Origin of the sequence: Extibacter sp. GGCC_0201 (assembly GCF_017566055.1) — a bacterium.
Lineage (GTDB): Bacteria > Bacillota > Clostridia > Lachnospirales > Lachnospiraceae > Extibacter.
Genome location: NZ_JABFCH010000017.1, coordinates 1 through 92,282, shown reverse-complemented (window position 1 = coordinate 92,282; position 92,282 = coordinate 1). Strand labels below are relative to the sequence as shown.

Below are 92,282 nucleotides of genomic sequence, written 5' to 3'. Positions count from 1 at the left end.
ATCTTCCCTTTCTTGTCGGGCCGCTCGGACTCACAGATGTGGACCGGCTGGCAGCCGGACTTCGCATACATGAGTATCTGAGGCAGCGTGTCGATGGGCACGAGGCTGCTCTCTCCGTAGCATGCAAAGGCTTCTTTTAACGTGTCAAATCTTAATCTGCCTATGATGATTCCCTTCTTTCTTCTGTTGGTTTCCCTTATTATAAGGACGAACGATGCGTTTCAAAATAAAGTGGACAAACTTTCCCATGTAAAAAAAAGGGCAGAAAATACCCGTATTGTATTTTCTGCCCTTATAAGGATGCCGCAGGAGACGAGTGGTCTCCTGCGGACGGTCTCACGCTGCGCTGCGGCGGTGAGGCCTAACTACAATACTGATAAAACTGGAATTATGCTTCTTCCTCTACGATCAGGTCGAGGATGTTGTTGTCCTTGTCTGCCAGAAGGTCGCAGGTGATTGTGACAGCGCCCGGATCTCCGTTGTTGGCAAATGCAAGTGACATCGTAGACTGAGGTACGCATTTGTAGGCAATCATCCTTGCCGGAAGGATGTCGTCGTCCTCTGTCTTCATGTATGTCTCGCCTTCCACGATAAATGCTTTCGGGAAGCTGGTAGACTTGATGTTGATTCTTTCTACTTTATCTGTGACTTCTTTCACATAGTAGGCAACTACAGATGTGATACCGTCTGCATCTGCCAGAGTGGCAATCGCACCGGCCATCGTAGCGCTGAGCTCTTTGCCGCAGTCATCGTCTTCTGCATAGAAGTCAGGAGCGAAGCCTTCAGCCGGAGCCTCAGGAAGCGTCACCTTGCCTTCTGCTACCGGAAGGACAACCCGCTTCGTGTATTTTGCTGATTTGGATACGTCGCCGCCGGTGATGAGCTCCCACAGCTTGACAGACTGCATCTGTGTCTCGATAGTGAGCGTGCCGCCCTTTTCACCTGCGAAGGACACTCTCTTCGGATGTCCCTGTCCGCCGTAAGCGAACATCGTCTCGCCTGTAAGCTCTGTTGTAGATGTGTTTGCGAAGTCGAGGTTCAGGAAAGGCTTCTTTGTCGTGTAATCCTTGAAAATCAGTTTCTGAACTTCTCTGTTCGCCATTTTTGAATTTAATCCCATAATATAATCCTCCTGTTTTTCTGCCGGTCCTTCAAGGGGCCGGGTCAGTTTGTAGTTGTAATGTTCTTGAACCATAAGTTGTAGTCGAACTTATTCTCCTTGTCTCCCCATACGGAGACAGAAGTTCTGCCGGATGCGTAGATCTCATTGTTGCGCAGCCGGGCAAATGTATCCCAGAGTTGGTAGACGGTCATATCCCACACGTTTGTATAATTAATGCTGTTGTGCATGGCACAGACGGCAGAGATGATGTTGGCAAGCTCAAGGTCGGCATTGGCCTTGGGCCTGATATGGTTCTTTTTCTTGCGCTTCTGCATTTCCTGATACCGGGCCAGACCCTTTTTGTTTTTTACCCTGGCAGGGTCTACGGTATCTTTCGTATCTATGTGTCCGAACTGCAGGATGATATCACAGACCTCCAGGTAGTTCCCCTTGTGGATGGTTCCTGTGATATGGATGCTGTCTCTGCCCTCCTCATCTTTGACGGGGCGGAAGACGACGAAGGCATCCTTCGACGTGTCATAAAGGACACGCTCCTCGAAGAAGAAGTCGAAGATGGCGGAAAAGGACTGCTGCAATGCAGTGCTGCTGGCGGCGATATCGTACATGGTCAGGCACGACAGCTGTTCTTCGTCCAGGTGGTCGTACCAGGGTTTCAGGCTTTCATTCACTTCTGTACAGTATTTTTCCGGGGATATGTTAAGAAGTGCGAGATAAGTGGAGTAGACGCGCCCGGTCACTTTGGAGACGTCTCTGAGCGTGAGCGGCCGGATGCTGCCCACGCCTTGTATGGCAAATGGCGCGGGGCTGATCAGGTCATAATAATCGAGCTTCATCGCGCCACCTGACCCTTCGGCCTGATTGGCATCTGACAGATGGTGTAGCTCAGAGACTTTCCATAGAAGCGCTCGTCCTGCCACAGCGAAGTGACCGGCTTCTCTTCCGCGAGCTGCATCATACCGGTGCCGAACGTGCGCAGAAGTGTCTCATCTGCGGTGACGGCGCGGTGGATGGCCGCCAGAGCCATGTCGATCCGGTTGCCGGACAGTCCGTAGGCCGATGCGTATTCCTGCTTCATGGCCTCTGTCATGCGAAGCATGCTGCCGCGGGCGTATGCATGTATGGTGATACGCACCTGCAGGGCAGCGCCGGCAGTGAGCGGGGCCTCTGTCTCAAGGCAGAGGAATGCCTGGTCTTCCTTAACAGAAGCAGGCGGCACTGCGGTGTCGAAGCAGTGGCAGGACGTCCAGTTCTCTTTTGGCGAGAGCTGGCTGTCGTCAGGTACAGGCATGATCAGCTTCTGTACGAGTTCGTCTTCAAAGAACAGGTCCGAAAGGGTGTCCTTTATCTTTCCGAGCGTTTCCAGCGGGTTCTTGCTTCTTTCCATTCTTTCACCTCCTTATAGTGTGTGCAGGTTTCATGGCTGTTCTTTCTGCTTTGGCTGATCATAAGTCAGGGCTTTCTGGCTGTCCGAGACGCCTTCTGTCGTCGGGTCCGTGACGATGCCGAGCAATACGAGCAGATTGATGACCATTCCTGCGGTCTCTACCAACTGGGATTCAGAGACGGGGGGAACGATACTGGCCATACCGAGAAGCTGGTAGACGAGTGAGAGGAACGCCATGATGATGGCAGTCAGCGTCACCTTGTTGCCAAGACGCAGTTTCCAGTTGATGTGCATAGACATCCACCTCCTTTTATAATTGTCCAGATGCATCTGTATTCTTGACAGAAGGAAAGAGAGCCGGCTTCTGATAAGCCGGCCCTCCTTCCGGAGAAAAGAATAGGAAAAGAAGTGTGCGGGTATGTTCCCTTGTAGGCGAATTGGAAAAATATGGCTCCCACCCTCGCCGCTCCGGCGGTTCCGGCATGTCAGAATAAGAACGTACGTTCTGCTGCGGTTGAAGAAAGCCAGATTTTACAAGGGGTCTGGGCATTATGAAACGGAACTTGCTGCCTGCTGATTCTGCCTGCGCCTCTCATAGGCCCGCCGGTTCTGCTCCTGCCGGAGCTTCTTCTGGTGCTCCTTTTTATGGAGGGGGCAGCGGCACGTCTTCGTATCTTTCGCGTCCACTTCCACCGGGCAGCCGCAGTCGATGCACGCTATCGTCTTCGTCCCTGCCGGGCGGTATGTGCCGCAGCCGGTACAGTACTTCTGGTTCGGCGACGTGGGGACGAAGCGGGTGCCGCAGCGCTCGCACTGGATGCTGCCCTCCGGCAGATTGTGCTTAAGGTTGCCGACGATGGCAGAGCCGAAGCACTGCCAGAGCAGCTCCTTGTGGGGCGTCTTCTTCCGGTACAGGTGCTTGACGAGCATGTCGCAGATTTCTGCCTCGCTGTAGCTGAAGGCGAGCAGCTCCTTGCGGACCGCCCCGATGACGTAATCCACGTTGTCTGCGCTGCCCGGGTTCAGCCGGAAGTGGTACCTCCGGTTCAGCCGGTCATACGCCTCGATAACCTGGTCGTCAATCTCGATGCGGGGGCGGGACATCAGCTTCGTATAAGAGAATTTACCAAAGTTCTTACCTGCGAGCCGGATAGGGCGGTAGCGGATCTGTCCTTCCAGCCGGTCTACAAAGCCTGTGCCGGCCGGCTCTACCTGGCCTTCCGCCTTATCCTTCGCATACAGGAAGAAGTGGGGCAGTCTGCCCTTCGTATAGGTGCGGATGAGGGCGTCGGTTTCCTTGGGGCGGTCCGGCATGTACTGGGTCTTGGCCATATCGATGCAGAAATTGTTCTCCATGCAGAGCAGCTTGATGACCAGGAGCGCCTCCTCCTTCTTCTCCTCTGTCACATGGGCCCAGTCCACGCTGTTGAATATCTTGGAGATGCTGTTGCTGTAGCGCCCGATATTGCCTCCTCTATAGGCGGCGCTGATGCCTTCATACAGGACTTCCCGGGACAGGGGCACAGGCCGTGCCTTCTTCATCTCATAATAGAGGGGGACGATGTCGTCCTTAGCCATATTGCGCTCCGCAATCTCCACGAATACGGGGTCGCCTACCACGAGGGAACGGTCGCCGTCCACGTCGAACTGGAGGATCTTCGATATCGGGTCATGGGTGCTCGTGTAGAGGGCGTTGGTCGTAAACCAGCGGGCGGTGGCTTCATCTTTTATATTCCTGCGGACCGCGTGCTCCCGGTACAGGTGGGGGCTTCGCAGGCAGTCCACCTTTTTGCCGGCGTAATACAGGCGGCAGCTCACTTCCCCGTCCGCCAGCAGCCCTTCCGGTTTGGGGATGCCGAGGAACAGGCGCTCGCAGAAGGCGTACAGGTCCGGTACGATAAACGTATACTTGCCCGAGATCTCCAGCTTGCCGGAGCGGTATTCTTTTACAAGGCTTTTCTTGATCTCCCTGAGCCTTGCCCGGATATACTCGTCGGCAATCATCTCCGGATAGAGGAGGAGCGCCTGCTGGAGCCATGTCTTGTCCGGGTTGCCGGGGACCGCTCCGAAGACGCGCAGTATCGTCCTCTTGTCGGAAGAGAGCTTCTCCAGCGTGTAAAGAGAAGGCCGGATGAGATAGGCAGCCTCTTCTTCCGTAATGTCGGTGAGCGTCTGCAGCATCTGGTAGTTGAGGGTGGCATCGGGCACATAATCTTCTTCCATGTTGCAGATGCCGGCCTGGCATCCATAGTCCTCGAAGTACGTCTGGTACTGTTCCCAAGAGGTGTAGAAGCGGCTCATCTTGAACTGGCTCTCGGTGAAGATAATCTGGATGCGGTCGGCGAGGATATCCCACCGCTTCCCGTAGATATCCGTGACGACAGGGGATGCGCCGTGTTCGCGGATGAATCTGACGAAGTCGAAGGAGGCGAGCAGCCCCTTCACCCAGGGGAGGCGGACCATGAAGTTCTTCCGGGACAGCCGGGGAAGTATCATGCCGCAGCCGTCCGTGTGGGGGATGGGGACATCCGTCTCCTTTCGCTCGATCGTGTAAGTGTCGTCATGGATGAAGTCCACCCTGCATCGAACGGAAGTCTCGAAGTCGGGCACGACGATGCATCTTCTGATATCGAAGTCGGTCCACGGCTCTGTGGCAGAGTTGGACAGGGCGAGATAGGCAAGGAACTTATTGGCGTTCATGCCTCCCCGCTCGTTGATTGCCGGAACGGTGAGTCCGCACATGAGCGGCTTCTCTATCTTCTTCCAGAGGCTTTCTTTTATGAAGACGGTCTTCTTCGTCCGGATCTGCCCGGCCGATGAGGTAAAGTAGATATATTTTTCCCGCTTATAATAGAAGCCGTTGACGATAAGCTGACGGATGACGTCGTAGAAATAAGTCTGCACGACGATGATACCGGTCGTGAGCTCGTCGGCTTTCATCCCGGCTGTCCGTGTGAGAGCGGATTCAAAGACAGAGATGATCCTCGTATCTGTCAGCCTATCTTCCGGGAGCGTGCGTACGATGCCGGGGTCGGAGACGAGCTCCTCTGCCAGCAGTGCTTTATAGCTCTTGATTTTACGGTTTACATGGGTGCGCAGTGCCTCATACTTCTGCATCGTATGATCGTCATAGCCGTCTGTGGATGCAGACTTAAGCGCAGCCTTATGCTTCATGTAACGCGCCATTACGCGATGCAGCCGCTCTTCCTTCTCTGTATAGAAACAGCCGGTCTCTAACGAATAGATATGTATCTGTCCAGACAGCGCGCGGTTTCGTTTCTTTTTCATCACTATTCCTCCCTTACCTTTATGATTGACGGGGCCTGTCCTCCAGCCAGAGGACCCACATACGGTCCTGGGGACAGTAGCGGGAGCAGAGCCTGTCGTGCTCGTACGACAGCAGGTCCCGGATCTGGTACGTGAACCAGGCATATGCCGTCTCCTGGGCCCGAAGCTGCGAGAGCGTGTCGTTGATATACATGGCGTATGTCTGCCAGTTCGTGGCTCCGTCATAAGTGCCGCACAGGCTGCCGCCGTAAGCGGGCCCGGACGTATAGCTGCCGGACATGCGCTTCTGTCCGGAAGGGCGCACCGTCTGCTTCATGAGCCGGAACTTCTGCTGCCACTGTGCGTCTGTCATATGGACGGACGGGGCGGCAGAGCCGGGGCTTGTGTATACGTACATCGTGTCTTTCAATTCCTGGATTGTCACAGGTATCACCTCCTTCGTAAAAAAAATATGTAAAATGCGAAATTCCAATCATACAGTCAATTCTGTTTGGACTAATATAACACCGAACATAAGTTCGTGTCAAGCGATAAAAACATGATAGAAAATGAAAGCAGTTAAATGTGAAAAAGTATTGACAAATAGAACATATGTTTGTAAAATGAATTCAAACACATGTTCTCTATGCTTTTGGGGAAGATAAGGATGATACGGAGGCGCATTATGAGAATTCAGGAAACGATGTCCATGTATGACAAGCTGAATATCCTGTCCGACGCGGCCAAATACGACGTGGCCTGCACGTCAAGCGGAACTTCGAGAAGCGGTGACGGGACCGGAATGGGGAGCTGTGAGCAGACGGGCATCTGCCACAGCTTCGGGGCGGACGGCAGATGTATCTCGCTGCTGAAGATACTTTTTACGAATGAATGCATCTATGACTGCAAATACTGCATCAACCGGAGGAACAACGACGTGCCGCGGACCTCCTTCACCCCGGAGGAGGTCTGTACGCTGACGATGGAATTCTACAGGCGCAATTACATCGAAGGGCTGTTCTTGAGCTCGGGCATCCTGAAGAGCCCGGACTATACGATGGAGCTGATCTATGCCACGCTGTTCAAGCTCCGGAAGGAATGCAACTTCCAGGGCTACATCCATGTCAAGGCGATTCCGGGAGCGAGCCAGGAGCTTGTAAGGAGGGTCGGCTTTCTGGCGGACAGGATGAGCGTGAACCTGGAGCTTCCGACGGCAGAGAGCCTTAAGCTGCTCGCACCCCATAAGACGAGGAAGAACATACTGGCTCCGATGCGGCTCGTGCAGAACGGCATGGCGGAGAACAAGTATGAGATACAGGCGTACCGGAATGCGCCGCGGTTCGTCCCTGCGGGGCAGAGCACGCAGATGATCATTGGCGCCACGCCGGAGAGCGATTACCAGATTATGCAGGTGGCGGAGTCGCTGTATCAGAAGTTCGGTCTGAAACGGGTATTTTATTCCGCGTTTATCCATGTCAATGAGGACGCCACCCTTCCGGCCCGGACAGATGAGGGCCCTCCGCTGCTTAGGGAGCACAGGCTCTATCAGGCGGACTGGCTGCTGCGGTATTACCAGTTTGAAGCGGCAGAGCTTCTGTCGGAGGAGAATCCGAACTTCAACGTGCTGCTGGATCCGAAGTGCAACTGGGCGCTGAAGCATCTGGAACAGTTCCCGGTGGAAGTCAACCGGGCGGATTATAAGATGCTGCTCCGCGTGCCGGGCATCGGCTACAAGTCTGCCGTGCGCATCGTGAAGGCGAGGCGGCTCGGGACGCTGGGCTTCCAGGATCTGAAGAAGATAGGGGTCGTCCTGAAGCGGGCGCTCTATTTCATCACATGCAGCGGCAGGATGATGTATCCGACGAAGATAGAGGAAGATTATATCACGCGGAACCTTCTGGATACGAAGGAAAAGCTTCCGGACGGGGTCACGGGGATGACATACCGCCAGCTTTCCCTTTTCGACGATATGAGGTTCGGCTCTGCAGGCGCGGTGAGCCTGCGCTGAGACAGGTTAGAATGAAGATACGGGGAGAGAGGACATGAAGACAATCTATATCTGCACCGATACGATAACCGGCATATTTTCCGGCATATACGACGCGTGGAAGGCGGAAGGGGAAGAGGACACGTGCGGGATAGCGCTGCGGGGGGCACTGGAACAGCAGCTCTTCTGCGACTATGTGGAGACGGTGGAGACGGAGCATAAGGCGGTGGTCGTGGAGGCGATGATCAAGAAGAACCTGGGGCGCCCTGCCTACTGGGATATCTACCATGCAGCGCTTGCGGCGGATGGGGGCAAGGGGGACGCCATACTCGGCACGATGCTGGCGGCCAGAAGGATCAGGGACAGCAGGAAGATCATGGAGCATCTGAGCCACCCGGCAGTGGAGAAGGTGTTCGAGCTGAGCCGGACGGTGGGCGGCGAGGCGCATGCGTTCAAGGGGTTCCTGCGTTTCCGGGAACTGGTGAACGGGGTGCTCTTTGCAGAGATTACGCCGAAGAACCAGGTGCTCACCTGCCTTGCGCCTCATTTTGCAGACCGGCTGCCACAGGAGAACTGGATGATATACGACAATGCGCACAAGACCTTCGTCGTCCATGAGGCGGGCAAGAAATGGGTGCTCGGGCTGAACGAGCAGCTTGACATAGACGCGGTCCGTAACATCTCGGACAGGGAACGGGAATATGCCCGCCTCTGGAAAGGCTTCTTCCATACGATTTCCATAGAGTCAAGAGAGAGCCGCAGCAGGCAGTTACAGCATTTGCCATTGCGGTTTCAGAAAAATATGGTAGAATTTAATCATTGACTATGTTCAGGAAAGAAGAGATCGTATGGAACAGCCATTGATTCGAATATCCGTACGCAGGCTTGTGGAGTTCATCCTGCAAAGCGGCGATATAGACAACCGGACGGCCGGGGCGGACAAAGACGCCATGCTGCTCGGCGGGAAGATACACCGGAAGATACAGCGCCAGATGGGAGCGGATTACCATGCGGAAGTGGCACTTAAGCATGTCATCGGCTGCCGGGGGTTCGACCTGCAGATCGAAGGCAGGGCGGACGGCATCATCGATACGCCGGAGGGGACTGTCGTAGATGAGATCAAGGGGGTGTTTAAGGAGCTGCACCTTCTGGCAGAGCCGGTGGAAGTGCATCTTGCCCAGGCGAAGTGTTATGCATTTATGTATGCAGAGCAGAACGGACTGGACAGGATTGGCGTCCAGATGACGTACTGCAACATGGAGACAGAAGAGATCAAGCGGTTCCAGTCCGTCTATGGGGCGGAAGAGCTTAAGGACTGGTTCTTTGAAGTGGCAGGCAGGTATGAGAAATGGGCCAGATATGAGATTACATGGAAGGAAAAGCGCAACACTTCGATCAAAGGAGTGGAATTTCCCTTTGCATACAGGGACGGACAGAAGGATCTCGTCTCCTCCGTCTACCGGACGATTCTGAGGAAGAAGAAGCTGTTCATACAGGCGCCCACCGGCGTCGGCAAGACGATGGCATCCGTGTTTCCCGCTGTGAAGGCGGTAGGGGAGGGGCTTGGGGAGAAGATTTTCTACCTCACGGCCAAGACGATTACAAGGACCGTGGCGCAGCAGGCATTTGAGACGCTGAAGGAGCAGGCGCTCCGGTTCAAGGTGATTACGCTCACTGCGAAGGAGAAGATCTGCTTCTGCGAGGAGGCCAACTGCAACCCGGATTACTGCCCGTATGCAAAAGGGCACTATGACAGGGTGAACGACGCGGTGTATGAGCTTATCACCACCTCCGATGACATGAGCAGGGAAGTGATCGAGGAGCAGGCGCGCAGATGGAACGTCTGCCCGTTCGAGATGGGGCTTGACGTGTCGCTCTGGGTAGACGGCGTCATCTGCGACTACAACTATGTATTTGACCCGAATGCACATCTGAAGCGCTTCTTCGGCGACGGCATGAGCGGCGAGTACCTCTTCCTTATCGACGAGGCCCACAACCTTGTGGAGCGGGGACGGGAGATGTACAGCGCCGCCCTGTACAAGGAGGATTTCCTGGAGATAAGAAGGCTCGTGAAGCAGGAGGATCCGAAGCTCGCCGGACGGCTGGACGAGTGCAACAAGCAGATGCTCGCCCTGAAGCGGGAATGTGAGACGTATCAGGTGCTGGACAGCGTATCCCACATCTACCTGAAGCTGATGAACCTCATGGCAGAGCTGGAGCGGTATCTGGAGGAATGCACGGAGGAGGAGAAGCGCAAGAAAGTGCTGGACCTATACTTCGACGTGCGCATGTTCCTCGGCATCTATGACAGGCTGGATGAGAATTATCTCATCTACTCGGAGCTTGAGGATTCCGGAAGGTTCAAAGTCCGCCTTTTCTGCGTGAACCCGGCGGAGAACCTAAAAGAATTCCTAGAGAAAGGGAACAGTGCCATATTCTTCTCTGCCACGCTTCTGCCGATGCACTATTATAAGGAGCTTTTAAGCACCGAGAAGGACGACTACGCCATCTATGCATTATCACCTTTCGAGGAAGAGCACCGGCTGCTTCTGCTCGGGACGGACGTGAGCACCAAGTATACGAGGCGGAGCGAGGACATGTACCGGCGTTATGCAGAGTATCTGAAGCAGGTGTCGGAGACGAAGAAGGGGAACTACATCGCCTTCTTTCCGTCCTATCAGTTTATGGAGCAGGTATATGCACAGTTCCTCTCTTTGACGGAAGACCGTGACGATATCGAGTATGTCATGCAGTCGCAATATATGTCAGAGGAGGCAAGGGAGATATTTCTCGAGAATTTTGAGGAGGAGCGGGAGAAGAGCCTCATGGGGTTCTGCGTCATGGGCGGCATCTTCTCCGAGGGCATCGACCTGGTAGAGGACAAGCTGATCGGCGCGGCCATCATCGGAACCGGGCTTCCACAGGTGTGCCGTGAGCGGGAGCTTCTGAAGACGTATTTTGACGGGAAAGGATACCGAGGCTTTGATTACGCCTATCTGTACCCGGGTATGAACAAGGTGCTGCAGTCGGCGGGACGCGTCATAAGGACGGATGAGGACCGGGGCGTCATCCTCCTGCTGGACGAACGGTTTGGCGACGTAAGGTACCGGGAGATATTTCCCCGGGAGTGGAAGACGGCGTGGTACTGCAGCCTCAGGAATGTAAAGGAGCAGATGCACCGTTTCTGGGAACCGGAAGGATGATGCAGCCTCACTTGCGTGCGCCGTCCGTCCCGGTCAGGCAGTGCAGGAATTCTCCCACGGCTTTTGACACCGGCATATGCTCGTTGTATGCCACGGCAAGCTCCCGCTGCGGCAGCTGTTCTTTCGTCTCTACGGTGAACAGGCCTGTGGACTTGTGGGGGATGCAGTAGTCCGGGATGAAGGCGATTCCAAGGCCGATGCTTGCCAGGTCGATGAGCAGGTCGTTGCTGCTCAGCTCGATCTCCGGGACGAGGTCGAGCTGGTGCTGCTGGAACAGGGCGTGGAGGAATTCGCTCGTCGTGCTCTTCTTATCGAGCATGAGGATCGGATACTCGAGCAGCTCCCGGAAGGACAGGACCCGGCCCTTCAGGGAAGAGAAGGCTTCATTCGCTATGAAGACGTCCCGGAACGTCTTGATCGTCTTTACCGAGGCCACGTTGCCGAGATAAGAGTTCGGGTAGTTGACGACAATCAGATCTACCTGGCCGCTCTCCAAAAGCTCCGCACAGCGGATGGAAGTGGCGTTCGTCACCTTGATATGTGCGCCCGGGAAGGACTTGTGGAACTGTTCGAGATAGGGGACGAGAAAGTAGCGGCATATCGTGTCGCTGGCGCCGATGCGGATCTGGCCGCCGTGGGAGGCGGCGTCCATGATCTGGGTCTCTCCCCGCCTGATTAGGTTGATGGCAGGTTCAATGTGGCGCAGCAATATCTCCCCCTCCGGCGTGAGCCGGACTTTTTTTGTGCTCCTTATGAACAACGTCTCATCCAGCTTCTTCTCCAGAGCCTTGATGGACTGGCTCACCGCGGACTGGGAGATGTAGAGCTGTTTGGAAGCTTCGGAGAAGCTTAAGCTCACTGCCACATGATAGAACACTTTGTACAGTTCATAATTGATATCCATTATAAGTCCTCCTTATAAATCTGTCCTTTATTATAAGTCAAAAAAGGATGAATTACAATATGCAGTATGGTAAGATGGAGACGGAGGAGATACGACATGAAGAAATCACACACTATTATAGCGGTAGCGGCAATGCTGTTCCTCATCACGGCCATCCTGATTACGAGCTTCCAGCTTGCGGCATACGGGGACCCGGAGTATAAGTTCTATGAGAAGGAGTATGCCAAATATAACGTGACAGAAGACCTGGGCATGGAGATGCCGGAAGTCATGGATGTGACGGAGCACATGATGGCTTATCTGATCGGGGAAGAGGAGGAGCTGTCCGTCATCACGGTTGTGGACGGCAAGAACCAGGACTTTTTCAATGAGCAGGACCGGGCGCATATGGCGGACGTGAAGAACCTCTTTCTCGGAGGGCTTGACGTGCGGACAGCCTGTCTCGTCATATTCCTGATTCTGATGGCGCTGCTTGCGTTCAGGAAGGCGGATCTGAGAAGGCTCATCCCGAAGGCTTATTCGGCGGGGCTGGGGCTGTTCCTCGTAATCGTCGTCCTGCTCGGACTTCTGTTCGCGTCCGACTTTACGAAATACTTTACCATATTCCATGAGATATTCTTTACTAACGACCTCTGGCTCTTCGACCCGGCCACGGATTATATGATACGGATGCTGCCGGAAGGATTCTTCTATGACATGACCATGCGGATCGGGGCGGTGTTTATCGGAAGCCTGGCCGCCATCTGGATCGTCTTAAGAGTCTGGCGGACCGTCATGGCAAAGAAGGATGGGAAGAAGGATAAAGATGATAAGTGACACTTATAAGAGAGTTAAGTTATATTAATTTCACTAATAATATCAAGTATGTTATGATGGAACAAGATAATCATACAATTCATGAACGGAGGAAGATCAATGAGCAGTGTAAAACGAGTATATGTAGAGAAGAAGCCGGGCTTTGCCGTACAGGCCAAGGACCTGAAGCATGAGGTGAAGAGCTATCTCGGCATCGGCGGCATAGAGGATGTGCGCGTGCTGATCCGCTATGACGTAGAGAACATATCGGAAGATATATTTGAGAAGGCTCTAAGCGGAATCTTCTCTGAACCGCCGGTAGATATGCTGTACAGGGAAGAGTTCCCGGTGAAGGAAGGCAGCAGGATCTTTTCCGTCGAGTTCCTGCCCGGCCAGTTCGACCAGCGTGCAGACTCGGCCGTGCAATGCGTACAATTTATCAAGGCGGACGAGCAGCCGGTCATCCGGACAGCCACGACCTATGTCATAGAGGGAACGATAACAGAGGAGGAGTTCGAGGCGGTCAAGGCGCACTGCATCAATCCGGTCGATTCGAGAGAGACGGGGATGGACAAGCCGCAGACGCTCGTGACGGAATTTGAAGAGCCTGAAGATGTCATCGTATTTGACGGGTTCAAAGAGATGGACGAGGAGAAGCTTGAGGAGTTGTACGGCTCCCTCGGCCTTGCCATGACGTTGAAAGACTTCCGGCATATCCAGAATTATTTTAAGGCGCAAGAGAGCCGGGACCCGTCCATGACGGAGATCCGCGTGCTTGACACGTACTGGTCCGACCACTGCCGCCACACGACCTTTTCCACCGAGCTTAAGGACGTGACGTTCGGAGACGGCGATTACAGGGAGCCGATTGAGAAGACGTACCGACAGTACATCGCGGACCACAGCGAGATATTCAAAGGCCGGGAGGACAAGTTCGTCTGCCTGATGGACCTGGCGCTCATGGCCATGAGGAAGCTGAAGAAGGAAGGGAAGCTTGAGGACCAGGAAGAGTCGGACGAGATCAACGCATGCAGCATCGTCGTACCGGTGACGGTAGACGGGGCGGAGGAAGAGTGGCTCGTCAACTTCAAGAATGAGACGCACAACCATCCGACCGAGATAGAGCCTTTCGGCGGCGCGGCTACCTGCCTCGGCGGTGCAATCCGAGATCCATTGTCCGGGCGTACTTATGTATATCAGGCGATGCGCGTGACAGGGGCGGCAGACCCGACCGTGTCCGTGAAAGATACGATGAAAGGGAAGCTGCCCCAGAAGAAGCTCGTGCGGGAGGCGGCCCACGGCTACAGCTCTTACGGCAACCAGATCGGGCTTGCCACGGGAGCGGTCAAGGAGATATACCATCCGAATTACGTGGCGAAGCGTATGGAGATTGGGGCGGTGCTCGGCGCTGCGCCGAGGCGCGCGGTGATCCGTGAGACATCCGACCCCGGCGACATCATCATCCTGCTTGGAGGCCGCACGGGCCGGGACGGCTGCGGCGGTGCCACCGGTTCGTCCAAGGTGCACACGGAAGAGTCGATAGAGACATGCGGCGCGGAAGTACAGAAAGGGAACCCGCCGACGGAACGGAAGATTCAGCGGCTGTTTCGCAGGGAAGAGGTGAGCAGGCTCATCAAGAAGTGCAACGACTTTGGTGCAGGCGGCGTGTCTGTCGCAATCGGAGAGCTTGCGGACGGCCTGCGGGTAGACCTTGACAAGGTGCCGAAGAAATATGCCGGCCTGGACGGCACGGAGATCGCCATATCGGAGTCACAGGAGCGTATGGCGGTCGTCGTGGACCCGAAGGATGTGGATGCCTTCCTGGCATATGCAAAGGAAGAGAACCTGGAGGCCACGAAGGTGGCGGTCGTAACCGAAGAGCCGAGGCTTGTGCTCTCCTGGAGAGGCAGGGAGATCGTGAACCTGTCCCGTGCGTTCCTTGACACGAACGGCGCCCATCAGGAGACGTCGGTGAGGGTCGATATCCCGAACCGTGCAGATACGATTCTGAGCCGCGAGGAAGTGGCGGATGTGAGGGCAAAATGGATTGATACGCTCAAAGACCTGAACGTCTGCTCCCAGAAAGGGCTTGTGGAGATGTTCGACGGCTCCATCGGCGCGGCCTCCGTATTCATGCCTCACGGCGGCAAGTACCAGATGACGGAGACGCAGGCGATGGCTGCCAGGCTTCCGGTGCTTACAGGTGACTGCGATACGGTGACGATGATGAGCTATGGGTTCGACCCGTATCTGTCCACATGGAGCCCGTACCATGGAGCCATCTATGCGGTGACGGAATCGGTGGCCAAAATCGTGGCAGCAGGCGGGGACTACAGTAAGATCCGCTTCACGTTCCAGGAGTATTTCCGTCGAATGACAGAAGACCCGGGAAGATGGAGCCAGCCGTTTGCAGCCCTTCTCGGAGCATACAATGCACAGCTTGGATTCGGCCTTCCGTCCATCGGGGGCAAGGACAGCATGTCCGGCACCTTTGAGGACATCGACGTGCCGCCGACTCTCGTGTCCTTTGCGGTCGACATCGCCACAGAGAAGGATATCATCACGCCGGAGCTTAAAAAGGCGGGCAATAAGCTCGTATGGCTCCGCATAGAGACGGATGCGTATGACGTGCCGGTCTACAGCCAGGTGATGGAGCAGTACGGCAAGTTTACAGACGACATCCGCAGTGGCAGGATCGTATCCGCCTATGCGCTGGACCGTCATGGCATCGCGGCCGCGGTGAGCAAGATGGCATTCGGCAACGGAATGGGTGTGAAGATAGAGCACAACGTAGATGCAAGAGACCTGTTCGCCCCTGCGTTTGGAGATATCGTCGCAGAAGTTCCGGCGGATAAAGTCGGGGAGCTTGGCATCACCTATACCGTCATCGGTGAGGTGACGGACGATGCCGCGCTTTCCTACGGAGATATGAGCATCGGCCTGTGCGAGGCAGAAGCCGCCTGGACAGAGACGCTGGAGAAGGTGTTCCCGACCAGATCTGAGGCAGAAGGAGGACCGACAGCATTCTTCGTGGCCGGCGAAGAGACGGAGGCCGGCCGGCTCGGGGAAGACGGGTGCTTCCATGCCACCGGCGTCCACGTGTGCACGCACAAGATTGCACAGCCTACGGTATTTATCCCGGTATTCCCGGGAACGAACTGCGAGTACGACAGCGCGAAGGCGTTCGAGCGCGCGGGAGCGAAAGTCATCACGAAGGTATTCCGTAATATGGACGCCGCGGACATCACCGATTCCGTGAGCGTGTTCGAGAAGGCCATCGGACAGTCCCAGATCATCATGTTCCCGGGCGGATTCAGCGCGGGTGACGAACCGGACGGTTCTGCCAAGTTCTTCGCCACCGCATTCCAGAACGAGAAGATGAAGGAGGCGGTGCAGAAGCTTTTGAATGAGCGGGACGGCCTCGTGCTCGGCGTCTGTAACGGATTCCAGACGCTTATCAAGCTCGGCCTCGTGCCGGAAGGTGATATCGTCGGACAGAACGCGGATTCTCCGACGCTCACGTACAATACGATCGGACGCCACATATCCAAGATGGTCTACACGAAGGTCGTGACAGATAAGTCGCCGTGGCTTGCCAAAGCTGCCCTCGGCGGAGTATACACGAATCCGGCGTCCCATGGCGAGGGCCGCTTCGTGGCGGATGATGAGACGATTGCCCGTCTGTTTGCAAACGGACAGGTGGCAACCCGGTATTGTGACCCGGACGGCAATATAGGCATGGACGAGGAGTGGAACGTAAACGGCTCCTACTATGCCATCGAAGGTATCACAAGCCCTGACGGACGGGTGCTCGGCAAGATGGCCCACTCCGAGAGGCGGGGCCGCTCTGTGGCGGTGAATATCTACGGAGAGCAGGATCTGAAGATCTTTGAATCTGGTGTGGAATATTTCAAATAACTGTGATAAGCTGACTGCAAGACAGGAAATGTATCAAACAGGAATAGCTAGCTGCTGCCCGGCGTTGTGCCGGGCAGTTTTTTGTACCATAGGATGCTTTGTTCTGGAATAGGAAGGATAGGCGTAAAGTATGAATATACACAGATAAACGGGCCGCGGCCTGCTATAATGGGGCAAACGGGCGGAGACGTTCAATAAAAGAAAGGAAGGTGATTCCAGGATGTATACCTATGAAGATAAGAAAAGGCCGCGTACAAAGGTGAAAACGTTTCCGAGCCATCCTCCCGTAATTCAGGGGAAGCTGGCAGGCGGACTGATGCAATTAGTGCGTGGGGAGATATTAGCAAAGCTGGAGGAAGATTATACGTATCCTCCGGGAAAGAGAGAATTATACTTAAGTATTATCGAGGCATGCATTAACGCGCCGGACAAAGAATACGCCGAGTTGAATCAGATTGCGGATGTGCTGCATCTGACTCCTGTTTGCAATTCTGAGGAGCTGGAAAGCATCATCGAGCCCTTATATGAGAACGAACGGCTGCCAGGGCGCACGGACATTGTCGGCGCAATCCTGGAACATTATTCTAAGCGCTTCAGCTTGAGAAGCATAGACAGATTAATGGCTCTTTCTGAATTCTCCACAAGACTGCAGAATATTATACATGACAATCTATTCCAGTATTATGAGCGGACGACTGGACGGATGAAAGACAATCTGGCCGGGGCACAGGCTGCTTATAGACAAGCAGAGGAGGAGTACCTTAAGCATACTGCGGAACAAGTAATGACAAAGGAACCTTCTTCCACCTCGCCGGTTTCTTCCCTTGCTCCGCCACCTCCGCCTCTGATGGGGGATTCTAGGCTCGTTGAATTGGGCAATGTAAAGAATAGAGCACGCCTGCAAATAAGAACTTTGGAAAAAAGTATCCAGGATATCACGGCTGAGAATCAACTGCTGAGACGTATATTTGCTTTCAGACAATTCCGGCAGAATACGGAGATTCCTCCGGCTCTGGGCATCGGGGCCTTTACCGTGCGACATTACACAACCGTTGAAGAGCCGACCTTCACCTCTATCCGGTCTGCGCTTTCTCTGGGAGTGGCGGAGGCCGGGAGCATGAAAAAATCTTCCGGACATACGACGGACAGGGACTGGAATACCTTCGGTAATATCGGCAATACATTTTTTCTCTTATTTGTTGGTGGCCATCCCGTATGCAGGCAGCCTTTCTTAAACGGTACGAAGCATTATGTTGAGTTCCCTCTCGGACATTTTGACAGGATATGGGTCTCCAGCGACTGGCTGGACACGCGGGCGGTAAAGGGCGATTCCTTCTTTGGCACGGGGCAGCAGATTCATAGGCAGCTCCTGGCGGTGGTGAAGGATTACCTTGACCAGTGGAAGGCGGCTTCTCCTTCGGCTCCTGACTTCTTACGGCTTACCCCTGCCGCATTTGCGGAAATCCTCGGTAGCTTATATAATAACTTTGAGGTAAAGGTGCCGGGCTGCGTTCCGATAGGGCAAAACAAGTGGATCCCTTCAGACTTCAGGCGATAGCTATAGCGCACGGTCCACGGGAATGTAGCATACGGCTGCGGGGGGACAGGGAGAAAACAAGTGCAATATGAAAATGAAAAAGCGGTAAAATGCAAATTATTAGCAAACACCCGTAAAAATTGTATAAAAAAGCGGTGATTTGCAAGAACCAAATGGAAAAGTTGCAAAAAAGTGGAAAAACCTGAAAAAAATTCTTGTCATTTCCATAGGAATACTTTAAGATGGTAAATGGACAGAGACGTCAGAGGGATAGTCCGATACACGATCTGCCCGCCTGATTAATATAAAAACCAAGGAGGAGTTAATATGTCTTATGTTGATGAAGTGCTGGAAAAAGTAGTTGCCAAGAACCCGGCGGAACCGGAGTTCCACCAGGCGGTGAAGGAAGTGCTGGAATCTCTCAGAGTAGTGGTGGAAGCAAATGAGGAAAAGTACAGAAGAGACGCGCTGTTAGAGAGGCTTGTGGAGCCGGAGCGGCAGTTCAAGTTCCGTGTGCCGTGGGTAGATGACAAAGGCCAGGTCCAGGTGAATACAGGATACCGTGTACAGTTCAACAGTGCAATCGGTCCTTACAAAGGAGGCCTTCGCCTTCATCCGTCTGTCAATCTTGGGATTATCAAGTTCCTTGGGTTTGAGCAGATTTTCAAAAATTCTCTGACCGGCCTGCCGATTGGCGGCGGAAAAGGAGGATCGGACTTCGATCCAAAGGGAAAATCAGACAGGGAAGTCATGGCATTCTGCCAGAGCTTCATGACAGAGCTGTGCAAATACATCGGAGCAGACACGGATGTACCGGCCGGGGACATAGGAACCGGGGCAAGAGAGATTGGTTATATGTTCGGACAGTATAAGAGGATCCGCGGCGTATACGAAGGGGTACTTACCGGCAAGGGCCTGAGCTACGGAGGCTCCCTCGCCAGAACGGAAGCGACAGGCTACGGCCTGCTCTACCTTACGGAGGAGATGCTGAAGATTAACGGCCATGACATCGCTGGCAAGACGGTGGCGGTATCCGGATCCGGAAATGTCGCAATCTACGCGACACAGAAGGCGCAGCAGCTCGGAGCGAAAGTCGTGACGGTGAGCGACTCCAACGGATGGGTATATGACCCGGACGGAATCGATGTATCCGCGCTCAAGGAAATCAAAGAAATAAACCGCGCAAGGCTGACAGAATATAAGAACTACCGTCCGAACTCCGAATATCATGAAGGGCGCGGCGTATGGTCCGTAAAAGCAGATATCGCGCTGCCATGCGCGACGCAGAACGAACTACTGATCGATGACGCGAAGCTGCTGGTTGAAAATGGCTGTATCGCGGTGGCGGAAGGAGCCAACATGCCTGCCACGCTGGAGGCGACGGAATATCTGCAGAGCCATGGCGTGCTCTTTGCCCCGGGCAAGGCAGCCAATGCGGGCGGAGTTGCCACGTCTGCTCTTGAGATGTCACAGAACAGCGAACGGCTGAGCTGGTCATTCGACGAAGTAGATTCCAAGCTCCAGGGCATCATGATAAATATCTGCCACAACATGGCGGATGCGGCAAAACGCTACGAAGCCGAAGGCAATTATGTCGTTGGTGCCAACATAGCAGGATTTGAGAAAGTAGTAGAGGCGATGACCGCACAGGGCATCGTGTAGAGGAAGCATGGGGTCAGGCCCCTATGGAATAAACTTACACATGTTATGATTCCATAGGGGCCTGACCCCTTCCCGGACCCATCAAAAAAATCCATCGTCACCGATGGATTTTCAAGTAGCGGGAACTGGATTTGAACCAGCGACACTACGGGTATGAACCGTATGCTCTAGCCAACTGAGCTATCCCGCCATATGTGTAATTGTTACAGGAAAAGACAAATCTTTTCTTGCAAATGGGACCAATAGGGCTCGAACCTATGACCCTCTGCTTGTAAGGCAGATGCTCTCCCAGCTGAGCTATGATCCCATCTTATAGGTTGTGTTCCCGCAACCCGCTTTGCTATTATACTATTGAAATCAGGAATATGTCAACACTTTTTTTGATGAAATTTGTAATTTTTTTCCGACGTGCATTTTCCGCCGTTATTGCATTCAATATGAGATTATGATATAGTTTTTTTAATCGGTCAAAGCGAGGATAAATGTAGAAAATACAGGAGGTTACAGATAAATATGACAAAAGGACGTTTCGTATTCCGGCTTATTACGGGAGGCTATCTTGCGTATCTTGGTATCGGGCTCATAAAAGATGCCCTGACAGAGATGCCGGAAAATTATGTATGGTATACGGTGGCCGGAGCGGTGTTCGCCGTGATTGGGCTTGGGTGGCTCTTGACAGGTGTCAGGATATTTCTGAAAGAAGGGTTTCAGGAGCCGGACGCAGATCCAGAGGAAGAGGAAGTGGAAGAGCTTCCGGAGGAAGGACATGACGATGCCCTGCCCGGGAATAAGGAAGAAAATATGGTAGAAACTGTGGAAGATGTCAATCATATAGATAAGGCTGGCGAAGAGGAAGAGGAGTAATGATATGCGGGTAGGAATGGGCTATGATGTTCATAAGCTTGTGGAAGGTAGAGAGCTGGTAATCGGCGGGGTCACGATTCCTTATGAAAAAGGTCTGCTCGGCCACTCAGATGCGGACGTGCTCCTGCACGCTATTATGGATGCGCTGCTTGGAGCCGCGGCTCTTGGGGATATTGGGAAGCATTTTCCCGATACGGCCCCTGAATATGAAGGGGTGTCAAGTCTGAAGCTGCTGGAGCGTGTCGGAGAGCTTATTGAAGAGGAACTGTACGTCATCGGCAACATCGATGCGACGATAATCGCACAGCGTCCGAAGATGGCTCCCTATATAGAGGACATGCGGCAACATGTCGCTGCGGCGCTGCATCTGGAGACGGGACAGGTGAATATAAAGGCTACGACAGAAGAAGGTCTTGGTTTTACAGGAAGCGGGGAAGGAATATCAGCACAGGCGATAGCAGGACTTGAGACGATAGCGAACGCAAGTTATGCAGTAGGACCGGCAGAAAGCGGCTGCGGAGGGTGTTCCGGCTGCCCGCGCAACAGAATGTGACGACAGGGAAGATAGATTGCGCAGCGCGCAGTCTATTTTCGTTACACAGGCCCCCACAGGATGGGGGAGTCTGGTTCTGTGACAGGATAACGTGCCGGCGCAGGCCGGAATCTGAGAAAGGAGGGGACATACATGAATATGAGAAAACTGCCCGCAGAAGAGCATATACGGACAAGGCGCCTATATGAAGAGGTGTTTCCCGATGACAGTCGGGAATTCGTAGATTACTATTATGCCGAGAAGATAAAAGAGAATGAGATATATGTGATAGAAGAAGATGAGGATATCCAGGCGATGCTCCATCTCAATCCATATAAGATGTATGTAAATGGCCGGGAACAGACGGCCCACTATATCGTGGCAGTCGCCACGAGGGCGGCCTACCGGAAGAAGGGGTATATGAGGGAGCTGCTGACCGTCGCCCTCCGGGACATGTACCGGTCCGGCGAGACATTCACCTACCTGATGCCCGCCGCGGAATCCATATATCTGCCCTATGATTTCCGCACCGTATATGAGCAGGAGAGACGCTTCTATACAGAGGCAGACGAGGGGCAGAAAGATACGGTCATCCGCGCGCTCCAGGACGAAGAATGCAAAGAGCTTGCGGATACGGCGAACAAGCATCTGGCGCAGCATTATGATGTGTTCGCCTTACGAAGCGCCACTTATTATGAGAGGCTGAAAAGAGAATACGCAGCGGACGGCGGAACGCTTATGCTGTACCGGAAGGAAGGCATGATAACAGACTGCCGCCCTTATGTTCCGGAGCAGGACACGGACAGACCGGTAATCATGATACGCATTGTGGATGCAGAGCGGATGCTCATGAGCCTGAGCCTTAAGAGACTGGCGGCGGTATGCTTTCGCATCACGGATCCGGTCATCGAAGCGAACAACCGGTGCGTCGTCCTCACAGGGACAGAGCATTCCGGCGTAATGCTGATGGAAGGGAAGGAAGAGAACAGCGAAGGGACGGTTGATATCTCTGCGCTTGGCGAGATTGTCTTTGGCGCGTGTACGGCAGAGGAAGCGTGCTGTCAAGAAGGCGTCAGGATGACGGAGCGCATGAAAGAGGAGCTTGATAAGATCATACCTCTGTCACATATATATATCAATGAAGTCGTATAGAAGGGAAAGGAGAACAAGATGAGACCGGTAACCGTCAGAAATATCAAGATCGGCGAAGGGCGTCCGAAGATATGCGTCCCTATCGTGGAGAAAGAAAAGGAGGGAATCTTGGCGCAGGCGTCGGCTATCGCCGGACTTCCGCTGGATATGGCAGAGTGGAGGGCTGACTGGTACGAGGATGTAAAGGACAGCGGCAAGGTGCTGGATACGGTCCGGGAACTCAGGAAGGTGCTCGGAGAGATTCCCCTTCTTTTTACGTTCCGTACGGCAGCGGAAGGCGGGGCTGCCGATGTGGCCGCAGGGGCGTACGCAGAGCTATGCGCGGCTGCTGCGAGGTCAGGATATGCGGACCTTATCGATGTGGAAGTGTTCACGGCCGGGGAGTCGGCACAAGACATTGTGAGGGAAGTACATCGTGCAGGCGTCAAGGTGGTGGCGTCCAACCATGACTTCCATAAGACGCCTCCGAAAGAAGAGCTGCTCAGAAGATTCCGGCATATGAAGGCATTGGGAGCAGACATATGGAAGATAGCAGTCATGCCGCAGTCCGGCCGGGACGTCCTGACGCTTCTTGACGCCACGCTCACCGTGACGGAAGCAGAGGACAGCAGTCCGGTCATATCGATGTCCATGGCGGCACTTGGTGCGGTGAGCCGGCTGTCGGGAGAAGTGTTCGGTTCTTGCGTTACATTCGCGGCAGCAGGCAAGGCATCGGCACCGGGACAGATCAGCGTAGATAAGATGTCTGAAATGTTGGATATCCTGCGTCTATGATGCCGGCGTCGCCGACAGGCCGGCCGGTGCAGGCAACTTTAGAAATTCTTTCGTTTTTTATAAAGCCTCCCTTTAGAATCCGGTCGTAAAGTAATATTACGGGGATCAAAGGGAGGTGTTATTTATGAATATCAATCTGGCTTGGGCCATGCAGAACATATGAGATGAGGAGTGGACGACGATGGAGATGAATCATGTATTGATAGTGGAAGATGACAAGGAAATCAGGGAAGGTGTCGAGATATACCTGAAAAGCCAGGGATATGAGGTATTCCAGGCGGCTGACGGCAAAGAAGGGCTGGAAGTCATCGAAAGGGAAGACATACACCTGGCGATCGTGGATGTGATGATGCCCAGGATGGACGGCATCACCATGGTAGTAAGGCTGAGGGAAAAGCATGACTTTCCCGTCATCATGCTGTCAGCCAAATCAGAAGAGGTGGATAAGATCATGGGGCTTAATATCGGGGCGGACGACTACGTCACAAAACCATTTACTCCGATGGAGCTGCTGGCACGGGTGAATTCCCAGCTCAGAAGATACCGGAAATTTGCAGAAAAGCTGAACGCAAAAGAGGACTCCTCTAACATCCACGTAATCGGGGGGCTGGAAATAAATGAAGATACGGTAGAAGCAGCGGTGGACGGGGAGCCGGTAAAGCTTACGCCGATCGAGTATAAGATACTGCTGCTGCTCATGAAAAGCCCCGGAAGAGTATTCTCAGCAGAAGAGATCTATGAACGCGTGTGGAACGAACGGGCCATAACGACGGATACGATCATGGTCCATATCCGTAATATCCGTGAGAAGATAGAGATCAATCCGAAAGAACCGAAATATTTGAAGGTGGTGTGGGGCGTTGGATACAAAATTGAAAAACAGGCATAAACTTGCCGTAGCTTTAATTATCATCATAATATTACTCTCATCGTGCATCATGATCGGCCAGTACGGCCAGTCATATGATGACAGCCGTAAGACGGAGGAGAGGGTCAAGGACGGGTATCTCCAGTCCGAGGATTTCCTGAACCTGTTCTTGAAGAGCAGCTATGTCCTCTACAACATAGAGGAGGCGGGGAACTTCCAGGACAGCAGCCTGGATGAAGAATACCCATCGCTGACGCAGTATTTTAAAGAGATATATCCGTATATGGAATATCAGGTCCAGGATGGCGGCGGGGAGGTAATCGGCAAGAGCCTGACCGGCACCTCCGACGAGCTGAAGGAGACAGACCTGGATAAATACGAGATTGGAATCGTAATCTCATATGACAAGAATGGCACGGCTACTGTAAAAACGGTGACAGGCGACTACAGGGACGGCCAGATGACGGAGCTGAAAAGGCTCATCAGCAGCTCTGACAGCGATAACATGTATTCCGACTATGCAATGGAATATAATGTCGAAGAGCTGAGCAGACCTGCAGACAGAACCTATACTTATGTGATGACGAAGCAGAATGTCAACGACTATCTGGAAGAATCGCTCAGCTATTACGGCTTTGCGCCTGATGCAATCGTATATGGCGTATCTGTGCTCATCCTGCTTATGTGCCTGGCTGCCGTGTATCTTCCAAGCCGCCCGTCCTTCCACACCGGGGAGGAGATGATATTTCACGCGCCGCTCGAGGCGGCAGTCGGAGTACCGCTCGTGGCGTTCTGTGCAATCATGGGCAATGTAGACGTGATTCTGGGCAGAAGGAAGGGAGTACCGGATATGTTGGACTTCATACTTTGGACGATGTTCTTTGCATCGGTCTACTGGGGCGCATGCTGCCTGCGGCAGATCAAGAAGATGGGCATCCGGGAGTATGTGAAGGAGAAAGTCCTCGTGCTGCAGCTCTGGCATGGGGCCAAAGGGATTCTGGAACGCGCGTGGGACTGGTGCAAAGAGAAGATCAACATGCTGTACCGTTCCATGGATGAGATTGACTTCAACGACAGGAACAACAAGATTATCATCAAGATCGTGCTTGCCAACTTTATCATCCTGCTCGTGCTCTGTTCGCTCTGGCTGTTTGGCATCATCGGCCTTATCGTATATTCGGTTCTTCTATTTGTCGTACTCAGGAAGTATTTTAATGATCTGAAGGATAAGTATGCACTTCTTCTGGAGGCCACGAATAAGATTGCGGAGGGGAATCTGGATACAAAGATTGAAGGAGACCTTGGAGTGTTCAGCCCGTTCCGGACAGAGATCGAGAAGATACAGAACGGTTTTAAGATGGCAGTGAACGAGGAGGTCAAGAGCCAGAAGATGAAGACGGAGCTTATCACGAACGTCTCGCATGATCTCAAGACGCCGCTGACTGCGATCATCACCTATGTGAACCTTCTGAAGGACGAGGAGGACGAAGATAAGCGCAAGTCCTATATCCAGGTGCTGGAGCAGAAGTCGAACCGGCTGAAGGTGCTCATTGAAGACCTGTTCGAGATAAGCAAGGCGAGCAGCGAGAATGTGACGCTGGATCTGGTCAATGTAGATATCGTCAACCTGTTCAAACAGGTCAAGCTCGAACTGGAAGATAAGATTGAAGAGGCGGGCCTGGAATTCCGCTGCAGCTATCCGGAAGAGAAGCTCGTTCTGAGGCTGGACAGTCAGAAGACCTACCGGATATTTGAGAATCTTCTTGTGAATATCGTCAAGTACGCCATGCCTCAAACGAGAGTGTATATCGAGCTCGTACAGGAGGGAGGGGATGCGGTAGTACGGATGAAAAACATATCGGCCGCAGAGCTTGATTTCAACCCGGAAGAGATTACCGACCGTTTCGTGCGGGGTGACGCGTCCAGGAACACGGAAGGTTCCGGCCTGGGGCTTGCCATCGCGAAGAGCTTTACGGAACTGCAGGGCGGCAGGCTCAGGATAGAGACGGAGGCAGACCTTTATAAAGCAGAGATACGCTGGAAGATGTAAGCTGTCAGATGATAAGAACATCTTATGAAAAAATAAAATATTATAATTTTTACTAATCGTTATCTGGTGCTATACTATATACGAAAGCGAGGTAAGAATTATGTATGACATATGTATCATAGGTGCGGGACCTGCGGGAATCAGCAGTGCGGTCTACGCGGCGAGCCGGGGGCTTGATACGGTGGTCCTGGAAGAAAAGGAAGTAGGAGGGCTGCTCGGGGGCGTGTCGACCGTAACCCACTACTCAGGAATCATAGAAGGAGAGACAGGCACGTCGTTTGCAGAGCGGCTGAAGAAGCAGGCGGAATCCTATGGAATCGAGATACGCAAAGAGAAAGTGGTATCCGCCGAACTGGCTGGAGATGTGAAGAAGATTACGACAGACAGCGGAAGCTATGAGGCGAAGGCAGTAATCATAGCCGCAGGTACTACGCCGAAGAAGCTCGGGATACCTGGAGAAGCGGAACTGGAAGGGCATGGAGTCGGAATGAATGCGGCGAAGGCGGCAAAGGAGTACGAAGGCAGGGACATCTTTGTCGTCGGCGGTGCCGACGGCGCGGTGAAGGAAGCGCTGTTCCTGGCCGGGTATGCGAAGAAGCTCACGATAATCCATTTTGAAGATCAGCTCGGAGCAATCCCGGAATTTACAGAGAAGGTAATGAGAACCGGTAACATCGAGCTGCGCCTGCATACGAGGCTTGCAGAGCTTCAGGGCGACGGCCGGGTAGAGGTCCTGAAGCTGAGAGATGAACATACCAAAGAGACGGAAACGATTCGTTGTGACGGCTGTGGAGTATTTATCTATGCCGGATCGACGCCGAACACCGGCCTGTATCCTGAACTCGACCAGACAGACGGCTATCTCGTGACAGATGACAGGCAGATGACGAGTATTCCCGGCGTATTTGCGGCAGGAGACATCTGCGCGAAACAGGTGCGGCAGGCGGCGACGGCCGTTGCGGACGGTGCGGTGGCCGCAATCAATGCGGCAGCCTGGTGCAGAAGCAATGAATAAGGATATGAGAAAAAGCAGTGTTGACAAATACTGCTTTTTCTCATATTATATGATATATATGGTAAAGACAGGGAACGAAAAGAGTAACATGTCGCGGAACTAACAGAGAGAGGCTGTCACTGGCTGAAAGCAGCTTTGAGGGAAGGGCGTGTGAAGTGCATTCGGGAGTCTGTCCGGCGAACAGGTGAAACGGGTAGCCGGACACGGGTAACGCACGTTACGTGTTTCGAGTGGAAGCGTACGCTTCTATAAGAGTGGAACCGCGGGCATACCCCGTCTCTTAATCTATGTTAAGAGACGAGGTATTTTTTATTTCAGAGGTGTTTAGTATGGGTATACTGTCTTATGTAAGAGAAGAAGTGAAAGTAATCAGGGAGAGAGACCCCGCCATCAAATCGAATATGGAAGTGTTCCTGTATCCGAGCTTCAAGGTTATATTGAGATATCGGATCGCCCATAAGCTGTACCGGAAAAAGCACTTTTTCCTGGCCCGGTGGATCTCTCAGCGTGCGGCAAGGAAGACCGGGATAGAGATCCATCCGGGAGCCAGGATCGGCAAGGGGCTTTTCATCGACCACGGCAGCGGCGTAATCATCGGTGAGACGACGGAAATCGGCAACAATGTCACCTTGTACCAGGGAGTGACCCTGGGCGGTACCGGCAAGGAACAGGGCAAGCGGCATCCGACGCTGCGTGACAATGTGATGGTGAGCGCGGGTGCCAAGATACTCGGTTCCTTTACGATTGGAGAGAACTCTAAGATCGGTGCCGGTTCAGTCGTGCTTGAGGAAGTGCCGCCCAACTGTACGGTGGTGGGAGTGCCCGGCAGGGTAGTCAAGATGGGTGACCAGAGGATACCGCGTGTAGATATGGATCAGGTACATCTGCCGGATCCTATCAGCAACGATATCCGGGAACTGCAAAAGGACAATATCCGTATGCACCGGCAGATCCAGGAGATGGAGAAGCGCATGAGGTGCATGCGGGAAGACAATATAGAAGTGTTGGATGAGGAGGAAAAGGAATAATATGAAACTGTTTAATACGCTCACAAGAAAAAAAGAAGAATTCGTACCAGTGGAGGAAGGAAAGGTCAAGATGTACGTGTGCGGCCCCACGGTCTATAATTTCATCCATATCGGCAATGCAAGGCCGATGATCGTATTCGATACGGTAAGAAGATATTTTGAATATAAAGGCTATGATGTGAACTATGTGTCCAACTTTACTGACGTGGACGATAAGATCATCAAGAAGGCGATTGAAGAGAGGGTGTCCGCGGACGAGATATCCAAACGCTATATCGCGGAGTGCAAGAAGGATATGGAAGGCATGAATGTAAAGCCGGCCACGAAGCATCCGCTGGCTACGGAAGAGATATGCGGCATGGTGGAGATGATTGGCGACCTTATCGAGAAAGGCCATGCGTATGAGAAGAACGGTACCGTGTACTTCCGCACGAGAAGCTTCAAGGATTACGGGAAGCTCTCCCACAAGAATCTGGATGATCTGCGTACGGGGGAACGTTCTCTGCTGGTCACAGGAGAAGATGAGAAGGAAGACCCGCTTGACTTTGTCCTCTGGAAGCCGAAGAAGGAAGGGGAGCCGGCATGGGATTCGCCGTGGAGCGACGGACGTCCCGGATGGCATATCGAGTGTTCCGTCATGTCCAGGAAGTATCTCGGAGAGCAGATTGATATCCATGCAGGCGGTGAGGATCTTGTATTTCCCCACCATGAAAATGAGATTGCCCAGAGTGAGGCGGCAAACGGCAAGGAATTTGCGAAATACTGGATGCACAATGCATTCCTCAACATCGACAACCATAAGATGAGCAAATCTCTCGGCAATTTCCGCACGGTCAGGGAGATCAGCGAACAGTATGATCTGCAGGTGCTGCGGTTCTTCATGCTGAGCGCCCATTACAGGAGTCCGCTCAATTTCAGCGCCGACCTGATGGAAGCATCCAGGAACGGACTGGAGCGTATCGTCAATGCGGCGGATAACCTGAAGTTCCTCATGGGCAATGCGAAGGACGAAGAGATGTCCGCAGAGGAACAAGAGGCGTATGCAAAGTCAGAAGCGTTCGTTGAAGGCTTCGAAGCCGCGATGGAGGATGACTTCAATACGGCTGACGCAGTGGCAGCAGTGTTCGATCTGGTCAAATATATCAACACGACGGCAGACGGGGCAAGCTCCAGAGCCTATCTGCAGGCGCTGCTCGAACGGCTTGTCAAATTAACAGACGTATTGGGGTTGATTGTTGACAAAAAAGAGGATATGCTGGAAGAAGACATAGAAAAGCTAATTGCCAAGCGTCAGGCCGCACGTAAGGAAAGGAACTTTGCACTTGCGGATGAGATACGCGATGAGCTGCTTGGTAAAGGCATCATATTAGAAGACACACGTGAAGGAGTAAAATGGAAAAAGGCATAGAATGGAAGTTTGATTCATATATGCGCGAGACGTTTCAGATGAAAGAGGTGGATATGAACGAGTATTCACCTCTTGCTTTGGCGTATATAGGTGACAGTATTTATGATCTGATAATCAAGAGCCTTGTAGTGAATGAAGGCAACCGGCAGGTGAAGAAGCTGCATAAGGAGACGAGCTCTTATGTGCAGGCATCCGCCCAGTCCCGGATGATGCGGACGATTCAGGACCGGCTGACGGAAGAAGAGCATACGGTCTATAGAAGGGGCAGGAACACCAAGAGCGTATCGCCGGCCAAGAACCAGACGCTGGCAGACTACAGGCGTGCAACCGGCTTCGAGGCCCTGATGGGGTATCTGTATCTGAAGCAGGATTACAGGCGGATGATGGAACTCGTCAAGCTGGGGCTTGACAGTATAAAGGAGAGAACAAATGAGTGAACGTCAGGTAAATGAATTGATGATCGAGGGGCGCAATGCGGTGCTGGAGGCATTCCGCTCAGGTAAGCCGGTGGATAAGGTGTTCATCCTCGATGGATGCCAGGACGGCCCTGTCCGCACTATCGTAAGGGAGGCGAAGAAGCACGATACGGTGCTGAATTTCGTGACAAAGGAACGGCTTACACAGATGTCGGAGACGGGAAAGCACCAGGGAGTCATCGCTTATGGTGCGGCCTATGAGTATGCGGAAGTAGAGGACATGCTCGCCCTTGCCCGGGAGCGGGGGGAAGATCCGTTCCTCTTCGTGCTCGACAACATCGAAGATCCGCACAATCTCGGCGCAATCATCCGTACGGCCAATCTGGCCGGTGCCCACGGGGTCATCATTCCAAAGCGCCGGGCGGCAGGGCTTACGGCGACTGTGGCAAAGACATCGGCGGGAGCCTTGAACTACACGCCGGTGGCGAAGGTGACGAACCTGTCCAAGACGATGGAAGAACTGAAAGAAAAGGGGCTCTGGTTCGTCTGTGCAGATATGGGCGGGGAATCTATGTACTGCCTGAACCTGACCGGACCAATCGGCCTTGTGATAGGCAGCGAAGGGGAAGGGGTCGGACGCCTTGTCAAGGAGAAGTGCGATTTCACAGCAGGCATCCCGATGAAGGGTGACATCGATTCCCTCAACGCATCGGTGGCGGCAGGAGTGCTCGCCTATGAAATCGTAAGGCAGCGCTTGCAGAAGTAGAGGTGTGGTTATGTCCGATTATGAGAAGATGACAGACGAACAGCTGATACGGAACCTGAGGGGCGGGGAAAAGGCGATTGTCGATTATATTATGGACAAGTATAAGAATCTCGTCCGGAAAGAGGCGAACGCCATGTACCTTCTCGGCGGCGAAAACGACGACCTGATCCAGGAGGGGATGATCGGCCTGTTCAAAGCGGTGGAAGATTATGACGTGGAACAGGAGGCATCTTTCTTCAGCTTCGCAAGGCTGTGCATCACCCGCCAGATGTATTCTGCCATCGAGGCGTCCCGCCGGAAAAAGCATAGTCCGCTGAACTCATATATATCGCTCTACGACCAGGAGGGTGAAAAGGGCTCCCTGCTGGAGACGATGGAAGCAGGGGGGCAGAGCAACCCGGAGGAGCTGTTTTTGAGCAAGGAGTATGTTGCGCTTTTGGAGAGCGAGCTGGAAGAACAGCTGAGCGATCTGGAGAGCAGGGTGCTCTATCTGCATCTGATGGGGACGGATTACCGCACGATTGCCAAGCTGATTGACAAAAGCCCGAAGACGGTCGATAATGCCCTGCAGCGCATCAAGAATAAGACGGAGAAGATTCTGGCCAGGGAAGAGACGAAGTAAGAAAATAGTTAAAAGATATTGACAAACAGTCATGTAATATTGTATATTATTAACGTTGCATATTACATGTATGCTGTCTTGGCGCAGTCGGTAGCGCGTCGCCTTGGTAAGGCGGAGGCCGGGGGTTCAAGTCCCCTAGACAGCTTGATTACTCCCTTTCAGGGAGTATTTTTTTCGTTATTATGAGAGAGGGCGAAGGATAATGAGAAAATCAACAGTTATGACAGAGGGAGTTATATGGAAGGAGATGCTGTTCTTCTCTATTCCGCTTATTCTGGGCAACCTGTTCCAGCAGCTGTATAATACGGTCGATTCCATCATCGTGGGTAATTATATCGGCAGCGAGGCGCTGGCAGCAGTCGGTTCCAGCTCTTCTATCATCAATCTGCTCATAGGGTTCTGCATCGGGGCTTCGGCGGGCGCAGGGGTAGTCATCTCTCAGTTCTTCGGGGCAAGAGATGAAAAGGGCTTGAAAAAGGCAGTGCACACGACCGTTGCCATATCCATAGCGGCAGGCGTCATATTGACCGTGGCGGGCATCTTGCTGGCCCCCGTCATCCTGAGGGCGATGGGGACGCCGGCGGAAGTGTTCAGGGAGGCGGTCATCTATCTGCAGGTGTATTTCGGTGGAATCGTGTTTTCCGTCATCTACAATATGTCCGCAGGAATCCTGAACGCGGTCGGCAATTCCAAGCGGTCCCTCGTATACCTGATGATAGCCGCGTTATCGAATATCATACTTGATATCCTGTTCGTCATTGTGCTTAAGATGGGGATCGTGGGTGCCGCGCTTGCCACAGATATCAGCCAGCTTCTGTCCTGTATCTTCATTATATTATACCTTGTCAGGAGCAAGGAAGTATACCATGTGGACATCAGGGAAATCCGCTTTTATGACAATCTGCTGTCCAAGATCATAAGGATCGGGCTTCCGACCGGAATCCAGAATATCGTCATCTCATTTTCCAACGTTATCGTCCAGTCCAGCGTCAACAGCTTCGGGGCGGTGGCGATGGCAGGATTTGCCGCCTACATCAAGATAGACGGATTCAATATCCTTCCGGTGCTTAGCTTTGGCATGGCGGCAGCCACATTTGCAGGGCAGAACGTAGGTGCCGGCAGATACGACAGGGTGAAGAAGGGGATGTTCGTCTCGGTCGGGATGGGAGTCGCCTATACAATCCTGACAGGGATACTGCTGCTTACCTTTGCGCCTCAGGTCATAGGCGTATTTACGAAGAACCCGGACGTAGTTGGATACGGAGTATATATCATGCGGTTTTTCTGTCCGTTCTACTGGCTGCTCGGAATACTGCAGGTACTGTCCGGCACGATACGTGGGACGGGAAAGACGATGGAGACGATGCTCGTATTCCTCTTCTCGCTTTGTATCTTCCGGGTCGCCTGGATATGGGGGGCGCTTGCCATCGAACACAAGATTGACTGGGTCATGACCGCTTATCCGCTGTCCTGGCTTATAGGGGCCGTCCTCATCCTGTTGTATGCATGGAAAGGGAACTGGATGCCCATCCAAAAACGTGAATGAACGACCTTGTTCTGCCCGCTGTTTTATGATAAGATAAGGAACACAAATGCTACTGTATCCATAAGGAGGATTATTAATGGGAGAAGAGATGATTTCCAAGAATTTTATTGAACAGGAGATAGATAGAGACCTGGCGGAGGGAGTATATTCGGAGGTATGTACGAGATTCCCGCCGGAACCGAACGGGTATCTCCATATCGGACATGCCAAATCCATTCTGCTTAACTATGGACTGTCTCGGAAATATGACGGCACGTTCCATCTCAGGTTCGACGATACGAACCCGACGAAAGAGGACACGGAATTCGTGGAGTCTATCAAGGAAGATGTGAAGTGGCTCGGGGCAGACTGGAAGGAGCACCTGTATTTTGCATCGGATTACTTCGATGTCATGTATGAATGCGCGCTCACGCTGATTAAGAAGGGGAAGGCATACGTGTGTGACCTGAGCGCCGAAGAGATCAGGGAATACCGTGGTACGCTGACGGAGCCGGGGAAGAACAGCCCTTACCGGGAGCGCACGGTGGAAGAGAACCTTGCCCTGTTCGAGGCCATGAAGAACGGAGAGTACAAAGACGGGGAAAAGGTGCTCAGGGCGAAGATCGATATGGCTTCTCCGAACATCAACATGCGCGATCCGGTCATCTACCGTGTCGCACGTATGGCACATCACAATACGGGGGATAAATGGTGCATCTATCCGATGTATGACTTCGCGCATCCAATCGAGGATGCGGTAGAGAAGATAACCCATTCCATCTGTACGCTCGAATTTGAGGACCACAGGCCCTTGTACGACTGGGTGGTGAAGGAGTGCGGATTCGATCCGGCACCGCGCCAGATCGAGTTTGCCAAGCTCTACCTGACTAATGTGGTGACAGGAAAGCGTTATATCAAGAAGCTCGTGCAGGACGGAATCGTAGACGGGTGGGACGATCCAAGACTCGTCTCTATTGCGGCGCTCAGAAGAAGGGGCTTTACTCCGGAATCTATTAAGATGTTCGTGGAGATGTGCGGCGTGTCCAAGAGTCAGAGCTCTGTCGACTATGCGATGCTGGAATACTGTATCCGTGAAGATCTGAAGCTCAAAAGGCCGCGCATGATGGCGGTGCTGGATCCAATCCGGCTTGTGATCGACAATTATCCGGAAGGTGAAGTGGAATACCTGGACGTAGATAACAATATGGAGAATCCGGAGCTTGGGACGCGCAAGGTACCGTTCTGCCGGGAACTATATATTGAACGGAATGACTTTATGATTGAACCTCCAAAGAAATATTTCCGTCTCTTTCCCGGCAACGAGGTAAGGCTTATGCATGCCTATTTTGTCACGTGCCAGAGCTATGAGACAGACGAAGCCGGCAATGTTATGGTCGTGCACTGCACATATGACCCGGAGACGAAATGTGGAACCGGATTTACCGGGCGCAAGGTAAAAGGGACAATCCACTGGGTTGCGGCGCCATATGCAAAGCCGGCGGAAGTACGGCTGTACGAGAACCTCGTAGATGAAGAAAAAGGGGTATACAACAAGGAGGACGGGTCGCTGAACCTGAATCCGAATTCTCTGGAAGTGCTTCAGAACTGCTATGTGGAAGACAGCTTCGGCAGTGCGAAGGGATGTGAAAGCTTCCAGTTCGTGCGGAACGGATACTTCTGTATCGACGCGAGAGATTCTTCGCCGGAGCATCTGGTATTTAACAGGATAGTATCCCTTAAGAGCTCCTTCAAGCTGCCAAAATAGACGAAGATAGACGATATGAATGAACTGACGATAAATCTGAAGAGCGATTCCAGAACCCCGCTCTATGAACAGATATATGATTATATCAAAAATGACATCCAGACAGGACGTATCGCTTACGAGGAGAAGCTGCCTTCCACCAGGTCGCTGTCCAGGCATCTGGAAGTGAGCAGGAGCACGGTAGAGCTGGCATACGAGCAGCTCCTGTCGGAAGGCTATATAGAATCAAGGCCGTGCAAAGGATTCTTCGTCTCCGAGATTGAAGAGCTGTATTCCATCAGGAGAGTGAAGCCGCAGGCAGAGCGGCAGGAGGAGGAACCGAGGAGATACCGGTATGATTTTACGCCCAACGGGGTAGACTTGAAGAGCTTTCCGTACAATGTGTGGAGAAAGCTTTCAAGAGAGATTCTCACCGACGACAGGACGGAGCTGTTCCGTTCCGGCAATTCCCAGGGGGAATACAGCTTCCGTTGTGCCATATGCAGCTATCTGTACCAGGCGCGCGGGGTGAACTGCACACCGGAGCAGATAGTCGTAGGGGCGGGGAATGACTATATCCTCATGCTGCTCAGTACGGTGCTCGGCCCCGGACATAAGATTGCCTTCGAGGATCCTGCCTACATGCAGGCATACCGCCTCTTTAGAAGCATGTCCTATGAGACGGTCTCTGTTGGGATGGACAAAAACGGCATGGACATCCCGGAACTGGCGCAGTCGGGGGCGGATGTGGCGTATGTGACTCCATCGCACCAGTATCCGACCGGGACGGTGATGCCTATCCGACGGAGGCTCGAGCTCCTCAGATGGGCACAGGAAAGAGTGGAGCGCTATATCATCGAAGATGATTATGACAGTGAATTCCGTTATAAGGGGAAGCCGATTCCAGCGCTGCAGGGGTATGATGCAGACGGCAAAGTCATCTATCTTGGTACATTCTCCAAATCGATAGCACCTGCCATCCGTCTGAGCTATATGGTACTGCCTGAGCCGCTTCTGGACGTGTACGACAAGAAGAGCAGGTTCGTCAATTCGACCGTTTCCAAAGTGGATCAGCTGATCGTGCAGAAGTTTATCGAAGAAGGATATTATGAACGTCATCTCAACAAGACGAGAGCGCTGTATAAGAGCCGTCATGATGTCCTGATCGAAGAGCTGAAGCCGCTTCTTGATATATGTACGATATCAGGAGAACATGCGGGAGTGCATCTGCTCCTTACATTTGCCAACGGACTCACGGAGAAGGAACTGATCCGGAGGGCGCAGGAGAAGGACATCCGCGTATATGGGCTTTCCGATTATATGATACGATACCCGAAGGAGTCGAGCCATACGGTTCTGCTTGGCTACGCGAACCTGACGGAAGAACAAATCAGAGAAGCAGTCCGCATCCTTACCGGATGCTGGAGATAAAAAAAGTACGATTCTTGACAAATGTCAGGGGTCGTCATATAATATTAGTTGTATTTTACAACAATTGTATAATACAACCGTTTTGAATCTGAATGTAGAGCCCCGTCAGTGTGTGTCCGATGTAGAAGGAGAACATATGAAGAATTATTATGTCAGCATAATCAGAAGAGGTGAGATGTCATATATACGCAGCGAACTGGAACAGTTCGGGCTGATACCGATGGAGGGCAGGCTGATCCGGCTGTTGAAGGACCACTGCTTCAGCCAGGAGGAGCTGGGGGAATCTCTCGATATCGATAAAGGCAGGATAGCCAAGACCGTGTATATGCTTGAGCAGAAGGGAATCGTCAGCAGGAATACGAATAGCAATAACCGGCGTCAGAAGCTGGTATCCCTGACTGAGGAAGGCGAGAGGATATATGATGCGATACTGGACATCTATGAGGCATGGGATGACATCTGCTACAGAGGATTTACAGAAGAAGAAAGAAACATGAACCACGAATTTATCAAACGTATCTCCCATAATGTAGTGGAGTACAAGAAAAAGATTGGGGGAAGAAAGAATGGTTAAGAATCTGACGAACGGCAGGCCACTTAAGCTGCTGTTTTTCTTTGCGATGCCGATGGTGCTCGGCAACCTGTTCCAGCAGCTCTATAATATGGTAGACTCGATGGTGGTAGGAAAGTTTGTCGGGGAGGATGCACTGGCAGCAGTCGGTTCCTCGTTTCCGGTCGTATTCCTGTCTGTAGCGATAGCGGCGGGCCTCTCCATGGGATGCACGGTTGTCATATCACAGCTTTTCGGGGCGGGGCAGATCGAGGAGATGAAGACGACGGTATTTACGGCGCTGATTGCCCTTGGCGCAATCGGCCTTGCAATCATGGCATTGGGAGAGCTCACGTCGCTGCCGCTTTTGCGGCTGCTTGGAACGAATGAGGAGATTATGGGGGATTCCCTTGTCTATCTGAGAATATACTTTGGCGGCGCAGTATTTCTGTTCTTATATAATACGTTGAACGGTATCTATAATGCGCTCGGTGACAGCAATACGCCTCTTAAGTTCCTCATGGTCTCGGCACTTACGAATATCGGCCTGGATCTTCTGTTTGTCATCAGATTCCATATGGGGGTCGCAGGCGTTGCGTGGGCGACGCTGATCGCGCAGGGGATGTGTGCGGTATTCTCTTTTTACATACTCATGAAACGTCTGGCAAAAATGGAGAATGAAGAGCGGTACGAGGAGGAGAAGCCGGCATTGTTTGAACTGTCTGCCGCGAAGAGGATTGCCAGAATCGGCGTGCCTTCTATGATCCAGCAGTCTATCGTCTCCCTGAGCATGATGTTTATGCAGGGACTGGTCAATTCCTATGGGAAGGTGTTTGTCGCGGGCTATACGGCGGCTACGAAGATTGACACGCTGGCCATGATGCCGAATATGAATTTCTCCAATGCCATGTCGAGCTACACGGCCCAGAATATCGGTGCCGGTAAGGACGAACGGGTAGAGGAAGGATACAAGGCGAGCCTTCTGATGGTACTGATCTTTTCTGCAATTATTACCGGAATCATCTTCTTGTTCGGCCCACATCTTCTGGGACTTTTCCTGAACGCAGGGTCTGCGGGCAGCGCGATGGATTATGGCCTGAAGTATATGAAGACCGTATCGGTATTCTATATCGTGATGGGCTTTATGTTTGTCGGAAATGGGCTGCTCAGGGGTGCAGGAGATATGGGGGCATTCATGCTCAGCTCCATGTCCAACCTGTTCATGCGTGTCATCATCGCATATCTGCTGGCATATTTTATAGGCTCAAGCGCAATCTGGTGGTCCATACCGATCGGATGGGGGATAGGAGCGATATTTTCATTTGTGCGTATCAGAAGCGGGAAATGGAAGAGCAGGAAGCTGCTTGAGGAGAAGGAAGACGTAACGTAAAAAGAGCCGCCGGCATACGGCCGGCAGCTCCCTACCCCATCCGTCCTGCCTGCTGGCAGAATGGGCCGGGATTGATTTTGCATATTACTTCTCTTCGGTGTCAGAAGAAGCGTCTTCTTCATTCTTTCCTGCTGAATTTAAAGGTACGTATTCCCGATCTGCGGTTGATTTCAAATCATTGTCAAGGTCGAAGTCTTCGTCCTCGAAATCATCTTCGAACTCATCTTCCTCGTCACAGATATTTTTCTTCTTAAAATAATAGACAAGTCCTGCGATTACACTGCCTACCGCAGCCAGTCCCAGTATTCTCTTACCCCATTTAGACATAATCGTAACTCCTTCCTGAATTTTACATTCATATACTATCCCTTATTGTAATACTTTTTGCTGAAAAAGGAAAGGGAAAAGGTCTCTTTTTTGGTAAAAAGGGTACCTTTATCTGTATTGTAGACAGAAAAAAAGTATGTTAAACTGTACAGATAGCGAGATAAGAAAGGAAGTAACGGATTTATGCAGATTGAAGCACCGGGCACGGCCAAAAAGGGCCTGTTCAGGATTATATTCAGCAGGATGGGCATTATCTTTCTGCTGCTTCTGCTTCAGATAGGTGTATTTATAGGAACCACGATATATCTGACAGAATATATGGCTTATATATACGGGGCATTTACCATATTAGGCGTCATCGTACTCATATATATCATCAATTCAGAGGGGAATCCGGCGTTCAAGATGACGTGGATGCTCTGCGTGCTGGCGCTGCCTGTCATCGGCACCTTGTTCTACCTGTACGTTAAGACCCAGTTTGGTACACGGTACATGAAGCACCGGCTTGCCGGCCTGAGGCTTGAGACGGCTCCGTATATGGAACAGGACCAGGATATCGTGGATGCTATCTGGGCGAGCCGGTCTGCCAATGCGCAGCTTGCCTATTACCTGTCGAATCAGCTGGGATTTCCGACTTACCGGAATACGCAGGTGAAGTATTTTCCACTGGGCGAGGACAAGTTCCGCGCGATGGCTGAGGAGCTGAAGAAAGCGAGGAAGTTCATATTCCTGGAGTATTTTATCGTGGAAGAAGGGCACATGTGGAATACGATCCTTGAGATATTGAAGGATAAGGCAAGGGAGGGGGTCGAGGTGCGGTTCATGTACGACGGCATGTGCGCCATATCGATGCTTCCGTACAATTATCCGGAGCAGATACGCAGATATGGGATCAAGTGCAAGATGGTGAGCCCTGTGAAGCCGTTCCTCTCTACGGTACAGAATAACCGAGACCACAGGAAGATCTGTGTCATAGACGGGATGGTGGGTTTTACCGGAGGGGTGAACCTGGCGGATGAGTATATCAATGAAAAGGTCCGGTTCGGCCACTGGAAGGACACCGCTGTCATGCTGAAAGGCGATGCGGTGCAGAGCCTTACGATGATGTTCCTGCAGATGTGGAACGTGGATGAGCGGCGCGCGGAAGGCTACAGCAAGTACCTGACGGAGAAGACGCCGGGGCTCAGGCGGGAGCTCGGCTATGTCATCCCTTATGGGGACAGCCCGTTTGATGATGAAAATGTAGGGGAGGAGGTTTATTTCCACATATTGAACCATGCCAAGAAGTATGTGCATATCATGACCCCCTACCTCATCCTCGACAATGAGATGATTACGACCCTTACCCGTGCCGCGAAAAGCGGAATCGAGGTTGTCATCATCATGCCGCATATACCCGACAAGTGGTATGCGTTTGCCGTCGCCAAGACTTATTATAAAGAGCTTATCGAGGGCGGCGTGCAGATATATGAGTATACGCCGGGATTCGTACATGCCAAGGTATTCGTATCGGATGATGACACCGCGACCGTCGGTACGATTAATCTGGATTATAGAAGCCTGTATCTTCATTTTGAATGCGGCGTATTCATCTATAACAATTCAGAAGTGGACAAGATTGAACGGGATTTCCAGAGGACGCTGGTAAAATGCCACAAGGTGACGCTGATGGAAGTGAAGAAGCGGACGATGCTGACCAAGATTATGGGACAGGTGCTGCGGCTGTTCGCACCGCTTATGTAGAACAGGCAGCCAGAAGATACGGCCCGGGGCAATATGCTCCGGGCCGTCATTTTATTGCAGGGCAAGCGTAAAGACTGCTTTCTCTTCTTTCAGCTTACTGTCTGTCTGGGTGACCGTTATCGTGATGGACGAACTCTCTGTTTTGAGTCCGTATGCCGCCTGTACGCCTGTACACTTGGCTCCGACAGGCGTCTCCTGCGGATAGTTGGAGATGGACAGCGGATAGGTGGACGCCACCTCGCCGCCTTCGTCTATGACGGTAAACTCGTTATCGCTGAAATATAAGTCCATGAATCCTTCAAAGCCGATGTTTTCATAGTCATATGTAAGCAGCACCACCTGGGCCGGCGTGGATTCTTCAAACTGGTTTCTGTCGTCGGTCAAAGCGGCGGATGTAAACGTGAAGCTGAACTTGCCGTCTACCGTCCACGTATCGCCGACACCATATTCTTTGGGTGTTTCTTTTTCCTTCTCTTTTGAAGTATCCTCTTCGTTTTTATCTGCTTTGGAATCCTCCGGGCCGGAAGAAGAACTTCCACATGCGGACAGTCCGAGACACATCGTAAGGATGAGCAGTGCGGCCAGTATTCTCTTTTTCATATCTAGTACCTCTCTTTATTTGTCATTTTTTTTGTCTTTACCGCGGCAGCTGCATATACGATGCCGAACGCGCAGGCGATGAAGCCCCAGACAGGCAGGTCGCCAAAGGAACTGCCTGTCCCGATAGTCAGAGCCGCGCCGATAAAGTAGAACACGCTGCAGACGGCAGGTCCTGCGGCGCCGGCAGAGCCTCTCGTCGCAACGCCGATGATGCCTGCGATCAGATAAACGAATGCCAGCAGCAGCCCTGCGGTTCCGCTCGTCGCATTATTCTGCTCCAGAGCATTGCTCAGTCCCGCGGCACAGGACTGAAACGATATCAGTGCAAAGAGCACGATGGAAATGATGCCTGTGACCAGCCGTCCGGTAGCAAGTGCCCCTTTTTGCTGCTTCTTTTTTTTGTCTGGATTCACAATCTCCCCTCCTCTTTCTAGTATGATAGTTTAGCTTGTGTGGCCTGCTGAACTTTGCCGGTTCAGCAAGTATATATTTTATCAATTGTAATAATGCTATGAGCATACTGATATAATGCGATTGGCATATTACAACTGTAAAATAATCGATGTAAAATTGCAGTAATAGGATGTGAGGGTTGTCATATGGATTACGTAGCACTTGGGAGAAGAATAAAAGAAGAACGTTTGAAACTGAATATGACCCAAGAACGGCTGGCGGAAGAAGTGAACCTCTCCACCTCGTATGTCGGGCAGATTGAGAGAGGGGAGCGGAAACTGACGCTGGACAGCCTTATCAATATCACGAATTGTCTTGGTGTTACTGTCGATTATCTTCTTCAGGAATCCATAAGCCAGGAACAGTCATCCTACAGGGATATCTGGACGAACCTTTTGTCAGACGCAACACCTAAGGAAAAAGAGATGGTGGTGAATCTGACAAAACTGCTATTGAATTATATGGATGAATAACCAAAAAGAACTTCTGCCATTACTATACAGAAGTTCTTTTTCATTTTGGTATGCACAGAGCATACACGGTTCTTTTTATGGGAAAAATAAGAGCTGCAGCATCAAGAAGAAGATACAGGCGGAGAAGGACAGGAATAGAAGGCCTGCTTTCGCCGCTGTTATTTTTGCACGCGTCATGCTGCTGAATACCGAAAAGTGTTTCGTGTAATAGCCCCAGTCGGTCACGATTGCCCATGGCACGTACAAAAACCAGATGGAATACAGCCACATGTCAAACCTTGTATTGCCGCTGCTCAAAGGGGCGGTGGCAGTGCGGTAGCCAGCGTAGGCCAGTAGCATATATCCAAAGACGCCCACGACCATCTTCCACGGCTTCCGTGTCCGGAATCCGGGAAAGAAACGAATCCAGCCGATGGACGCGACCGCTTCTTTTGACAGAAACGGCACTTCGCCCGGCGGGATGCGCCTGTCCAGTACAGCGGCCAGTGCTCTGACGGTCTGGTACCGGGCGTCCGGATCGATAGCCGTACACCGTTCCACGATGCTCCGGTAGAAGAGTTCCTGGGGCAGCTTCTGCGAAGGGAGGGTTCCTGTCAGCAGAACGTTCAGCAGCACGCCTGCCGCATAGATGTCCGTGCGTTCATCCGTCTGGCCGAAACCGAACTGTTCCGGAGCAGCGAAGCCCGCGGTGCCCAGTATCGTCGTGTCCTGGTTCCGGTCTTCTTTCTTCGTCCTTGATATGTCGAAGTCGATGAGCTTCAGGACGGCATCTGTGGAGATGATGATATTGCCTGGCGTGATGTCCCTGTGGATGATTTTATGGGAATGCAGATAAGTCAGCACGCTGCACAGCTGTGACATATAGCCGAGTATCTGTCGTTCCTCCATATATTCTGCACGCTCCAGCTTCTGTGCCAGCGTCTCGCCGCTTATGTATTCCTCGATGACGTAGAATCTGCCGTCTACTGTGTAGAGGTCAAGGACCTGGGCGAGATTCGGATGGTCCAGAATGGTCAGCTTCTGATAGATGGGAAACTGTGCCCCGGACACCTGCTTTCTGACGGCAAGCGTTCCTCCGGAAGCATTTTTTACGAGGTGAGTAGTGCATGGCTCCTTATCCTGAAGAGGAGCGAGCACGGTATAATTGTAATCCAGATAGCTGTTTTTTAAGTTTTCCATGAGATTCGTATCCTTTGTCCTTGATTTTTCCTGATATTCATTTTATCATATCTCAATGAACATTAGTAGTTGAATTCGCAGGAGCGTTCCTTATGACGGGAGGATAAGATGGTGGAGAAGAATACATCAACAGAAGAATTATTAGAGCTGTTAAAGAAGAAGCGAAGCTTTGACGAATATCTGAAAGAAACGCCGGAATTTATAACAGGTGACCTGTCCGCCTATCTGGAGCAGATGCTTGTCGAAAAGGGCAGGAAGAAGGCTGATGTTATCCGCGGCTCACAGCTTGACCGCAATTATGCATACCAGATATTTTCGGGAACCCGCAAGCCGACCAGGGATAAGCTGCTGGCGCTCGGATTCGGAATGGGGCTTACTATCGAAGAGATGCAGAAGGTGCTTAAGACATCGGAATATCCTGTCTTATATGTGAAGAATAAGAGGGACAGCATCATACTGTTCGGCCTTGACAAGCAGATTTCTGTCGGAGAGATGAACGAACTGCTGTACGAGATGGAGGAAGATATCATCGAGTAGTTTTGGAAAATAGCATTTTACACGGCAGATAAAATATAGTATAATGCTATAGGCAAAGTTAGTTGATAACACAGGAGGAATTCAAATGGTTAAAGCAGTAGTGGGTGCTAACTGGGGAGACGAAGGAAAAGGCAAGATTACCGACATGCTCGCCGAGAAGGCAGACATCATAGTAAGGTTCCAGGGCGGGGCCAACGCGGGGCATACGATTATTAACAATTATGGAAAATTTGCGCTTCATACGTTGCCGTCGGGGGTGTTCTATCATCATACGACGAGCGTAATCGGCAATGGCGTCGCTCTTGATATACCGGTCCTGTTCAACGAGATACAGTCTGTCATAGAACAGGGTGTTCCGGCGCCGAAGATTCTCGTATCCGACCGGGCGCAGATTGTCATGTCTTACCACAAGGACTTCGATGCATATGAAGAAGAACGGCTCGGAGGCAAATCATTCGGATCGACGAAGTCCGGTATCGCCCCTTTCTACTCTGATAAATATGCCAAAGTGGGATTCCAGGTGAGCGAGCTGTTCGATGATGAACTGCTGAGGGAGAAGGTAGTGCGCGTCGCGGAGCTTAAGAATGTGCTGCTTAAGCATCTCTATCATAAGCCTGCAATTGATCCTGATGAATTATATGATGAATTACAAGAGTATAAGAAGATGGTGGAGCCATATGTATGTGACGTATCGCTCTTCCTTGACAAAGCAATCGGCGAAGGCAGGGAGATCCTGCTGGAGGGGCAGCTCGGTTCCCTGAAGGATCCGGACCACGGAATCTATCCTATGGTGACGTCATCGTCTACGCTTGCCGCTTACGGAGCCATCGGGGCAGGCATCCCGCCGTATGAGATCAAGAAGATTATCACCGTATGCAAGGCCTATTCAAGCGCGGTAGGAGCAGGTGCATTTGTCAGCGAGATCTTTGGTGAGGAGGCGGACGAGCTGAGACGCCGCGGCGGAGACGGCGGAGAGTTCGGCGCCACGACAGGACGGCCACGGAGAATGGGATGGTTCGACTGCGTGGCATCCAAATACGGGTGCAGGATGCAGGGAACGACAGATGTCGCGTTTACCGTGCTGGACGTGCTCGGCTATCTGGACGAGATTCCGGTATGCGTCGGGTATGAGATCAACGGGGAAGTGACGACAGACTTTCCATCGACCCATCTGCTTGAGAAGGCAAAGCCTGTGCTGGAGACGCTGCCAGGCTGGAAATGCGATATACGCGGCATAAAGGAATATGGCAAGCTGCCGGAAAACTGCCGCAGATATATAGAATTTATAGAAAGACAGATCGGTTATCCGATTACGATGGTCTCCAACGGGCCAGGCAGAGAGGATATCATATATAAGTAATAGAGCAGGACGGATGCCATCAGGCATCCGTTTCTTGTCATCTGGGTACACCATTAAATGCAATTTGGGACGTAACCTTTTTTAAAAAGATCACGTCCCTTTTTGCTTCAGCAAATTTTAAGAAACGTGCCACAATGTAGACACATTTTATGCTTATAATGAATTTGTGCTTACAAAACAGGCATATTGCGAGGGGAGCAACAATATAATAATAAAGCCGGGAGTCGGGGCTTCACGGCTGACGAGTATGAATAATGGAAATGGAGGTATCTACTATGCAGCAGAGAAATGAGTCGAATTACCCAGAAGTGATATCAATGGAAGAATACCTTACAAAGAGACAAAAAATAAGGGAAAAAGAACAGAAGAGGCAGGGAAAGGGCGCAGAAAAGAAACGCTCTGCGTGGATGCTGGCGGAGCTTTATGTGTGATATTAAGCTGAATCGCCCCTCCCGCTGTCGTCACCTTTCGTAATCTTATATACGAGGGTGTAGGCGTACAGAAGTACGGGAAGTATGACTGTGCACACGATGGATGCCTTAAGAAGACCCATCGTTTCGGACCGGTCCAGCAGGGCAAAGACAAATGTGCTGATATACATGCCGGCAAGCAGAACCGCGCCGGACAGAGCTAGAATACGTTTTATCTTTTTCATCGGAATCATCCTTTACATCTAATCGAGTCTTTAGTATATTATATAAAGAGCAAGATAAAATTGCAAATGAATACAGAAGGAGTATGTAATATGAGTCGTACGTTATTAGAACAGTGGAGAGATACAGCCTATAATGAACAGGCAGACAAAGGTGAGCTGCAGAAGTTCTGGTCCACATATTTTCAGATTGAGAAGGAGATATATGAGCAGCTTCTGGAACAGCCGGATGAAGAAGTAAAAGGGACGGTAAAAGAGCTTGCCGAAAAGTATGGGCAGGAAGTATTCACGATGGCCGGTTTCCTCGATGGAATCAACGACAGCCTGAAGGAGCCGAATCCAATCGAGACGATGGAAGAGGATACGGTAGTCAGCCTTGCCTTTGATAAAGAAACGCTGTATAAGAATATGGTTGCGGCCAAAGCCGACTGGCTGTATGAACTGCCGCAGTGGAAGAATATATATACGGAGGAAGAACTCAAGACTCTGTACAAGGAACAGAAACAGTCCGGCACAATCCGGAAAGAGAAGGAACCGGGACGTAATGACCCATGTCCGTGCGGTTCCGGCAAGAAGTATAAGAAATGCTGTGGAAGGTAGCACTGCCTGCGGCAGGCGCCGCCTGCCTCCTGTACTATGGGGCGGTCAGCTTACGTCTGCACAGATGGAATTCAACTTTTGCGAGATTCTGGCTGGCGGCCGGGGCACTGTGTGCCGCGCTGCTGGTGTTGTTTCGGATGCGACCGGAACTGGCGGAAAGTCCGCTGTGGAAACTGCTCTGGATTCCGGCTGCCGTATTTGCCGTCGTAGAGATGCTCATAGCCGGTGGAATGGTTTCTACCGAGGAGAAGGGCATACCGTATCTTATCGTCCTTGGCGCGCAGGTAAAAGGGACGAAGATTACAGATTCCCTTAGGAGAAGGCTCAGGCGTTCCGCGGCATATCTGTCTGAGAATCCGGAGACGATGGTGATAGTATCCGGAGGACAGGGGCCGGGAGAAGCTATCTCCGAGGCGGAGGCGATGGCGGCATATCTTATCGGCTGCGGCATTAAGAGAAGCAGAATCCTTCTGGAAGATCAATCAAAGTCGACAGAGGAGAACCTTACATTCTCCGCGCGATATCTGCCTGATAAGAACGTGAAGGTGGGAATCGTATCAAATAATTTTCACATGTACCGGGCCTGCTTGTATGCCAGAAGGATTGGCTATAAGGATGTGTGCCGTATACCGGCGGGGTGCAGCCCGCTGCTCTTCGTCAATTATATGGTCAGGGAGTTTTTCGCAGTGTGCAGATTATGGCTGCCTTAGCAGGTATGGAAGGCCGATAAAAGTATTTATTGTACTTTTGCAGTTCAATTCTACATAATCTTTTGATTTAAGAATAGTAATATGCTATATTATAAGGGATAGCATATTGCTATTTTTTTCTATTTTCCTTTTACGAAAAAGTGTGGACAGGGAGGCCAGAAATGAAAAAAAGAATTGTATGTGCATGCATCATAGCTCTGGTTACGGGCATGACGGCAGGATGTGCGGGAAAGGCCGGTAATGGGGCAGATGCCGATAATCCTACCGTGATAGAGATAGAGACATATTACAACGGGGCAGCCAAAATAGCGCTCGATGAACTGGTTGAAGAATTCAACGATACCGTTGGAGATGAAAAAGGGATTTTCGTAAAGGCAAGCAGCAGCGGGGATATGGGCGAACTCTTCCAGAACCTGGAAAATGAGCTGGAGAAAGAGGAAGAGGACAGAGACCTTCCTGACATATTCAGCTGCTATGGTTCCAACGCCATGGAATTTGAGGAAGAGGGCCTGCTGGCTGATCTGGACGATTACTTTACGAAGGATGAGCTGGATGAGTATGTAGACGAGTATATCGAGGAAGGCAGAATAGGAAAGGATAAGCCGCTCGTCGTGTTCCCGATAGCGAAGTCGACGGAAGTGATGACGATTAATAAAACCGACTGGGATAAGTTCGCGCTGGAGACCGGTTCCGATCTGAGGCAGCTTTCTACATGGGAAGGCCTGGCCGACACGGCGGAAGCTTTTTATGAATGGTCCGGTGGCAAAGCCCTGTTCGGACGTGACGCATATGCCAATTATATGCTTGCAGGCGCACATCAGCTCGGAGAAGATATGTTTGAGGTTAAAGATGGAAAGGTAGCCATCCAGATGGACCGGGATGTCATGAAAAAGCTGTGGGATAACTATTATGTCCCTTATGTAAATGGGTACTATACGAGCATTGGAAGGTTCCGTTCTGATGATATGAAGACAGGAGACCTCATCGTGGCAATCGGCTCCTCTTCCGGAGGTTCCTACTATGCCCAGGAGGTGACCGTAGGCGACAATGATCCATATCCGATTGAGACGATGGTAATGCCGGTGCCTAACTTTGAGGGTGCAGAGGCTGTAGTGACACAGCAGGGAGCTGGTATGGCGGTCGTAAAATCAGAGAAAGAGAAAGAGGAGGCAGCAGCCACCTTTTTGAAATGGTTTACAGATGTGGATGCCAACAGCAGGTTCAGCATGGCATCTTCCTATCTGCCGGTCAAGAAAAGTGCCAATGATATGGAATTATTAGAAAAGATTGTCAAGGAAAATAATATTGAGTGGAACGATATCGTTCGGGATACGATAGAAGTTGCATTTGAAGAATGTAATACATATGATCTGTATACGATGACTCCGTTTAAAGGAAGCGACAGCTGCCGTTATATAATCGAAGATTCTCTTCAGAAAAAGGCCGCTGCGGACAGAGAGACGGTGGTAGAGCAGCTGGGGGCAGGAAAGTCTCAGGAGGAGGCCGTCTCCGGGCTATTGACAGAGGAGAACTTTGAAATATGGTATAATGAGCTGAGCACACAGCTGAAGGAAGCTGTTCAAAGCTAGGAAGTCGTAAATGATGAATATGAAAAGAATTTCGATTCGAAAAAAGCTGCTGGTGGTTATGCTGTCCGTAGTCATGCTCCAGGGGATACTCTGTTTTTCAGCGCTTACGTTTAACGACGGTTTCGATTATCTGAAGAAGAGTGCATGCACAAGCTTTTCCAATACGACGCTTGCCAGGAAGAATGCGGTTGAGAACTTCATGCTCAACAAATGGTCTAACCTGGGGGAGTATCAGGAAAAGGTACAGGCTGCAGTCAGCGCTAAGCTGGGAGAGGAAGGCAGAGACCTTTCGGATCTTGCATCGGATAAAGAATTGAATAATAGGCTGCTGCTGGATATTACGGAGGATATGGTGGATATGCTCCGGTATAATTCCACGACAGAGGCATACATCGTTCTGAGCGGATACGGCGGACAGGATGCAAGGGAGCATTGCGGTCTGCTGATCCGGAATCTGGATCAGGGCACGAATGCAGATTCCAATGGCTTTCTGCTGGAGAGAGGCTCCTCCGAGATATCGAAAGCTTACGGCATCCCTATGGATTCGTACTGGTCTTCGCGCTTTGTCCTACATGACGCGATGGATCTTGGATGGTATGAGAAGCCTGTTGCAGCGGCGGAGAAGTATGAAGACAAATCGGGCTCGGCGCTCGGGTACTGGTCCGCCTTCTTCCGCTGGTCGCCTGAGGATATCAAAGTGATGTCCTATTCTGTTCCGCTCGTACAGGATGGAACCGTCTATGGAGTCATGGGCATCACGGTGTCCGAGGATTATCTCGAATCGATGATGTCGCCGCAGGAGCTGGATGCGGATAATGCGGGATCCTTTGTGCTTGCCAGGACGACAGACGGGATAGAATATGAATCCATATTTTCCACAGGCATCATCGCAAAGAATCTGGCAGAAGATAATCAAATAATCAAATTTAAAAATGAACCGGCGAATGGCCGTGTGAGCAAGATAGATGACGGGGCAGGCAATTACGGCAATGTTCAGAACATCGATTTGTACAGGCGCACTTCACCATACAGCAGGGAAAAGTGGGCAATCATAGGCGTGCTCCCGGAGAGCACGCTGTTCCGGTCGTCAGACCGGCTTCAGATGACGGTGATGATAGCCTTCGCAACGTCTATCGTGCTCGGCATAGCAGGAGCGGTGGTCGGCAGCTACTTCTTCACCCGTCCAATCAGGAAGATGGTCGATGAAATCCGCAGCAAGGACGTCAACGACGAGCTGAAGTTCCAACCGTCCGACGTACAGGAGATAGACGCGCTGGAGAATGCGATCGTCTCGCTCAATGTCAATGTGAGGCAGAATGCGTCTAAAGTATCCCAAATCATCGAGCTGGTGAACCTGCCTCTCGGCGTTGTGGAATATCAAAGAGGCACGGAAAAAGTGTTCTGTACAAAGAAAGTCATCAAGATGTTTATGATGAACAAAAAGTATTACAGCCGTGGCTACCTTGACCGGAAATACTTTGAAGATTATATGAAAGAGGCAGGGCTTGAAGAGCTGCTTGAGAAATCCGGGGAGAAAGACTACCAGATTGCCCATACGATTCAGCAGAGATGGGTACATCTGAAGTCGCTGTCCGACGAAGATAAGACGCTGATTACTGTTCTGGATATCACGAAAGACATCTATGAGAGGCAGAAGATAGAATATGAGAGGGATTACGATATCCTGACCCATCTTCTGAACCGGCGGGCCTTTAACAGGAGAATGAATCAGCTGCTGCAGGAAGGCAGCAGCCTGACGCTTGGGGCGATGATTATGTGGGATTTGGATAATCTGAAATATGTCAATGACACATACGGACATGATTATGGCGACCAGTATATACAGAGAGCCGCAGTTGTATTCAGCGGCCTGACGAGAGACGGCGGCATCGTCGGCCGCATCTCCGGGGATGAATTCCTGGCTTTTATTCCGGATTGTGGAAGTAAGGAATGGCTTCTGGAAAAAGTAGAGGAAGTCAAAAGACAGCTGAATAATACAAGGGTCGTCATGCCGGACGGAGAGTCGATAGCAGTTCGTGCCTCCGGTGGTATCGCCTGGTATCCGGATGACGGCAGAAATCTGGATGAGCTTAGGAAGTATGCGGACTTTGCCATGTATGACACGAAAAACAGCTATAAAGGCGCATTTAAAGAGTTTGACAGGAAAGCCTATGAAAAAGACGCTTTTCTGCTGCAGGGCAGGGAACAGCTGAACAAGCTCATAGAGGATGAACTGGTCAATTATGCGTTCCAGCCGATTGTAAGTACGAAGGATGGACGTGTGGCCGCCTTTGAAGCATTAATGCGTCCCATCATGGAAGACCTGGCATCCCCCGCCGATGTCATGAGGCTGGCAATCTCACAGTCAAGGCTTCCGGACATTGAAAAGCTTACGTTTCGCAAGACATTTGAGGAGTACGCGTCACAGCGGGACGCGTTTGGCGACAGGAAGCTGTTTGTCAATTCCATACCGAACCAGATACTTTCAGAAGAGCTGCTGTATAGCCTGTTTGAGCGGTACCAGATAGGAAAGGATACGCTCGTCGTAGAAATGATTGAAAGCGAACAAACGGATATCGGGATTATGGAAGATAAGATTCAGATGCTGAAAGCATTCCACGCACAGCTTGCGGTCGATGATTTCGGTGCCGGGTACAGCTCAGAATCGACACTGCTCTATATGCAGCCGGATTATGTCAAGATTGATATGAGCATCGTAAGAGATATTCACAGGGACAAGGACCGTCAGGCACTTGCGGTGAGCACGGTCAACTATGCGAGGCCGAGAGGAATTAAAGTCATCGCAGAAGGAGTGGAGACCGCAGAAGAGATGGAGACGCTCATCTCACTCGGTGTTGACTATCTGCAAGGCTTCTATGTCGGCAGGCCGGATACGGTAGTGAAGGATGTGGATGAAAAGATACAAAGGGAGATTAAAGAGCTGAACGAAAAAGCCGGCAGAAGGACAGGAAAGGAGCAGTATGAACAACATATATGATTGTTATAGATTGAATAACGGTGTCATGAACCCATGTCTTGGTTTTGGGACGTACAGAGCATCGGACGGTGACGATTGTGAAGTAGTGAAGACGGCCATAGAAGCGGGATATCGGTACTTTGACACGGCGTCTTTCTATGGAAATGAAAGACAGATTGGCAGAGCATTGGCAGAGTCCGGAATCGCCCGCGAAGAGTATTTCCTCACATCGAAGGCTTGGAGGACAGAGATGGGATATAGTAATATCAGGAAGGCATTCATGGAATCGCTGGAAAGGCTTCAGACAGACTATATGGACTTGTATCTCATCCACTGGCCGCTTCCGGAAGACGGCTTTACACAGTGGCGGCGGCTTGATATAGAATCGTGGCAGGCGCTTGAGGAGCTGTACCATGAAGGGAAGGCCAGGGCTGTAGGAGTGAGCAATTTTCTGCCTTACCACATAGAGAATCTTCTGGAGAACTGTGATGTGAAGCCTGCAGTCAACCAGATAGAATTCCATCCGGGCTACACGCAGGAGGTTACGGTACGCTACTGTCAGGAACAGGATATCCTCGTACAGGCATGGAGCCCTATGGGGAGAAGCAAGGTGCTTAAGGAGCCGGTTATCCTTGAGATGGCGGAACGATACGGAGTGACGGCAGCCCAGATATGCCTTCGCTACGCGCTTCAGAGAGGAGTCGTGCCGCTTCCCAAATCGTCCTCCATGGAGCGGATGAAGCAGAATCAGGATATCTTCGGGTTTGCACTGAACGAAGAGGATATGTATATCCTTGGGACGATGCCGCAGACAGGCTGGTCGGGCCAGCATCCGGAGAAGTTCGGAAGGTAGCGGACGGCAGGAGAATCATCAGATAAAAGACAGAGGGTGAAGAGATGAGCAGGATAGAACCATATAAGCATAAAGTACAGTATTATGAGACGGATCGGATGGGAATCGTTCACCATTCCAACTACATCCGCTGGTTTGAAGAAGCCAGGACAGACCTGATGGAACAGATGGGCATGGGATATGAGGAGATGGAAAAGAGAGGGATCATGAGTCCGGTCCTTTCTGTGGAGGCGGATTATCTCCGCATGGTACATTTTGGCAGTGTCGTGACGGTCAATGCATATATAAAGGAATATAACGGCATCAAGATGACAATCGTGTATGAGGTCGTGGATAGCAAGACAGAGATGGTCCATTGCAGAGGACTTACGAAGCACTGTTTCATCAATGAGGCAGGAAAGCCTGTCTCTCTGAAGCAGAGCTGCCTGGAGTTCCATGATATGTTCGCAAAAGGGTTGTGTGACTATAAAAATCAACAATAAATTGAAAAAAGAATATTATATTCTTAATATGCAGATACTACTTCTGATATCAAACTAAGGAGGTAGGATCATGCCAGAATTAAAATGTACCGTACAGACCTGTACACACAATAAGAACTTTTACTGCGACCTTGATAAGATCCAGGTAGGAGGGAACTCAGCAAAGCGTGCAGAGGAGACGTGCTGCGACAGCTTTGAAGAGCGCAAAGGCGATTCATACAGCAACGTAAGCCAGAACAATGCTACGGCCTGCAGCCGTATCGACTGTAAGGCGACAGAATGTATGTATAACGAAGAGTGCAAATGCCATGCAGGAAAAATCAGCGTGGAAGGCAGCGAGGCCTGTAGGTGTGAACAGACGGAATGTGCCACATTCCACTGTGGATGTTAAGAAAAAGGGAAGCGTAATGCTTCCCTTTTTCTTGTAACACGGAAAATATTGTCAGCTCGAAAGCTCCACGATATAAAGCGCGGTCAGCTTGCATCTGGAGAACAATGATTCAACAAGTATGTATTCCTCGTCCGTATGTTCCAGGCTCCCGATGGGACCGAGAGAATCGATGGTTGGTATTCCCTGTGCGGAAGTATAGTTGCCATCGCTGCCGCCGCCGCAGTATGTTTCGTTGACCGGGATGCCAAGCTTTCTGGCGGCTGTAACAAGTGTCTGGTAGAGTGCCTGATTACCCGGTGTCTTTTCTATCGGAGGGCGGTACATTACTTTCGTCAGTGTGCTTTCTGTCCCGGGTACATAAGAAGTATCAACAATCTCCTGCATCTTTTCCATCAGTGCAATCCCGTCATGGTGGAATCTGGCACGCAGGTCTATTTCCATAAAGACGTGTTCCGGTATGATATTGCTTCTTGTACCGCCCTCTATGACACCGACGCTGACGGATCTGCCGAGACTCAAGTCGGTCAGACCATGGAGCGCAAGAATCTTGTGTGCGGCTTCATCGATTGCATGGATTCCATCGAGCGGACATGCACCTGCGTGTGCCGGCTTCCCCTGTATATCAAGGTTGAAGATGCCGCCACCTTGCCGTTCGATTACGACATAATCCCCCGGCATGCCCGGTTCCATGACAAGTACCATGTCGCTTTTGCCGCATTCTTCGATAATATATTGCTCAGAAGTCTCGCTGCCCCGCTCTTCGTCGCTGTTGAACAATATCTTCAATTCTTCGTAGCCGGTGTAGCCGGCTTCTTCCAGAGCCAGCAATGCATAGAGCAGGCAGACGATTCCGGCCTGCATGTCGCACACGCCCGGACCGTAGGCTTTGCCTCCCTCTATGCAAAAGGGCCGCCGCTTCGCCGTACCTTCGTCGAAGACCGTATCCATGTGTCCGAGAAACATCAGCTTTTTAGATCCGCTGCCTCTCCTGCGGGCCAGCAGATGTGGGGCGTATTTGGAACTTGGCAGCATCTGTACGTCAAAGCCGAGGGGAAGCAGGACATCTGAAATAAATCCGGCAACCTTTAATACGCCGTCCGTCGTGTAGGAACCGCTGTCCGTGTTGACCATCTTTTCTAGTAATGAAAGCATCGCGCCGCGTTGGCTGTCAATATACTGGGTGATAATATCCTGAACCATCAGTCGCCCTCCCTGCCTGCCAGCCGCAGCATCGCGCCGGCATAGATTTTAGCGGATAAGATGAGATCGTCTATCGAGATATATTCATCGGGACAGTGGGCCAGTTCCTCCTTGCCGGGGAACACCGGACCGAAGGCGACGGAATTGGGGATGCTTCTCGCGTAAGTGCCTCCCCCGACCGCGAGGGGGACTGAGCCGTCCGGACAGTAGCTGTGGTAGACGGATAACAGCGTCTGGACAATACGGCTGTCCTTTTCCTTATACAAAGGTTCGCTGTTCAAGTCGATGTGCATCGTAAGTCCTGCATCGGCCACGGCGCCTGCGAGAAGCTTTTGAATCTGCACGCCGGAACAGGTGACCGGATAGCGGATATTCAGCTTCAGGCTCGCATGCTGTGTATCCATATTCAGAAGGCCGGCATTCAGCACGAGCTTTCCGGAAGGCTCGTCGCAGATATCGCCGAATAAGCCTGAACCATCGGTTTCAGCGCCGATGTGTGAACGATAGAATCTTATAAAACTGCTCTGGAAGGAATCACCTTCCATAAAGGGTTCCAGAAGCAGCATCATGTTCGACACAGCGTTCACCCCGTTCTCCGGCGTACTTGCGTGAGCGGTCTGCCCGGTGGTACGGACCTTGACGACAGGTCCGCCGGCAGAGATATGGGTGCCGGGGATAAGCTGGGCCCTCATTTTAAGTCCCTGTACGACAGAGCTGCTAGGCTCTGGAACGACGAGTTCGGCGTGGCATTCATCCGGCACCATATTCGCCCTGCGGCCCCCGGTCAGGTTCCGTATATGGGGTTTATCTTCCTCTACGGCTCCTTCCTTATCCAAGGTGGCAAACAGGATTCCCTTCTCTGCGTATATGACCGGGAATTCGGCGTCCGGAGAGAAGCCGGTACAGGGAATCTCTTCCAGCTCCTTATAGTAGTCCATGCATGCCCAGTCGTTTTCCTCATCTGTGCCGAAGATAATCCGTATCCTTCTGGAAAGAGGAAGCCTGCTGTCGGCAACCGCCTTCAGGGCAAAGATGGAAGCGATGGCAGGACCTTTGTCATCTACCGTACCGCGTCCGTAGATCTTGCCATCCTCCATAATCCCGCCGAAGGGCGGGTGCTCCCACCCATCTCCAGCGGGGACGACATCCAGATGTACGAGGACGCCGCACAGTTCTTCCCCACTGCCGATTTCTGCCCATCCGGCATAGCCTCCGCAGTTTTTGGTGCGCATTCCAAGAGAGCTGCACAGTGCCAGCATCTCATCGAGGCACTGCCCGATAGAAAGGCCGAAAGGCATGTGCGGCCGGGGAGTATCCTTGATGCTTGGAATGCGGACGAGGTTCCGGGTATTGCGGATAATGTCTTCCCGGTATCCATCAATCAATGTGTCTAAGACAGAGTCCATCATGATCCCTTTCTATGTATATCAGTTCAACTCGGTTACAGGGATATAGCCGTCCTTATATCCAAAGTAGTCATATGCCGTCTGGAACACGGAAACAGAGTCCCCTTCCAGCCATTTCGGGTTGCACGGCACGCCCACGAAGGCCACTTCCATGCCAGGCTCCAAATCAGCATTCGTCAGAGGCGTTCCGTCGGACTGGAAGACGCAGAGTGCATCCGGTGTGACGCAGCGCACCTTGCCGTCCTGGTCAAAGGCAAGTATATTTTCATTTTCTATCATGATTTTTATGCTTTTTCCGGTATATGCTCCCGTACCTTCAATGATCTCATATCCCCAGTCATGGCTGTTCTCTGTCTCCATGCGGAGCTCCGACAGCTTCCCTTCGATGATCTCGATGCCTCCGGTGGCTCTTGCGATGCATTCGACAGGGCGCTCGCCTGCGGCAATGCCTCTGCGCACGGCTTCCCCGATCGAGCGGGCCAGCTCGTAGGAACCTGCCACAAGCGCTTTTTTAGCGGTTGCGCCGTCCATGATATAGTTGGCGACTCCGGCGGATCCTCCGAATACGTTGACGATGGGGCGGCCGATCAGCTCGCAGTCGCTGCTGTCCTCATAATAGAGCACGGCGCTTAAGTCCTCCTCATTCGCCATTGCGAAAGGTGCAGAACGCACGTTGTGGATTTCCGGCATGATCATGAATGATTCAGGAACCGCACGCCCCACGCCATCGGCATTGATGACTTTGATTCCCGTATGGCATGCCGTGTATATGGGAGGCATGAAATTACCTCCGCCCACCTCGAAAGCAGCGACATAGTCGATCTTTTTACCGGTTACGGCTTCCAGCCGCTTCAGCGCGTGGACGCAGGCGATACAGTCAAAGCCCCGTTCCTTTGTGGCGGCAGGGGAGCCCATGCCGGATATGATGGCTACATTTGCGTCATCCGGCACCTCTTCAAGCCCCGCAAATTCTACCTCCCCCGTGATTGCAAGGATATCTTCCAGCAGACGGTAGCTCGTCTTGACATCGCCGCCGCCACCGCTGCCGAGGATAATTGCCCCGCGTGTCATGTCATACAGCTGCTCTTTGTTCATTTTTACTGACATATCAAGTCCTCCTTAACATACGGATGATGAACAATCTTTTCCGTGATTTCTGTTGAATAGTTTTACACAGGCTATCTGCATGATGAAGGCTGCCACGAAGGAGTCGATTGCGGGGATCGTGGTAATCTGGAACCATGCGAATCCCGGAGAAGTCTGTGTCGTCATAAATCCTACCGCGGCTGCGATGAGATAGGCGGCCATACTTTCAAGGCGCACCTTTTTAAGCTTATCCAGCCGATCAAAGCTGTAGAACTTCTTGCATAGATAGAAGTCGGCCAGATAACATCCTCCGAGGGGAGGCGTGAAGATTCCGAGTACGGAGAAAAACGGGATCATCATATTGGACAGGCCGATGACGGCGAATATGGTGCCCGAGACACCGGTAAATATTGCCAGCTTGTACTTCGGCATCTTCTCAAACACGACGGAGAGGCCGAGGGAACCGCTGTATACGTTGTTGTCATTGGAGGTCCACTGCGCCAGGACCAGGACGACCATGGCAAGCACGCCCCATCCAAGGCCTATCATGACGGTGACGATGTTGGCATCCCCCACTGCTTTGGCACAGGCCGCGGCAATTACGATCGTAATGCCGTAACCGATGACAAGGCCGATGACCATGGCTTTCACGGTGTCTTTGAAATTCTTCGCATACCGGAGGATATCCGGGCTCCCTACCGCACCTGCCGCAAAGGAGCCGATGACAAGCGAGATGCCGGTACCAAGCGACATTGGATTTGTGATAAAGGATGTGTTCAATTCACTGTACGTATGCCCCTTGAGTACCATGACAAGCGATGCTATCATAAGGATGGCGATGGCCGGTATAGCTATCCAGCTCAGCTTTTCTATAGATTTGAAGCCAAAGATTGCGGAAGTTGTCATCAGAAGTCCGCCAATCACTATGATTACTTTTACACCCGCTGGAGACAGGGCATTGCCGGTCATGAGCCGGAACATCTGTCCAATCGTGTCACCGAACAGGCCGGCCTGTACGCCGAACCAGCCCCAGGCGCATCCGGCATAGAGGAGGCCGACGAGAGCGGCGCCCTTAAGCCCGAACGTAAACTTTCCAATCATGCTCGTCGACAGACCTGTGTACATGGCCGGTTCCGCACAGAGACAGGCCATGGCGGCCAGAATGAGGGCGCCTGCCAGAACGGCGATGATAGATTCATTCAGTGTCAGGCCGGTGGCAAGGCTTCCGCCGAGCGTAAAGGCCGATATGCTGATGGCACAGCCGATATACACGACGGCGCTGCTGGCCCATCCGCGCTTCTTATCTTCAGGGACCGGTTTGCGCGCAAAATCGTCGTCACCGCCTGCGTATGCTTTCTCTTCAAGAAATTTCCATAATGATGCCATATCATTTCCTCCTTATTCATTTGTATTCTCATTCCTGCTTCGTTCCTATCTGATTCGTTGATTCATCTCATTATGGACGAGATGGGCCGTACTGTTGTTCAGCTGGAGCGTGACAAAGGTTTCCAGCATCTTAAGTCCCGTTGACAGCGGCTCCACCACCGTAATGCCGCATCCGCGCAGGGCAAGCTCCGCCCTCAAGTCATCTGCGATATAGGCCATGGCGGTACATCCCAGTATGAGACAGTCGCAGCCGTGTACACGGCCCGATTGTTCGGCAAAGTCCGCCAGCCTATCGAGCAGCGCTTCCCGGTCATGCAGTTCGAGTACATCGAGGTTGGTAAAATCCTGACAGACGATGCTGTCTCTGCATTCAGGATTGTTCTCGATTACTTTGGCAAGCAGCAGGGTGCCTGCGGGATCCTCCCTGCCCGGAATTATGACAGAAAAGTGTCTGCCGCATCCGAGAGCCGCCATCATGGAAGGCCGGAAACCGCCGAATACAGGTACATGCACCAGTTCCCGCACCATATCCACCGCAGGATCGGCAAAGCAGTTGATAAAGATGCCGTCTGCCCCTTCTGCTTCCGCAAGCATAGCTTCCTCTGCAATCTCAGGGCTGTTATATCCGACACGTGTAATCGTGTTCAGAGCCTCGAACCCCCTTCTGAGGAAGCCTACCGATACCTCGGTGCCGGGATTCAAGACACGCAGCGCATGGGGGATGCCATTGTTCGCCTTGCGTGTGGCAGGAGTATCTGCCACAGGAATAATCAATTTTAATTTCATCATTTCACCTCCTAAATTATTATTATCTGTTTATTTGCCCAAGCTTTGATATATTGTCAGTATTCTATCACCTGTCTTTCTGTGAAAAAGTAGCCTGTGCTACAAAATGGAGGAAAAATTTTCGGATTGGCATATATAAGCATGGGTGGTATAATAGAGATGGTTTTTCAATGGAGGTGGTTAAAATATCAACACTAAAACAAACCATGGCTGATTTTGACATCCTTTTGCCGGAGTATGAATCGCCATGGTTATTTTTTTCAAAGAAAATGCCATCTTTACTGGAGGATGTCCAGGCAAAGATGGAACTATGTACATATAAAAGAAATACGATATTATTTACCCAGGGTGAAGAACATCCATACGTGTATATCGTGGGAACCGGTGTCGTCAGGATTCTGACCGGTGATGAGAACGGGAGTGAAAAGCATCTGATGATCGCCGGACCGGGAAGCCTTCTCGGGAACCTGTCCAGCCTCGATGGATACCCGTCCCTGTTCACTGCGGCTACGGCGGAAGAGAACTGCCGCCTTTACCGCACGACGGGGCCGATATTTACGAGGATGACGGCAGAGATACCCGGCTTCAAAGACTTTCTCATACAGGACCTCTGTGCCAAGATGAGGATACTTGCAGGGAATATATCGTCCCTCTCGTTCCAGAGGGCAGACGTCAGAATCGTACGGGCATTCCTGTATCTGATCCGGGAGAGCGGGACACCCTGCGGCAGAGGAATTAAAATCAACATTCCATTCACCCATCAGGAGATGGCAGATCTCGTCTACTCGAACCGCGTGACCGTATCACGCTTTTTCAGCAGGCTGAAAAAAGAGGGTGTCATAGAAAAAGTCAACCGCTATTATTACATACGGGACGTTGGCTACTTCTACAATTATATCAACGAGCTTGGAGCTTAGAGGCGACAGCCTGCACAGCAGAATCCATACATCAGCCTATAAGTATGCACCGCATCCCTCCCGGTGGCAGCAAAATAGAGCCCGGCTTCCGACCGGGCTCTATTTTGCTGCAACAGTTCAATCAAATGACCAGTCTTCTTTTATCAGATATTCTTTCAATGCCTGTATGTCTTTGACGATCAGGTATCCTTTATCCTTCTCTATCAATCCCTCATTCGTAAGCGACAGAAATATGTTCGAGACCGATACCCGGGACAGGCCTGTCTGATAGGCCATCTCCTGATGGGTGAATTTGATGTTCAGCTTATAAGAGCCGTCTTTCGTCTGGATGCCGTACAGCTGGAGGAGGCTGAGCAGCGAGTGATACACCCTGTAGCTGGAGTCATTAAAGCTCATCTGCTCTAATAGACTTGTTATGAGACGAGTCTTCAGAGACAAGGCTTTCAGCAGAGTCATGCTGAAAGCAGGATTCACGTATATCTCATCGATGAAACGCTTTTTGGGAATCAGATACAGCGCAGTCTTTGTACATGTCGTTGCAGTACAATAGTTTGCCAGCTGGTCCAGGCAGGCGAGCTCTCCAAAACAGGTGCCCTTGTCAGCGATGTAGATGCTGCGGCGCCTGCCGTTGACGCCGTACAGGTCGAGCACGACCCGGCCTTCTCTGACGAGGTAGACATAAGAAGTGACATCACCCTGCCGGTAGATGACGGCATCCCGGGCGTATGTCTTGACAGTGGAATCTTTCAGAATCGGTTCCCAGTCCTTATCATCCATGCTCAGCCATGGGGACATATAGGGTGCAATCAAATCGGGAGAATTATTTTTAGCCATTATTATCACACTCCTTTTAACTGTAATAAGAACAGGAAACGACACAATATTCCGACGATTGAAGATTGTTAAATAATAAATTATAAAATTACGGCAGTTTGTAAAATAGTTTACAGAAAAATTATAGCATGATTCCTATAATTGTCAATATGAATCAATTGATCCAATTGACAGAAAATTGAACGAGAAAGGAGATGAATACATGGCAGAGATCGACCGGCATTCTTTTATCTGGGGCATGATAGCAGCTTTCGGCGAATGCGTGGCCCAGGAGGTGAAAAAGACGGCATTCAGTCCTCCGTTTCCCCCTTCCGAATTGGAACAGCTTGAGGAGGAGGCTGAGAGAATCATGAGAGAACAGGGCTTATCTTTCTATCTGGAAAGAAACCCGGATATCCCGGAGGATAAAAGGGTGTACTGGTGGGTCCTGTACAAATTCCCAGAAGTGCTTGGCGAATACGAGGCATTAAGAGAACAGGGGTATAACCCTGGCTGGGAATTCGATCGGTTCAAAAACTTGTTAAGCTATGGGACAGCATGGGGGCCGGGGCATGAAGCCGTAGTCCCCCAAATAAGAGAAGAGGCAAGCCCTATGGATCCGGTGGCAAGAATCTTGTTCCCGGACCATGGATGGCCAGTTGAAAGAGATGTTTAAAGGAGGATACAGAATGAATTCATATGGCTTTATCGAGACGAAAGGATTTGTAGGCAGCGTAGAGGCTGCAGACGCGATGGTGAAGGCGGCCAATGTAGAAGTGGCCGGAAAGATGGAAATTGGGGGAGGCTACATGACAGTCGCAATCAAAGGTGATGTGGGCGCGGTGAAGGCGGCCGTGGACGCAGGAGCAGAAGCGGCCAAGAAAGTTGGGGAGCTTGTCAGTGCCCATGTGATACCGAGGCCGAACGAAGGTCTGCTGGATATGTTCCTTGAGAAAGAGGAAGTTTAGGCAGCCGGAAGACACGGCAGCAGGAAAGGAGTTGTAACGATTGAAGAAATTTTATACAGCAGCAGATGTTGATTATTGTGCCTCCAAGGGAGAGACGGTCATCTATATCAATCCAGGCGATGTCGTCACTTCCGTTGCGAGGGAGGAAGCCGGGAAGAAAGGGATACGGTTTGAGGCAGGAGGAACGGCAGCCCAGACTGTAATACCGCAGCCAAAGGCTGACACGCCGTCTCCGGTGCCGCCCGCAGTACCGGCATATCACCCGGCGGGGCCCGCAGCACACGCAGTGCCCCAAGCCTATCCGCAGGTGAAAGCGCTGCCCTACAAAGGCCTCTTGGGCGAAGCGGAGATTGACAGATGGAGAGAAGACTTTCCGATCCTGAAATCAGTGGCCCACCTTGGCAACTGCTCCCAGAGCGCGCAGTCGAAGCAGGTGCTCGCCGGCATACAGAGATATCTGGATAACTGGGGAAGCGTAGGCATGGACTGGGATTCCTGGATGGAGGAGATCGAGCTTGCGAAAGCAGAGTTCGCCAGACTCATAGGCGCTGAACCAGACGAGATTGCAATCGCATCGTCCGTATCCGACCTTGTGAGCTCTATAGCCAATTCCCTTGACTATACAGGCAAACGGAAAAAAGTGGTCGTGACAGATATGGAATTTCCGACCGTGGATTACATATGGCTTGCAAACCAGCGACATGGAGCAAAAGTCGATTTTGTATCCGTCAACGAGAACCATGAGATTGATATCAGCGAATATGAACGGTATATAGACGAGGATACGCTGCTGACATCCATCACCCAGGTATATTATCTGAATGGATTTAAACAGGATGTCAAAGCGATTGCAGACATTGCGCACAGGAAAGGGTCCCTCGTGCTCGTTGATGCTTACCAGTGCCTTGGAACAGAGCCTATGGATGTCAAAGCCATGAACATAGACATCCTCGTATCCGGATGCCTGAAGTATCTGTTCGGCATCCCGGGTGTGGCTTTCATGTATGTAAACAGAAACCTCATACAGGAGCTGAAACCGTCTGTGACCGGATGGTTCGGCCAGACGAATCCCTTCCTGTTCCAGACGAGATATCTGGACTGGGCCAACAAGACGAGCCGGTTCGATACGGGTACGCCGCCAGTGCTCACTGCATATGCGGCCAGAGCGGGGCTTGAGATTATCAACCAGGTCACAGTACCTAAGATCAAGGACCGGATTGACATGCTGAGCGCGCATGCCCTGAACGGCGTAGCGGCAAGAGGACTGAAGACGATCAGCCCCTTCGACGTAAGCAAAAAGGGAGGCACCACGGCCATTGTCTGCGGTGACAAAATAGATTCCCACACAATGGAAAAACTGCTGCGAGACAGAAATGTCATCGGTTCAGGCAGGGGCGACGTGATAAGGCTCGCACCTCATTTCTATACAAAGCCTGAGGAGATAGATTACGCGCTGGATTGTATCAGGGACATTCTGGAAGGAAGGTAGGTGCTGTACATGTATATCTGCAAGGTACAGGGAAAATGCGTTTCCACGATCAAGAATGAGCAGCTAGGGGGCTGCAGCCTGATAACGATGCAGCGTCTGAACAAGTCAGGGGCGCCGGCGGGAGAAATGCTCGTAGCGGTCGATATGATCGGCTGCAGCGTGGGAGAGACAGTGCTCGTGACAAGAGGCTCGGGGGCACGTGCCGCACTGGGCACTGACAGTCCCGCAGATATGGCAGTCGTGGGAATCGTAGACACTTATGATTGTAAATGAGATGTAAATGAGAAATAGGAGGATTCATATATGAAGTCAAAAGGATTTATTGAGACAAGAGGTCTTGTGGCAGCAATTGAAGCGGCAGATGCAATGGTGAAGGCGGCAAATGTAACGCTGGCAGGCAGGAAGATGATTGGAGGCGGGCTAGTGACCGTCATCATCGAAGGCGACGTGGGAGCTGTGAAGGCAGCAGTGGACGCGGGAGCGGCGGCAGCCCAGAAGGTCGGAGAACTGGTCAGCGTTCATGTAATCGCAAGGCCGGATTCCGAGATTGACACATTCCTGCAGTAAGGCGGGTGTGTTATGGAAGAAGCGAAGAAAGAAAATCTTAATCTCAGGACCTTTATCATTGTTGACAATATGCAGCCCCAATATGCTGCCGTCACAGGAACGGTGTCTAAAGGTGACATTCCGCTGGCAGGGATGAGCGAGCTCTATTTAGAGCTGGCGCCGGGCAGCGGGGTGTATGACCTGCTGAACGCGGCGCTCAAATCGTCCAATGCCAAGCCGGCATTCCAGATCGTGGAAAGAGAGTACGGGGAGATAGAGCTGCACTCCTTTTCCCCGGAGGATGTCAAGCAGGCCGGCGAAGCAGTGCTTAACGCCTGCGGACTTACGGTTCTGGACCGTATGAAGCCGGCCATCGTGTCGGAGCAGATAATCTCCAATACGGATGCTTATCAGGCACAGCTGATCAACAGGGATTCCCGCCACGGGTCCATACTCGTACCGGGGGAGACGCTGTTCATCATGGAGGTGGAGCCAGCGGCGTACATATCGATAGCTGTAAATGAGGCGGAGAAGAACGCAGATATAAAAGTCGTCACGTTCGACCCAGTCGGACGGTTCGGAAGGATGTACATATCCGGATCAGAGAGTGAAGTCCGCAGTGCACGGGATGCGGCAATTGCAGCAATTACGGGAGTGGAAGGAAGAACATAGCTTATGGGAAATGATATATTTGCAGATTATATCCGGAAGTTAGATCAGAAGAAAGAATCTGTCGCGCCGTCTCTGCCCTATGCTGTGATCCAGGAACCAGCAAAAGCCGAAGGAAACGGGGAGACGCTGGCGGTCCTTAAGGATATCAGCCAGAAGCTTTCCGATATGCAGGCACTCCGGGAACTTCCGCCAGATGCCAAAGCAGATCTGGCCATCGTGGGCGGGATGCTGGTGCTGCCTGGCCACGGCATCTTTAAGGCCGATATCTTCATTAAGGACGGGAAGGTGCAGTCGTTTGGCACAGGAGAGGGAATCCATGCGAAGAAGACAGTGGACGCATCGGGAACGTATGTCTGTCCTGGGCTGATGGATCCTCATGTACATTTGGGCCTGTTTGCACCTATGGAGACAGATATGGCATCAGAGACGAAGGCGGCCGTCATGGGAGGGATTACGACGACAGGGGTATTTTTCGGAGGAGCAGACTCTCACTTTTCCACGTTTCCGGAGATAGAAGAGCAGGCAGAGAAGTATTCCTACACGGATATCGTCCCACATCTCGTCATCGGTAATGAAGAACAGATGCGGGAGATACCTGATTATGCCCGCTACCTTGGCGTGACATCCTTCAAGGTGTACATGAATGGGATACCGGGCATGATTCCGAGCGTAGATGACGGATTCATCCTGGATGTCATGGCACAGATGAAGCGCATCGGCAGGCAGTGTATCCTCTGCTGTCATACTGAGAATACCCATATCGTATCGAGAGCGCTTCGGGACGCAAAAGAAAAATATGGTGATGGCGCAGACGTCAGTGACTGGATGGAAAGCCATCCTGCCATGGCAGAGGAGGAGGCGGTGATGCGGATCTCGTATCTCGCCGGGAAGAGCAGGATTCCGGTGTACCTCGTACATATCGGTACAAAGGAAGGGATTGAGAAGCTGCGCCAGATCAAGCCGTTCAACAAATACGTACATATCGAAACGACGAGCCCTTATCTGTCTGTCACGAGCGAGCAGTTCGACGGCCCTCTCTACAAGATGGAGCCGCCTCTTCGGAACCCGGAAGACAAGAACGCGCTCTGGGAGGCGCTTGATGACGATGTCATAGACACGATAGGGACAGATAATGTATGTGAAAACATAGAAGAGAAGCAGCCGGAGCGTTCTATCTGGGACGTGGTTCCGGGATATTCCGTATTGGAGACGCATCTGGCGTCTGTTCTGACGGAAGGCGTGGTGAAAAGAGGTATCAGCATAGAAAAAGTAATTACCCATATGACGAGGCGTCCGGCAGAGGCATTTGGCATCTACCCACAGAAAGGGACGCTGCTACCGGGAAGCGATGCGGATCTCGTATTGATTGATATGAACGAGACAAGGGAAGTACATGCGGAAGATATGCATTCCCGCTCGGATTTTTCCATCTTCGAGGGCAGAAGCCTTACCGGATGGCCGGTGATGACGGTCAAGGGAGGCAGCATCGTGATGGAGAACGGAATGCTCGTGGCAGACGCGCCGTCGGGACATATGGTGAAGCGATAGGAGGGAACATAACTTGAAAGAAATCAGAATACATGGCAGAGGCGGTATGGGCGCGGTGAAAGCGGCAGAAGCGCTCGTGTACGCAGCGGTGATGGATGGGAAATATGGCAATTCGATTCCGTTCTTCGGATTTGAACGCCAGGGAGCACCGGTAACAGCCTTTGTGAGAATCAGCGAAGACCCCATCCGGCCTAAGAACAGGGTATACCATCCAGATGTCATCATCGTGCTGGATCCGACGATCATGAAGGCGGTCAACGTGTTTGAAGGTGTCAAAGAAGGCGGCATCCTTGTGCTCAACACGGCACATGAACCGGAAGATCTGGATATTCCCAAGAACATTGCTTCTGTCACCGTGGCAGATGCCACGAAGATAGCTCTGGATATGATTGGAAGACCGATTACCAATACCGTCATGCTCGGCGCATTCTGCAAGGCGACAGGGCTCGTATCTGTCGACGAGGTGGCCGGGAAGGTGGAAGAACTGTGGGGCACCAAAAATAAAGAAGCGCTGTACAAAGGTTATGAATCTGCCGTGACGGCGGCTGTGCGATAAAGGAGGTGGCAGAAAAGATGGAATTTAAGAGTGAATATATCGTGCCGGTTGGAGCGGATGGCATCCATGTCCTGAACACAGGGGACTGGAGGACGCAGCGTCCGGTGCTAGATCAGGAGACGTGCATCGCCTGCGGCACATGCCTACTGTACTGCCCGGTGAATTCGATAAGGAAAGCGGACGGAACATTTACAATCTGTTACGACTACTGTAAGGGCTGCGGCATATGCGCCCACGAATGCCCGAAGGATGCAATCACGATGATACCGGAGGAGGGGAAATAGATGCAGAGATTAGATGTATTAAACGGCAATATGGCGGCGGCTGTCGGAGCTGCCCTTGCAAAACCGGACGTCATCGCAGCTTATCCGATTACGCCGCAGACGCCGGTCGTAGAGTATCTCACACAGTTTGCCGCAGACGGGAAGATAGACGCGGCCATGAGCGAAGTGGAATCTGAGCTTTCCGCGATGAGTGTGGTTACCGGTGCTTCTCTTGCCGGATCAAGAACCTTTACAGCGACGGCTTCACAGGGACTGTCACTTATGTATGAGCCTTATTTCAGGGCATCGACGCTGCGGCTCCCCATCGTGATGGCCATCGTCAACCGGGAGATGATATCTCCCCAGAGTGTCTGGGGCGGGCAGCAGGATTCCATGAGCGTCAGAGATGCGGGGTGGCTTCAGATATATGCGGAAGACAACCAGGAGATACTGGATCTCGTAGTGCAGGCATTCAAAATTGCGGAAGATAAGCGGGTCCTGCTTCCAATCAATATCTGTTACGACGGATTTTACCTGTCACATATGACAGAGAGGGTTATGGTACCAGAGCAGGAAAAGGTGGATACCTTTCTTGGAACTTACCATCCGGAGCATATTATTCTGGATCCGGAACGGCCTATGGCGGTGGACCCGCTTACAAACGGCGCCCTTTTGATGGAATATAGGTACAAACATCTGAAGGCCCAGCAGGCGGCGCTGGAGGTCATCGATGAAGTGGACAGAGATTTTGGAGAGCTGTTCGGCCGCAGCTACGGAGGCGCCATCGAGGAATATCGGATGGAAGACGCGGAATATGCCATCATCACGACAGGGTCCATGTCGGGCGCCGCAAAAGATATGGTGGATGCAAAACGGGAAGAAGGCGTGAAAGCGGGCCTGATCCGTATGCGTATGGTCCGCCCGTTCCCGAAGGAGCGGATCAGAAAGGCGCTGGCAGAGGTGAAAGCCTTCGGCGTGGTAGATAAGAACGTGTCGTTTGGCTGTGACACGGGAATCGTATATCAGGAAGTAAGAGCTGCCATGTACGGCGGAAACAGCGTACCGTCCGTGCCGGTTGTCGGCGGCCTTGGCGGTGAGGATATCTCACTTCAGATGATGGGAGACGTCATCGACACAATCGTCCATGCCGCGCAGGAACAGACAGACAGCGAGACGGTATGGCTTATGGTGGAAGAAGGGTAGGTGGAAGAGGATGAATATTGTAGATAAATTAGCGGCAAAAGAAGATATGGTCTCTCCCGGCATATCAGCCTGTGTGGGATGTAACGTTGAGCTGACGCTGCGTACCTGTATGAAAGTGCTCGGTCCGAACACCATCTATGCGGTACCTCCCGGATGTATGGGAGGAGTAGGGGTCGTTGGATGGGATACGGAGTCCGGATCTAAGATTCCGGTGTTCTTCCCGCTTCTTGACAATGTGGCGTCTATGCTGGCAGGCATCAAGATGCACTATGAAAAACAGGGAAGAGATGTGAACGTGGTGGCATTTGCAGGGGACGGGGCGTCGACAGACGCAGGCATGCAATGCCTGTCAGGCGCTGCGGAACGCGGGGATAAATTGATCTATATCTGTTACGACAACGAAGGATATATGAATACGGGATACCAGAGGAGCAGCGCCACGACGAAATATTCATGGACGACGACGACGCCGGTGAGCAAGGAAGGGCGCGGCGGCAAGAAACAGCACAAGAAGGACTTCCCCATGGTCATGGCCATGCATGATATCCCTTATATGGCGACCTGCTCTCCGGCCTACATTCCGGACATGGTGCGTAAGCTCGAGAAGGCGATAGAAGCGTCCAGGACGGGGCTTGCTTATCTCCACGTGTTCAACCCGTGCCTGACCGGATGGGGGATAAAGCCGGATACGAGCATCGAAGTGTCAAGGCTTGCGGTAGAGAGCAATTTCTTCCCGCTCTATGAAGTGGAACATGGTTCCTTTACGATTAACAAGACATTCAAGGAGCCAAAACCGGTGAAGGAATATCTGGGACGCATGAAAAAGTTCAAACACCTGAATGAGGAAGAAGCGGCAGAAATCCAGGAACTGGTCGACTACAAGTGGAACCGGCTCACGAAGCTTGCCGGCCTATAACAGGAGAAGGAGGGAATACATGGTACATAATCTAGAAGCCTTATTCAATCCTGAGAACATCGCGGTCATCGGCGCCAGCAATAATCCGCTGAAAGCCGGATATACGGTCATCTACAACCTGAATCAGATTGGATACCCCAAGCACGTATTTCCCGTTACGATGTCGGCAGATGAGATTCTGGGGCACAAGTGCTACAAGAAGCTCTCAGAGATTGAAGAGACGGTAGAACTGGCCGTACTAGGCACACCGGCGAAGATGATATATGACATAATGGCCGACCTTGCAGTGCGAATGGAGGAAAAGCGGGATATCAAGGTAATCGTCTGCATCGCCGCGGATTATGGCGAGACGAAGACGGAGGAAGGGATACGCAGACAGGACTGCCTTATTGAGACTGCAGCAAAGTACGGGATCCGTGTGGTCGGGCCGAACTGCATCGGAATCATCGACAACATCAACCGTGTGGATACGACTTTTGTTGAGACGCTCATACCGAAGGAGATGAGGGGACAGAAAGGAGGCATCAGCTTTATCTCCCAGAGCGGCGCCATGGCGGCTTCCATCCTGATGATGGGCGCATCCGGGCCGGCCCCGATCTCCATGAACAAGTTCATCTCCATAGGAAATATGGCGGATGTAGACTGCATCGACCTGCTGGAGTATTTTGAGCAGGATGAGGACACGAAGGTCATCGGCATGTACCTGGAAGGATATCCGGACGGCAGGAGGCTGATCGACACGCTGGCAAGAATCGCCCGAAAGAAACCGGTGGTAATCCTGAAGGTCGGCCGCAGCAGCATCGGGGCAGAGGCTGCCAACTCCCACACAGGCTCCCTTGCCGGGGCTGATTCCGTATACGACGCGGCATTTTGCCAGTTTGGAATCATAAGGGTATACACGATAGAAGATATGATGGATACGCTTCAGGCTTTTGACGCGATGAAGATACCGGACGGCAGGAACTGCTTTTTGCTGACACAGGCCGGAGGCCCGGGAATCTATTGTACAGACGCATTTGTAGAAGAGAAGGTCCTTGAGTTTCCGCTCGTATCAGAAGAGACGAAGAATAAGCTTGCAGCCGCTCTGCCGCCTATGGCAAATGTCTGTTCTCCGGAAGGATATGCAGATATCACGGCCGCAGCCACTGTGGAACATCATGTAGAAAGCCTCAGAATTGTCATGGATGACGATGCGGTAGACAGCGTCATATTCGTGACCGTCGTGCCGACGTTCCTGCCAAGAAGGGAGCTGGCCGAAGGGCTGCTTAGCCTGCTTGCAGAAGAAGGATACAAGGAGAAAAAGCCTGTATGCATCTGCATCATGGCGGGGAATTACGTATGGGAATGCCGGGAGATACTGGAGCGGGGAGGGATACATACCTTTGATACCCCTGCCCACTGCGTGAAGGCGATGAGCCACATGACGGCCTACGGCCAATTCTTAAAACGTCAGGAGGAAGAGGCGGATGAGTAGATTTTTAAATGAACTGGATGCAAAGAACCTTCTTTCTGAATACGGTGTGCCAATGGCCAGGAGCAGGGTTGCCGCGTCGAAGGAGGAGGCTGTACAGATAGCGGGAGAGATGGAATGCCCGGTTGTCATGAAGATACTGTCCTGCGATATCCAGCATAAGACAGAGGCAGGATGCGTATTTCTCGGTGTAAGAGAAAAGGATGCAGGTACGACATATGAAAAAATCATGGAGAACGCGGCAGCTTATAAGGCTGACGCCGCCATTGACGGGGTGCTCATGCAGGAGATGGCGGCAGAGGGGCTGGAGGTTATCGTCGGGATGAAGAAAGACCCGCAGTTCGGACCTGTGCTCATGGCAGGCAGCGGCGGCATCTACGTAGAGGTGTTTCAGGACATCGCACTCAGGCTGCTTCCCATAGATGAGAAGGAAGCAGAACGGATGATAAAGGAGACGAAGCTGTACCAGATTATCAGAGGAGCCAGAGGGACGGAATATGACATGGACGCTCTGGTCGGCTGCCTCCTGAAAGTATCGGAACTCGCAGTAGATCAACCATCTATCGAGGAAATCGACATTAACCCGCTGTTCTTGTACGAGAAGGGCAAAGGAGCGAAAGGGGTAGATGCTTTGATCAAGATTACCGAGGAGAAATAAGCCTATGAAAGAGAAAGTAAAAAAGATAAGAGAGAGAAAGTTTCCCCATATATTTGCCATCTTGTTTGTGATGATGGTCATAGCGCTCATCGCCACATGGATCGTACCATCCGGGGCATACGAACGGGCGGCGCTGGAGGACGGCACGTCACAGGTGGTGGTGACGGATTCCTTCCAATATACGGATAAGGAATACCTGAATCCGTTCTTCCTGCTGAAAGCCGTTACGCAGGGACTGACAGGAGCGTCCCTCGTGGCGTTCACCATCCTGATTATCGGTGCGTGCTGGCAGGTTATCAATGCGACCGGAGCAATCGCGGTCGGCATCAACTCGATTGCCAGAAAGCTGAAGGGGAAGGAGATGCTTATCTTCCCGATACTTATGTTCGTGTTTGCGTTGATTGCAGCAATCATCGGAGGTGCGGAACTGATGCTCGTATATCTTCCGGCAGTCATGCCCCTTATGCTCGCCCTTGGATTTGACTCTATGACGGCGACAGGCATGGTAGTCGTATCGGCATTCTCAGCCTTCTCCGTCTCTGTCACGAATCCGTTTACCGTGGGAATCGGGGATGAGATTACGGGGCTGCCATTGTATTCGGGGGCATGGTTCCGCATTATCCTTCAGGTCGTATTCTATGTGGCAGGCGTCCTGTATGTCCTGCACTATTCCAAAAAAGTGAGGAAGGATCCGAAGAGCAGCCTTGTATACGAAGAGAGCGCGGCACTGGCCAGGCGATATGAGAACCAGACGGGAGAGACGCAGGCCACTGGCCGGCACAAACTGATTGGCGCCGCGCTTGTCATCATTCTGGCGGTGATGGTGTACGGGATTATCTCACGGGGCTGGTATATGGAAGAGATCAACGGCCTGTTCATCATCGCGGCCCTCATTGCAGCCGTCATCGGCAGGCTTAAGGCCGAGGACGTCTGTACGAATATGATTGAAGGCGCCAAAGGTGTGATAGCAGCGGCAATCGTATGCGGGCTTTCCAGAGGCATCATGGTCATACTGGATGCAGGAAGTATCATTGACGTTATCATCCATGCCCTGTCACAGGCAGTCGGAATCCTTCCTCCGTCCCTGGCGGTTATCGGGATATTCTTCATACAGCTATTGTTCAACTTCCTTGTAAACTCAGGTTCCGGACAGTTCCTGATCACGATGCCTATCTTGGCCCCTCTCGGGGCGCTGGTCGGTATCAACAGCCAGACGATGATACTGGCCTCCCAGATGGGAGACGGATTCACGAATCTGCTCTTTCCGACGTCAGGGGTACTGATGGCATGTCTGGCGTTTGCGAAGATTCCGTATCAGAAATGGGTGAAGTTTATCTGGAAGTACATGTTGATAGTGACGGTTCTCGGCAGCATCAGCCTCGTGATAGCGCAGCTGATCGACTATGGGCCGTTTTAAGAAAGACGGTGGTGTGAATGTATGTAATCAGGAATTGTTTTCTTATAGACGGGCTGGCAGACGAGGGTGTGCCACATGCAATGGTCGCAGTGGAAGGAGGCCGGTTCTGCTATGCAGGAAGAGAGACGAAAGAGGCGCTTGCGTTATACCGGGACTGGGAGATGACAGATGCCGGCGGCCGGACCGTGATGCCGGGCATGATCGATGCGCATGTACATCTCTGTATGAACGGGGAGCCGGATAACTTCCGCAACATGATTATGGAGCCGGCCGGACTGGCGGCTATCCATGGCGTCAAAAGAGCACAGGAAGACCTGAAGGCCGGCTTTACGACAATCCGCTGCTGCGGTGAAAAAGGCGAGATAGATATGGATATCCGGCAGGCGGTACAGGAGGGTTCGGTTATAGGGCCCCGTATTCTGGCCAGCGGCAAGGCGCTTACGATTACAGGGGGGCACGGAGATATGTTCTCGGATTATGCGATGGAGGCCGACTGGATAGCGGAAGTGTGCGACGGGGAAGAGGAAGTGAGGAAATGCGCGCGAAAGAGGATCAAGCGCAGAGCAGACAATATCAAGCTCATGGCGACCGGCGGGGGGATGTCCCCGGGGCCTGCCACGGTGGCACAGTTCAATATAGAAGAGATGGCTGCCGCAGTGAAGGAAGCGGAAAAGAACGGCATCTGTACAGCGGCACACTGCATCGGGGAAGAAGGATGTTTCAATGCGGTAGAGGCGGGTGTCCGTACGATAGAACACGGAACGTTTCTGAATGAAGCGACAATCCGCAGGATGGCTTTAAAGGGAACGTATCTCATGAGCACGCTCTGTGCGTTTCGTACCATAAAATACGGTGCGTCTGCGGGCGTGCCGGAGGACCATCTGAAAAAGGTAGAACTGTTCGCACGGCACCATTATGTGAATCTGCACAAGGCACTGGACGCAGGCGTAAGAGTCGGTGTCGGAACAGATACGGGAACGCCGTTCAATTATCATGGTGAGAATGCGTACGAATTGGAATGCCTGACAAATAACGGGATGACACCGATGGATGCCATCAAGGCAGCTACGTCCGTGAATGCAGAGGCGCTCCTGCAGGAGGATATCGGAAGCATCGAACCGGGTAAGACCGCAGATATGCTCCTCGTAGACGGGAATCCCCTCCTGGATATCAATATATTATGTGACAAGGAACGCATACGAAAGGTATTTAGGGGCGGCGTGGCTTACGTAGACCGGGATAAAGGAATCATGCCCGCATATTAGCGTGCGGGAACAGGAAGAGGGGCTATATGAAAAAAACAGGTATTCTGCCTTATGCGGCAGGTGTCGTGATGGCCGTGTTTTTCGGTCTGTCATTCCTTGTAACGCAGCAGGGACTGGCCGAGATTCCGCCGATGGTACTGATGAGCTTCAGGTTTGCGCTGGCAGCAGTCTTTATGACAGTCCTCAGGGCATTCGGCGTCATACATATCAGCTATAAGGATAAGCCGGTGATGGGCGTCCTGGCCCTCTCGGTGTTCTATCCGGGTATCTCATTTTTCTTTGAGACCATAAGCCTGCAGTATGTTTCATCTTCGCAGGCAGGCATATTAGTGTCGATCATGCCTATATTTGTGACGCTGTTTGGGATATGGATACTGAAGGAAAAACCGATGCGCATACAGGTGTTTTTTATCATTGTATCCGTGACAGGAGTTATGGTTACTGTCGTATTTGCAAAGAGCAGCGGAAACGATGGTACATTTTTCGGCATACTGCTGATGCTCGTATCTGTACTCGGAGGGTCAGTCAATAACGTGCTCTCGCGGAAATATTCCAAGTATTTTTCATCTGTGGAGATAACGTATACGATGATATGCCTTGGAGCTGTCATATTCACATGTATTTCGCTTGTGCAGGGCATTTTTGACCGGGCGGTGCTTACGGCGTATCTCGTGCCATTTCGTTCTGCGAAAATGATGTTCGTGGTCATAGAACTGAGCATCGGTACTTCAGCGGTGGCATTTTTCTGTATGAACTATATGCTTTCCAAGCTGAAAGCAGTCAATGCGGCAGTATTCATCAATCTTGCCACAGTGATATCCATCGCGGCCGGCGTGCTCATCGTGAAGGAACATCTGTACTGGTATCAGGTCGTGGGTGGGACATTGATCGTGCTGAGCGTGTGGGGGACGAATTACTTTGAAAATCGTGTAAAAAGTTAAAAGGAAAAGGAGGGTGAATCGTTTATGGAAGATAAGAAAGAGAAACGTTTGGAATTCAGAGGAGGGAGCTTTTTTGCCGTACTGCCGCTTATATTGTTCGTCGTAGTCTGTATCATGCTTTTCGTCGTCTTTAAAGTGTTCGAGATGGAAGGGCTCTGTATGGGCGGCATTCTCGTAATCATTATCGGAAGCCTGTTTGCGAAGGACTGGAGCCGCTACTGGCGCGCCGTCGTCAAAGGGATGACATCGGAGATGATGAATACGCTTGCTCTGATTCTGCTCGTAGTTGGTATCTTTGCAAAGATGATGTCGCGGGGCGGTGTTGCCCAGGGATTCGTCTGGCTCGGCGATTCCATGGGACTGCATGGCGGTATGTTCGTCGTATTTGCATTTGTCGCCACGAGTATCATATCTATGTCCACCGGCACTTCAATCGGGACTTTGTTTTCAGGATTTCCAATTCTCTATCCGTCGGGGATCCTGCTCGGGGCCCATCCGCTGTTCCTGGCAGGCGCAATCTTGTCCGGGGCCATATTCGGAGATAATATCGCCCCGATATCTGACACGACAATTGCGTCTGCAGCTTCACAGAGCTATAAGAACAAAAAGGGTACGGCTGATATCGGCGGTGTCGTAGCGACACGTCTGAAATATGCTCTAGTAGCCATGGCTATCGCTTGCGTGCTGTTCCTCGTGCTCGGCAACGCAGGTGCAGGAGACCCGGCAGGAAAAGAGATTCTGGAAGCATACAAGGATCCGAAGGGCCTTATCATGCTCATCCCTGTCGCAGTGCTTCTTACGGTCGCGATTATCAAAAGAGATATCTTCATCGCGGTTACGTGGGGCATCATATCTGGTACGGCCATCGGGCTTGCCGCAGGAATCCTTACGCCGGCTGATATCGTATCCGTGCAGGACGGAGCTTTGGCCGGGTTTGCCATCGACGGTATCAAGAATATGCTCGGAACGGTCGGCTATCTGTATGCGGTTGCCGGAATCATCGGGGTGCTGAACGAGAGCGGGATGATGCAGAAGATGATAGATGCCCTGCTCAAGAGCAAGCTGAACAAGTCGATTATCGGCTCCGAATTCATCATAGGCTTTGGCATCATCCTTACTTCCATATGCTTAGGCTCAGCCAACGGGCCGGCAATCATCATGTATGGGCCGATTGCAGATAAGATAGGACAGGAGAGCGGGCTGCACCCTTACCGGCGTTCGAACCTGCTGGATGGATTTGCAAGTACATTGTCTGTGATTATACCATTTACGAGTTCGTTTATCTTTATCGTAATCAGCTGTATAACAGGGCTGATGGAAGAATATACCTTTATCCATGCCATAAACCCGATTGCCCTGGCGGGGGCGACCTTCCACTGCATCGCGCTGTTCGGAGTATTCCTGTTCTCCGTGCTCACAGGATGGGGCAGGGAATATGAAGGCCCGGGCGGAGAGCGCATCAAAGCGAAGGCGCATAAATAAGACAGCAGAAAAAAGTGTCGTATAAAAGGGAAGCCCAGGCTTCCCTTTTTGGTTGACGAGGTTTTGCACAGAGGGTATAATGATTTTAATTGTGTAGAGAGGTGCGCGTATATATGGAAAATGGAAATAAAAACAATCAGGAGGGCGGTCAGGAGAAGGAAAAGCGTTCTGACTATTATGCAAAGCAGCCCAGGTTCGGGGGGAAGGGCCCGTCAAAGATTCGTCAGCAGTTCAACCGGGGAATGACGGCTTTTCTTGTAGTGGCGGCAAGCATATTGTTCTATTTTGCACTCCTTAGGCTTACGAACCTGTCGGAAGGATTCACGAAGATATTCGATGTGCTTAAGCCGGTCATCTATGGCTGCGTGTTCGCATATCTGATGAACCCGATTGTCAAGCAGGTGGACAGGTATCTCGTTCCGGTTCTTGAGACGAAGATCAAAAAGCGTGACGGAGCCAGGAAGCTATCGAGGGCGTGCGGCATATTCCTGTCCATCGTCATCTTTTTCATATTGATTATCACGCTGTGCAATCTGCTTATCCCGGAACTGTATTCCAGCATACGTAATCTGGTCTATACCCTTCCCGGGCAGTTGAATGACCTCGTCGACAAGCTCAACAATGTGAAGCTTGAAGATTCGACAACAGGTGCCCTTATCAAGACGGCGGTGGAGGAAGGTACGGATATGCTGCAGACGTGGCTGCGTACGGACCTTCTGACGAAGGCGAACGATATCATGTCCAATCTGACAGTCGGAGTCATCAGCATTATCAGCGAGATTATCAACGCGCTTATTGGAATTATCGTATCTATTTATATCCTGTTCAGCAAGGAGATGTTTTCACGGCAGAGTAAGAAGGCAGTGTACGCAATCTTGAAGCCTGAGCACAGCAATATGCTGCTCCATCTGGCGACGAAGAGCAATGAGATATTCGGCGGCTTTATTATAGGAAAGATCATTGATTCTCTTATAATCGGAGTATTATGTTTTATGGGACTTTCCATCCTGAATATGCCTTACACGATGCTGGTCAGCGTAATCATCGGTGTCACTAACGTAATTCCTTTTTTTGGCCCTTATATCGGAGCCATTCCGAGCGCGGTGCTCATATTATTGTCCGACCCGGTAAAAGGGATATATTTCATCCTATTCGTCCTGCTTCTCCAGCAGTTTGACGGCAACATTCTCGGACCGAAGATTCTCGGGGACTCTACGGGCCTTTCTGCCTTCTGGGTAATCGTGGCCATCCTGCTCGGCGGCGGCCTGTTTGGTTTTGTCGGGATGATTATGGGTGTTCCGACATTCGCGGTCATCTATTATATCGTGCAGATGATCTTGAACAACAAGCTGGAGCGGAAGAAGCTGCCGGCGGACTCCAAATACTATGACACTATGAGCTATGTAGATAATTCGGGAAAGTACGTCCATTCCGAAGTACAACAGCCAGATAAAAGGGAGGGAAAGTAATCTATGCCAATCAGAGTACAGAACGATCTGCCAGTCAAAGAGATACTGGAACGTGAGAATATATTCGTGATGGATGAGTTCCGGGCGACGCATCAGGATATCCGTCCGATTAGAATCGGGCTTTTGAACCTCATGCCTCTTAAGGAAGAGACAGAGCTTCAGATACTCAGGTCACTGTCCAACACGCCGCTGCAGGTAGATGTGATATTCGTCAACGTATCGAGCCATGAGTCGAAAAATACGCCGACGAGCCATCTGAACAAGTTCTATCAGACATTCGAGGAGATAAAAGACCAGAAGTTTGACGGCTTTATCATAACCGGGGCACCGGTGGAGCAGATGCCTTTTGAAGAGGTGGACTACTGGGAAGAGCTGAAAGAGATCATGGAGTGGACGACGACCCATGTGACGTCCACGCTGCACCTGTGCTGGGGAGCACAGGCGGGGCTGTATCACCACTATGGCATCGACAAGGTGCAGCTTGACAGCAAGCTCTTCGGCGTGTTCCGCCACAAGGTGATGAACAGAAAGATACCGCTCGTGCGCGGGTTTGACGATGTGTTTTACGCCCCCCATTCCAGACATACGGACGTACCGGCAGAGAGGATACATGCAGACGAAAGGCTGACGATGCTTGCGGAATCGGAAGAAGCCGGTGCCTTTCTTGTGATGGCCCAGGCCGGAAGGCAGATATTCGTGATGGGACATCCGGAATACGACAGGATAACGCTGGACGGCGAGTACAAGAGGGATGTCGGAAAAGGGCTGCCCATTGATATCCCTGTGAACTATTACCCGGATGGCAATCCGGACAACAGGCCGCTGCTGACGTGGAGGGCACATGCCAACAACCTGTACACGAACTGGCTCAACTACTATGTCTACCAGGTGACACCTTACGATCTGGACGGGACGCCGTTCTAAAATGCCGAAAAACCTGTGGTTGACACGTTTGTGTGGGATTGTAGATTCTTAGAAACTATAATAAAAAGCATTGTTTCGGGAGCAGCAGCTACTAGACTGTAAATGTAAGAAGAGCAGAAGAACGAACTAGGGGAAAAAGGTTTCATACAGTTAAAATTCTCAATTAAACATGAGGCTATGTAAAATAATGAAATGTCCTTATTGCGATAAAAACATGAAGTTGGGTAGAATATGGCAAGATCGCTATGCTCTTAAATGGGTTCCGGAAGATGGTGGGCTTCTATTTGCGAAAAAAATTAAATTGACGTCTATACTTGAAGACCGCCCTTTTATCGAATCATATTATTGTAATTCATGTAAAATCTTAATCACCAAATTGGATTAACGAAAACCATTAGAATATATATTTTTTATTAAGAGCTTTTTTATTTTCATCCTTTTTGCGTATAAACAACTGCAAATCAAAAATAGCAGGTCATATCTGAGGAAACTCAGAGTAATATTATAGTCATAATTCATAAAGTCTGTCCATATATTTATAAATATAAAATGGACAAAGGAGCGGAGTATAAATATGGCCAGAAGGACAAAATCTTATGAGGAACAGTTGGGAGTGCTGGACGAACAGATAGCCAGGGTTCAGGGGAAACTGGATTCGCTGTTGCGGCAGAAGGACGAGGTTATAGCCAGGAAGCAGGAGCAGGAATTAAAAGAGCTGTATCGGCTGCTCCAGGAACATAATCTTACGGTCCGGGAAGCGTCACATATCATCAATGCCCAAGGCGGGCAGAGTACATAGGGATGAACTGTAAGTGGGAAGGCGCCGACAGCCGGTTATCAGCTGTGGCGCCTTCCCACGTTGGCAGACTAAGCGAGAGGGAGTCCCTTTCCATACCCCTGCCCGCGCCCATTTTACTAGGCTTGCATTTCCTTGATGAGCTCCTGGATGACTGCCTCAGTCTCTTCCGGGGCATCAGCAATTTCTTCAATAGACTTCCCTTTTTCAAGCTTCTTTTTGATTAAATCTTGCCGAGCGCCTCCTGGTGGGCCAGGGGGTCCTCCGTCACTTCCTCGAAGAGGAAACGGTCCGTAAGGTTCAGTTTGTTTAATGGTATCAGCTTTTGTCTTTTGTTCATATGGTTCTCCTTCATTTTATCATACTTTATCCACGGTTAACAGACGGCAAACAAAAGAACGGCCCCCATAGGCATCCCTCCTTGTCTTTTCCGTATTTATTAAATATAATGGTGCTGATGTCAAAAGGTATTGACCCTATGACTATATTGCGGAAGGAAGGATAAGAAATTGACTGAGATTAAGAAGTGCATGGCAGATGAAATGACACCTGTTGAGAGAAAAATGGCGATTGAGAAGGGGGAAGCGTACGACCGTATCCCGTGCGTTCCATTCATGGGCGAATTGAAAGGTGTGCTGAGCGGCGTCAGCGTGTGGGATCTGTCCCATGATCCGAAAAAGATGGCAGAGGCGGAGATTATACCGTTCAACCGTTACGGGTATGACAGGATGGATATCGGGCCGAACTCCAGGGGCATTACAGAGGCGCTTGGCGGGCGGGTCGTCTATCCGAGACAAGGAGTACCTTATATGGATGTGCCTCTGCTAGACAGCTATGACCGGCTCGAGACGATGGAACCGGTTGACGCCCATACGAATGCAAGAATACAGGACTTCGCAGGAGCGGCTGCCATACTGGAGAAGACAGCGCTTGCAATCGTACCTGTAGAAATGAGCATCGGAGGACCGCTTACGATTGCTTCCAATCTGCGGGGCGTGGAACGCCTGCTGCGGGACTGCCGGAAGAGCCCGGATGATGTCCTCCGGCTTATACGGATTATAACAGACAGCGAGAAGAGCTGCATCGACCTTGCGGCAGAATACGGGATGGGGATTGCTATGGCAGATCCTGTGGCAAATCCTGCATTGATAGGACCGGTAATGTACGAGAAATTCGTCTATCCATTTACAAAGGAACTGACAGATTACGCATATGCTAAGACCGGTAAGAAGGTATCGCTTCATATGTGTGGAAAGACCGATACGATATGGAAATATTTTCGGAATTATCAATTGAATGAAGTGAGCCTTGACAATATCGTGGATTTGGAGAAAGCAGCCTTGGAACTGGGAGAGGCCGTGCCTATAGCCGGAAATGTAGATCCGGTGGAAACCATCATGAATGGAACGAGGGAGGAGATACGAAAGGCGGTCACAGACTGTATGGATGCGGGACTTAAGTCTGAGAAAGGCTATGTCCTTGCATCGGGATGCGATATCCCCGAGACGACCAGTCCGGAGCAGATAGATATCTTCATGGAAGCGGCCAGGACATATAGGTACCATCTATAAACGATGCTGTTCATGGAAGTTAACAATTTGTGAAACTTATATGCTGATGTTAAAATATCCCTGGATAATATTGTAAGAGATACAGGGAGAGAACAAGCTATGAAGAAAAAATTAATCAGCATTCTGATTGTCCTGGCCATGTCTGCGGCGTTGTGCGCCGGCTGCGGCAACAACGGCTCAGAGGAAGAAAAGCAGGAATCGGGCGGTAAGACATTGGATGTATGGGTCGCGCCGTTGGATGATGACACGGTAAATAACTGGAAACCACTGCTCAAGGACTGGGAGGAAGAGAACGACTGTACCGTCAATATCAAGGTCGTCCCATGGGACAGCTACGAAGAGACTTATATGACAGCGCTCAATTCAGGGGAGGGGCCTGATGTGGGATATATGTACAACGAGATGTTCCCTACATACATTAACGCCGGCGCGGTCGAGGATATGTCCGGTTACGTTACGGAGGATGATAAGGCGGAATACAAATATCTGGAAAATGGCTATATGATGGAAGGGCAGTACGGCTGGCCGCTGGTGACAGGAGTTCCGTTCGTACTATATTACAATGAAGACATTCTGGCGGAGCTGGGGGAGAGTGCCCCGCAAACATGGGAAGATTTCGTGAGGATCTGTAAGGCGGCGACGAAGGATACCGATGGTGACGGCGAGATTGACCAGTATGGATATGCGGCAGGCATGAGCACGAGCGAAGTAGGCGCCATGCAGGTGTTAAATGCATATTACTACAGCGCACTATGGCAGAACGGCGGCCAGATCTATAAGGATGACATGAAGTCTGTGGCATTTGCAGACGAGGCAGGCACGGAGGCTGTGACATGGTTAAAGGAACTGACACAGTATATGAATCCGGACTTTATGTCCCAGTCCTGGTCAGAGGCATTTGCCAATGTATTCGGACAAGGCAAGTCGGCATTCGGAGTATACCGCTCATCCCAGACCGATGAGACGGTGTTTGGCGAGACATATCCGGATTTGAAATGGGACTATGTAACGTCCCTTAAGAACAAGGATTATGGCACCTTCGGGGCAACGGACTGCCTGACCTTGATGTCGGCGGCAGAAGATAAAGACCTTGCGATGGACTTCATCAAATATGTGACCGGCTCTGCATTCATGGCACAGTATCATGAGAAATGCCCGGGCGCCGCACTGACGGTCAGTGAGCCATATGCCGGAGATGAGAAGATGGAGCGTATCTATACGGAGGATATCGACAAGTGGCACGGATTACAGGCGGGACCCTGCGGGGCTGATATTCTGACACAGCTCTCCGCGGACTTCCAGGGAATCATGACAGATGAGATGACGGTCGAGGAGGCTCTGAACGAAGCGGAAGACTATGCGAACAATCTGCTGGACGAATACTGGTCAGATAAAGAATAAGAATGATATACATGAAATGTCCGCCGCTGGTGCGGACATTTTTTGAGAGGAACGGCATGGAGAAAAAACAATCAGCAATAAAAAGCCTTGCGCCATATGCTTACATCACCCCCATCACTGTTATTCTGGTGACGTTTGTACTTGGTTCGGTTATCATTTCTATCGTACTTGGATTTACAAAATATAATATCATGACAGAACCAGTATTTTCTGGTCTGGACAATTACAGACGGCTCATGTCGGACAGCAAATTTATGAAAGCATTAAAAAATACGCTGGACCTGATTGTCATCATCGTTCCTTTACAGACCGTGTCGGGCATTCTGGTATCCTCATTTCTGACTGCCAGCCGGAAAAAGGTTCTTGGAAAGCTGGCCAACTGCGCCGTGTTCATACCTGTTCTGTGCGCAGATGCGGTGGCGGGCGTCGTATGGAGAGAATTCCTGAATGGAAAGCTGCCGGCGGTGGAATGGTTCTTCGGCCTGTTCGGGGTGGATCCGTCCATGCTGCTTGGAGATTCCGGAAAGGCACTGGCAGTGGTCGGGCTCGTTGCAGTGTGGAAGTATATGGGATATTACGTCGTCATCTATTCTTCCGGCCTGCTGTCAATTCCTGACGTCTGCTATGAAGCTGCCAAAGTGGACGGAGCGGGGAGGCTGCGCTGTTTTTTCAGCATTACACTTCCGATGCTGAAGCCGACGATCATCCTGGCCGTATTTCTGTCGTTGACCAATTCCCTGCGCTGCTTTGACCTCATTTTCAACCTGACCGGCGGAGGTCCGAACAATGCCACGACGACGCTTGTGCTGTATGCATATACCTCTTGCTTCGGCAGCAGCAAAGCGGGCTATGCCATGGCCATATCCAATATGCTGTTTACGGTGGTGCTCGTCATCGCGCTGATGCAGAAAATGCTGATGCGAAGAGAAGTTTCAGAGATATAACGGAGGAGATATGAAAGCAGCAAAAGCTATTAAAAATGGAATGGATTCCATATTACTTACAGGGATTATCGTGGTGAACATCGTTCCTTTCGTGTACATGTTCCTGATGTCTTTTAAGTCCACCATCAATGCCCATGACTTTGACTTTTCACCGGAGAAGCTGTCTTTACAGCAGTATGGAAAGATATTTGCAATGGAGCATTTCGGCCGCTATATCTTCAACAGCGTGTTCGTGGCGGCTGCCGGAGTGGTGCTGACTGTGGCGGTATGCTCTCTGGCGGGCTATGCATTTGCCAAGATGAATTTCAGGGGAAATGACAGGCTGTTCCTCTTTCTCGTACTGACTATGATAGTGCCGTCAGAGGTCATTGTCGTCCCCCTGTTCCTGATAACAAAGAGTTTTGGATGGCTCAATACTTTCCGTGCTCTTATCCTGCCCCTCCCGACAGCCTTCGGCGTATTTATCATGAGACAGGCGATTCTAGATATACCGCAGGATCTGATACATGCGGCAAAGATTGACGGCTGCGGCAATATCGGGACGTTCTTCAAAGTCGTGCTCCCGATGGTAAAGTCCTCCGTACTGGCATTGTCTATCTTTACATTCGTCGGCGCGTGGAATAACTTTATCTGGCCTCTTGTGGCATGTACGAAGGAGGAGATGAAGACGCTGCCGCTGGCGCTCAGCCTGATGAAAACACAGTTCAATACGGACGTTGGGCTTACGATGGCGTGTGCGGTCGTAAACTTTCTGCCGCCGTTCCTCTTTTATATATGTATGCAGAGCAGGTTCAAGGAGGGCATCGCGCTGAGCGGCATAAAAGGATAATATGAAATACTTGCATCTAACGGAATTATGTGTTAATATTATTTCGGTACATACGATATATAGTACAATATTGTACAGCCTATACAAAATATACAAAGACTCCGAAGGCGGAACATACCTTCGGGGTCTTTTTGTTTTGCCGCCGGCAGGAAATAACCGCGGAAATTGTGCGATAAAATAGTTAGTTATTTATTTAACAAATTGAAAAATGAAGAATAATCTTTATTATTTCGTCATTATGACGAATTGAATGTCAATTTTATAACGATAGTTGCTATTTTCTACAAATTCATGTACAATGTTTTTAGGTGATGCAGGGGGGCGGTCGACATCTGGTGTCGACACCTGTTTGTTTTTATCGTAGTACTATTTTTATCAGAAAGTGCATAGTAAATCAAAGGAAAGAGAAGGGGGAATAACATGTTTGATGCAATTAATTCTTTCGTAACAACCATCAATGGGTGGGTATGGGGCTGGTTCATGATTATCCTGCTGTTCGGTACCCACGTGTTTATGACAATCCGTACAGGATTTATCCAGCGAAAGACACTCTCAAAGGGTATTAAGCTGTCTGTAACAAAAGACCCGGAAGCAGAAGGTGAAGTATCGCAGTTCGGAGCTCTTACGACCGCACTGGCGGCTACCATCGGTACCGGTAATATCATCGGTGTAGGTACAGCCATTGCAATCGGGGGACCGGGAGCAGTATTGTGGTGCTGGCTTATCGGTGTATTCGGAATCGCGACGAAGTATTCCGAGTCATTGATTGCTGTAAAGTACAGAGTCAAGACGGAGGACGGCCGTATGCAGGGTGGTGCCATGTATGCTCTGGAACGGGGACTTAACATGAAGTGGCTCGGTGTAACATTTGCGGTGCTTGCAGGATTCGCTTCCTTCGGTATCGGCTGTGCGACACAGGTCAACGCAATCGCAACCGTATGTAACGAGAACCTTGGCCTTCCAAAGTGGCCAATCGGTATCGTTGTCGCAGTCCTTACCGGAATCGTTATCTTCGGTGGTATCAAATCTATCGCCAGAGTATGTGAGAAGCTGGTTCCTTTCATGGCTATCTTCTATGTAATCGGATGTATTATTATCTTAGGTATGAACTATGACTACATCATCCCGGCACTTGCAACTATCGGCAGGCTTGCCTTTACACCGGGTTCCGCAGCAGGCGGCCTTGTGGGCGGCGGTCTCATGATTGCCATGAAGATGGGTGCTGCCAGAGGATTGTTCTCTAACGAGTCTGGTATGGGTTCTGCTCCTATCGCAGCTGCAGCAGCTCAGACAAGAAACCCGGTTCGTCAGGCGCTCGTATCTTCCACAGGTACATTCTGGGATACCGTAGTTGTTTGTGCTATGACAGGTCTTGTACTTGTTACGACTATCATGAAGAACCCTTCCATCAATGCAGACCAGATTGAAAACGGCGGTGTTCTTACATCCATGGCATTTGGCCAGATTCCATATCTTGGACCAATTATTCTGACACTTGGCATTATCTCATTTGCCTACTCTACGATTCTTGGATGGGCTTATTACGGAGAGCGTTGTGTGGAATATTTTGCAGGCAGCAAGGTAATGTTCGTATATCGTATCCTTTATCTCCTGGTTGCAGCGATTGCTCCTATCGTAGCGCTTGACCTCGTATGGCTGATTGCCGATACGCTGAATGCGCTTATGGCAATACCAAACTTGATTGCGGTGCTGTTATTGTCGAATGTAATCGTAAAAGAGACGAAGAAGTACATAAACGACCTCGATGCAAAAGACGATACGCCGGTTCCGGTTATCAAGGACTAAAAATATTTTTAAATTTGACTTGACAAATGCACTTTGGTGAATTAAAGTATATGGTGTAAATAAGAAAAACCGTTGAGAAAGAAGAGTAGATTATCTTGCGACATCCAAGAGAGCGGCAGGTGGTGTGATTGCCGTATGAAGGAGATAGTTGAATGGACTTTCGAGGGCAGCCTGAAATCGTGCGAGAGTATGGCTTGTCGGGAACCGAACCCGTTATCAATCAGGAGTGTATGTTAGTACATGAGAAAAGTGGACGATTCGTCAATTTGAGTGGTACCGCGATAATAAGAGTTAATTATTACCGCCTCAAACCTAAAGGTTTGGGGCGGTTTTTTGCGCGTGGTAGAGATTGCGGGCATTTTCAGAAAAACCAGATATTGCGCTAGCGCAAATAGATGGTTAGTTCTGAAAATATCAGCGGGGCACCCGCGACCGAGAGACCAGGGGTCACGAGGTGCCCGCAATCTAAGGCTGAAAACATTTTCAGAAAACCAAGATATTGCGCAGACTCAGCCATCTATCGCCTGCCCGCTCTGCTATGATTTTCTCTCCTAACAGCAAAAGGATTCTATGAAAAGAAAAGGAGAAAGAACAATGAAAAAGAAAGTAACAGCAGGATTATTAACAGCAGCAATGACAGCAGTATTACTATCCGGATGCGGAGATTCATCCCAATCTTCCGGAGGCTCGGATAAGGAGAGCTACACTATCGGTATCGAGCAGTTTGCAGAGCACGGGTCTCTGGACAACTGCAGAGAAGGATTTTTAAAAGGACTTGAAGAAGAGGGCATCAAAGAGGGCGATAACCTGACGGTCGAGTATAAGAACGCGGCGGCAGATATGGGAACGGCAGGACAGATATCCGACGGCTTCGTATCTGACAAGGTAGACATGATCTGCGCGATAGCGACGCCGACGGCTCAGAGCGCGTACAATGCGGCGATGGACAGCAAGATTCCGGTCATCTATACGGCGGTGACTGATCCGGTGGCGGCAGAACTTGCAGACGAGGAAGGGACTCCGGTAGGCGAGGTGACAGGAACGTCCGACAAGCTTCCTGTAGAAGAGCAGCTGAAGATGATCCGGGAAATGCTTCCGGATGCGAAGAAGATAGGTATCATGTATACGACAAGCGAGGCGAATTCCGTATCCGCTATAGCAGAGTACAAAGAGCTGGTGGGCAAATATGATTTTGAACTTGTGGAAAAGGGTATCACGGCGACTGCAGACGTATCCCTTGCGGCGGATGACCTTTTAAGCCAGGTCGACTGCATTACGAACCTTACGGACAATACTGTCGTAGCATCGCTGCCGACGATACTCGAAAAGGCGAACGATAAGAAGATTCCGGTGTTCGGCAGCGAGATCGAGCAGGTAAAGATAGGATGCCTTGCGGCAGAGGGAATCGACTATATCGCACTCGGCAGGCAGACCGGAAAGATGGCGGCCAAGGTTCTTAAAGGGGAAGAGAAGGCTTCGGAGATGAAGTTTGAACTGATTACGGAACCAGGATTCTATGTAAATACAAAAGTGGCGGAGAACCTTGGAATCTCCGTGCCGGAGACGCTTTTGGCAGACGCGGTTGAGAGTTTTGATGAGATAACAGAGTAGAAGAAGTATATTTCGCATGCGGGAGGCATTTTCATGAACTTGATTGTAACCATTATTGAACAGGGGCTCATATATGGGATATTGGCTTTGGGGGTCTATATCACATACAAGATACTTGATTTTCCAGATCTTACGGTCGACGGAAGTTTCCCGCTCGGGGCAGCAATTACTGCTGCCCTTGTCACACAGGGCGTGAATCCGTACCTGGCTCTGGTTGCGGCATTTGCGGCAGGAGTGCTGGCAGGCATATGCACAGGTCTTATCCATGTGAAGTGCAAGGTGAGGGATCTGCTGTCCGGAATTATCATGATGACAGCGCTCTGGACAGTAAACCTCTATATCGCGGGGACGTCGAATGTTCCGCTCTTTTCCCAGAAGACGATATTCAAGAACGATATGATAGACGGCATCGTACCGGAGGTCCTCAGACCGTATGCGACATTGATAGTTATCCTCATATTAACCGTGATAAGCAAGGTGCTCCTCGATCTGTACCTGAAGACAAAGTCAGGGTATCTTCTGCGTGCAGTGGGGGACAACGATACGCTTGTCACCTCGCTTGCCAAGGATCAGGGGAATGTGAAGATTCTTGGCCTTGCCATAGCGAACGGGCTCGTATCCCTGGCAGGATGTGTCTTCGCCCAGGAGGAGAGGGTATTTGAAATTTCCATGGGGACAGGGGCGATTGTCATCGGCCTTGCAAGCGTTATCATCGGCACAAGCATTTTCAAGAAGATGACAGTCTTAAAGGCGACGACTTCTGTATTGATAGGTTCTGTCATATACAAGGCATGTGTCGCGGTCGCCCTTAAGAACTTTGAACCTCAGGCGATGAAGCTGATTACGGCGGTTCTGTTCCTTATCATACTCATCGTCAGCATGGAGAGAAAGAAGAAGGTGAACAAAAATGCTTGAACTCAGGGGAATCGAGAAATATTACAATCCGGGCACGATAAATGAAATGTGCCTCTTCCACAATTTCAACCTCAAGATAGAGCAGGGCGAGTTCCTGTCCGTCGTAGGGAGCAACGGTTCTGGAAAGACGTCTATGCTGAATATCATATGCGGCAGCATACCATTGGAAGCCGGACGCATATTTATCAATGAAAAGGATATTACGAAGGAAAAGGAATACCGCAGAAATGAGCGGATTGGCAGAGTGTACCAGAATCCTGCCATGGGGACGTGTCCGTCCATGACGATTCTGGAGAACATGTCTCTTGCAGACAATAAAGGGAAGCTCTACGGCCTTGGAAGAGGGACGAATAGGGCGAGGGTCGGATATTACAGGGAGCAGCTGAGCCAGCTCGGACTTGGCCTGGAGGATAAGCTGGATATCAAGGTAGGGTCGCTCTCAGGCGGCCAGCGGCAGGCGATGGCCCTGCTCATGTCTACGATGACGCCAATCGAGTTCCTGATTCTGGATGAGCATACGGCGGCCCTCGACCCGAAGACCGCAGAGCTCATCATGGAACTGACGGATAAGATTGTCAGGGCAAAGCAGCTGACGACCATTATGGTTACCCACAACCTCCGGTACGCCGTGGAATATGGAAACCGTCTTCTTATGATGCATCAGGGAGAAGTGATACTGGATAAGAAAGAGGAAGAAAAAGACAGCATTACGGTGGATGATATTCTGAAACTGTTCAATGAGATAAGCATAGAATGCGGCAACTGATGGCCGCATTCTATGCTGCTTTTCAGAGGGGAAATAATTATATACAATTTGCAGAGCCGCTGCAGGCTCTATTTTTGTGAATTATTTTTCAGGCGCTGTCATTGACGCTATACATCGGGAATGGTAAGATTAATAAGTGAGTAAAAACACATGATATTGTGATGGTGCCGGACATCTATACTAAATATAGGCTGACATCGGTGAGAAGGAAGGTATGCTTGAATGAAAAATGAGGTAAGAGTAGTAAAAAAAGACGGTACAAAAGAAGAGTTCAACGTGCAGAAGGTAGTGGTTGCTGTAAATAAATCTGCCTACCGTGCACTTGTGAAATTTACAGAAGAAGAGCTTGGCTTTATCTGCAGCTTCGTGGAGGAGAAGGTAGATGCCAGGAACGTGGCCGAGATACCGATTGCGGAGATGCACAATGTGGTGGAAGGCGCTCTTGAGAAAGTGAATCCTGTCGTGGCTAAGAGCTACAGGGATTACAGGAACTACAAGCAGGACTTTGTACAGATGCTGGATGAGGTATACAAGAAGAGCCAGTCTATCATGTACATCGGGGACAAGGAGAACAGCAATACGGACAGCGCGCTCGTGTCTACGAAGCGGAGCCTTATATTTAACGAGCTGAACAGGGAGCTGTACAAGAAGTTCTTCCTTACGGTCGAGGAAGTACAGGCCATCCGGGACGGATACATTTATATTCATGACATGTCGGCGAGACGTGACACGATGAACTGCTGTCTCTTTGATGTAAAGGCAGTTTTAAGCGGCGGGTTTGAGATGGGGAACCTCTGGTACAATGAACCGAAGACGCTGGATACGGCATTTGACGTAATCGGCGATATCGTGCTGAGCGCTGCAAGCCAGCAGTACGGCGGATTTACCGTACCGAGCGTAGATGAGATTCTGGCGCCTTACGCTGAAAAGTCACACAGGAAGCTGATTGATAAATATACGGAGCTGGGACTTGATGAAGAGACGGTACAGAAGGTTGCCTGGGCAGATCTAGAAAAAGAGATGGAACAGGGGTTCCAGGGATGGGAGTACAAGTTCAACTCCGTGTCTTCCAGCAGGGGCGACTATCCGTTTATCACTGTCACGGCAGGTACTGTGACGAATAAGTACGGCAAGCTTGCAACGAAGAAGATGCTGGAAGTACGCGGTAACGGACAGGGCAAAGCAGGACATAAGAAGCCGGTGCTGTTCCCGAAGATAGTATTTTTATATGATGAGAACCTTCACGGACCGGGAAAACCGCTGGAAGATCTGTTTGAAGCAGGTATAGAATGTTCTGCCAGGACGATGTATCCTGACTGGCTGAGCCTTACCGGAGAAGGTTATGTCTCCAGCATGTACAAGAAATACGGCAAGATCATAAGCCCGATGGGATGCCGTGCATTCCTTTCACCCTGGTATGAAAGAGGGGGGATGGAGCCTGCGGATGACAGAGACGAGCCTGTGTTCGTAGGCAGGTTCAATATCGGAGCCATCAGCCTGCATCTGCCGATGATTTATGCTAAGGCGAAGCAGGAGAGCAGAACGTTCTTCGAGGTGCTGGACTATTACCTGGAACTCATCCGCCAGCTGCACGTTCGGACATATGAGTACCTCGGGGAGATGAAGGCGTCCACCAATCCGCTCGCTTACTGTGAAGGCGGCTTTTACGGAGGACATCTCGGGCTGTATGACAAGATTAAGCCGCTGCTCAAGTCTGCAACCGCATCCTTTGGCATTACTGCCCTGAATGAGCTGCAGCAGCTGCACAACAAGAAGTCCCTTGCGCAGGATGGCCAGTTCGCGTTAGATACTTTGCAGCATATCAATGATAAGATCAATGAGTATAAGAAAGAGGATGGACACCTCTATGCCATCTATGGAACCCCGGCAGAGAACCTCTGCGGCGTACAGGTCCAGCAGTTCCGCAAAAAATACGGTATTATAGAGAATGTCTCAGACAGGGAATACGTAAGCAACAGCTTCCACTGCCATGTTTCGGAAGAGATTACCCCGATTCAGAAGCAGGATTTAGAAGGGCGCTTCTGGGACCTGAGCAACGGCGGAAAGATACAGTATGTAAAATATCCGGTCAATTACAATAAAGAAGCCATAAGGGCACTCGTCAGGCGTGCCATGGAGAAGGGATTCTATGAAGGTGTGAACTTGTCTCTGTCTTACTGCGACGACTGTGGACACGAGGAGCTGTCCATGGATGTCTGCCCCGTATGCGGCAGCAAGAACCTGACGAAGATAGATCGTATGAACGGGTATCTTTCCTACTCAAGAGTAAAGGGGGACACTCGTCTCAACGAGGCCAAGATGGCAGAAATAGCAGAAAGGAAAAGTATGTAGAAGATGCGGTATCATAATATTACGAAAGATGACATGCTCAATGGTGACGGACTGCGCGTTGTATTATGGGTTTCCGGATGTTCACACGGCTGTAAAGGATGCCACAATGAGGTGACGTGGAACCCGGATGACGGTCTCATATTTGATGAAGGTGCAAAGAAAGAGATATTTGAAGAGCTGGACAGAGATTATGTAAATGGGGTAACCTTCTCGGGAGGCGACCCGCTCCATGAGGCAAATATTGCGGATATAACGGCTCTGGCATGCGAGATCAGGAAGAGGTATCCAGATAAGACGATCTGGCTCTACACAGGCAGCGTCTGGGAAGAAGTCAAAGACCTGGAAGTGATGGATTACGTGGACGTGCTTGTGGACGGGGAGTATATGGAAGACAAAAAAGACAGCACGCTCCACTGGAAGGGAAGCTCCAACCAGCTGGTTATCGACGTGAAAAATACGAAGAAGACAGGAGAGATAGTGTTACATGGCTAAAAGAGTTGCACAGTTCCACAAAGTTAGTTTTGAACAGTTTAAGGCAGATTTCAGAGATACATTCGGAGCAATTGAAGACAGCGAGATACAGGAGGTGTATGATTCGGTCCGTCTGCCTGAGAGGGCGACAGCAGGTTCGGCCGGATATGACTTTTTTACTCCGGTACCAGTCGTGCTCCATCCGGGAAAAACAGTGAAGATACCGACAGGAGTCCGTGTAGAGATGCAGGAAAACTGGGTGCTGAAATGCTATCCAAGAAGCGGGCTTGGGTTTAAATTCAGGCTGCAGCTCAACAATACGGTCGGCATCATAGACAGCGATTACTTCTATTCTGACAATGAAGGGCATATTTTTGCGAAAATAACAAATGATACGAATGAAGAAAAAATAGTAGAGCTTGAGGCAGGCGCCGGATTCATGCAGGGAATATTCGTCGAATACGGAATCACGATGGATGACGATGCGACCGGAACCCGCAACGGAGGGTTTGGAAGTACATCTAAATAAGCCTTGATTTCATTCGGGGACAGGTCAAATGCCGGTTGGGGACGGAGGTTTTTTAAAAAACCTCCGTC

The 92,282-nt window shown here is 51.1% G+C and carries 87 protein-coding genes, 3 tRNA genes and 2 other annotated features; of the genes, 70 read left to right on the top strand and 20 right to left on the bottom strand.

The window, feature by feature from the left end:
- Window positions 1-388 precede the first annotated feature (388 nt).
- The 6 genes from HJV72_RS12340 to HJV72_RS12315 form a co-directional block, all read right to left on the bottom strand.
- Window positions 389-1,120 (bottom strand): hypothetical protein, encoded by a 732-nt coding sequence (locus tag HJV72_RS12340; protein WP_049728309.1) that lies wholly within the window; start codon window positions 1,118-1,120, stop codon window positions 389-391.
- A 44-nt stretch (window positions 1,121-1,164) separates the two neighbouring features.
- Window positions 1,165-1,956, bottom strand: coding sequence for a hypothetical protein (locus tag HJV72_RS12335; protein WP_208071366.1), 792 nt, complete (start codon window positions 1,954-1,956; stop codon window positions 1,165-1,167).
- Window positions 1,953-2,507, bottom strand: a complete 555-nt coding sequence (locus tag HJV72_RS12330) for a hypothetical protein (RefSeq protein WP_066577285.1) — start codon at window positions 2,505-2,507, stop codon at window positions 1,953-1,955. The genes HJV72_RS12335 and HJV72_RS12330 overlap by 4 nt, the downstream gene beginning before the upstream one ends.
- Before the next feature lie 30 nt (window positions 2,508-2,537).
- Window positions 2,538-2,801, bottom strand: coding sequence for a phage holin (locus HJV72_RS12325; RefSeq protein ID WP_208071365.1), 264 nt, complete (start codon window positions 2,799-2,801; stop codon window positions 2,538-2,540).
- Between the two features lie 255 nt (window positions 2,802-3,056).
- The gene (locus tag HJV72_RS12320; protein WP_243765623.1) at window positions 3,057-5,795 is read right to left on the bottom strand and encodes an RNA dependent RNA polymerase; all 2,739 of its coding nucleotides are present in this window, start codon (window positions 5,793-5,795) and stop codon (window positions 3,057-3,059) included.
- A gap of 19 nt (window positions 5,796-5,814) precedes the next feature.
- Window positions 5,815-6,219 (bottom strand): hypothetical protein, encoded by a 405-nt coding sequence (locus HJV72_RS12315; RefSeq protein ID WP_117771877.1) that lies wholly within the window; start codon window positions 6,217-6,219, stop codon window positions 5,815-5,817.
- 240 nt (window positions 6,220-6,459) lie between these two features.
- Between HJV72_RS12315 and HJV72_RS12310 the strand changes: the two genes are divergently transcribed.
- The 3 genes from HJV72_RS12310 to HJV72_RS12300 are packed head-to-tail and all read left to right on the top strand — an operon-like array spanning window position 6,460 to window position 10,964.
- Window positions 6,460-7,782, top strand: coding sequence for a putative DNA modification/repair radical SAM protein (locus HJV72_RS12310; RefSeq protein ID WP_066577270.1), 1,323 nt, complete (start codon window positions 6,460-6,462; stop codon window positions 7,780-7,782).
- Between the two features lie 34 nt (window positions 7,783-7,816).
- Complete coding sequence (locus HJV72_RS12305) at window positions 7,817-8,584, top strand: TIGR03915 family putative DNA repair protein (RefSeq protein ID WP_208071364.1); 768 nt, start codon at window positions 7,817-7,819, stop codon at window positions 8,582-8,584.
- A 25-nt stretch (window positions 8,585-8,609) separates the two neighbouring features.
- A complete protein-coding gene (locus tag HJV72_RS12300; RefSeq protein ID WP_208071363.1) occupies window positions 8,610-10,964 on the top strand; it encodes an ATP-dependent DNA helicase in 2,355 nt (784 codons plus the stop codon).
- Window positions 10,965-10,971: 7 nt separating this feature from the next.
- Here HJV72_RS12300 and HJV72_RS12295 read toward each other — a convergent pair whose 3' ends face one another.
- Window positions 10,972-11,868: a LysR family transcriptional regulator gene (locus tag HJV72_RS12295; protein ID WP_208071362.1), complete on the bottom strand. Its 897-nt coding sequence runs from the start codon at window positions 11,866-11,868 to the stop codon at window positions 10,972-10,974.
- 96 nt (window positions 11,869-11,964) lie between these two features.
- Here HJV72_RS12295 and HJV72_RS12290 point away from each other — a divergent pair, with 96 nt between their 5' ends.
- The 4 genes from HJV72_RS12290 (at window position 11,965) to gdhA (ending at window position 19,780) form a co-directional block, all read left to right on the top strand.
- Entirely contained in the window at window positions 11,965-12,684 is a 720-nt protein-coding gene (locus tag HJV72_RS12290) for a TIGR01906 family membrane protein (RefSeq protein WP_208071361.1), read from the top strand.
- A 99-nt stretch (window positions 12,685-12,783) separates the two neighbouring features.
- The gene (locus tag HJV72_RS12285; protein WP_208071359.1) at window positions 12,784-16,581 is read left to right on the top strand and encodes a phosphoribosylformylglycinamidine synthase; all 3,798 of its coding nucleotides are present in this window, start codon (window positions 12,784-12,786) and stop codon (window positions 16,579-16,581) included.
- Between the two features lie 220 nt (window positions 16,582-16,801).
- Window positions 16,802-18,139 (top strand): hypothetical protein, encoded by a 1,338-nt coding sequence (locus tag HJV72_RS12280; RefSeq protein WP_208071357.1) that lies wholly within the window; start codon window positions 16,802-16,804, stop codon window positions 18,137-18,139.
- A 306-nt stretch (window positions 18,140-18,445) separates the two neighbouring features.
- Entirely contained in the window at window positions 18,446-19,780 is a 1,335-nt protein-coding gene (gdhA, locus tag HJV72_RS12275) for an NADP-specific glutamate dehydrogenase (protein ID WP_066577242.1), read from the top strand.
- A gap of 116 nt (window positions 19,781-19,896) precedes the next feature.
- On the opposite strand, the gene HJV72_RS12270 is transcribed toward gdhA, so the two are convergent.
- Both HJV72_RS12270 and HJV72_RS12265 read right to left on the bottom strand, forming a co-directional pair.
- Window positions 19,897-19,970: transfer RNA gene (locus HJV72_RS12270), tRNA-Met, on the bottom strand.
- A 44-nt stretch (window positions 19,971-20,014) separates the two neighbouring features.
- Window positions 20,015-20,087: transfer RNA gene (locus tag HJV72_RS12265), tRNA-Val, on the bottom strand.
- A 206-nt stretch (window positions 20,088-20,293) separates the two neighbouring features.
- On the opposite strand from HJV72_RS12265, the gene HJV72_RS12260 reads away from it, so the two are divergent.
- The 18 genes from HJV72_RS12260 (at window position 20,294) to HJV72_RS12175 (ending at window position 37,915) form a co-directional block, all read left to right on the top strand.
- Window positions 20,294-20,644 (top strand): hypothetical protein, encoded by a 351-nt coding sequence (locus HJV72_RS12260; RefSeq protein WP_208071356.1) that lies wholly within the window; start codon window positions 20,294-20,296, stop codon window positions 20,642-20,644.
- 4 nt (window positions 20,645-20,648) lie between these two features.
- Window positions 20,649-21,197 carry a 2-C-methyl-D-erythritol 2,4-cyclodiphosphate synthase gene (ispF, locus tag HJV72_RS12255; protein ID WP_208071354.1) on the top strand — a complete coding sequence of 183 codons (549 nt, stop codon included), beginning with the start codon at window positions 20,649-20,651 and terminating at the stop codon, window positions 21,195-21,197.
- 132 nt (window positions 21,198-21,329) lie between these two features.
- Window positions 21,330-22,328 (top strand): GNAT family N-acetyltransferase, encoded by a 999-nt coding sequence (locus tag HJV72_RS12250; protein WP_208071352.1) that lies wholly within the window; start codon window positions 21,330-21,332, stop codon window positions 22,326-22,328.
- Window positions 22,329-22,346: 18 nt separating this feature from the next.
- On the top strand, window positions 22,347-23,102 hold the full coding sequence (aroD, locus tag HJV72_RS12245; RefSeq protein WP_208071351.1) for a type I 3-dehydroquinate dehydratase: 756 nt from the start codon (window positions 22,347-22,349) through the stop codon (window positions 23,100-23,102).
- Between the two features lie 181 nt (window positions 23,103-23,283).
- Window positions 23,284-23,991: a response regulator transcription factor gene (locus HJV72_RS12240; protein WP_117771868.1), complete on the top strand. Its 708-nt coding sequence runs from the start codon at window positions 23,284-23,286 to the stop codon at window positions 23,989-23,991.
- Window positions 23,963-26,020, top strand: coding sequence for a sensor histidine kinase (locus HJV72_RS12235; protein ID WP_208071349.1), 2,058 nt, complete (start codon window positions 23,963-23,965; stop codon window positions 26,018-26,020). The genes HJV72_RS12240 and HJV72_RS12235 overlap by 29 nt, the downstream gene beginning before the upstream one ends.
- A 100-nt stretch (window positions 26,021-26,120) precedes the next feature.
- Window positions 26,121-27,035 carry an NAD(P)/FAD-dependent oxidoreductase gene (locus HJV72_RS12230; RefSeq protein WP_208071347.1) on the top strand — a complete coding sequence of 305 codons (915 nt, stop codon included), beginning with the start codon at window positions 26,121-26,123 and terminating at the stop codon, window positions 27,033-27,035.
- A 61-nt stretch (window positions 27,036-27,096) separates the two neighbouring features.
- Window positions 27,097-27,319 (top strand) — a binding site (T-box leader).
- Window positions 27,320-27,364: 45 nt separating this feature from the next.
- Complete coding sequence (gene epsC / locus HJV72_RS12225; protein ID WP_208071346.1) at window positions 27,365-28,063, top strand: serine O-acetyltransferase EpsC; 699 nt, start codon at window positions 27,365-27,367, stop codon at window positions 28,061-28,063.
- A gap of 1 nt (window position 28,064) precedes the next feature.
- Window positions 28,065-29,471, top strand: coding sequence for a cysteine--tRNA ligase (gene cysS / locus HJV72_RS12220; RefSeq protein WP_208071344.1), 1,407 nt, complete (start codon window positions 28,065-28,067; stop codon window positions 29,469-29,471).
- On the top strand, window positions 29,456-29,908 hold the full coding sequence (locus tag HJV72_RS12215; RefSeq protein ID WP_208071342.1) for a Mini-ribonuclease 3: 453 nt from the start codon (window positions 29,456-29,458) through the stop codon (window positions 29,906-29,908). The genes cysS and HJV72_RS12215 overlap by 16 nt, the downstream gene beginning before the upstream one ends.
- Complete coding sequence (gene rlmB / locus HJV72_RS12210; protein ID WP_208071340.1) at window positions 29,901-30,653, top strand: 23S rRNA (guanosine(2251)-2'-O)-methyltransferase RlmB; 753 nt, start codon at window positions 29,901-29,903, stop codon at window positions 30,651-30,653. Before HJV72_RS12215 ends, rlmB begins: the two co-directional genes overlap by 8 nt.
- A gap of 10 nt (window positions 30,654-30,663) precedes the next feature.
- A complete protein-coding gene (locus HJV72_RS12205; RefSeq protein ID WP_208071338.1) occupies window positions 30,664-31,275 on the top strand; it encodes a sigma-70 family RNA polymerase sigma factor in 612 nt (203 codons plus the stop codon).
- Between the two features lie 72 nt (window positions 31,276-31,347).
- Window positions 31,348-31,420: transfer RNA gene (locus HJV72_RS12200), tRNA-Thr, on the top strand.
- A gap of 57 nt (window positions 31,421-31,477) precedes the next feature.
- Window positions 31,478-32,821, top strand: coding sequence for an MATE family efflux transporter (locus HJV72_RS12195; RefSeq protein WP_208071336.1), 1,344 nt, complete (start codon window positions 31,478-31,480; stop codon window positions 32,819-32,821).
- Between the two features lie 76 nt (window positions 32,822-32,897).
- Entirely contained in the window at window positions 32,898-34,565 is a 1,668-nt protein-coding gene (locus HJV72_RS12190; RefSeq protein ID WP_208071335.1) for a glutamine--tRNA ligase/YqeY domain fusion protein, read from the top strand.
- Between the two features lie 15 nt (window positions 34,566-34,580).
- On the top strand, window positions 34,581-35,975 hold the full coding sequence (gene pdxR, locus HJV72_RS12185; protein WP_208071334.1) for a MocR-like pyridoxine biosynthesis transcription factor PdxR: 1,395 nt from the start codon (window positions 34,581-34,583) through the stop codon (window positions 35,973-35,975).
- A gap of 136 nt (window positions 35,976-36,111) precedes the next feature.
- Complete coding sequence (locus HJV72_RS12180; protein ID WP_208071333.1) at window positions 36,112-36,549, top strand: MarR family winged helix-turn-helix transcriptional regulator; 438 nt, start codon at window positions 36,112-36,114, stop codon at window positions 36,547-36,549.
- The gene (locus tag HJV72_RS12175) at window positions 36,542-37,915 is read left to right on the top strand and encodes an MATE family efflux transporter (RefSeq protein ID WP_208071332.1); all 1,374 of its coding nucleotides are present in this window, start codon (window positions 36,542-36,544) and stop codon (window positions 37,913-37,915) included. Before HJV72_RS12180 ends, HJV72_RS12175 begins: the two co-directional genes overlap by 8 nt.
- A gap of 84 nt (window positions 37,916-37,999) precedes the next feature.
- Here HJV72_RS12175 and HJV72_RS12170 read toward each other — a convergent pair whose 3' ends face one another.
- Window positions 38,000-38,242, bottom strand: coding sequence for a hypothetical protein (locus tag HJV72_RS12170; protein WP_208071331.1), 243 nt, complete (start codon window positions 38,240-38,242; stop codon window positions 38,000-38,002).
- Window positions 38,243-38,425: 183 nt separating this feature from the next.
- Here HJV72_RS12170 and cls point away from each other — a divergent pair, with 183 nt between their 5' ends.
- The gene (cls, locus tag HJV72_RS12165; protein WP_208071330.1) at window positions 38,426-39,985 is read left to right on the top strand and encodes a cardiolipin synthase; all 1,560 of its coding nucleotides are present in this window, start codon (window positions 38,426-38,428) and stop codon (window positions 39,983-39,985) included.
- A 51-nt stretch (window positions 39,986-40,036) separates the two neighbouring features.
- Here cls and HJV72_RS12160 read toward each other — a convergent pair whose 3' ends face one another.
- Both HJV72_RS12160 and HJV72_RS12155 read right to left on the bottom strand, forming a co-directional pair.
- A complete protein-coding gene (locus HJV72_RS12160; protein ID WP_208071329.1) occupies window positions 40,037-40,585 on the bottom strand; it encodes a hypothetical protein in 549 nt (182 codons plus the stop codon).
- Window positions 40,586-40,587: 2 nt separating this feature from the next.
- A complete protein-coding gene (locus HJV72_RS12155) occupies window positions 40,588-40,998 on the bottom strand; it encodes a hypothetical protein (protein WP_208071327.1) in 411 nt (136 codons plus the stop codon).
- A gap of 186 nt (window positions 40,999-41,184) precedes the next feature.
- On the opposite strand from HJV72_RS12155, the gene HJV72_RS12150 reads away from it, so the two are divergent.
- Entirely contained in the window at window positions 41,185-41,511 is a 327-nt protein-coding gene (locus HJV72_RS12150) for a helix-turn-helix domain-containing protein (protein WP_208071325.1), read from the top strand.
- A gap of 75 nt (window positions 41,512-41,586) precedes the next feature.
- On the opposite strand, the gene HJV72_RS12145 is transcribed toward HJV72_RS12150, so the two are convergent.
- Window positions 41,587-42,690: a serine/threonine protein kinase gene (locus tag HJV72_RS12145; protein ID WP_208071323.1), complete on the bottom strand. Its 1,104-nt coding sequence runs from the start codon at window positions 42,688-42,690 to the stop codon at window positions 41,587-41,589.
- A 108-nt stretch (window positions 42,691-42,798) separates the two neighbouring features.
- Between HJV72_RS12145 and HJV72_RS12140 the strand changes: the two genes are divergently transcribed.
- From HJV72_RS12140 to HJV72_RS12130, 3 genes are all read left to right on the top strand, one after another.
- On the top strand, window positions 42,799-43,227 hold the full coding sequence (locus HJV72_RS12140; RefSeq protein ID WP_208071322.1) for a hypothetical protein: 429 nt from the start codon (window positions 42,799-42,801) through the stop codon (window positions 43,225-43,227).
- An 85-nt stretch (window positions 43,228-43,312) separates the two neighbouring features.
- A complete protein-coding gene (locus tag HJV72_RS12135; RefSeq protein ID WP_208071321.1) occupies window positions 43,313-44,587 on the top strand; it encodes an adenylosuccinate synthase in 1,275 nt (424 codons plus the stop codon).
- Between the two features lie 275 nt (window positions 44,588-44,862).
- Complete coding sequence (locus HJV72_RS12130) at window positions 44,863-45,018, top strand: hypothetical protein (protein WP_198146154.1); 156 nt, start codon at window positions 44,863-44,865, stop codon at window positions 45,016-45,018.
- Between the two features lie 2 nt (window positions 45,019-45,020).
- On the opposite strand, the gene HJV72_RS12125 is transcribed toward HJV72_RS12130, so the two are convergent.
- A complete protein-coding gene (locus tag HJV72_RS12125) occupies window positions 45,021-45,242 on the bottom strand; it encodes a hypothetical protein (protein ID WP_208071320.1) in 222 nt (73 codons plus the stop codon).
- Window positions 45,243-45,332: 90 nt separating this feature from the next.
- Here HJV72_RS12125 and HJV72_RS12120 point away from each other — a divergent pair, with 90 nt between their 5' ends.
- The 7 genes from HJV72_RS12120 to HJV72_RS12090 all read left to right on the top strand — a co-directional run bounded on the left by HJV72_RS12120 (window position 45,333) and on the right by HJV72_RS12090 (window position 52,841).
- A complete protein-coding gene (locus HJV72_RS12120) occupies window positions 45,333-45,839 on the top strand; it encodes an SEC-C metal-binding domain-containing protein (protein WP_208071319.1) in 507 nt (168 codons plus the stop codon).
- Complete coding sequence (locus tag HJV72_RS12115; RefSeq protein WP_208071318.1) at window positions 45,824-46,549, top strand: YdcF family protein; 726 nt, start codon at window positions 45,824-45,826, stop codon at window positions 46,547-46,549. Before HJV72_RS12120 ends, HJV72_RS12115 begins: the two co-directional genes overlap by 16 nt.
- A gap of 161 nt (window positions 46,550-46,710) precedes the next feature.
- On the top strand, window positions 46,711-48,138 hold the full coding sequence (locus HJV72_RS12110) for an ABC transporter substrate-binding protein (RefSeq protein WP_208071317.1): 1,428 nt from the start codon (window positions 46,711-46,713) through the stop codon (window positions 48,136-48,138).
- A gap of 10 nt (window positions 48,139-48,148) precedes the next feature.
- Window positions 48,149-51,136, top strand: coding sequence for an EAL domain-containing protein (locus tag HJV72_RS12105; RefSeq protein ID WP_208071315.1), 2,988 nt, complete (start codon window positions 48,149-48,151; stop codon window positions 51,134-51,136).
- Window positions 51,120-51,968 carry an aldo/keto reductase gene (locus HJV72_RS12100; protein WP_208071313.1) on the top strand — a complete coding sequence of 283 codons (849 nt, stop codon included), beginning with the start codon at window positions 51,120-51,122 and terminating at the stop codon, window positions 51,966-51,968. Before HJV72_RS12105 ends, HJV72_RS12100 begins: the two co-directional genes overlap by 17 nt.
- Window positions 51,969-52,012: 44 nt before the next feature.
- On the top strand, window positions 52,013-52,450 hold the full coding sequence (locus HJV72_RS12095) for an acyl-CoA thioesterase (RefSeq protein ID WP_208071312.1): 438 nt from the start codon (window positions 52,013-52,015) through the stop codon (window positions 52,448-52,450).
- Between the two features lie 70 nt (window positions 52,451-52,520).
- Entirely contained in the window at window positions 52,521-52,841 is a 321-nt protein-coding gene (locus tag HJV72_RS12090; protein WP_208071311.1) for a DUF1540 domain-containing protein, read from the top strand.
- 51 nt (window positions 52,842-52,892) lie between these two features.
- On the opposite strand, the gene HJV72_RS12085 is transcribed toward HJV72_RS12090, so the two are convergent.
- From HJV72_RS12085 to HJV72_RS12065, 5 genes are read right to left on the bottom strand one after another with little or no spacing between them, the layout of a single operon-like run.
- Window positions 52,893-54,041, bottom strand: a complete 1,149-nt coding sequence (locus HJV72_RS12085; RefSeq protein ID WP_208071310.1) for a M20 family metallopeptidase — start codon at window positions 54,039-54,041, stop codon at window positions 52,893-52,895.
- A complete protein-coding gene (gene pepV / locus HJV72_RS12080; protein WP_208071309.1) occupies window positions 54,041-55,447 on the bottom strand; it encodes a dipeptidase PepV in 1,407 nt (468 codons plus the stop codon). Before pepV ends, HJV72_RS12085 begins: the two co-directional genes overlap by 1 nt.
- A gap of 21 nt (window positions 55,448-55,468) precedes the next feature.
- Window positions 55,469-56,554: a DUF917 domain-containing protein gene (locus tag HJV72_RS12075; RefSeq protein WP_117771850.1), complete on the bottom strand. Its 1,086-nt coding sequence runs from the start codon at window positions 56,552-56,554 to the stop codon at window positions 55,469-55,471.
- A gap of 12 nt (window positions 56,555-56,566) precedes the next feature.
- A complete protein-coding gene (locus tag HJV72_RS12070) occupies window positions 56,567-57,919 on the bottom strand; it encodes a cytosine permease (protein ID WP_208071308.1) in 1,353 nt (450 codons plus the stop codon).
- Between the two features lie 45 nt (window positions 57,920-57,964).
- On the bottom strand, window positions 57,965-58,708 hold the full coding sequence (locus tag HJV72_RS12065; RefSeq protein WP_208071307.1) for an aspartate/glutamate racemase family protein: 744 nt from the start codon (window positions 58,706-58,708) through the stop codon (window positions 57,965-57,967).
- Window positions 58,709-59,007: 299 nt separating this feature from the next.
- Between HJV72_RS12065 and HJV72_RS12060 the strand changes: the two genes are divergently transcribed.
- On the top strand, window positions 59,008-59,622 hold the full coding sequence (locus HJV72_RS12060; protein WP_208071305.1) for a Crp/Fnr family transcriptional regulator: 615 nt from the start codon (window positions 59,008-59,010) through the stop codon (window positions 59,620-59,622).
- Between the two features lie 117 nt (window positions 59,623-59,739).
- Here the strand turns inward: HJV72_RS12060 and HJV72_RS12055 are convergent, their stop codons facing one another.
- Entirely contained in the window at window positions 59,740-60,456 is a 717-nt protein-coding gene (locus HJV72_RS12055; protein WP_117771848.1) for a Crp/Fnr family transcriptional regulator, read from the bottom strand.
- Window positions 60,457-60,658: 202 nt separating this feature from the next.
- Here HJV72_RS12055 and HJV72_RS12050 point away from each other — a divergent pair, with 202 nt between their 5' ends.
- From HJV72_RS12050 to HJV72_RS11900, 32 genes are all read left to right on the top strand, one after another.
- Complete coding sequence (locus tag HJV72_RS12050; protein WP_066577108.1) at window positions 60,659-61,111, top strand: hypothetical protein; 453 nt, start codon at window positions 60,659-60,661, stop codon at window positions 61,109-61,111.
- A gap of 13 nt (window positions 61,112-61,124) precedes the next feature.
- Window positions 61,125-61,403: a BMC domain-containing protein gene (locus tag HJV72_RS12045; protein WP_208071303.1), complete on the top strand. Its 279-nt coding sequence runs from the start codon at window positions 61,125-61,127 to the stop codon at window positions 61,401-61,403.
- A 40-nt stretch (window positions 61,404-61,443) separates the two neighbouring features.
- On the top strand, window positions 61,444-62,892 hold the full coding sequence (locus HJV72_RS12040) for an aminotransferase class V-fold PLP-dependent enzyme (protein WP_082912808.1): 1,449 nt from the start codon (window positions 61,444-61,446) through the stop codon (window positions 62,890-62,892).
- Between the two features lie 9 nt (window positions 62,893-62,901).
- Window positions 62,902-63,165, top strand: coding sequence for a EutN/CcmL family microcompartment protein (locus HJV72_RS12035; protein WP_066581499.1), 264 nt, complete (start codon window positions 62,902-62,904; stop codon window positions 63,163-63,165).
- A gap of 30 nt (window positions 63,166-63,195) precedes the next feature.
- Complete coding sequence (locus HJV72_RS12030; RefSeq protein ID WP_066577102.1) at window positions 63,196-63,459, top strand: BMC domain-containing protein; 264 nt, start codon at window positions 63,196-63,198, stop codon at window positions 63,457-63,459.
- A gap of 12 nt (window positions 63,460-63,471) precedes the next feature.
- Window positions 63,472-64,110, top strand: coding sequence for a BMC domain-containing protein (locus tag HJV72_RS12025; RefSeq protein WP_066577100.1), 639 nt, complete (start codon window positions 63,472-63,474; stop codon window positions 64,108-64,110).
- A gap of 3 nt (window positions 64,111-64,113) precedes the next feature.
- Window positions 64,114-65,658 carry a dihydroorotase gene (locus HJV72_RS12020; protein ID WP_208071299.1) on the top strand — a complete coding sequence of 515 codons (1,545 nt, stop codon included), beginning with the start codon at window positions 64,114-64,116 and terminating at the stop codon, window positions 65,656-65,658.
- A 13-nt stretch (window positions 65,659-65,671) separates the two neighbouring features.
- Window positions 65,672-66,214, top strand: coding sequence for a 2-oxoacid:acceptor oxidoreductase family protein (locus HJV72_RS12015; RefSeq protein WP_208071297.1), 543 nt, complete (start codon window positions 65,672-65,674; stop codon window positions 66,212-66,214).
- A 17-nt stretch (window positions 66,215-66,231) separates the two neighbouring features.
- Window positions 66,232-66,498, top strand: coding sequence for a 4Fe-4S binding protein (locus HJV72_RS12010; RefSeq protein ID WP_208071296.1), 267 nt, complete (start codon window positions 66,232-66,234; stop codon window positions 66,496-66,498).
- Entirely contained in the window at window positions 66,499-67,680 is a 1,182-nt protein-coding gene (locus HJV72_RS12005; RefSeq protein WP_208071295.1) for a transketolase C-terminal domain-containing protein, read from the top strand.
- Between the two features lie 10 nt (window positions 67,681-67,690).
- Window positions 67,691-68,596, top strand: coding sequence for a thiamine pyrophosphate-dependent enzyme (locus HJV72_RS12000; RefSeq protein WP_208071294.1), 906 nt, complete (start codon window positions 67,691-67,693; stop codon window positions 68,594-68,596).
- 19 nt (window positions 68,597-68,615) lie between these two features.
- On the top strand, window positions 68,616-70,070 hold the full coding sequence (locus tag HJV72_RS11995) for an acetate--CoA ligase family protein (RefSeq protein ID WP_208071293.1): 1,455 nt from the start codon (window positions 68,616-68,618) through the stop codon (window positions 70,068-70,070).
- Complete coding sequence (locus HJV72_RS11990) at window positions 70,063-70,725, top strand: acetate--CoA ligase family protein (RefSeq protein WP_208071292.1); 663 nt, start codon at window positions 70,063-70,065, stop codon at window positions 70,723-70,725. The genes HJV72_RS11995 and HJV72_RS11990 overlap by 8 nt, the downstream gene beginning before the upstream one ends.
- A 4-nt stretch (window positions 70,726-70,729) precedes the next feature.
- Window positions 70,730-72,142, top strand: a complete 1,413-nt coding sequence (locus HJV72_RS11985) for a YfcC family protein (protein WP_208071291.1) — start codon at window positions 70,730-70,732, stop codon at window positions 72,140-72,142.
- Window positions 72,143-72,159: 17 nt separating this feature from the next.
- Window positions 72,160-73,407 carry a metal-dependent hydrolase family protein gene (locus HJV72_RS11980; RefSeq protein ID WP_208071290.1) on the top strand — a complete coding sequence of 416 codons (1,248 nt, stop codon included), beginning with the start codon at window positions 72,160-72,162 and terminating at the stop codon, window positions 73,405-73,407.
- A 26-nt stretch (window positions 73,408-73,433) separates the two neighbouring features.
- Window positions 73,434-74,348, top strand: a complete 915-nt coding sequence (locus HJV72_RS11975) for a DMT family transporter (protein WP_208071288.1) — start codon at window positions 73,434-73,436, stop codon at window positions 74,346-74,348.
- A gap of 24 nt (window positions 74,349-74,372) precedes the next feature.
- Window positions 74,373-75,830 carry a Na+/H+ antiporter NhaC family protein gene (locus HJV72_RS11970; protein WP_208071286.1) on the top strand — a complete coding sequence of 486 codons (1,458 nt, stop codon included), beginning with the start codon at window positions 74,373-74,375 and terminating at the stop codon, window positions 75,828-75,830.
- Between the two features lie 113 nt (window positions 75,831-75,943).
- Window positions 75,944-77,299 carry an AI-2E family transporter gene (locus HJV72_RS11965; protein WP_208071284.1) on the top strand — a complete coding sequence of 452 codons (1,356 nt, stop codon included), beginning with the start codon at window positions 75,944-75,946 and terminating at the stop codon, window positions 77,297-77,299.
- A gap of 3 nt (window positions 77,300-77,302) precedes the next feature.
- Entirely contained in the window at window positions 77,303-78,223 is a 921-nt protein-coding gene (metA, locus tag HJV72_RS11960; RefSeq protein ID WP_208071282.1) for a homoserine O-acetyltransferase MetA, read from the top strand.
- Between the two features lie 169 nt (window positions 78,224-78,392).
- The gene (locus HJV72_RS20510; RefSeq protein WP_442899299.1) at window positions 78,393-78,608 is read left to right on the top strand and encodes a PF20097 family protein; all 216 of its coding nucleotides are present in this window, start codon (window positions 78,393-78,395) and stop codon (window positions 78,606-78,608) included.
- Window positions 78,609-78,797: 189 nt separating this feature from the next.
- Window positions 78,798-79,022, top strand: coding sequence for a hypothetical protein (locus tag HJV72_RS11955; protein ID WP_208071280.1), 225 nt, complete (start codon window positions 78,798-78,800; stop codon window positions 79,020-79,022).
- Between the two features lie 506 nt (window positions 79,023-79,528).
- The gene (locus HJV72_RS11950) at window positions 79,529-80,590 is read left to right on the top strand and encodes a uroporphyrinogen decarboxylase family protein (protein ID WP_243765622.1); all 1,062 of its coding nucleotides are present in this window, start codon (window positions 79,529-79,531) and stop codon (window positions 80,588-80,590) included.
- Between the two features lie 99 nt (window positions 80,591-80,689).
- On the top strand, window positions 80,690-81,991 hold the full coding sequence (locus HJV72_RS11945; RefSeq protein ID WP_208071278.1) for an ABC transporter substrate-binding protein: 1,302 nt from the start codon (window positions 80,690-80,692) through the stop codon (window positions 81,989-81,991).
- Between the two features lie 56 nt (window positions 81,992-82,047).
- On the top strand, window positions 82,048-82,935 hold the full coding sequence (locus HJV72_RS11940; protein WP_208071276.1) for a carbohydrate ABC transporter permease: 888 nt from the start codon (window positions 82,048-82,050) through the stop codon (window positions 82,933-82,935).
- A 10-nt stretch (window positions 82,936-82,945) separates the two neighbouring features.
- Window positions 82,946-83,764, top strand: a complete 819-nt coding sequence (locus HJV72_RS11935; protein WP_208071274.1) for a carbohydrate ABC transporter permease — start codon at window positions 82,946-82,948, stop codon at window positions 83,762-83,764.
- A 420-nt stretch (window positions 83,765-84,184) separates the two neighbouring features.
- Window positions 84,185-85,570 (top strand): alanine/glycine:cation symporter family protein, encoded by a 1,386-nt coding sequence (locus HJV72_RS11930; protein ID WP_208071272.1) that lies wholly within the window; start codon window positions 84,185-84,187, stop codon window positions 85,568-85,570.
- A gap of 63 nt (window positions 85,571-85,633) precedes the next feature.
- Window positions 85,634-85,882 (top strand) — a binding site (T-box leader).
- Window positions 85,883-86,164: 282 nt separating this feature from the next.
- Window positions 86,165-87,181: an ABC transporter substrate-binding protein gene (locus HJV72_RS11925; protein ID WP_208071269.1), complete on the top strand. Its 1,017-nt coding sequence runs from the start codon at window positions 86,165-86,167 to the stop codon at window positions 87,179-87,181.
- Between the two features lie 33 nt (window positions 87,182-87,214).
- Window positions 87,215-88,096 (top strand): ABC transporter permease, encoded by an 882-nt coding sequence (locus tag HJV72_RS11920; RefSeq protein ID WP_208071267.1) that lies wholly within the window; start codon window positions 87,215-87,217, stop codon window positions 88,094-88,096.
- Window positions 88,089-88,862 carry an ABC transporter ATP-binding protein gene (locus tag HJV72_RS11915; RefSeq protein WP_208071266.1) on the top strand — a complete coding sequence of 258 codons (774 nt, stop codon included), beginning with the start codon at window positions 88,089-88,091 and terminating at the stop codon, window positions 88,860-88,862. The genes HJV72_RS11920 and HJV72_RS11915 overlap by 8 nt, the downstream gene beginning before the upstream one ends.
- Window positions 88,863-89,084: 222 nt before the next feature.
- Window positions 89,085-91,214 (top strand): anaerobic ribonucleoside-triphosphate reductase, encoded by a 2,130-nt coding sequence (gene nrdD / locus HJV72_RS11910; RefSeq protein ID WP_208071263.1) that lies wholly within the window; start codon window positions 89,085-89,087, stop codon window positions 91,212-91,214.
- Window positions 91,215-91,217: 3 nt separating this feature from the next.
- Window positions 91,218-91,706, top strand: a complete 489-nt coding sequence (nrdG, locus tag HJV72_RS11905) for an anaerobic ribonucleoside-triphosphate reductase activating protein (protein WP_208071260.1) — start codon at window positions 91,218-91,220, stop codon at window positions 91,704-91,706.
- A complete protein-coding gene (locus HJV72_RS11900; RefSeq protein WP_208071255.1) occupies window positions 91,699-92,214 on the top strand; it encodes a deoxyuridine 5'-triphosphate nucleotidohydrolase in 516 nt (171 codons plus the stop codon). Before nrdG ends, HJV72_RS11900 begins: the two co-directional genes overlap by 8 nt.
- Window positions 92,215-92,282: the final 68 nt, after the last annotated feature.

Excerpts from the sequence above, each read along its gene's own strand:
- HJV72_RS11995 (WP_208071293.1), top strand. The coding sequence starts at position 68,616 with ATGGTACATAATCTAGAAGCCTTATTCAATCCTGAGAACATCGCGGTC.
- HJV72_RS11970 (WP_208071286.1), top strand. The coding sequence starts at position 74,373 with ATGGAAGATAAGAAAGAGAAACGTTTGGAATTCAGAGGAGGGAGCTTT.
- HJV72_RS12205 (WP_208071338.1), top strand. The coding sequence starts at position 30,664 with ATGTCCGATTATGAGAAGATGACAGACGAACAGCTGATACGGAACCTG.
- HJV72_RS12095 (WP_208071312.1), top strand. The coding sequence starts at position 52,013 with ATGAGCAGGATAGAACCATATAAGCATAAAGTACAGTATTATGAGACG.
- HJV72_RS12115 (WP_208071318.1), top strand. The coding sequence starts at position 45,824 with ATGCTGTGGAAGGTAGCACTGCCTGCGGCAGGCGCCGCCTGCCTCCTG.
- HJV72_RS12240 (WP_117771868.1), top strand. The coding sequence starts at position 23,284 with ATGGAGATGAATCATGTATTGATAGTGGAAGATGACAAGGAAATCAGG.
- pdxR (WP_208071334.1), top strand. The coding sequence starts at position 34,581 with ATGAATGAACTGACGATAAATCTGAAGAGCGATTCCAGAACCCCGCTC.
- HJV72_RS12230 (WP_208071347.1), top strand. The coding sequence starts at position 26,121 with ATGTATGACATATGTATCATAGGTGCGGGACCTGCGGGAATCAGCAGT.
- HJV72_RS11990 (WP_208071292.1), top strand. The coding sequence starts at position 70,063 with ATGAGTAGATTTTTAAATGAACTGGATGCAAAGAACCTTCTTTCTGAA.
- HJV72_RS12340 (WP_049728309.1), bottom strand. The coding sequence starts at position 1,120 with ATGGGATTAAATTCAAAAATGGCGAACAGAGAAGTTCAGAAACTGATT.
- HJV72_RS12280 (WP_208071357.1), top strand. The coding sequence starts at position 16,802 with ATGTATACCTATGAAGATAAGAAAAGGCCGCGTACAAAGGTGAAAACG.
- HJV72_RS11945 (WP_208071278.1), top strand. The coding sequence starts at position 80,690 with ATGAAGAAAAAATTAATCAGCATTCTGATTGTCCTGGCCATGTCTGCG.
- HJV72_RS12190 (WP_208071335.1), top strand. The coding sequence starts at position 32,898 with ATGGGAGAAGAGATGATTTCCAAGAATTTTATTGAACAGGAGATAGAT.
- HJV72_RS11985 (WP_208071291.1), top strand. The coding sequence starts at position 70,730 with ATGAAAGAGAAAGTAAAAAAGATAAGAGAGAGAAAGTTTCCCCATATA.
- HJV72_RS12195 (WP_208071336.1), top strand. The coding sequence starts at position 31,478 with ATGAGAAAATCAACAGTTATGACAGAGGGAGTTATATGGAAGGAGATG.
- rlmB (WP_208071340.1), top strand. The coding sequence starts at position 29,901 with ATGAGTGAACGTCAGGTAAATGAATTGATGATCGAGGGGCGCAATGCG.
- HJV72_RS12135 (WP_208071321.1), top strand. The coding sequence starts at position 43,313 with ATGGTTAAAGCAGTAGTGGGTGCTAACTGGGGAGACGAAGGAAAAGGC.
- HJV72_RS12320 (WP_243765623.1), bottom strand. The coding sequence starts at position 5,795 with ATGAAAAAGAAACGAAACCGCGCGCTGTCTGGACAGATACATATCTAT.
- HJV72_RS12050 (WP_066577108.1), top strand. The coding sequence starts at position 60,659 with ATGGCAGAGATCGACCGGCATTCTTTTATCTGGGGCATGATAGCAGCT.
- cysS (WP_208071344.1), top strand. The coding sequence starts at position 28,065 with ATGAAACTGTTTAATACGCTCACAAGAAAAAAAGAAGAATTCGTACCA.
- HJV72_RS11940 (WP_208071276.1), top strand. The coding sequence starts at position 82,048 with ATGGAGAAAAAACAATCAGCAATAAAAAGCCTTGCGCCATATGCTTAC.
- HJV72_RS12180 (WP_208071333.1), top strand. The coding sequence starts at position 36,112 with ATGAAGAATTATTATGTCAGCATAATCAGAAGAGGTGAGATGTCATAT.
- HJV72_RS12065 (WP_208071307.1), bottom strand. The coding sequence starts at position 58,708 with ATGATGAAATTAAAATTGATTATTCCTGTGGCAGATACTCCTGCCACA.
- HJV72_RS12285 (WP_208071359.1), top strand. The coding sequence starts at position 12,784 with ATGAGCAGTGTAAAACGAGTATATGTAGAGAAGAAGCCGGGCTTTGCC.
- HJV72_RS12085 (WP_208071310.1), bottom strand. The coding sequence starts at position 54,041 with ATGGTTCAGGATATTATCACCCAGTATATTGACAGCCAACGCGGCGCG.
- HJV72_RS12110 (WP_208071317.1), top strand. The coding sequence starts at position 46,711 with ATGAAAAAAAGAATTGTATGTGCATGCATCATAGCTCTGGTTACGGGC.
- HJV72_RS12170 (WP_208071331.1), bottom strand. The coding sequence starts at position 38,242 with ATGTCTAAATGGGGTAAGAGAATACTGGGACTGGCTGCGGTAGGCAGT.
- HJV72_RS12060 (WP_208071305.1), top strand. The coding sequence starts at position 59,008 with ATGGAACTATGTACATATAAAAGAAATACGATATTATTTACCCAGGGT.
- nrdG (WP_208071260.1), top strand. The coding sequence starts at position 91,218 with ATGCGGTATCATAATATTACGAAAGATGACATGCTCAATGGTGACGGA.
- epsC (WP_208071346.1), top strand. The coding sequence starts at position 27,365 with ATGGGTATACTGTCTTATGTAAGAGAAGAAGTGAAAGTAATCAGGGAG.
- HJV72_RS12325 (WP_208071365.1), bottom strand. The coding sequence starts at position 2,801 with ATGCACATCAACTGGAAACTGCGTCTTGGCAACAAGGTGACGCTGACT.
- HJV72_RS12150 (WP_208071325.1), top strand. The coding sequence starts at position 41,185 with ATGGATTACGTAGCACTTGGGAGAAGAATAAAAGAAGAACGTTTGAAA.
- HJV72_RS12100 (WP_208071313.1), top strand. The coding sequence starts at position 51,120 with ATGAACAACATATATGATTGTTATAGATTGAATAACGGTGTCATGAAC.
- HJV72_RS20510 (WP_442899299.1), top strand. The coding sequence starts at position 78,393 with ATGAGGCTATGTAAAATAATGAAATGTCCTTATTGCGATAAAAACATG.
- HJV72_RS12305 (WP_208071364.1), top strand. The coding sequence starts at position 7,817 with ATGAAGACAATCTATATCTGCACCGATACGATAACCGGCATATTTTCC.
- HJV72_RS12075 (WP_117771850.1), bottom strand. The coding sequence starts at position 56,554 with ATGTCAGTAAAAATGAACAAAGAGCAGCTGTATGACATGACACGCGGG.
- HJV72_RS11930 (WP_208071272.1), top strand. The coding sequence starts at position 84,185 with ATGTTTGATGCAATTAATTCTTTCGTAACAACCATCAATGGGTGGGTA.
- HJV72_RS11920 (WP_208071267.1), top strand. The coding sequence starts at position 87,215 with ATGAACTTGATTGTAACCATTATTGAACAGGGGCTCATATATGGGATA.
- HJV72_RS12120 (WP_208071319.1), top strand. The coding sequence starts at position 45,333 with ATGAGTCGTACGTTATTAGAACAGTGGAGAGATACAGCCTATAATGAA.
- gdhA (WP_066577242.1), top strand. The coding sequence starts at position 18,446 with ATGTCTTATGTTGATGAAGTGCTGGAAAAAGTAGTTGCCAAGAACCCG.
- HJV72_RS11975 (WP_208071288.1), top strand. The coding sequence starts at position 73,434 with ATGAAAAAAACAGGTATTCTGCCTTATGCGGCAGGTGTCGTGATGGCC.
- HJV72_RS12160 (WP_208071329.1), bottom strand. The coding sequence starts at position 40,585 with ATGAAAAAGAGAATACTGGCCGCACTGCTCATCCTTACGATGTGTCTC.
- HJV72_RS12005 (WP_208071295.1), top strand. The coding sequence starts at position 66,499 with ATGCAGAGATTAGATGTATTAAACGGCAATATGGCGGCGGCTGTCGGA.
- HJV72_RS12215 (WP_208071342.1), top strand. The coding sequence starts at position 29,456 with ATGGAAAAAGGCATAGAATGGAAGTTTGATTCATATATGCGCGAGACG.
- HJV72_RS12260 (WP_208071356.1), top strand. The coding sequence starts at position 20,294 with ATGACAAAAGGACGTTTCGTATTCCGGCTTATTACGGGAGGCTATCTT.
- HJV72_RS12130 (WP_198146154.1), top strand. The coding sequence starts at position 44,863 with ATGCAGCAGAGAAATGAGTCGAATTACCCAGAAGTGATATCAATGGAA.
- HJV72_RS11900 (WP_208071255.1), top strand. The coding sequence starts at position 91,699 with ATGGCTAAAAGAGTTGCACAGTTCCACAAAGTTAGTTTTGAACAGTTT.
- HJV72_RS12300 (WP_208071363.1), top strand. The coding sequence starts at position 8,610 with ATGGAACAGCCATTGATTCGAATATCCGTACGCAGGCTTGTGGAGTTC.
- HJV72_RS11955 (WP_208071280.1), top strand. The coding sequence starts at position 78,798 with ATGGCCAGAAGGACAAAATCTTATGAGGAACAGTTGGGAGTGCTGGAC.
- HJV72_RS11935 (WP_208071274.1), top strand. The coding sequence starts at position 82,946 with ATGAAAGCAGCAAAAGCTATTAAAAATGGAATGGATTCCATATTACTT.
- HJV72_RS12250 (WP_208071352.1), top strand. The coding sequence starts at position 21,330 with ATGAATATGAGAAAACTGCCCGCAGAAGAGCATATACGGACAAGGCGC.
- HJV72_RS12010 (WP_208071296.1), top strand. The coding sequence starts at position 66,232 with ATGGAATTTAAGAGTGAATATATCGTGCCGGTTGGAGCGGATGGCATC.
- HJV72_RS12070 (WP_208071308.1), bottom strand. The coding sequence starts at position 57,919 with ATGGCATCATTATGGAAATTTCTTGAAGAGAAAGCATACGCAGGCGGT.
- nrdD (WP_208071263.1), top strand. The coding sequence starts at position 89,085 with ATGAAAAATGAGGTAAGAGTAGTAAAAAAAGACGGTACAAAAGAAGAG.
- HJV72_RS12030 (WP_066577102.1), top strand. The coding sequence starts at position 63,196 with ATGAAGTCAAAAGGATTTATTGAGACAAGAGGTCTTGTGGCAGCAATT.
- HJV72_RS12145 (WP_208071323.1), bottom strand. The coding sequence starts at position 42,690 with ATGGAAAACTTAAAAAACAGCTATCTGGATTACAATTATACCGTGCTC.
- cls (WP_208071330.1), top strand. The coding sequence starts at position 38,426 with ATGCAGATTGAAGCACCGGGCACGGCCAAAAAGGGCCTGTTCAGGATT.
- HJV72_RS12090 (WP_208071311.1), top strand. The coding sequence starts at position 52,521 with ATGCCAGAATTAAAATGTACCGTACAGACCTGTACACACAATAAGAAC.
- aroD (WP_208071351.1), top strand. The coding sequence starts at position 22,347 with ATGAGACCGGTAACCGTCAGAAATATCAAGATCGGCGAAGGGCGTCCG.
- HJV72_RS12335 (WP_208071366.1), bottom strand. The coding sequence starts at position 1,956 with ATGAAGCTCGATTATTATGACCTGATCAGCCCCGCGCCATTTGCCATA.
- HJV72_RS12025 (WP_066577100.1), top strand. The coding sequence starts at position 63,472 with ATGGAAGAAGCGAAGAAAGAAAATCTTAATCTCAGGACCTTTATCATT.
- HJV72_RS12140 (WP_208071322.1), top strand. The coding sequence starts at position 42,799 with ATGGTGGAGAAGAATACATCAACAGAAGAATTATTAGAGCTGTTAAAG.
- ispF (WP_208071354.1), top strand. The coding sequence starts at position 20,649 with ATGCGGGTAGGAATGGGCTATGATGTTCATAAGCTTGTGGAAGGTAGA.
- HJV72_RS12105 (WP_208071315.1), top strand. The coding sequence starts at position 48,149 with ATGATGAATATGAAAAGAATTTCGATTCGAAAAAAGCTGCTGGTGGTT.
- HJV72_RS11965 (WP_208071284.1), top strand. The coding sequence starts at position 75,944 with ATGGAAAATGGAAATAAAAACAATCAGGAGGGCGGTCAGGAGAAGGAA.
- HJV72_RS12295 (WP_208071362.1), bottom strand. The coding sequence starts at position 11,868 with ATGGATATCAATTATGAACTGTACAAAGTGTTCTATCATGTGGCAGTG.
- HJV72_RS12045 (WP_208071303.1), top strand. The coding sequence starts at position 61,125 with ATGAATTCATATGGCTTTATCGAGACGAAAGGATTTGTAGGCAGCGTA.
- HJV72_RS12330 (WP_066577285.1), bottom strand. The coding sequence starts at position 2,507 with ATGGAAAGAAGCAAGAACCCGCTGGAAACGCTCGGAAAGATAAAGGAC.
- HJV72_RS11925 (WP_208071269.1), top strand. The coding sequence starts at position 86,165 with ATGAAAAAGAAAGTAACAGCAGGATTATTAACAGCAGCAATGACAGCA.
- HJV72_RS11915 (WP_208071266.1), top strand. The coding sequence starts at position 88,089 with ATGCTTGAACTCAGGGGAATCGAGAAATATTACAATCCGGGCACGATA.
- HJV72_RS12000 (WP_208071294.1), top strand. The coding sequence starts at position 67,691 with ATGAATATTGTAGATAAATTAGCGGCAAAAGAAGATATGGTCTCTCCC.
- HJV72_RS12020 (WP_208071299.1), top strand. The coding sequence starts at position 64,114 with ATGGGAAATGATATATTTGCAGATTATATCCGGAAGTTAGATCAGAAG.
- HJV72_RS12055 (WP_117771848.1), bottom strand. The coding sequence starts at position 60,456 with ATGGCTAAAAATAATTCTCCCGATTTGATTGCACCCTATATGTCCCCA.
- HJV72_RS12035 (WP_066581499.1), top strand. The coding sequence starts at position 62,902 with ATGTATATCTGCAAGGTACAGGGAAAATGCGTTTCCACGATCAAGAAT.
- pepV (WP_208071309.1), bottom strand. The coding sequence starts at position 55,447 with ATGGACTCTGTCTTAGACACATTGATTGATGGATACCGGGAAGACATT.
- HJV72_RS12310 (WP_066577270.1), top strand. The coding sequence starts at position 6,460 with ATGAGAATTCAGGAAACGATGTCCATGTATGACAAGCTGAATATCCTG.
- metA (WP_208071282.1), top strand. The coding sequence starts at position 77,303 with ATGCCAATCAGAGTACAGAACGATCTGCCAGTCAAAGAGATACTGGAA.
- HJV72_RS12290 (WP_208071361.1), top strand. The coding sequence starts at position 11,965 with ATGAAGAAATCACACACTATTATAGCGGTAGCGGCAATGCTGTTCCTC.
- HJV72_RS11980 (WP_208071290.1), top strand. The coding sequence starts at position 72,160 with ATGTATGTAATCAGGAATTGTTTTCTTATAGACGGGCTGGCAGACGAG.
- HJV72_RS12175 (WP_208071332.1), top strand. The coding sequence starts at position 36,542 with ATGGTTAAGAATCTGACGAACGGCAGGCCACTTAAGCTGCTGTTTTTC.
- HJV72_RS12125 (WP_208071320.1), bottom strand. The coding sequence starts at position 45,242 with ATGAAAAAGATAAAACGTATTCTAGCTCTGTCCGGCGCGGTTCTGCTT.